General features: G+C 56.0%; 110 protein-coding genes, 1 tRNA gene and 3 pseudogenes (1 of these 114 only partly in view). 51 read left to right on the forward strand and 63 right to left on the reverse strand.

Going from position 1 to position 113721, the window contains the following annotated elements:
* Positions 1-43: 43 nt before the first annotated feature.
* The 6 genes and pseudogenes from HVA01_RS17820 to HVA01_RS04595 all read left to right on the forward strand — a co-directional run bounded on the left by HVA01_RS17820 (position 44) and on the right by HVA01_RS04595 (position 3280).
* A complete protein-coding gene (locus HVA01_RS17820; protein WP_371860135.1) occupies positions 44-646 on the forward strand; it encodes a transposase in 603 nt (200 codons plus the stop codon).
* A 555-nt stretch (positions 647-1201) separates the two neighbouring features.
* A complete protein-coding gene (locus HVA01_RS17485) occupies positions 1202-1402 on the forward strand; it encodes a type II toxin-antitoxin system RelE/ParE family toxin (protein ID WP_218031532.1) in 201 nt (66 codons plus the stop codon).
* Positions 1399-1680, forward strand: coding sequence for a helix-turn-helix domain-containing protein (locus HVA01_RS04580; protein WP_146873377.1), 282 nt, complete (start codon positions 1399-1401; stop codon positions 1678-1680). Before HVA01_RS17485 ends, HVA01_RS04580 begins: the two co-directional genes overlap by 4 nt.
* 191 nt (positions 1681-1871) lie before the next feature.
* Positions 1872-2305: pseudogene (locus HVA01_RS04585) on the forward strand (helix-turn-helix domain-containing protein); the annotation flags it as partial.
* 117 nt (positions 2306-2422) lie between these two features.
* Positions 2423-2848, forward strand: a complete 426-nt coding sequence (locus tag HVA01_RS04590) for a DNA adenine methylase (RefSeq protein WP_218031533.1) — start codon at positions 2423-2425, stop codon at positions 2846-2848.
* 24 nt (positions 2849-2872) lie between these two features.
* The gene (locus tag HVA01_RS04595) at positions 2873-3280 is read left to right on the forward strand and encodes a hypothetical protein (RefSeq protein WP_146873379.1); all 408 of its coding nucleotides are present in this window, start codon (positions 2873-2875) and stop codon (positions 3278-3280) included.
* A 182-nt stretch (positions 3281-3462) separates the two neighbouring features.
* On the opposite strand, the gene HVA01_RS04600 is transcribed toward HVA01_RS04595, so the two are convergent.
* Positions 3463-3539: transfer RNA gene (locus HVA01_RS04600), tRNA-Ile, on the reverse strand.
* 112 nt (positions 3540-3651) lie between these two features.
* On the opposite strand from HVA01_RS04600, the gene HVA01_RS04605 reads away from it, so the two are divergent.
* The gene (locus HVA01_RS04605; protein WP_146873380.1) at positions 3652-4242 is read left to right on the forward strand and encodes a hypothetical protein; all 591 of its coding nucleotides are present in this window, start codon (positions 3652-3654) and stop codon (positions 4240-4242) included.
* On the opposite strand, the gene HVA01_RS04610 is transcribed toward HVA01_RS04605, so the two are convergent.
* The 6 genes from HVA01_RS04610 to HVA01_RS04635 all read right to left on the reverse strand — a co-directional run bounded on the left by HVA01_RS04610 (position 4239) and on the right by HVA01_RS04635 (position 12294).
* Positions 4239-6068 (reverse strand): ABC transporter ATP-binding protein, encoded by a 1830-nt coding sequence (locus HVA01_RS04610; protein ID WP_146873382.1) that lies wholly within the window; start codon positions 6066-6068, stop codon positions 4239-4241. The genes HVA01_RS04605 and HVA01_RS04610 overlap by 4 nt on opposite strands.
* Positions 6069-6156: 88 nt before the next feature.
* On the reverse strand, positions 6157-6972 hold the full coding sequence (locus HVA01_RS04615) for an ABC transporter ATP-binding protein (RefSeq protein ID WP_146873384.1): 816 nt from the start codon (positions 6970-6972) through the stop codon (positions 6157-6159).
* Entirely contained in the window at positions 6969-8075 is a 1107-nt protein-coding gene (locus HVA01_RS04620; RefSeq protein WP_246129466.1) for a FecCD family ABC transporter permease, read from the reverse strand. The genes HVA01_RS04615 and HVA01_RS04620 overlap by 4 nt, the downstream gene beginning before the upstream one ends.
* Positions 8076-8128: 53 nt before the next feature.
* Positions 8129-9148 carry a FecCD family ABC transporter permease gene (locus HVA01_RS04625; protein ID WP_246129482.1) on the reverse strand — a complete coding sequence of 340 codons (1020 nt, stop codon included), beginning with the start codon at positions 9146-9148 and terminating at the stop codon, positions 8129-8131.
* Positions 9148-10104, reverse strand: coding sequence for an ABC transporter substrate-binding protein (locus tag HVA01_RS04630; RefSeq protein ID WP_146873386.1), 957 nt, complete (start codon positions 10102-10104; stop codon positions 9148-9150). The genes HVA01_RS04625 and HVA01_RS04630 overlap by 1 nt, the downstream gene beginning before the upstream one ends.
* A gap of 201 nt (positions 10105-10305) precedes the next feature.
* The gene (locus HVA01_RS04635) at positions 10306-12294 is read right to left on the reverse strand and encodes a ligand-gated channel protein (protein ID WP_146873388.1); all 1989 of its coding nucleotides are present in this window, start codon (positions 12292-12294) and stop codon (positions 10306-10308) included.
* Between the two features lie 193 nt (positions 12295-12487).
* Here HVA01_RS04635 and HVA01_RS04640 point away from each other — a divergent pair, with 193 nt between their 5' ends.
* From HVA01_RS04640 to HVA01_RS04660, 5 genes are all read left to right on the forward strand, one after another.
* Positions 12488-13402 carry a LysR family transcriptional regulator gene (locus HVA01_RS04640; RefSeq protein ID WP_146873390.1) on the forward strand — a complete coding sequence of 305 codons (915 nt, stop codon included), beginning with the start codon at positions 12488-12490 and terminating at the stop codon, positions 13400-13402.
* A 78-nt stretch (positions 13403-13480) separates the two neighbouring features.
* Positions 13481-14356 (forward strand): AEC family transporter, encoded by an 876-nt coding sequence (locus HVA01_RS04645; protein ID WP_146873392.1) that lies wholly within the window; start codon positions 13481-13483, stop codon positions 14354-14356.
* A 129-nt stretch (positions 14357-14485) separates the two neighbouring features.
* Positions 14486-14596 carry a hypothetical protein gene (locus HVA01_RS17790; protein ID WP_307725358.1) on the forward strand — a complete coding sequence of 37 codons (111 nt, stop codon included), beginning with the start codon at positions 14486-14488 and terminating at the stop codon, positions 14594-14596.
* A 133-nt stretch (positions 14597-14729) separates the two neighbouring features.
* Positions 14730-16175: a sensor histidine kinase gene (locus HVA01_RS04655; protein ID WP_146873395.1), complete on the forward strand. Its 1446-nt coding sequence runs from the start codon at positions 14730-14732 to the stop codon at positions 16173-16175.
* Between the two features lie 11 nt (positions 16176-16186).
* Positions 16187-17587 (forward strand): sigma-54-dependent transcriptional regulator, encoded by a 1401-nt coding sequence (locus tag HVA01_RS04660; protein WP_146873396.1) that lies wholly within the window; start codon positions 16187-16189, stop codon positions 17585-17587.
* Positions 17588-17788: 201 nt separating this feature from the next.
* Here HVA01_RS04660 and HVA01_RS04665 read toward each other — a convergent pair whose 3' ends face one another.
* Positions 17789-18298, reverse strand: coding sequence for a hypothetical protein (locus HVA01_RS04665; protein ID WP_146873398.1), 510 nt, complete (start codon positions 18296-18298; stop codon positions 17789-17791).
* A gap of 464 nt (positions 18299-18762) precedes the next feature.
* Here HVA01_RS04665 and HVA01_RS04670 point away from each other — a divergent pair, with 464 nt between their 5' ends.
* From HVA01_RS04670 to HVA01_RS04690, 5 genes are all read left to right on the forward strand, one after another.
* Positions 18763-19965 (forward strand): quaternary amine ABC transporter ATP-binding protein, encoded by a 1203-nt coding sequence (locus HVA01_RS04670; protein WP_146873400.1) that lies wholly within the window; start codon positions 18763-18765, stop codon positions 19963-19965.
* Positions 19965-20795 carry an ABC transporter permease gene (locus tag HVA01_RS04675; RefSeq protein ID WP_146873402.1) on the forward strand — a complete coding sequence of 277 codons (831 nt, stop codon included), beginning with the start codon at positions 19965-19967 and terminating at the stop codon, positions 20793-20795. The genes HVA01_RS04670 and HVA01_RS04675 overlap by 1 nt, the downstream gene beginning before the upstream one ends.
* A gap of 124 nt (positions 20796-20919) precedes the next feature.
* Positions 20920-21795 (forward strand): glycine betaine ABC transporter substrate-binding protein, encoded by an 876-nt coding sequence (locus HVA01_RS04680; protein ID WP_146873404.1) that lies wholly within the window; start codon positions 20920-20922, stop codon positions 21793-21795.
* A 152-nt stretch (positions 21796-21947) separates the two neighbouring features.
* Positions 21948-22370 carry a universal stress protein gene (locus HVA01_RS04685; RefSeq protein WP_146873407.1) on the forward strand — a complete coding sequence of 141 codons (423 nt, stop codon included), beginning with the start codon at positions 21948-21950 and terminating at the stop codon, positions 22368-22370.
* Between the two features lie 52 nt (positions 22371-22422).
* Positions 22423-24066 carry a BCCT family transporter gene (locus HVA01_RS04690; RefSeq protein ID WP_146873409.1) on the forward strand — a complete coding sequence of 548 codons (1644 nt, stop codon included), beginning with the start codon at positions 22423-22425 and terminating at the stop codon, positions 24064-24066.
* A gap of 343 nt (positions 24067-24409) precedes the next feature.
* Here the strand turns inward: HVA01_RS04690 and HVA01_RS04695 are convergent, their stop codons facing one another.
* The 3 genes from HVA01_RS04695 to HVA01_RS04705 form a co-directional block, all read right to left on the reverse strand.
* Entirely contained in the window at positions 24410-25135 is a 726-nt protein-coding gene (locus HVA01_RS04695; protein ID WP_146873411.1) for a 3'-5' exonuclease, read from the reverse strand.
* Between the two features lies 1 nt (position 25136).
* Positions 25137-27047 (reverse strand): DUF294 nucleotidyltransferase-like domain-containing protein, encoded by a 1911-nt coding sequence (locus tag HVA01_RS04700; RefSeq protein ID WP_146873413.1) that lies wholly within the window; start codon positions 27045-27047, stop codon positions 25137-25139.
* A 205-nt stretch (positions 27048-27252) separates the two neighbouring features.
* Positions 27253-27645 carry a DUF4168 domain-containing protein gene (locus HVA01_RS04705; RefSeq protein ID WP_146873415.1) on the reverse strand — a complete coding sequence of 131 codons (393 nt, stop codon included), beginning with the start codon at positions 27643-27645 and terminating at the stop codon, positions 27253-27255.
* Positions 27646-27790: 145 nt separating this feature from the next.
* On the opposite strand from HVA01_RS04705, the gene HVA01_RS04710 reads away from it, so the two are divergent.
* Both HVA01_RS04710 and HVA01_RS04715 read left to right on the forward strand, forming a co-directional pair.
* On the forward strand, positions 27791-28729 hold the full coding sequence (locus HVA01_RS04710) for a DMT family transporter (RefSeq protein ID WP_146873417.1): 939 nt from the start codon (positions 27791-27793) through the stop codon (positions 28727-28729).
* A 43-nt stretch (positions 28730-28772) separates the two neighbouring features.
* Positions 28773-29540, forward strand: coding sequence for an EAL domain-containing protein (locus HVA01_RS04715; protein ID WP_443093365.1), 768 nt, complete (start codon positions 28773-28775; stop codon positions 29538-29540).
* Positions 29541-29604: 64 nt separating this feature from the next.
* Here HVA01_RS04715 and mtgA read toward each other — a convergent pair whose 3' ends face one another.
* The 4 genes from mtgA to HVA01_RS04735 all read right to left on the reverse strand — a co-directional run bounded on the left by mtgA (position 29605) and on the right by HVA01_RS04735 (position 33427).
* Entirely contained in the window at positions 29605-30321 is a 717-nt protein-coding gene (mtgA, locus tag HVA01_RS04720) for a monofunctional biosynthetic peptidoglycan transglycosylase (RefSeq protein WP_146873419.1), read from the reverse strand.
* Between the two features lie 13 nt (positions 30322-30334).
* Positions 30335-31189, reverse strand: coding sequence for an S-formylglutathione hydrolase (gene fghA / locus HVA01_RS04725; protein ID WP_146873421.1), 855 nt, complete (start codon positions 31187-31189; stop codon positions 30335-30337).
* A gap of 102 nt (positions 31190-31291) precedes the next feature.
* The gene (locus tag HVA01_RS04730; protein WP_146873423.1) at positions 31292-32401 is read right to left on the reverse strand and encodes an S-(hydroxymethyl)glutathione dehydrogenase/class III alcohol dehydrogenase; all 1110 of its coding nucleotides are present in this window, start codon (positions 32399-32401) and stop codon (positions 31292-31294) included.
* Positions 32402-32443: 42 nt separating this feature from the next.
* Entirely contained in the window at positions 32444-33427 is a 984-nt protein-coding gene (locus HVA01_RS04735) for an MBL fold metallo-hydrolase (protein WP_146873425.1), read from the reverse strand.
* Positions 33428-33557: 130 nt separating this feature from the next.
* On the opposite strand from HVA01_RS04735, the gene HVA01_RS04740 reads away from it, so the two are divergent.
* The gene (locus tag HVA01_RS04740; RefSeq protein ID WP_146873427.1) at positions 33558-34454 is read left to right on the forward strand and encodes a LysR family transcriptional regulator; all 897 of its coding nucleotides are present in this window, start codon (positions 33558-33560) and stop codon (positions 34452-34454) included.
* A gap of 34 nt (positions 34455-34488) precedes the next feature.
* Here the strand turns inward: HVA01_RS04740 and HVA01_RS04745 are convergent, their stop codons facing one another.
* From HVA01_RS04745 to HVA01_RS04755, 3 genes are all read right to left on the reverse strand, one after another.
* Complete coding sequence (locus tag HVA01_RS04745) at positions 34489-35535, reverse strand: M42 family metallopeptidase (RefSeq protein WP_146873429.1); 1047 nt, start codon at positions 35533-35535, stop codon at positions 34489-34491.
* 71 nt (positions 35536-35606) lie between these two features.
* A complete protein-coding gene (locus tag HVA01_RS04750; protein ID WP_146873431.1) occupies positions 35607-36854 on the reverse strand; it encodes a M20 family metallo-hydrolase in 1248 nt (415 codons plus the stop codon).
* Positions 36851-37543, reverse strand: a complete 693-nt coding sequence (locus tag HVA01_RS04755; RefSeq protein ID WP_146873433.1) for a DUF1028 domain-containing protein — start codon at positions 37541-37543, stop codon at positions 36851-36853. Before HVA01_RS04755 ends, HVA01_RS04750 begins: the two co-directional genes overlap by 4 nt.
* 228 nt (positions 37544-37771) lie before the next feature.
* Between HVA01_RS04755 and HVA01_RS04760 the strand changes: the two genes are divergently transcribed.
* The 5 genes from HVA01_RS04760 to HVA01_RS04780 all read left to right on the forward strand — a co-directional run bounded on the left by HVA01_RS04760 (position 37772) and on the right by HVA01_RS04780 (position 44226).
* On the forward strand, positions 37772-39373 hold the full coding sequence (locus HVA01_RS04760) for an ABC transporter substrate-binding protein (protein ID WP_246129469.1): 1602 nt from the start codon (positions 37772-37774) through the stop codon (positions 39371-39373).
* Positions 39374-39576: 203 nt separating this feature from the next.
* Entirely contained in the window at positions 39577-40536 is a 960-nt protein-coding gene (locus tag HVA01_RS04765) for an ABC transporter permease (protein ID WP_146873435.1), read from the forward strand.
* Complete coding sequence (locus HVA01_RS04770) at positions 40533-42464, forward strand: dipeptide/oligopeptide/nickel ABC transporter permease/ATP-binding protein (RefSeq protein ID WP_146873437.1); 1932 nt, start codon at positions 40533-40535, stop codon at positions 42462-42464. Before HVA01_RS04765 ends, HVA01_RS04770 begins: the two co-directional genes overlap by 4 nt.
* Complete coding sequence (locus tag HVA01_RS04775) at positions 42461-43459, forward strand: ABC transporter ATP-binding protein (protein WP_246129470.1); 999 nt, start codon at positions 42461-42463, stop codon at positions 43457-43459. Before HVA01_RS04770 ends, HVA01_RS04775 begins: the two co-directional genes overlap by 4 nt.
* A 32-nt stretch (positions 43460-43491) precedes the next feature.
* Positions 43492-44226: a FadR/GntR family transcriptional regulator gene (locus tag HVA01_RS04780; RefSeq protein WP_146873439.1), complete on the forward strand. Its 735-nt coding sequence runs from the start codon at positions 43492-43494 to the stop codon at positions 44224-44226.
* A gap of 74 nt (positions 44227-44300) precedes the next feature.
* Here the strand turns inward: HVA01_RS04780 and HVA01_RS17750 are convergent.
* A pseudogene (locus tag HVA01_RS17750) lies at positions 44301-44402 on the reverse strand (serine dehydratase beta chain); the annotation flags it as partial.
* A 198-nt stretch (positions 44403-44600) separates the two neighbouring features.
* Between HVA01_RS17750 and HVA01_RS04790 the strand changes: the two are divergent.
* Complete coding sequence (locus HVA01_RS04790) at positions 44601-45248, forward strand: hypothetical protein (protein WP_146873441.1); 648 nt, start codon at positions 44601-44603, stop codon at positions 45246-45248.
* Between the two features lie 128 nt (positions 45249-45376).
* Here HVA01_RS04790 and rpoD read toward each other — a convergent pair whose 3' ends face one another.
* The 3 genes from rpoD to rpsU form a co-directional block, all read right to left on the reverse strand.
* Entirely contained in the window at positions 45377-47227 is a 1851-nt protein-coding gene (gene rpoD, locus HVA01_RS04795; RefSeq protein WP_146873443.1) for an RNA polymerase sigma factor RpoD, read from the reverse strand.
* 236 nt (positions 47228-47463) lie between these two features.
* Positions 47464-49344, reverse strand: coding sequence for a DNA primase (gene dnaG / locus HVA01_RS04800; RefSeq protein ID WP_146873445.1), 1881 nt, complete (start codon positions 49342-49344; stop codon positions 47464-47466).
* A 206-nt stretch (positions 49345-49550) separates the two neighbouring features.
* Positions 49551-49766, reverse strand: coding sequence for a 30S ribosomal protein S21 (gene rpsU, locus HVA01_RS04805; protein WP_008956349.1), 216 nt, complete (start codon positions 49764-49766; stop codon positions 49551-49553).
* Positions 49767-50002: 236 nt separating this feature from the next.
* Here rpsU and tsaD point away from each other — a divergent pair, with 236 nt between their 5' ends.
* Entirely contained in the window at positions 50003-51070 is a 1068-nt protein-coding gene (tsaD, locus tag HVA01_RS04810) for a tRNA (adenosine(37)-N6)-threonylcarbamoyltransferase complex transferase subunit TsaD (RefSeq protein WP_146873447.1), read from the forward strand.
* A gap of 29 nt (positions 51071-51099) precedes the next feature.
* Here tsaD and plsY read toward each other — a convergent pair whose 3' ends face one another.
* A complete protein-coding gene (gene plsY / locus HVA01_RS04815; RefSeq protein ID WP_146873449.1) occupies positions 51100-51672 on the reverse strand; it encodes a glycerol-3-phosphate 1-O-acyltransferase PlsY in 573 nt (190 codons plus the stop codon).
* A gap of 89 nt (positions 51673-51761) precedes the next feature.
* Here plsY and folB point away from each other — a divergent pair, with 89 nt between their 5' ends.
* Positions 51762-52142 (forward strand): dihydroneopterin aldolase, encoded by a 381-nt coding sequence (gene folB / locus HVA01_RS04820; RefSeq protein WP_146873451.1) that lies wholly within the window; start codon positions 51762-51764, stop codon positions 52140-52142.
* Positions 52139-52687 (forward strand): 2-amino-4-hydroxy-6-hydroxymethyldihydropteridine diphosphokinase, encoded by a 549-nt coding sequence (gene folK, locus HVA01_RS04825; protein ID WP_146873453.1) that lies wholly within the window; start codon positions 52139-52141, stop codon positions 52685-52687. The genes folB and folK overlap by 4 nt, the downstream gene beginning before the upstream one ends.
* Positions 52688-52691: 4 nt before the next feature.
* Here the strand turns inward: folK and HVA01_RS04830 are convergent, their stop codons facing one another.
* The 7 genes from HVA01_RS04830 to HVA01_RS04860 are packed head-to-tail and all read right to left on the reverse strand — an operon-like array spanning position 52692 to position 60521.
* Entirely contained in the window at positions 52692-53816 is a 1125-nt protein-coding gene (locus HVA01_RS04830) for a tRNA nucleotidyltransferase/poly(A) polymerase-related protein (RefSeq protein WP_146873455.1), read from the reverse strand.
* The gene (locus HVA01_RS04835) at positions 53816-54634 is read right to left on the reverse strand and encodes a symmetrical bis(5'-nucleosyl)-tetraphosphatase (protein ID WP_146873457.1); all 819 of its coding nucleotides are present in this window, start codon (positions 54632-54634) and stop codon (positions 53816-53818) included. Before HVA01_RS04835 ends, HVA01_RS04830 begins: the two co-directional genes overlap by 1 nt.
* A gap of 43 nt (positions 54635-54677) precedes the next feature.
* Positions 54678-55055, reverse strand: coding sequence for a Co2+/Mg2+ efflux facilitator ApaG/CorD (gene apaG, locus HVA01_RS04840; RefSeq protein WP_146873459.1), 378 nt, complete (start codon positions 55053-55055; stop codon positions 54678-54680).
* On the reverse strand, positions 55052-55879 hold the full coding sequence (gene rsmA / locus HVA01_RS04845) for a 16S rRNA (adenine(1518)-N(6)/adenine(1519)-N(6))-dimethyltransferase RsmA (protein ID WP_146873461.1): 828 nt from the start codon (positions 55877-55879) through the stop codon (positions 55052-55054). The genes apaG and rsmA overlap by 4 nt, the downstream gene beginning before the upstream one ends.
* A gap of 53 nt (positions 55880-55932) precedes the next feature.
* A complete protein-coding gene (pdxA, locus tag HVA01_RS04850) occupies positions 55933-56979 on the reverse strand; it encodes a 4-hydroxythreonine-4-phosphate dehydrogenase PdxA (RefSeq protein ID WP_246129472.1) in 1047 nt (348 codons plus the stop codon).
* 17 nt (positions 56980-56996) lie between these two features.
* Complete coding sequence (locus tag HVA01_RS04855) at positions 56997-58031, reverse strand: peptidylprolyl isomerase (RefSeq protein ID WP_146873465.1); 1035 nt, start codon at positions 58029-58031, stop codon at positions 56997-56999.
* Positions 58032-58070: 39 nt separating this feature from the next.
* Positions 58071-60521 (reverse strand): LPS-assembly protein LptD, encoded by a 2451-nt coding sequence (locus tag HVA01_RS04860; protein WP_146873467.1) that lies wholly within the window; start codon positions 60519-60521, stop codon positions 58071-58073.
* Between the two features lie 70 nt (positions 60522-60591).
* On the opposite strand from HVA01_RS04860, the gene HVA01_RS04865 reads away from it, so the two are divergent.
* From HVA01_RS04865 to speD, 5 genes are all read left to right on the forward strand, one after another.
* Positions 60592-61602 carry an aminoglycoside phosphotransferase family protein gene (locus tag HVA01_RS04865; RefSeq protein ID WP_146873469.1) on the forward strand — a complete coding sequence of 337 codons (1011 nt, stop codon included), beginning with the start codon at positions 60592-60594 and terminating at the stop codon, positions 61600-61602.
* A complete protein-coding gene (gene murU, locus HVA01_RS04870; RefSeq protein ID WP_146873471.1) occupies positions 61599-62282 on the forward strand; it encodes an N-acetylmuramate alpha-1-phosphate uridylyltransferase MurU in 684 nt (227 codons plus the stop codon). Before HVA01_RS04865 ends, murU begins: the two co-directional genes overlap by 4 nt.
* Before the next feature lie 3 nt (positions 62283-62285).
* Positions 62286-62705, forward strand: a complete 420-nt coding sequence (locus HVA01_RS04875; RefSeq protein ID WP_146873473.1) for a gamma-glutamylcyclotransferase family protein — start codon at positions 62286-62288, stop codon at positions 62703-62705.
* A gap of 71 nt (positions 62706-62776) precedes the next feature.
* Positions 62777-63205, forward strand: coding sequence for an OsmC family protein (locus tag HVA01_RS04880; protein ID WP_146873475.1), 429 nt, complete (start codon positions 62777-62779; stop codon positions 63203-63205).
* Positions 63202-63996, forward strand: coding sequence for an adenosylmethionine decarboxylase (gene speD, locus HVA01_RS04885; protein WP_146873477.1), 795 nt, complete (start codon positions 63202-63204; stop codon positions 63994-63996). Before HVA01_RS04880 ends, speD begins: the two co-directional genes overlap by 4 nt.
* A gap of 64 nt (positions 63997-64060) precedes the next feature.
* Here speD and lpxL read toward each other — a convergent pair whose 3' ends face one another.
* The 12 genes and pseudogenes from lpxL to HVA01_RS04945 form a co-directional block, all read right to left on the reverse strand.
* Positions 64061-64975, reverse strand: coding sequence for an LpxL/LpxP family Kdo(2)-lipid IV(A) lauroyl/palmitoleoyl acyltransferase (lpxL, locus tag HVA01_RS04890; protein WP_146873479.1), 915 nt, complete (start codon positions 64973-64975; stop codon positions 64061-64063).
* Between the two features lie 12 nt (positions 64976-64987).
* Positions 64988-66088, reverse strand: coding sequence for an alanine racemase (gene alr, locus HVA01_RS04895; RefSeq protein ID WP_146873481.1), 1101 nt, complete (start codon positions 66086-66088; stop codon positions 64988-64990).
* 144 nt (positions 66089-66232) lie between these two features.
* Positions 66233-67208: pseudogene (gene rpoS, locus HVA01_RS04900) on the reverse strand (RNA polymerase sigma factor RpoS).
* Between the two features lie 166 nt (positions 67209-67374).
* Entirely contained in the window at positions 67375-68460 is a 1086-nt protein-coding gene (locus HVA01_RS04905; protein WP_146873483.1) for a peptidoglycan DD-metalloendopeptidase family protein, read from the reverse strand.
* A 7-nt stretch (positions 68461-68467) separates the two neighbouring features.
* Positions 68468-69427: a DUF368 domain-containing protein gene (locus HVA01_RS04910; RefSeq protein ID WP_146873485.1), complete on the reverse strand. Its 960-nt coding sequence runs from the start codon at positions 69425-69427 to the stop codon at positions 68468-68470.
* A complete protein-coding gene (locus HVA01_RS04915) occupies positions 69424-70101 on the reverse strand; it encodes a protein-L-isoaspartate(D-aspartate) O-methyltransferase (RefSeq protein WP_146873487.1) in 678 nt (225 codons plus the stop codon). The genes HVA01_RS04910 and HVA01_RS04915 overlap by 4 nt, the downstream gene beginning before the upstream one ends.
* Positions 70088-70834, reverse strand: coding sequence for a 5'/3'-nucleotidase SurE (surE, locus tag HVA01_RS04920; RefSeq protein WP_146873488.1), 747 nt, complete (start codon positions 70832-70834; stop codon positions 70088-70090). The genes HVA01_RS04915 and surE overlap by 14 nt, the downstream gene beginning before the upstream one ends.
* A 158-nt stretch (positions 70835-70992) precedes the next feature.
* Positions 70993-72024: a tRNA pseudouridine(13) synthase TruD gene (gene truD / locus HVA01_RS04925; protein ID WP_146873490.1), complete on the reverse strand. Its 1032-nt coding sequence runs from the start codon at positions 72022-72024 to the stop codon at positions 70993-70995.
* A complete protein-coding gene (gene ispF, locus HVA01_RS04930) occupies positions 72017-72505 on the reverse strand; it encodes a 2-C-methyl-D-erythritol 2,4-cyclodiphosphate synthase (protein ID WP_146873492.1) in 489 nt (162 codons plus the stop codon). Before ispF ends, truD begins: the two co-directional genes overlap by 8 nt.
* Complete coding sequence (gene ispD, locus HVA01_RS04935; protein WP_146873494.1) at positions 72505-73212, reverse strand: 2-C-methyl-D-erythritol 4-phosphate cytidylyltransferase; 708 nt, start codon at positions 73210-73212, stop codon at positions 72505-72507. The genes ispF and ispD overlap by 1 nt, the downstream gene beginning before the upstream one ends.
* Positions 73209-73547 (reverse strand): cell division protein FtsB, encoded by a 339-nt coding sequence (gene ftsB / locus HVA01_RS04940; RefSeq protein WP_146873496.1) that lies wholly within the window; start codon positions 73545-73547, stop codon positions 73209-73211. Before ftsB ends, ispD begins: the two co-directional genes overlap by 4 nt.
* A gap of 151 nt (positions 73548-73698) precedes the next feature.
* Positions 73699-74850: a GNAT family N-acetyltransferase gene (locus HVA01_RS04945; RefSeq protein ID WP_146873498.1), complete on the reverse strand. Its 1152-nt coding sequence runs from the start codon at positions 74848-74850 to the stop codon at positions 73699-73701.
* Positions 74851-74999: 149 nt separating this feature from the next.
* On the opposite strand from HVA01_RS04945, the gene HVA01_RS04950 reads away from it, so the two are divergent.
* The 4 genes from HVA01_RS04950 (at position 75000) to HVA01_RS04965 (ending at position 81317) form a co-directional block, all read left to right on the forward strand.
* On the forward strand, positions 75000-76355 hold the full coding sequence (locus tag HVA01_RS04950) for an aldehyde dehydrogenase family protein (RefSeq protein WP_146873500.1): 1356 nt from the start codon (positions 75000-75002) through the stop codon (positions 76353-76355).
* Between the two features lie 188 nt (positions 76356-76543).
* On the forward strand, positions 76544-78685 hold the full coding sequence (locus HVA01_RS04955) for an ATP-binding protein (RefSeq protein ID WP_371860132.1): 2142 nt from the start codon (positions 76544-76546) through the stop codon (positions 78683-78685).
* Positions 78682-80454, forward strand: coding sequence for a putative bifunctional diguanylate cyclase/phosphodiesterase (locus HVA01_RS04960; RefSeq protein ID WP_146873504.1), 1773 nt, complete (start codon positions 78682-78684; stop codon positions 80452-80454). Before HVA01_RS04955 ends, HVA01_RS04960 begins: the two co-directional genes overlap by 4 nt.
* Complete coding sequence (locus tag HVA01_RS04965) at positions 80454-81317, forward strand: MurR/RpiR family transcriptional regulator (RefSeq protein ID WP_146873506.1); 864 nt, start codon at positions 80454-80456, stop codon at positions 81315-81317. The genes HVA01_RS04960 and HVA01_RS04965 overlap by 1 nt, the downstream gene beginning before the upstream one ends.
* Positions 81318-81340: 23 nt before the next feature.
* Here the strand turns inward: HVA01_RS04965 and HVA01_RS04970 are convergent, their stop codons facing one another.
* The gene (locus tag HVA01_RS04970) at positions 81341-81697 is read right to left on the reverse strand and encodes a RidA family protein (protein ID WP_146873508.1); all 357 of its coding nucleotides are present in this window, start codon (positions 81695-81697) and stop codon (positions 81341-81343) included.
* Positions 81698-81768: 71 nt separating this feature from the next.
* Positions 81769-82254 (reverse strand): Lrp/AsnC family transcriptional regulator, encoded by a 486-nt coding sequence (locus HVA01_RS04975; RefSeq protein WP_146873510.1) that lies wholly within the window; start codon positions 82252-82254, stop codon positions 81769-81771.
* 259 nt (positions 82255-82513) lie between these two features.
* Between HVA01_RS04975 and HVA01_RS04980 the strand changes: the two genes are divergently transcribed.
* Positions 82514-84205, forward strand: a complete 1692-nt coding sequence (locus tag HVA01_RS04980; RefSeq protein ID WP_146873512.1) for a 2-isopropylmalate synthase — start codon at positions 82514-82516, stop codon at positions 84203-84205.
* Positions 84206-84225: 20 nt separating this feature from the next.
* Here HVA01_RS04980 and HVA01_RS04985 read toward each other — a convergent pair whose 3' ends face one another.
* Complete coding sequence (locus tag HVA01_RS04985; RefSeq protein ID WP_146873515.1) at positions 84226-84411, reverse strand: hypothetical protein; 186 nt, start codon at positions 84409-84411, stop codon at positions 84226-84228.
* 135 nt (positions 84412-84546) lie between these two features.
* Here HVA01_RS04985 and HVA01_RS04990 point away from each other — a divergent pair, with 135 nt between their 5' ends.
* Positions 84547-85740, forward strand: coding sequence for an MFS transporter (locus HVA01_RS04990; protein WP_146873517.1), 1194 nt, complete (start codon positions 84547-84549; stop codon positions 85738-85740).
* Positions 85741-85746: 6 nt separating this feature from the next.
* Here the strand turns inward: HVA01_RS04990 and HVA01_RS04995 are convergent, their stop codons facing one another.
* Positions 85747-86601, reverse strand: coding sequence for a universal stress protein (locus HVA01_RS04995; protein WP_146873519.1), 855 nt, complete (start codon positions 86599-86601; stop codon positions 85747-85749).
* Positions 86602-86830: 229 nt separating this feature from the next.
* On the opposite strand from HVA01_RS04995, the gene crcB (HVA01_RS05000) reads away from it, so the two are divergent.
* The gene (gene crcB / locus HVA01_RS05000; protein ID WP_146873521.1) at positions 86831-87220 is read left to right on the forward strand and encodes a fluoride efflux transporter CrcB; all 390 of its coding nucleotides are present in this window, start codon (positions 86831-86833) and stop codon (positions 87218-87220) included.
* Complete coding sequence (gene crcB, locus HVA01_RS05005; RefSeq protein WP_146873523.1) at positions 87217-87612, forward strand: fluoride efflux transporter CrcB; 396 nt, start codon at positions 87217-87219, stop codon at positions 87610-87612. The genes crcB (HVA01_RS05000) and crcB (HVA01_RS05005) overlap by 4 nt, the downstream gene beginning before the upstream one ends.
* On the opposite strand, the gene HVA01_RS05010 is transcribed toward crcB (HVA01_RS05005), so the two are convergent.
* The 5 genes from HVA01_RS05010 to HVA01_RS05030 form a co-directional block, all read right to left on the reverse strand.
* A complete protein-coding gene (locus HVA01_RS05010; RefSeq protein ID WP_146873525.1) occupies positions 87609-88532 on the reverse strand; it encodes a DMT family transporter in 924 nt (307 codons plus the stop codon). The genes crcB (HVA01_RS05005) and HVA01_RS05010 overlap by 4 nt on opposite strands.
* Entirely contained in the window at positions 88529-89119 is a 591-nt protein-coding gene (locus tag HVA01_RS05015) for a TetR/AcrR family transcriptional regulator (protein WP_146873527.1), read from the reverse strand. The genes HVA01_RS05010 and HVA01_RS05015 overlap by 4 nt, the downstream gene beginning before the upstream one ends.
* A gap of 97 nt (positions 89120-89216) precedes the next feature.
* The gene (cfa, locus tag HVA01_RS05020) at positions 89217-90377 is read right to left on the reverse strand and encodes a cyclopropane fatty acyl phospholipid synthase (protein WP_146873529.1); all 1161 of its coding nucleotides are present in this window, start codon (positions 90375-90377) and stop codon (positions 89217-89219) included.
* A gap of 162 nt (positions 90378-90539) precedes the next feature.
* On the reverse strand, positions 90540-91397 hold the full coding sequence (locus HVA01_RS05025) for a universal stress protein (RefSeq protein WP_146873531.1): 858 nt from the start codon (positions 91395-91397) through the stop codon (positions 90540-90542).
* Positions 91398-91415: 18 nt separating this feature from the next.
* Positions 91416-92906, reverse strand: coding sequence for a SulP family inorganic anion transporter (locus tag HVA01_RS05030; RefSeq protein ID WP_146873533.1), 1491 nt, complete (start codon positions 92904-92906; stop codon positions 91416-91418).
* A gap of 563 nt (positions 92907-93469) precedes the next feature.
* On the opposite strand from HVA01_RS05030, the gene HVA01_RS05035 reads away from it, so the two are divergent.
* Complete coding sequence (locus tag HVA01_RS05035) at positions 93470-94483, forward strand: isocitrate dehydrogenase (protein WP_146873535.1); 1014 nt, start codon at positions 93470-93472, stop codon at positions 94481-94483.
* Between the two features lie 14 nt (positions 94484-94497).
* Here HVA01_RS05035 and HVA01_RS05040 read toward each other — a convergent pair whose 3' ends face one another.
* Positions 94498-96645, reverse strand: a complete 2148-nt coding sequence (locus HVA01_RS05040; protein WP_146873537.1) for a heavy metal translocating P-type ATPase — start codon at positions 96643-96645, stop codon at positions 94498-94500.
* Positions 96646-96713: 68 nt separating this feature from the next.
* On the opposite strand from HVA01_RS05040, the gene HVA01_RS05045 reads away from it, so the two are divergent.
* Positions 96714-97181 carry a MerR family transcriptional regulator gene (locus HVA01_RS05045; protein WP_146873539.1) on the forward strand — a complete coding sequence of 156 codons (468 nt, stop codon included), beginning with the start codon at positions 96714-96716 and terminating at the stop codon, positions 97179-97181.
* 21 nt (positions 97182-97202) lie between these two features.
* On the opposite strand, the gene HVA01_RS05050 is transcribed toward HVA01_RS05045, so the two are convergent.
* Positions 97203-97979, reverse strand: a complete 777-nt coding sequence (locus tag HVA01_RS05050) for a ZIP family metal transporter (RefSeq protein ID WP_146873541.1) — start codon at positions 97977-97979, stop codon at positions 97203-97205.
* A 40-nt stretch (positions 97980-98019) separates the two neighbouring features.
* Positions 98020-98607: a TetR/AcrR family transcriptional regulator gene (locus HVA01_RS05055; protein WP_146873543.1), complete on the reverse strand. Its 588-nt coding sequence runs from the start codon at positions 98605-98607 to the stop codon at positions 98020-98022.
* 273 nt (positions 98608-98880) lie between these two features.
* Between HVA01_RS05055 and HVA01_RS05060 the strand changes: the two genes are divergently transcribed.
* The 4 genes from HVA01_RS05060 (at position 98881) to HVA01_RS17755 (ending at position 101817) form a co-directional block, all read left to right on the forward strand.
* Positions 98881-99438: a carboxymuconolactone decarboxylase family protein gene (locus HVA01_RS05060; protein WP_146873545.1), complete on the forward strand. Its 558-nt coding sequence runs from the start codon at positions 98881-98883 to the stop codon at positions 99436-99438.
* A 3-nt stretch (positions 99439-99441) separates the two neighbouring features.
* Positions 99442-99708 carry a sigma factor gene (locus HVA01_RS05065; protein WP_246129474.1) on the forward strand — a complete coding sequence of 89 codons (267 nt, stop codon included), beginning with the start codon at positions 99442-99444 and terminating at the stop codon, positions 99706-99708.
* The gene (locus HVA01_RS05070; protein WP_246129476.1) at positions 99650-100099 is read left to right on the forward strand and encodes a DUF3047 domain-containing protein; all 450 of its coding nucleotides are present in this window, start codon (positions 99650-99652) and stop codon (positions 100097-100099) included. The genes HVA01_RS05065 and HVA01_RS05070 overlap by 59 nt, the downstream gene beginning before the upstream one ends.
* A gap of 449 nt (positions 100100-100548) precedes the next feature.
* Positions 100549-101817 carry a methyl-accepting chemotaxis protein gene (locus tag HVA01_RS17755; RefSeq protein ID WP_146873549.1) on the forward strand — a complete coding sequence of 423 codons (1269 nt, stop codon included), beginning with the start codon at positions 100549-100551 and terminating at the stop codon, positions 101815-101817.
* Positions 101818-101909: 92 nt separating this feature from the next.
* On the opposite strand, the gene HVA01_RS05080 is transcribed toward HVA01_RS17755, so the two are convergent.
* A complete protein-coding gene (locus HVA01_RS05080) occupies positions 101910-102560 on the reverse strand; it encodes a peroxiredoxin (protein WP_146873551.1) in 651 nt (216 codons plus the stop codon).
* A gap of 324 nt (positions 102561-102884) precedes the next feature.
* On the opposite strand from HVA01_RS05080, the gene HVA01_RS05085 reads away from it, so the two are divergent.
* On the forward strand, positions 102885-103865 hold the full coding sequence (locus tag HVA01_RS05085) for an arsenic resistance protein (RefSeq protein ID WP_146873553.1): 981 nt from the start codon (positions 102885-102887) through the stop codon (positions 103863-103865).
* 86 nt (positions 103866-103951) lie between these two features.
* Here HVA01_RS05085 and HVA01_RS05090 read toward each other — a convergent pair whose 3' ends face one another.
* The 8 genes from HVA01_RS05090 to doeA all read right to left on the reverse strand — a co-directional run bounded on the left by HVA01_RS05090 (position 103952) and on the right by doeA (position 111852).
* Positions 103952-104419 carry an S-ribosylhomocysteine lyase gene (locus tag HVA01_RS05090; RefSeq protein ID WP_146873555.1) on the reverse strand — a complete coding sequence of 156 codons (468 nt, stop codon included), beginning with the start codon at positions 104417-104419 and terminating at the stop codon, positions 103952-103954.
* A gap of 70 nt (positions 104420-104489) precedes the next feature.
* On the reverse strand, positions 104490-104837 hold the full coding sequence (locus HVA01_RS05095; protein WP_146873557.1) for a putative quinol monooxygenase: 348 nt from the start codon (positions 104835-104837) through the stop codon (positions 104490-104492).
* A gap of 61 nt (positions 104838-104898) precedes the next feature.
* Positions 104899-105576, reverse strand: coding sequence for a haloacid dehalogenase type II (locus HVA01_RS05100; protein ID WP_146873559.1), 678 nt, complete (start codon positions 105574-105576; stop codon positions 104899-104901).
* Between the two features lie 156 nt (positions 105577-105732).
* Positions 105733-107166, reverse strand: coding sequence for an aminotransferase (locus HVA01_RS05105; protein ID WP_146873561.1), 1434 nt, complete (start codon positions 107164-107166; stop codon positions 105733-105735).
* A 214-nt stretch (positions 107167-107380) separates the two neighbouring features.
* On the reverse strand, positions 107381-108877 hold the full coding sequence (locus HVA01_RS05110; protein ID WP_146873563.1) for an NAD-dependent succinate-semialdehyde dehydrogenase: 1497 nt from the start codon (positions 108875-108877) through the stop codon (positions 107381-107383).
* Between the two features lie 234 nt (positions 108878-109111).
* Entirely contained in the window at positions 109112-109588 is a 477-nt protein-coding gene (locus tag HVA01_RS05115; RefSeq protein WP_146873565.1) for an Lrp/AsnC family transcriptional regulator, read from the reverse strand.
* 8 nt (positions 109589-109596) lie between these two features.
* Positions 109597-110628, reverse strand: coding sequence for a N(2)-acetyl-L-2,4-diaminobutanoate deacetylase DoeB (doeB, locus tag HVA01_RS05120; RefSeq protein WP_146873567.1), 1032 nt, complete (start codon positions 110626-110628; stop codon positions 109597-109599).
* A gap of 24 nt (positions 110629-110652) precedes the next feature.
* Complete coding sequence (gene doeA / locus HVA01_RS05125; RefSeq protein ID WP_146873569.1) at positions 110653-111852, reverse strand: ectoine hydrolase DoeA; 1200 nt, start codon at positions 111850-111852, stop codon at positions 110653-110655.
* A gap of 412 nt (positions 111853-112264) precedes the next feature.
* Here doeA and HVA01_RS05130 point away from each other — a divergent pair, with 412 nt between their 5' ends.
* Positions 112265-113200, forward strand: coding sequence for a 2-hydroxyacid dehydrogenase (locus tag HVA01_RS05130; RefSeq protein WP_146873697.1), 936 nt, complete (start codon positions 112265-112267; stop codon positions 113198-113200).
* A gap of 43 nt (positions 113201-113243) precedes the next feature.
* Positions 113244-113721, forward strand: partial view of an isochorismatase family protein gene (locus tag HVA01_RS05135; protein WP_146873571.1) — the 5' portion only. The gene runs 89 nt beyond the window's last position; only the first 478 of its 567 coding nucleotides appear in the window; it begins with the start codon at positions 113244-113246; its stop codon lies beyond the right edge, outside the window.

Here is a 113721-nt window from a genome sequence, read left to right on the forward strand (position 1 = left end):
GGGGGGGGGGGGGGGGGGGGGGGGGGGGGGGGGCAGTGCCTTCATCAATCGGGAGCTGTACCTGCCCAAGGGCTGGAGACAGGATTGCGAACGCTGCCACCGAGCAGGGATTCCCGATGAGATCGATTTTTCCAGAAAGCCGGAACTGGCTCGGCGAATGCTGGAACGTGCACTCAATAACGACATGCCGGCTGGCTGGGTCACCGGGAACTCCGTCTATGGAGGCAACCGCAGCCTTCGCCTCTGGCTCGAAGAGCGGGAACAGCCCTTTGTTCTCGCCGTGCCACGCAACGAGCCGTTATGGGGGGCAAGGGCCGACCTATACCCGGGCGGACGAGATTGCCGATGCGTTGCCATCCGATGCTGGCATCGCCTCTCCGCTGGCAGCGGCAGCAAGGGCGAACGCTGGTATGACTGGACCATGACGCCCTTATGGCGTCTTCAATTGTCTGAAGAAGAGCGGCGCTGGGGCCAGAAATGGCGTGACTTACCCGATCGATCTGGTCCTTGGTCGACGGTGTATGACCGGTTACGGTCAGGTGTGTCGTGCCAACGGTATTTACCCGTATTGGCTGTTGGGATCATGCGCGACGCAAGTCCGTGGACGCGACGCAGGCGGCCAAGCCCCCTGGTAGTAGCAAACTAAAACAGGGCAAAGCGTCCAAAGCGGATGTTGCGGGCGATTAGCCATCAAGCGCAAACATGCGAGACGTTATACGAGGGGAAGGGAGAAATTGAGCAGCTTAGTACCGCAGAGAACCAAGGGAGTCATTCCCTTGCTTAAAAAGCAAAATTGGTGGGCCCAGTAGCACTTGAACCTACGACCAAGGGATTATGAGTTCGCCTTTAAAACAATAAGCCACTGATACACAAGGAAAACCAACCGTAATCGAGCGAAAGGTACAGTTCTTTTGAATCAGTAGATTAGCGAAAGTTGAGGATAGCACACGAAGCTGGTGTGTGTACCGCTGCTGTACTGATTTGGGATCCTCACCTCTCTCGAACAGCATGCCTATGGGTAACACCTACATTGCGAACTATACAGAACTTTGTATACTTGCATCATGTCAGAATATAAGCCCCTAAATTTCCGAGGCAGTGCCCTCGCCGATCTCCGCGCTTTCCCGGCGACTGTCCGGCAGGAAGCAGGTTACCAGCTCGACAAGGTGCAAAGAGGGCTTGTCCGAACGACTGGAAGCCAATGGCCACCGTTGGTCAGGGCATGCGGGAAATCCGCATCAGAGAAGCTAGTGGTGCATTTCGAGTGATCTACGTAGCCAAGTTCGCCGAAGCTGTCTATGTCTTGCACTGCTTCCAGAAGAAAACCCAGAAGACGAGTAAGGCGGATCTCGACCTGGCCGAAGCCAGATACCGTGCATTGCTAAGCGAGGTGAAACGATGAGTAATGAGACTTTTGAAAGCGTGTGGGACGCCATTGAGGACACTGCCGCCGAAGCGGAAAATATAAAGCTTCGCTCTGGTCTGATGATGGCCCTTGAGCAGCACATTAACCGGCAGGGCTGGACCCAGGGCGAAGCTGCTAAGCGGCTGGGCGTCACTCAACCCAGAGTGTCCGATCTGATGTGTGGTAAAATCCACCTATTTGGTCTCGATACACTGGTGAACATGGTGGTAGCAGCGGGGCTGCATGTCGAAATGCGTGTACTTGAGGTCGCTTAAAAACACTCCTGTTATGTACGTAGAAATATTTACACAATTTCTTGATCTGGCAACAGTTTTCCGGACACCTTTTTAAGCGGCTGCTCGTAGCCTCGATTCATAGTCCGTTGGACTCATATAGCCGTTGCTAAGTTACTTCCCATAAATTTTCATCTATAAAGAACGTACGACTCTCAGCATAGGCATTCCTCATGGCGCGGCTCTTTATCTCACTCACGCTTGATGAACAGCAGGTATTAAATGAGGCCTATCAGCATGGCGAGAAGCGGGCGTTGCGCCGACGGGCTCACGCGATTTTGCTTAGCCACCAGGGTTACACGATCGACCAGATCAGTAGCATCCTTAAGGTACAACGCAATGCCGTGGCGGACTCGTTCAAGCAATGGAAGGCCTCAGGGCTTGAGGGGCTGGCAGATAAACCCCGTGGCGGCCGCCCATCCATTCTGAACGATGCCGACCGTGCCTCTCTACAGCAATTGGTGGAAGAACACCCCCATCAACTACCTGTGCTACAGGCACGCTTACAGGGAAAAACAGGCAAGGTATTCAGTCGCTCCACGCTGCGTCGTGCGTTAAAAAAAACGGTAATAGCTTCAAGCGAGTCCGACACTCCCTGAAAAGCCTCTCAAGTGGGCGCTTTCCAGCCGCCAAGTGTTCGAGTGGCTCAAGATGACACGCCCTGAAACGCTCACCGATATACAACGCGCAGCACGCTTCTACTATCTATAGAGCGACAATTAACTTGTCCGGTCCAGCGACTACCACCCCACCCGGCTTAAACCTGCTGCGCTTGGAGGAGTCGCTATCGGCAGCTCACTTGCGCTTATCAAGCACCTTTATAGAGCACCTAAGCTGGCAGGCGTGTATCGAACGCTATGACCGTCCACACACCCTTTTTTATATGGACCCACCCTACTGGCAGACAGAAGGATATGGGGTACCCTTTGGCATAGAACAGTACGAGGAAATGGCGAAAATGTTGGCCAAGTTCAAAGGCAAGGCCATCATCAGCCTCAACGACCACCCAGACATCCGCCGGATCTTCACAGGCTACCACATCGAAACCACCGACATACGCTACACCGTCGGCGGCGGCAAAGGCTCAGACGCCAAAGAGGTGCTGATCTTCAGCTGGGATGTAGAGGCGGAGCCAGCGGGGCTGTTTTGAATTCACCTTATAAGGGATATCAAAATGATCGATGCAAAAATGGTGAAAGACCTCCTCCAGGCAATTGGTGAAGGTCAATATGTAGGCACACCCAACACCAAGCTTATGGATGCTTTTGTTGGTGACTTTGATGAAGCTGATGAAAATACCAGAGAGAAATTCATCTACCACATGGATGAGCTTTTCTCTGCTGACTTGTACAGGTCTAAGGATCTGACCGATGAATACGGTTGGGGGGCAATATCAGGAATTGATGGTCACATCAGCATTGCTGAAACCAATCTCGTGTTAACCCCAGTAGGGGGAGAAGTATTAGAAGAGCTTATGAAGCCAAAGGGGCTTGACCGCATGAAGTCAGCCATACGCAGCGTAGGTGCTATGGCGGGAAGCGAGGCAGTTAAGTATGCGGTAGGAGAGCTGTTAAAAAGCTGATGCTTAGCCCATGCCAAATCTATTGCAAAAAAACGCAGGGACATTAGCTTTTTCTCTGTGCCAAATGCGGCGCGCGTTTACACACATACGGGCCAAAATTCTAGGGTGTAGACGCTTTGTAGACACTGGCGGAAAAAGGTACAGCGAGGAAGGGTATTATGGCGGGTAAGTCTTTGATTTAATGGTGGGCCCAGTAGGACTTGAACCTACGACCAAGGGATTATGAGTCCCCTGCTCTGACCAACTGAGCTATAGGCCCGAAAAGCGTGCATATCATAGCGAATGTGGCGGGGCGAGGCTAGCCCCCTCGTGCTATCTTGATGTCATTGCGGCACTTTATGTGGATTGGGCAGTCTGGAGAGTAGTTCCTTATGCGGAGACGCGCTGTGAAAGCATTGATTGCTCTATTTCCTTTATTGTTGGTGCTGCCTGTGCACGCTGATTGGCAGCTTGAGCCTGCTCAGTCGCGGGTGCAGGCATCGATTACCCATTTAAATGGCGAGGCACCGCAAACCCACCACCATCAGGTGCGCGATCTGCAGGGGGATATTTCCAGCGATGGCACTCTTCGCCTGCCGTTAAAACTTAGCCAAACCGATGTGCTTGAACGTTTTGGTGAGTTACCGCCGTGGATAGGCTTGCTGGCGAACACCACCTTGGTGACGCTGGTGGCGCAGATGTCGCCGGAGCGGCTGGACGGTTTGGATATGGGTGAATCGCTAGTGGAAACGCTGACGTTTCGCGTTCAGTCAGACATGATTAACCAGCAGGAATCGGTACCGCTGCGCTTTACCCGTGAAGGCTTGAACGAGATACGCGTGACCCACGCCGAACCGATGGCAATCGACGGTAACGTTCTGATGGAAAACAGCACGGTGCGTACCGTGCTGTCGTTGCTGGGCTATCAGGAGATTGACGAGCATGTGCCCGTCACTTTGAATGCGCTGTTGGTTAACCGCTAACCGTTTAGCGCTTCTAAATCCCTCGTTTGGGCCTCACCGGTTTGTACTCGCCACTGGGCGGCGTAGTGGCCGTCAGCTTCCAACAAACTGGGGTGGGTTCCGCGCTCGGCCACTCGGCCCTTCTCAATCACCACGATCTCGTCGGCGTGGACAATGGTTGAAAGTCGGTGGGCGATCATAATCACCGTGCGGCCGTGGGCGATGCACTTAAGCGAGCGCTGAATAGCGGCTTCGGTTTCATTGTCCACCGCGCTGGTGGCTTCATCCAGCACCAGAATTGGCGGGTCTTTAAGTAGCGCCCGCGCCAGGGAGAGCCGCTGGCGTTGGCCGCCGGAAAGGCGCACGCCCCGCTCCCCTACCGGTGTGTCCATCCCTTGAGGCAACGTCTCGATAAAGCTCCACGCCTCGGCGGTTTTGGCGGCATCGATAATCTCAGCGTCGTCGGCATCGGGTTTGCCATAGGCAATATTGTCGCGAATGCTGCCTTCGAACAGGTAAACGTCCTGGCTGACCAGACCAATCGATTGACGAAGTGAGTGCATACTCACCTCCATTACCGGCTGACCGTCGATCAGCACCCTGCCTTTTTCGGGGTCGTAAAAGCGTAGCAGCAGCTTGATGAGGGTTGATTTGCCCGAACCGGTCGCGCCGACCAGCGCCAGGGTTTGTCCGGCAGGCGCGTGTAGATCCACCCCATCAACGCCAACCTCGCTGGCGGCGTAGTGAAAACTCACCGACTCAAAACGCACCTCGCCCTTAACGGGCTGAGCCAGGGGAGTCGTGCTGTCGTCCTTAACGGTAATGGGCTCCTCCAGCAGGTCGAGAATCCGCTTGGTGCTCGCCATGGCACGCTCGAACAGGTCAATCACCTGGGCCAGACCGGTCAGCGGCCAGAGCAGTCGCTGGGTCAGAAATACCAACACGCCGTAGGCGCCCACGTTCAACGAGCCATTGAGCGCCATCATGCCGCCCACGGTAAAGGTGGCTAAAAAGCCGGCCAAAATCGCCATACGGATAATTGGAATAAACGCCGAACTGACCTGAATCGCCCTGCGGTTAGCCTCGACATAGGCTTCGCTGGCAGCGCGCAGGCGCTCGGCTTCACGGTCTTCGCTGGTAAAGCTCTTGATGGTGGCAATACCGCTTAGATTATTGGACAGGCGGCTGGCCAGATCGCCGACCTTTTCGCGCACGTCGCTATACAGCGGCCCCGCTTTGCGCTGGAAGTAGAACGCGCCCCACACAATCAGCGGAATCGGCGTAAACGCCAGCAGCGCAATCAACGGCGAAAGCACAAAGAAAACCGCGCCTACCGCCACGACGGTAACCAGCACCTGAATCAGCGCGTTGGCGCCGCCATCCAGAAAGCGTTCAAGTTGGTTGACGTCATCGTTCATCGTCGCCACAAGCTGGCCGGAGCTTTTCGATTCAAAGAAGGCCATATCCAGCCGTTGCGCGTGCTCGTAGGTGTCTTGACGCATATCTGCCTGTAGCCGCTGGGCTAAGTTGCGCCACAGCACTTGAAACAGGTACTCAAATAGCGACTCTCCCGCCCAAATAACAAACGTCAGCACCGCCAACATGGTGATCTGCTGCTGGGGCGTATCAAAGCCCAAACTGGCCACAAAGCTTTGCTCTTGATTGACCACCACATCAATGGCAACACCAATCAAAATCTCGGGGGCAATATCAAACAGTTTGTTGATGACTGAACAGGTGGAGGCGGCAATAATCCGGCGGCGGTAGCCTTTGGCATAGCGAAATAGCCGCACCAGGGCTTGAAAGCTCTGATTCTGAGGATGGGGCTTAGAGGGAGCCACAAGCATTCCTTACAAAGTAAGTGATGAGCTGAATAGGTTAGAGGGGCTAGCGTAATGAAATCACCACCCAGGCTCAATGCGTGACGGTGAAGTATTAGCCAGCGGCCGCAGAACGCCGCACATTGGCAAGCAACGGACTACCGGTATCAGGGTCAATAATCAGCGTGCAGTCTACCTGATAAAGCTCACGCACAAGGCCTGGGGTGACGACGTCTGCTGGCGTGCCCTGGGCAACGATATGCCCTTCGCGCATGGCGATGAGATGGTCAGCGTAGCGGCAGGCACTGGCAAGATCGTGCAACACCATCACCACGGTGCGGCCGTGACGGGCAAGGTGCCTAACCAGTTCGAACACTTCGATCTGGTGGCCAAGATCCAGCGCAGAGGTGGGCTCATCCAGCAGTAATAACGGCGTTTGCTGGGCGATGGTCATGGCAATCCAAGCGCGCTGACGCTGCCCACCGGAAAGCGCTTCTATCGGCCTATCGGCAAGCTGCTCTAGCCCTGCGGCAGCCAACGCCTGCTGCACCACGCGTTGATCTTCCGCCGACCACTGGCGCAGCCAGCCTTGGTGGGGTTGGCGCCCAAAGCGGATTAGCTCGGTCACGGTTAGCCCTTCGGGAGCAACGGCTTCTTGGGGCAATAGCGCCAACTGGGTGGCTAACTGACGGGCAGGAAGGCGTTGAATATCGTCACCGTCCAGCAACACTGCCCCGCTGTCGGGCTTATGCAAACGCGCAAGACCGGCCAGCAGCGTTGATTTGCCGCAGCCGTTGGGCCCTACAATGGCGGTGACCTGCCCGCTCGGCAGCGTGATATCTAAGCCATCGATCACCTGACGGCTGCCATAGCTCATGCCTAACGATTGAGTCGCCAGTGATGGCATTGACGAAGTCGTGGCTTGGCTCATGTGAAGCTCCGTTGCGGGCGCATTAATATCCAGAGTAACCAGGGTCCACCGACGACGGATGTCACGATACCCACTGGCAGTTCGATGGGGGCGAGCAGCGTGCGCCCGGCCAGGTCCGCGAGCACCATTACCAACGCCCCCGCCAAGGTAGCGGCCATGATCGGTACGCTGCGCGAACTTGATAGCGAGCGGGCAATCTCGGGGCCAATGAGGCCCACCATGCCCACCGGCCCGGCCACTGCGACCGCTAGTCCGGTTAGCGCCACCGATAGCAGCAGCACCTCAAGGCGGCGGCGCCGAACGTTAACGCCCAAGCCTCTCGCGGTGGCATCTTTAAAACGCAGCAGGGTTAATGACCGCGCGAGCGCCAGCGCGGCCGCCAGGCCTAACGCCAACCCAACGCCCAGCAACTGCACCGCGCCCGCGGGGCGAGCATTCAACGAACCCACGGTCCAGGGGTAGGCGGCATTGGCGGTATCAATCGCTACTCGCGCCAGCATCAGTTGAGTCACCGCGCCAAACACCGCGCCGACGCCAATCCCGGCGATAATAAAGCGATAGCCTTGGGTACCGCTGCCAGCAGAAAGCCCAAAGGTCAGGACAGCGGCCGTGGTCGCCCCGGCTAATGCCATCGCCGGCGGTGCGATAGAAACGCCCAACCCCACCACTGACGCCACGGCAAACGCCGTCGCGCCGTTATCGATGCCGATAATACCCGGCGTAGCCAAACGGTTGCGCGCCAAGGTTTGCATCAGTATGCCCGCTAACGCAAAGGCCGCCCCGGTCGCACAGGCAGCAGCCAAACGGGGCAAGCGCAGTTCCTGAACAACAAACGCTGTCATGCTATCTGCGTTACCCAACAAGACCTGGAGCACCGCTAAAGGCGCCACAGGAACACTGCCTAGGCTCAGGTAAATCACACAAACAAGGGATAAACAACATAGCAGCCCAGCGTTAACGGCCACGGCACGCTGATCAAACAACACGCTTTTCTCGCCGCTGGCGCTGCGCCACCCGAACCGCCAAAACCCGATGGGCGGCCGCACGTTGTCGCTATCGCTGTGCTGGGAACCGGTTGCGTAGCGCTCAGATGTGAAAGGCATAGGCTCAGTGCTTAACAGAGGGGTTCTTATCGGAGAGTTTTTCATAGGCCCGCTCATAGCATCGGTAAGCGGCGCGCGCGCACCACGGCCACCAACACCGGCGCGCCACATAGCGCGGTAAGCACTCCCAGCGGCAGTTCCGAGGGCGCGACGACAACGCGTGAAATAATATCCGCCGCCAGCACCATTAAGGGGCCGATAGGCAGGCAAAACCACAGCGTGCGACGAATATCAGGCCCGGCAAACGCCCGCGCCACAAACGGCACCACCAGCCCGACAAAGGCAATCGGCCCGGCGATGGCCGTGGCGGCGCCAACCAATAGCGCCACGCAGGCGACCACTAGCCAGCGAATCAGATTGGGGTGGTGGCCGAGCCCAGAGGCAATACGTTCGCCTAGGGCAAGCGCCGCCAGCGGCCTCGCTATCAGCGCAATGACGAGCGCCGCCAGCAGCATACTCGGCATCACCGCCACAAGGTCATCCAACCGGCGCCCTGACAAGCTGCCAATCACCCAAAACCGAATTTCGTCAGCGGCGCGCTGGTCGTAAAGCAGTATCAACGAGGTTAGCGAGGCAAGCAGCCCTGAAAACGCCGCCCCGGCGAGCACCAGCCTGACAGGGTCGTTACCCACGCCGCGAAACCGTGCCACGCTTAGCACACAGACACAGCCAAACAAGGCACCCAGCTGCGCCACAGAAATACGCAAGGTGGCGGCACTAGCCCCCAGCACCAAGGCGAGGGCTACCGCAAACGCTGCGCCCGCGCTAACGCCTAGCAGACCCGGCTCGGCCAGCGGATTGCGGGCAACCGCCTGCAACAGCGCCCCCGAGACGCCTAATGCCATGCCCACCATAATGCCAATTAAGGTCCGCGGCGCGCGTAGTTCCCAAACGATAAAACTCGCTTCACTGTCCGGCGAGCCGCTAAGCAGCGCTAAAACTCGCCATGGCCCGACGCTACCCGCACCCACCAATAAGCTAACGACACTCACCGCCACAAGGGCGGTGAGTAGTAGCAGTATTGACGTGCGCGAACGTGTACGCCGAACGACGGTTGCAACACCTGGAACCATCACGGCAACAGCGCAGCCTCAATATCATCAAGAATGGCTTGCGCGGCGAGCGGGCCGTTGGCACTGCTCCACAGCTGGCCGTTCACAGGCACCACCTGCTCTTGCTGAACCACATCAAGGCGGTTAAAAGCGGCGCTTTGCTTAGCGGCTTCTAGCGCTTCTTGCCCATCTTCATTGAGGGTTGCCAGGAACAGCCAGTCGCCGTCTACTTGGGAAAGGTTCTCCAGGCTGAGCACATCGCTATGCACCCCGCGCTCGCCAATTAAATCGGCGCCTTGCACCTCAAGCCCAACCCGTTCTAGCAGCCCTGTGGCAATTAGGTTTTCCGACATCACCATCGGGCCACCGGGCATCCAGCGCACTAAAAAGGCGGTACCGCCTACCTCTGCATCCGCTAATGCGTCGGCTAATTCCATGGTGCGCTGATCAACCGCCGCAATGGCTTCTTCGATCGCTTCTTTACGGTTTAACGCTTCACCGTAAAGTCGCGCCTCAGCTTCCCAGTTATCCGCGGCTAATGGCTGGGTGTGTGGCACAACGGTCGGGGCAATAAGTGAAAGCAACTGGTACTGCTCTTCGGAAAGCTGGGCGGGCGCCAAAATCAGCTCCGGCTGCTGTGCCAGCACGGCTTCAATATTGATCTCACGCACCACGCCCATAATGGCGGGTCGGTCATCGCCCAAATGGGCTTCCACGTACTCGGCGACGTTATCGCCACCCCGCGTGGTGACGGCACCTAATGGGGTAATGCCGGCGGCTAAGGCGGCATCCAGCGCACCTTCGTAAAGCGTCACCACGCGTTCAGGGGTTCCCTCCACCTCTACGTCGCCAAACGCGGTATCCAGCGTGCGTGCTTGAGCAGCGCCGACTACCAGTGTGCTGAGTAGCACGGCAGCCACGCCTTGGCGCAGATAGGTGGCTATCACGGCGGAAATCGATTGGGTGGTGACCAGCATATATTTCTCTCAGGCAGTAAATTCAAAAAGATAATAACGATTCTCAAAAACACTTGCACTACCATTTGAGCGAATAATGCGTTCCATTTTCTGCAACCCTGGCACCGCCGCGGTCCCTTCCGGCAGAAGGCGGCACTTATAACCTGAAAAGCGGCTATCCAGTGACAGCCGCTTTTTGCACTTATTGCTCGAAAATAGCGTTTAGAAGGAGACGTTCAACCCCAACCAAACACGACGGCCATCTTCTATATAGCCATACTCATCGTAGTCAATATCTTCATCAAACAGGTTATAGATGCCCGCATTCAGTTGAGTGCTTTCGTTCAATTGGTAGCCAACGCCGGTGTCCACAAAGGTGTAGGAAGGGGCAACAATAGAACGACTTGATGGACCGGTAGTGGGCTGACTTTCTTCACCACGGTAAGTCACTTTGGTCCACTGACTCAGCTTGGCAGAGGCTTGCCAATCTAGCGTGGCCGATACCTGATGGCGAGGCAGCTGGGTTAGCGGATCGCCTTTGTATTCACCGCTTTTTTGCTCAGAGTCGGTAAAGGTGTAGCTGGCCGTGAGCTCCAGGGCATCGCTCAGCGGCGCGGCGAAACTCGCTTCTACGCCCTGGGTGACCGCTTCATCAACATTGACTCGTGTGTTTGTATAAAGGTTTCCATCCTCGTCTGTATCAAACTGAGTCGCTGCTGGGCACTCTGTTGCCGACAAGCCTACGGATGTGCACCGCAACCGTGTAATCTTGTCCTCAAAGTCATTGTGGAAAAGAGTGATGCCCCCGCTCAGGCCGCTTTGTGCACTATATAACAGTGCTATTTCCTTGTTGAGCGAGGTCTCAGGCTCCAGGCTTGGGTTCCCATAGGTAGTACCGCCACGGCTGACAGCACCCCAATCAGAGGTTATCTCACGCAGGCTTGGCGAGCGATAACCCGTTGAGACACCACCCTTCAATGTCCAGTCGGGGGTCACGCTCCACACACTGTAAAGACGTGGGCTAATATGGGTGCCGAAGTTATCGTTGTCATCTAAACGCAAACCGCCGGTCAGCGCCCAAGATTCCGCCAGCATCCACTCATCTTCGACAAACAGCGCCCATTGGCTGTTCTCAATCTCGGTGCGGTCGGATATTTTATTGGTGGTAGTGTCGTTGAGCGACTCTTCCTCGTAGTTCGCTCCTACCGTCAGTATATGCGCCCCAAGCGGAATAACTGCGCTGGTTTTGGCGGTGGTGTTGGTAATTTCAATATCGCGCGAATCGTTTTTACTCTGCTCGCGCTGGATAAAGCTTTCACTGGTCCCCCAATCAAATCGCCCGTTATGGGTCACCGCGACATGCTGGTTGGTAAATTCGTTAAAGCTATCTTCACAGCCACCTCGGCAACCCTCAGCGGCGGCTGACCGACCCACTAGCGACTGCCGTTCTTGCTCGGTAATGCCCGCTTCAAACGTAACGTCGTGATTCTCAGTGGCAGCCAAACTCAGCCGGGCGGTAAGACTCTGTAGATTTTTATCTTCGTAGCCATTAACGATGTTGTCTTCGTCACGCTGGGAGGTACTTCCGTAGAGCTGGAGGCCCAACCGATCACCGACCAAAGGGCCACTCAGATAGAAGTTGGCTTGGCGGCTGTCGCCGGAATCGTTGTCTGCTTGCAAGATGGTGTCGAGCTGAACGTTACCGTGCCACTCCTTGGCGACCTTGCGGGTAATCACGTTGATCACCCCACCAAGGGCGTCGGAGCCGTAGAGGGTTGACATGGGCCCACGCACTACCTCGATACGCTCAATGGCCTGTAGCGGCGGCAGCCAGTCTTGTTCGAACCCCGCACTGCCATTTGGCCGTGACTCGCGGGAGCTCTGCGGGCGCCCGTCGACCAACATCAGCGTGTACTGGGAGGGCATACCGCGAATGGAGATATCATGGCCTCGATCACCGCCTCCGCCGCCGGTCACAATCACACCGGGCACATCACGTAGCGCATCGGTAACGTTTTGATAGTGGCCTTGCTCCAGCTCTTCGCGCGATACCACACTGATAGACGCCGGGGCATTGGCAATTTGCTGTTCAAAGCCAGATGCAGTGACCACCATATCGTCTAAGCGGGGCGCCTCTTGTGCCCAAAGAGAGCCACTAGCAAGCGTTGAGATGGCGCTGGCTAATAACGTACGACGCAAACAGGGAGACATAACAACGTCCTTATAAGGTGAGTGAGCAACCGCTCTATTAAATAGGAATTATTAACATTTATATTCTTACATATTTTTTGCACAGAAGAGTGAGACATCGCGTTCAAAAAAACGGAACACAAATGCCTATTATTTTCATTCGTAAGAATAAATGGCATAATCGCTATTCAACTTCTGCCCTGTGGGCCTGACGATGTATGACTTTGATGAACTTGCTGCTTTTGCCGATGTTATGACCACCGGCAGCTTAACGCGCAGTGCGAAAAAGCTGGGGCTCGCCAAATCGACCCTAAGCCGTCGCATCAGCCAACTTGAAGCTCGCCTGAACCAGCCGCTGTTGCGACGCCAGGCGAACTGCCTGATCCCTACCGAAGCTGGGCTGCTGTTTCATACCTATTGCACTGAATTACTCGCCATGGCGGCCCACAGCGAGGAAGCGCTTTCAGAACTGCGTGAGGAAATCAGCGGAGCAGTTACCCTGGAAGTGCACGGCGCGCTGGCGCGCGGCTGGCTGGCGAGTGCGATTGACGCCTTTTTAAACCGTCATCCCAAAGTGGAATTAACGCTGCATACCCGTGAGACACCGCCAACAAAAATGCACAGCAATAGTGTTCACGTTTGGCTGGGACCAACGCATGAGTGCGGGCTGAATCAAGAGCGTTTGGGGTACTTAAACCGCGGGCTATATGCCAGCCCCCGCTATTTAGCGGCAAGGGGTATGCCCAGCCATCCCGATGAACTTAACCAACACGCCTGGATAGACCTGCTGGGTTCGACGTCTGATGGGCTGCTGCTCTCTCACCCTGAGCATAGCGATTACACCTTCAACCCACCGCGTTCGCGGCTGCGCGTCGACCTTACCGCCCTGCATATTGACGCCATCGCGCGTAGTCAGGGCATAGGCTTGCTGTCTCACTGGCTAACCGCACAGCGCGAACAGCACCATCCGGGCGAGTTAGTTAACTGCCTGCCCGGCTGGGAGCCGGTGCCACTCCCTATCACCTTGCTTTACGCCTACGGCCACCAATCGCGCCGCACTCATGCGCTATTGGAGTTTTTACGCAGCCAGGTGCCCGCCCAGTGGCGCACTTCTACCGCCGCTGTTTAAGTTAATTTGAGTGTTTGCCTTGCCAGTTAGCCCGCTTATTAACGACAATGGGCGGCTAACGAATGCCAAGGACAGCCAATGCTTGCCGAACTTTTTGCCGTTATGGCGCCCGTACTGGCCGGTGCAGGGCTTGGCTACGTGTGGGTACGCTTAGGGCACCCTTACCCGGTCGACTTCATTACCCGGTTAGTGTTTAACATTGGTACCCCGTCTTTGGTGCTCGCCTCGCTTGCCGGCGCCGATATAGACGCGGCCACCTTCGGACAAACCATGCTGGCTGCCGCACTGGTGATTATCACCATGGGAGCAGCGACTTTTTTAGTCGCTAAATTATTGCACCGCCATTGGCGGGTACTGCTTGCCCCCATGATGTATCCCAATACCGGCAATATGGGCTTGCCGGTGGTGCTTTACGCCTTTGGCAGTGCTGGCTTTGCCTACGGCATTACGGTCATGGTCACCGTGTCGCTATTTCAGTTCACCTTAGGCGCGGTGCTTAATAATCAAGGCAATCCCCTTAAAACCTTATTAAAGACGCCCACGGTATACGCCATAATAATCTCCATGGTGCTGCTGCTGACAGACACGTCCCTCCCCGCCTGGCTGGCGAACACGGTTGATTTAATGTCGGGCTTCACGGTACCGCTGATGCTGATTACGCTGGGCGTGGCACTCGCCAATATTCAAGTTAAGAATTTGCGCTCCGGGCTCGGGTTTAGTTTGATCAGGATCCCCCTGGCCGCCGTCGTGGCCTGGTTGATCGCCGGATGGGTCGGCCTACCGCCGTTGGCACAAAGCATTTTAGTCGTGCAGATGTGTATGCCCGTTGCCGTGTTTAACTATTTATTTGCTCAGCGCGCCCAGCGCGAGCCTGTCTATGTCGCCAGTTTGGTGTTTTGTTCAACGTTATTAGCGCTGATTTACCTGCCTGTGCTACTCGCCCTTCTAATGTAACGGGTGGAACCCCATCCGGGGTAACGAGTCACTGTTAGGTACTGAGCAAGCTTAAATAAGCACTGAGCAGCATTAACGCGCAATGACTATGCCACTAACGAGCCGATTGGGGCTGATTCGTTACCCGGCATGACCGACCCGGTCTACGTATTCGAAGGCCGTTTTGCTCCAGCCGGGCTTGCTGAAATCACCGGTGACACCTTGAGCGCCTGGGAGGGCAACCTATTGGTCGGGGGTTAGCCAAGGCCCTAACGGGGCTCTCTACTTGCTCACTGACAACCCGCAAGGGAGCCTTTATCGCTTGCGTCCCCATGCCAATCGGTAACCTTTCAACGGACTGATCAATCAGTATTAACACCACCCTGGATGCCAAATGCGATTACGCAATTTAATGATATTGACGGTGATTGTACCGCTGTTTGTCAGCCTGGTGGTGTTTAGCCTAGTAGCGATTAAATCGCTGGAAGATAACGTCCGCTCGAAACTACAAACCGAAGTTGAAATCATTACCCGCGCGCTGAGCACCTCGCTTAGCTACGCAGTCACACCGGACAGCAGCACCCCGCTTGAAGAGGCGTTGCAGTCAGCGTTTTCCTTCCATCGCATTTACGGGGCCTATGTTTTCGATACCGATGGTCGGAGTATTTATGGCCTGGGCCTGGGCCAGGATATTTTCAGCCGCGAAGAGATCCAGCAGGTCATTGAGCGCGATGATCTGTATAGCAATTATCGTCAACACGACGGCTGGAACTATTATTCTGCGTTGACACCACTGCGCTCGCAAGATGGCACCGTTTATGGCGTCTTGCAGGTAAACCGCCTTAACACCGGCATTGAGAACTACACTGGGTTTATCAGCCTTGTTGCCGTGTTGGTGTTTGTGGTGGGTGCGGCGGGCATTGTGCTGAGCATCTGGTGGGGGTTTCGCAGCTATATTGAACGCCCACTTAATCGCTTGTTGCACGTTATGTCGCTCATTGAAGAAGGCGATCGTAGCCAACGTGCGACTGAAGATGGCCCTGCCGAATATCGCCACCTAGCCTCAGGGTTAAATGGCATGCTGGATGCGATGGCAGAAAAAGATAGCGATATTGAAAGCCGTCAGCGGCGCGAAATAGAGCTTGAAAAGCGCCTACGCAAATCGAAAAAACTGGCAGAGCTGGGCGTACTGGCAGCAGGTGTTGCCCATGAAATAGGTGCACCACTAACGGTCATTAATGGCCAAGCTCAGCGTTTGGCTCGCCGCGATGTCATCGGCGATGACGAACGCGCTCGACTAGGGCGAATTCGCAGCGAAGTGGAACGCGTCGTCGCCATTGTGCGTCAGTTGATGGAATTAGGCCGTCAACATAACGTAGAGAAAGGCGCGGTGGCCCTTGATCAGCTTATTATCAGCGCGAGGGATTTAGTCGAAGACACGCTCGAACCGCGCCATATTCGGTTAGACATTGAATTACCGTCGCCGACACCCAATTTAGTGGCCAACGGCCAACAACTTGTGCAGGTGCTGACCAATTTATTGCGCAATGCGGCGCAGGCACCAGACGTTAACCGCATCCGCGTACGCGCCCGCAAGCACGAGCATGAACTACTCTTGTGGGTAGAGGATGATGGTCCGGGAATTCCCAGCAGCCATCACCATAAAGTGTTCGACCCATTTTTTACCACCAAACCGGTTGGCCAAGGCAGCGGTTTGGGGCTCTCAATGGTGCACCGCATTATTAACGACCACGGCGGTACCATCGGCGTGTTTGACAGCGCCCTTGGCGGCGCTGGATTTGAGATTACGTTACCCATTAGTGAAACTGCATCCGCGTGAGGACAACGTTTGTGACCCATCAGGAACACCTTTTACCTTTGTTGGTGGTGGAAGATGACGCCGCTATACGTGAGTTGTTAGAAGAAGAGCTGCAGGATGCCGGCTACACAACGCTTGGCGTCCCCAGCGCTGAAGAAGCCATCGCCCTACTCAGCCACACCACCGTCGCGCTGGTGATTACCGACGTGCGCCTACCGGGCATGACCGGCATACAGCTACTTCAGCAGCTACGCCAAGCGGGTAGCGAGCTGGGCATTATTGTGATTACCGCGTTTGGCACCATCGACCAGGCCGTTGAAGCACTGAAATTAGGGGCTGACGACTTTTTAACCAAACCACTTGATCTGGATGCTATTCGTGACTCGGTGTTTCGTGTCCTGGAGCGGCAGCGTTTGGCGGTTTTCCACGATTCGGATGTCAGCCATTTCCACGGCATTGTGGGTAAGAGCCAGGTCATGCAGACGCTCTTTCATGACGCCTCGCGCCTTGCCAAAAGCGACGCCCCGATTTTGATCCTGGGCGAAAGCGGCACCGGCAAAGAGCTACTGGCCCGCGCCATTCATCAGGAAAGCCAGCGCGGTGAAGAACCGTTTGTGCCCATAAACTGCGCCAGTATCCCGGCCGACTTGATGGAAAGCGAGTTTTTTGGTCATGTGAAAGGCGCCTTTACCGGGGCTAACGAAGCCCGCAAAGGGCTGTTTCAAAGCGCCCAGGGCGGCAGCCTGTTTTTAGATGAAATTGGTGAGATGCCGATTAATCTGCAGGCAAAATTATTGCGCGCGCTTCAGGAAAAAACCGTACGGCCGGTGGGTAGTGAGCGTGAAGAACCGGTCGATGTGCGCATTATTGCCGCGACTCATCGCAATCTGGAGCAAGAAATAGAGCAGGCCAATTTCCGCAGCGACTTGTTCTATCGTTTAGAAACTTTCTCATTGCGTATTCCACCACTGCGCGATCGCGGCAGCGATATTGAACACCTTGTGTTTGCGCTTATCGACAAACACTCAGAGGCTCAGGGTAAACAAATAGAGCAAATCGAGCCCGACGCCCTGAGTAATTTGCTTAACTATAGCTACCCCGGCAACGTTCGCGAACTGGAAAATGCCGTGATGCGCGCCGTTACGCTAAGCGAGGATGGCTCACTTAACCACAAAGACCTGCCCGAACGGCTGCGCGAGCATTCCAGTCCAGAAGCGGGCATGCCACTGGCAGCGACATTAAGTGGTGAGATAGTCGCAGGGACACCCATACCAACGCCACCACCGATCCGTTGGCCCAGCTTGGAGGAGGTCGAAAAGCGCTATATTAATAAAGTATTGGAAGCCACGGGGGGTAATAAACGACGCACCGCGGAGGTCCTTGGCATAGCGCGTAGGACGCTGTACCGTCGCTTGGAAGATAATGAAGAGTAAGCGCTACGCTGTATCGCCATACTTACATTATGTAGCCGCAAATGTAGTCGCCAAAAAAACCCCCGCAGGCGCGGGGGCAGAAAGGATGATAAACCGTGTGGAGCAGCTGCAGGGAACGAACAGCTGGATCGATTTACCATCGTAGGGATCGTTACTCACCGTTAATGACGGTTTAATTAGTGACTCCTGGTTAACTCCTGGTTAATTACTAGTTGACTCGTTATCACCATCTTCATCTTCGGCATTTTCGCCATTGTTTTCGCCATCGCCGGGCATCGGGTCAGTGCCTTCTCCAAAACCAGGCTCATCCTCGTCTGGGTCCATGGCGTTCATGGCGCCTTCTACTGGCTCGTCCATAGTGTCTTCAGGCATGGTTTCTTGATCAGTTTCTTGATCAGCCATACCGTCTTGTTCAGCCGTGGGCGTTTCAGACTCAGCACCGTTACTCTGATCTGAATTCATTGAACCTGCCGAGACTGAGCCTTCTTCCAGACCTGGATCCTCCTTCAACACGGGCTCTTGTTCCAAGCCAGACGCTTGACCATTGGTCGCATCTTGCTCCATTGGCGCGGCTTCTTCTGCTGGCGGTTCTTCATTCTCGCCACAGCCCGCTAAAACAATGACACTGGCAACGCTTGCTACCATGCACAACGTTACCCAGCGGAAACGCTTATTTCGATTACGCTCAGTGTGGACACGTGGATTATCCATACTTGCGACCTCCCGTCCTGATGGCATCAATCATCCTTTCAATAATCAGTGTTTGCATAAACCAATAATTTTTAAAACTAATTTTTAGAAACTGATTTAAGGAACTGATCTTTAGAAACTGATCTATAAAGTTATTGCGATATTTGTGCCAAAAATTTATTATTTATAAAAAAATATTTAATAATCAAATATTTATATAAATTAATGCTTTTCCTTAGTATGTTGACAACTCACCCTCAGGTGGGTAAAAAATGACACATGTGGCGTTAACGGGCCCGTTGATGGGTCGTTGTGACACACAGGTCCTGCCTATGTATAATAATTTTTAATAAATTATCCGACTCAAGCTCTTATTTATTTATGAATGGCACCGTAGCTGTTCTTATTGGCGTGGCTTGATATATTCCATTAGCAAGTACGCATCAGCGGCACACCCCATTCTGCTCACCAAAAAGGCATTGTCGATGGACGAGACACGTAATGTTAAAATTAAGGTGCGTGGTTTAAGCAAGGTATTTGGTAAACAACCCAAAAAAGCGCTTGAGCTACGTGACCAAGGGCTTAAACGCCCTGAAATTCTTGAAAAAACGGGTCAAACGCTCGGGCTTTCGAATATTTCCTTCGATGTTTATGAAGGCGAATTACTGGTCATCATGGGCCTATCCGGCTCGGGAAAGTCAACGTTAATCCGCTGCCTGAACCGCTTAATCGATACCACAGAAGGCGATATCATCATCGACGATGAGAATATCCCGACGCTGAGTGAAAAGGCGCTGCTCGAATGCCGTCGCCGCCATTTCTCCATGGTGTTTCAGAATTTTGCTCTGTTTCCCCATCGCACCGTGCAGAAAAACGTCGAGTTTGGCCTGGAAATTCGCGGTGTTGACCCAGCTGAGCGGTATAAAATCGCTCATGAGACACTCACCCAGGTAGGTTTGGAAGGCTGGGAAGATGCCTACCCGAACCAGCTTTCCGGCGGCATGCAGCAGCGCGTTGGTTTGGCCCGCGCTTTGGCAAATGACGCTAGCGTACTGTTGTTGGACGAAGCCTTTTCGGCGCTTGACCCACTGATTCGCAAAGATATGCAGCAAGAACTGCTCGAACTGCAGTCGAGAATGCAGAAAACAACCGTCTTTATTACCCACGATCTAGACGAAGCATTGAATATCGGCGACCGCATTGTGCTGTTGAAAGACGGTGAAGTGGTACAAATCGGCACCCCTGAAGACATCTTAACCAACCCTGCCGATGACTACGTACGTCGCTTCATTGAAGGCGTTGACCGCTCGCGCATCCTTACCGCCGAAAGCGCCATGCGCCCAGTACGCACTACCGCACGCGAAAGCGATGGTCCGCGTACCGCGCTTCACCGTATGCGCGAACACAGCATTGATTCAATCTACGTGACCGACCGTGACCGTAACCTGCTTGGGCTGCTCGAAGTAGACAGCGCCAGTCAAGCGATGGAGCAAGGGGCGGATACCATTACCGACTATCTCACCCAGGACTTCCGCAAAGTCCCCCCGGAGGAGCCGTTGCATAACCTATTCGCGATGTTTAGTGAAAAGGGCTTCCCCATCGCCGTCATTGACGAGCAAGAGCGCCTACTGGGCGTGGTGGTCAAAGGCGCCGTTTTGGATCAACTGGCACGGGCAGGAGAAAAATAATGGATATTATACGTATTCCCCTGGGTGATTGGATTGAGAGCGGCCTGACCTGGCTCACCAGCGAATACTCGATCGTCACGCGCGGCATTTCGCGTTTTACCCAAACCGGCATTGATGTTTTAAACAGCGCCCTGTTTTGGCTCCCGGAATGGGCACTGCTAGGCTTGATTGCTCTGCTTTGCTGGCGTTTAGGCGGCGTTCGCCTGGCCATTGGGGCTATCGCGGGCTTGGCATTAATTTGGAACCTGGGCCTGTGGGAGCCCATGATTGAGACGCTCACTCTGGTGGTATTTGCTACGCTGGTGGCCGTGGTTATTGCTATGCCGGTAGGCATAGCGGCGGCCCTATCCGAAAAGCTCTATCGACTCATCATGCCGATACTCGATTTCATGCAGACCATGCCGGCTTTCGTGTATTTGATTCCCGCTATTCCATTTTTTGGCATCGGTTCGGTGTCGGCGATTTTTGCCACGGTGATTTTCTCCATGCCACCGGCTATTCGTTTTACCACCCTGGGCATTCGCCAGGTGCCGGTCGAGCTTATTGAAGCCGCCGACGCTTATGGCGCTAACCGCACTCAAAAACTGTTTAAAGTGCAGCTACCCTTGTCGTTACCGACAGTGATGGCAGGTATCAACCAGACCATCATGCTGGCCCTTTCGATGGTGGTTATTGCCGCCATGATCGGTGCCGATGGGTTAGGCAGCGAAGTCTGGCGCGCTATTCAACGCCTGCGTCCTGGCGATGGTTTTGAAGCGGGTATTGCGGTGGTTATTTTGGCAATGCTGCTGGATCGTCTCACCCAATCGCTGCGTAAAACGCGCCGCTGAAGCAAAGCAGCCTGAGCGACTGCGTTGAGTCAAGCACTTGCCAAGTCGCTTATTGCTATCCATGCTGTATAAGTTAGTAATGCGCCACGGCGTTAAAAAAATTTATACCCAAGGGAGTAAGTGAATGAAACATCGCACATTGAACCTCCGTATTCGTCTCGCCTCACTGGCATTATTAGCCGGTGCTGGTGTAGCCGTTAGCAGTGCGGCGCAAGCCGAAGAAGAGAAGGGAACGATTAACTTGGCCTACGTAGAATGGTCATCAGAAGTTGCCTCTACCAACGTGATTGCCGTGGTACTTGAGCAAGCTGGCTACGAGGTTGACCTAACGTCACTCTCCGCAGCCGCCATGTTCCAAGCACTCTCTACTGGCGATGCTGATGCTATCGTCGCCGCTTGGCTGCCCACCACCCACGCTGAGTACATGGAGCGCGTGGGCGATAACGTTGAAGACCTCGGGCCTAACCTTGACGGCACCAAGCTTGGCTTGGTCGTACCTGAGTACACCGACGTTGATTCCATTGCTAAACTGAACGATAACGCCGATAGCTTTAATGGCGAGATCATCGGTATTGATCCCGGCGCAGGCCTGATGTCGCTGTCCGAAGAGGTTGTCGATACCTATGACCTTGAATTAAATCTGCGTAGTGGCAGTGGGGCTACGATGACGGCAGCGTTAGCCAATGCCATCAACAATGAAGAAGATATTGTAGTGACCGGCTGGACGCCGCACTGGATGTTTGCCCGTTTTGATCTTAAATACCTAGACGATCCTGAAAATGTCTATGGCGGTGCCGAGCAGATCCATACCGTTGTTCGCCAAGGCCTTGAAGGTGACATGCCGGAAGCCTATGCCATTCTCGACGCTTTTGAATGGACCCCTGAGCAAATGGGTGAAGTCATGCTCATGAACCAGGAAGATGACAGCGATCCTCAAGAAACTGCCCAGCAGTGGGTTGAGGATAACCAGGACGTTGTAGAGCAATGGCTAAATAACTAATCAAGCTTTGAAAAAAGTTATTGATGGTGATTGGCTGAGCTGGGGCGCCTCAACGCCTCAGCTCTTTCTTCAGGCCTCATTTAACCCTACGGATATGACCAACGTTATGGTGGTAGCCTATCCATCACGACAAATCATGCTGGGAGTTTGCTATGTTTAATAACATCATGGTGCCGGTCGACCTTGCCCATCTAGACACCATTGAACCTGCGTTGAGCATTGTGGCCGACCTTGCCAAACAATATGACGCGCATATTACCTATGTCAGCGTTACGGCTAGTACGCCTACCAGCGTTGCTCGTACCCCCCAGGAGTACGAGCAAAAGCTCAATGCGTTTGCCCAAGAACGGCATAAGGTTCATGGGCAACCGGTAAGCATCAAGGTCTATAGCTCGACAGATCCTATTGCCAACGTTGATTCAATATTAGTAAAAGCAGTTGACGAGGTAGGGGCCGACTTGGTGATGATGGGAACTCATTTGCCACGCCACCTTGATATTGTCATGCCTTCTCATGGTGGCAAAGTGGCAACCCACACCAACGCGTCTGTTTTTCTGCTTCGTTTAGCCCAATAAAGTGGCATCGCGTTTTAATAACGATTTTTATAATAGCTAAGGGAGCAACTTTGTGGAAAAAAAACCGCAGAATCCTTCATCAGATGATTCAGCCTCTTCAGAGGGTATCCCCGCCCCTGAAGGCGCAGCGAATCTGATTGATACCGATTATGTAATCGGCCAGGACAACATCACCACCAATGCCATGGGTCTCAATCTTGACCTGCACGGCAAGGTGTTTAGCATTTCAGCCATCATCGTGCTGCTGTTTGTGGTGCTAACGCTTGCGCTGCAAGACACCATCGCACCGATCTATGATGCTATTTTTAGCTTTTTGACGGTCAATCTGGGGTGGTTCTTTATCTTATCGGCGAATGTATTCGTCGTTTTGTGTATTGGCCTGATCTTTTCCCCACTCGGTAAAATCCGCATTGGCGGTGCCGATGCCAAGCCCGATTTTACCTATATGGGCTGGTTTTCCATGCTGTTTGCGGCGGGCATGGGCATTGGCCTGATGTTTTTCGGTGTCAATGAGCCACTGACCCACTTTGGCACCTCGTTTGACGGCGGCAGCTGGGCACCGCTGGCAGGCGCGGAAGGTGACGCCACAGGCGCTGCGGCGCTGGCCATGGCGGCAACCATCTTCCACTGGGGCCTACACCCCTGGGCGATTTACGCAGTGGTGGCGCTTTCGTTGGCGTTGTTCTCGTTCAATAAGGGCCTGCCGCTCTCAATGCGCTCAGTGTTCTACCCCATTTTAGGTGAGCGCGTTTGGGGCTGGCCAGGACATATCATTGATATTCTTGCCGTTTTTGCCACTCTATTTGGTTTAGCGACTTCGTTAGGGCTAGGTGCCACCCAGGCTGCAGCGGGTCTAACCTATCTGTTCGATGCGCCGGAAAGTGACGTCACCATGATCCTGCTGATCATTGGTATTACGCTCATTGCAATTTGCTCAATTCTAGCCGGCGTTGATAAGGGCGTTCAGCTGCTGTCAAAAATCAACATCGCCATGGCAGCGTTGCTGCTGTTTTTTGTGATTGCGGTTGGCCCTACCCTGCTAATTGCCACCGGCTTCTTTGAGAACCTGTGGAGCTATGCGGTTCACCTGCCAGCGCTATCCAATCCGTTTGGCCGCGAAGACGCCAACTTCAGCCAAGGCTGGACGGCCTTCTATTGGGCATGGTGGATCTCCTGGTCGCCTTACGTGGGTATGTTTATCGCCCGGGTATCGCGTGGGCGCACGGTGCGCGAGTTCCTGATATCCGTCATGCTGGTGCCCTTTTTCGTGTCGGTTTTGTGGATGACCACTTTCGGTGGTACCGCAATTGATCAATACGTGAGTCAAGGCATTGAAGCCGTACGCGATGCGGGCGTCGATCTGCAGCTATTCGTTATGCTAGAGCAGCTGCCACTGTCACAAATCACCTCTTTCGTGGCGATTGTGTTGGTGATCATCTTCTTTGTGACCTCTTCTGACTCAGGCTCGCTGGTCATCGACTCGATTACCGCAGGCGGTAAGGTCGATGCGCCAAAACCACAGCGCGTGTTCTGGGCGATCATTGAAGGCGCGATTGCCATTGCACTGCTATTAGGTGGTGGTCTAACCGCACTGCAAACCATGGCGGTCTCTACCGGCTTTCCGTTCACGATCATTTTGCTGGTGGCCTGCTACGCCATTATCAAAGGGTTGATGAGCGAGCCAAAAGCAGTCTAGCGCTACGTTACACCGCGCTAGCAAGCAAACGGGCAACCCACTGGGTTGCCCGTTTTTTTGTGCCTGTTTTAATGGGGCTCTTCGTGACTCAGTGTTGAATTAACTCTGCCATCCTGATGGTAGCTCCCGTGGGAGGGAGCTTCAGCTCGCGAATATTTGGGCTCCTAGCATGATGAAACCAAGGGGGTGCCTGCGGCACCCTTCGCCGAAGTGTCGGACCAACGCTGAAGCGCCCTCCCACAAAATATAGATAGCTCAGTAGTTTCATCCTGAAACGTGAGACACAAAATAGCTAATAAACATTAAATCCACGAAGTGACGAAGAACCTTTAATGGATAGCCTTCAACACCAGATATCTTTCAATGGCGTTTCAGGTCGGTAATGATTAGCAATCTGCGCCTGTAATAACTCTGCGGTCGCCAGGGCATCAACCAGGGCATGATGCCCTTGATAGCCAGGCAGGCCATAGCGTTCGCGGCTCGCGTGTAGGCGGATGGAAACCGGTGGGCGACCCAGCCATCGACGAAAGCGCGCCCATAGCGTTTGGCGATGCAGCCTTGCCTCCAGCGACATGGTATCGATCATCGGAAACAGCACACCTTCGCCACGACGTGCCTTAACGGCGGCGTCTAAAAAGGGCCGTTCAATATTGCGAAAATGAACCACCACCAAGCGACCTGCGAGTTGCGCCAAGACATCATCCAATATCTCCTCTAGGTCCGGCGCCTGGGCGATCTCCGAATGGGTAATATGGTGGTAGGCAATTGAGGCTTCGGCTAAGGGCCTGGACGGATTCAGCACCCAGTAGCGCCGTTCGGCAAGCTTAATGCGTTGAAGCGTAAACGGCACCAGGCCAATACTCACAATCGCATGGCGGCGCTCATCGAGCCCCGTGGTTTCCATATCCAGCGCCACCATAGGCACCTCGGCAATGGGGGTATCGGGGTCGGGTAGTGGCGTGTCAAAAAATCGCTGAATGGCCGGATTACGCGCTTTCCGGGCCCGTTGAGCCATATAGCCATTCCAGTCGGCCTGGGTTATTTTCTGGCGTGGACGTATACCGCGCATCTTAACGCCCCTGCCGTTGAGCGGGCATGGGATAGCGGAATTTTAAAAACTTTTGGGCGTTGCTGAGCACCTGGAAAGCATCTTTCAGCGTGTGCCGTTCGCTATCGGCGACGTTTTCAGGCTCGATATTGTTATCCGGCTGGCGGCTCTCCTGCAGGTCGATCATCTGATGGCGCAGCCGTGACATACACATGAACTCAAAGGCGTAGCTGAGCTTGTCGCTCATGCCGTTTGCCAATAGCTGGGTCTTGCTGATGTCATTCAAACGCTGGAAAGAGTTCTGTGCTTTGGAACCGCATGCCATGGCATGAATACGGACTAAATCCACCATCGGCGCCGTGCCCCGACGCTTGAGGTTGATGGTGTTGTTGTGTTCACCGTCTTTCTCCATCACAAAGGTGCGGAAAAACCCTAGCGGTGGCGTTCGGTTTAACGCATTACGCGCCATGGCGGCTAAAAAAAGCGGCGATTTGGGAGCTGTATGGGCAATCAGATCCTGCAGCGATTCCACATAAACGTCTTCCCCATAGCAGCTATCCAGGTCAAAGAAAATCGAGCTGTGCAGCAGCCGTTCTGGCGTGGGGTTGGCCATCCAGTCTTGAAAATACGCCTTCCAAACCCTTAGCGGCTGACGCCACTGGGGGTTAGTTGCCATCACATCGCCTTTACAGTAGGCGTAGCCGCAGGCATCTAAGCCATCGCTGACAATTTTCGCCAGCGCGTAAAAGTAATCATCATGCTGCTTGGGGTCAAAATCATCGGAGAGGATCAGCGCATGATCTTGGTCGGTGACAATGCTCTGTTCATTGCGCGCCATGGAGCCGTTAACCATAAAGCAATAAGGGACCGGTGGCGGACCCAGCTCGACTTCAGCCATTTCCAACAGACGTCGAGTAAAGCTACGCCCGATAGTTGAGAGTGCGCTGCCCACCATCTGCGAGTTAGCGTCTTCTTGCACCATCCGCACAAACGCCGCGCGCACGTCGGGGGCTAAGCGCGCCAGCTCCTGGACGCTGGATTGATTAAAAATATTGCTGACGAGATAAAGGCCACTGTGGGTTTCATAGCGGATAATGTCGGAAAGGTGCACCACGCCAACCGGGCGCTGGCGATACACAACGGGCAAGTGGTGAACATTATTGCGCAGCATGGTCAGCATCGCTTCATACACAGACGCATCCGATTGAACGGTAATTAACCGTGAGGAGATTACCTCGCCTACCGGGGTTTGCGGCGAGCGACCTTCGGCGACGACGCGGTTACGAAAATCACTATCGGTTAAAATACCGCACATTTGCCAGGTTTGGCCTTCGCTGTCTTTAAAGCTAAACCGCGGGTTTTCACTGCCCTCTTTTAACACCAGCAGAGCAGAGGCCTGGGCTTCGCTCATCTGCTGAGCGGCCCGCTGAACGCTGGTGGATGCTTCAACCATCACCGGATAGCGAGTCACCAGCTTACGTATCCGCGTGACCATCATATCGTTGGATTTCTTTTGCTGCTCGGCGATGGTTTCCAGCCGCGGTCGCTCAAGCTCTACAAAATCAGCAAAATGGTCATCCTCTTCACACAGCCGCTGAAAAACCGCATCCGGGATAAAATACAGCAGGGTATCTTCAATCGCCTTTGCGGGTAGGCTCACTTTATGGTTTCGTAGCAGGCTGAAATGCCCGAAAATATCGCCTTCGCCCAGGCGGTTATAAAGTTCTCCGTTTCTACGATAGACTTCCACGGCCCCACTGCGGATATAACACAAATCGTTAACCGTCTCGTTGAACTCCAGGATGTCGCTACCGGTTTTAAAGTAGCTAACTTCCACCTGCTCGGCAATCGCGTCAAGAAGATCGTCCGACAACCCGTCGAAGGGGGGGAACCGCCCCATGTGCTGGCGTATTTCTAACAGTTCGACGTCCATGGCGCCTCCTAGGGCTTGCCGATCAATACATTAAGTGGAGTGTGGCGGGGTGGCTCAGCAACGTAAACCCCGCCAGCATAATTAAATGACCATCCGCAAAAAGCCCGGCGCTCAGGGCACCGGGCTTTAAGTGGCCGAAACCACGCTGATATTAATGTTGGCTACTTAAATAACCAACCGTTTCAGCCTATATCAACAGCATGGTTTAAGACTGGTTGGCCATTTCTTGCACACGCTGCATCATTTCGGGATCTTGCTGAATGGTCTGACCGATGGCGTTGAAGGTATCGACATCCAGACCGCTATCTTCGACAACTTCGATCATGCGTTCGTTAGCTTCGGTGCGCACTTCCTGCTGCGCAGATTCATCTTCCGCTTCCTGCAGACGCTGGGTATATTCTTGAGAAATAACCGCGATTTCTTGAGAAGCATCGGCAAACTGCTGGAGCTGATCGTCAGAAAAATCCTGGGCGGGTGCGGCTTGCTGGGTTGCCATTGGATCTTGGGCGGCGTCTGGCTCTTGCTGGGCGTGGGCAGTTGCCGTCATCAGACCAGTGGCGAGCAGGGCAGCGGAGAACAGAGCAGTCATACGTTGCATAGTAAGAAACCTCAATGATGCGTTGTGAGTGTGCACACTGTGACGCGGCTGTTTCGAACAGGTTCAATTTTTAATGTAACGGTTAGTAACGAAAAGAACTTTATATGTCTAAAAACTCGCAGGATCACGCCATGATGGAAACACTATGACACCGCTCTTCAACCCACTCCGCTCGCCTGACTTATCTTCAGCCGGGCTTAAAGCCATGCCCGTGCTCTTCGTGCTGCTGTGGAGTACCGGCTTTATTGGCGCCAAGTTTGGCCTGCCCTATGCAGAGCCGTTTACGTTTTTGTTTATTCGTTTTGTACTCACACTGCTGCTATTAATTCCACTGGTCATTTTGATGCGTATTCGCTGGCCTTCATCACCTAGGTTATGGACGCATATCGCCATATCGGGTCTGCTAGTCCATGGTGGCTACTTGGGGGGTGTTTTTTATAGCATTGACTTGGGCATGCCAGCAGGCCTAGCGGCGTTGCTTGTCGGGCTTCAGCCGCTGGCAACGGCGGCCTTAGCCGGTCCGTTACTGGGCGAGCAACTGTCAAGACGTCAATGGTTGGGGCTGAGCTTGGGGCTAATCGGAATCAGCTTGGTACTCGGTAGTCAGCTTGAACTGGGTGAGTCGCTGTTTGACGGCTTCGGCATTAGCGCACTGCTGTGTGTGATGGGCGCCTTAGCGGGTATTTCGCTGGGTACGCTGTATCAAAAACGCTTTTGCACCCGTATGCCACTGCTGTCTGGCGCGGTTATTCAATACGTGGCGGCGGCAATGCTCGTCGGAAGTGGCGCACTGCTGTTTGAAACTCGCCAAGTGGAATGGAGCAGCACCTTTGTGCTGACGCTCGGCTGGCTGGTGTTGATTCTTTCAATCGCCGCTATTTTGTTACTAATGGCCTTGATTAAAAAGGGGGAAGCCTCGCGGGTCGCGAGTCTTTTTTATCTTGTGCCGCCGGTCACTGCGCTTCAAGCATGGTGGCTATTTGACGAACGCCTCCCTTTGCTTGGGTTTGTCGGCATGTTGGTCGCTATCACCGGAGTGGTGATGGTGATTAAAAAATCTGCCGACAAGGCGACTAAACGATAACGCTATTTTTATAGCTCATCTTATACCTAAGGCTTGGATAAGCATGTCTGTACAACCACGCTGTGCCAGGGTGAACGACCGCTGTAACCGCTGCGATTTACCGGTGCCTTTTGCTTTTACCATGGCGTTTCAACCCATCGTTGATGTTAGCCAACGAAAAATTATTTACTACGAGGCTTTGGTACGCGGCCTTAATGATGAATCCGCCTATTCTATTCTTGATCAAGTCACCGAGGATTTACGTTACCGCTTTGATCAGGCGTGCCGTATCAAGGCGATTGAGCTTGCCAGCGCGCTGGGTATGCAGGAACGGCTGTCTATCAACTTTCTGCCCAAAGCGGTCTACGAGCCGGAAGCGTGCATCCAAGCTACCCTGGAGGCATCACGCCGAGTAGGCTGGCCCAGCGACCGACTCAATTTCGAAATTACCGAAACCGAGCCGGTCAATGACCGGCAACATATGCGCACTATTATCGAGAGTTATCGCAAAATGGGCTTTACCACCTCGTTGGATGACTTTGGTAACGGCTATGCCAACCTCGACCTATTGACCGACATGCGCCCTGATACGCTTAAAATTGACCGCGATTTAGTCATGGGATGCGGTAGCGATAAGCGCCGCCAAGCCATTCTACGCAGTCTGGTAACGCTGGCCGATACGCTAGGCACGCAGTTGATTGCCGAAGGGATTGAAACCCGCGAGGAATCGCGCTGCCTGCTTGCGCTGGGCATCCCCATGCAGCAGGGATATTACTTTAGCTACCCGAATCTGGAAGCGCTGGCAGAGATTGACGACGCTAAATACGACTAGCCACGCCAGCAAAGCAGGTCTTAAACAGCGACAGGTATTCTAGGCTATCAATGTTCTAGGTAAGCTATAGATGTTGCAGATAACCCGCCCCACCTAAATTACGCATTTGCTGACGTATCCATTGGCTGCGACGCTCCACCTGAGCGTCGGGTCGAGCCGCACTACGCGTGCGCGGGCTAGGCAAAATCGCCGCGAGCAGGCTCGCCTGACGCTCTGTCAGCGCGCTGGAAGACGCCCCAAAGTAGTGCTGGGCCGCCGCCTCTATGCCGAACACCCCACTGTCCCACTCGGCCACGTTGAGGTAGACCTCCAAAATACGCTGCTTGCTCCACAGTATTTCAATCAGCAGCGTAAACCATGCCTCCAAGCCTTTACGCGTCCAGCTACGGCCCGTCCATAAAAAAACGTTCTTGGCGGTTTGTTGGCTTAAGGTGCTGGCACCGCGTAACCGCCCACCGTCTTGGCTTGCCTGCCACGCTCGCCGCAACTCGACAAGGTCAAAGCCACGGTGGTGTGGAAAGCGCTGATCCTCTGCCGCCATCACGGCGAGCTTGGCATTAGCCGAAACAGAATCCCAGCCTCGCCATTCGCGCCGTATATCGATCGGCTCGCTGTGGATCCAACTCTGAACTTTACGCTCGACCATCACCATCGAACCCGGCGGGGGCACGACGCGAAACAGTAGCACTACCGCGACAGAGAAAAGCACAAACGCTAGCACGCCACGCCAAACAATACGCCATAGCAGACGCATAAAACGGCGCAGCGTACGATTGAGCATTTCGTTATCCTTATTAACGCTTCAAGAGATGGTCTGCATGATAACGCAGATGGTCCTCAATGAACGAGGCGATAAAGAAGTAGCTGTGATCGTAGCCCGGTTGACGACGCAGCGTCAGCGGATGATCGTGCTCCTCACATACCGCCTCTAAGCGTTCTGGCTGTAGCTGTTCCTCAAGGAACTGATCGGCTTCGCCCTGATCGATAAACAGACGTTGACGCGAGGCACCGTTGGCCACCAATTCACAGGCATCGTACTGGCGCCAGCGCGACGTGTCCTCGCCCAAGTAAGCGCTGAAGGCTTGCTGGCCCCAGGGACAATTGATCGGATTGACCACCGGCGAAAACGCCGATACCGAACGGAAGCGCCCGGGGTGACGCAGCGCTAAAATCAACGCGCCGTGCCCACCCATGGAGTGGCCGCTGATGGATTCACGCCCATTGACCGGAAAATGCTGGCGCACGACGGAAGGCAGCTCCTCAATCACATAATCGTACATGCGGTAGTGGGCTTTCCAGGGTGACTCGGTCGCATTGACGTAAAACCCAGCGCCCGAGCCCAAATCAAAACGCTCATGCTCGCCGGGCAAATCGGTCCCCCGCGGACTGGTGTCAGGGCAAACAATGGCCACGCCTAGCTCAGCGGCAATACGGTGAGCCCCCGCTTTCTGCATGAAATTTTCGTCATTGCAGGTCAACCCTGAGAGCCACCAAAGCAAGGGTACGCGCTCGTTTTCCGCCTGGGGGGGCAAGTAAACAGCGAATATCATGTCGCAGTCCAACGCACGGGAGTAGTGGCGATAGCGCTTATGCCAGCCACCGAAACTACGGTTGGCGGACACCAGTTCTAGAGTTTCACTCATGCTCATGGGCAGGTTCCTTTAAATGCAGCAAACGCGGCAGGTCTACCCTGCCGCGTTTTAAACGTACTCACTATACTACTGAATAATGCAGCACCTAGTAATGCAAGATTAGTAATGCAAGACGCTACGAATGCTTTTACCCGCATGCAGCAAATCAAACGCCTCGTTGATCTGCTCAAACGGCATATCTTGGGTGATGAAATCGTCGATATTGATTTCGCCTTTCATGTAGCTATCAACGTAGCCCGGCAGTTCGCTGCGCCCTTTTACGCCACCAAAGGCGGAGCCTTTCCAGACGCGCCCGGTCACTAGCTGGAATGGGCGGGTCGAGATCTCTTCACCCGCACCGGCAACCCCGATCACGATCGACTCGCCCCAGCCTTTGTGGCAGCACTCTAGCGCCGAACGCATGACGTTGACGTTGCCGATACACTCGAAGGAGTAGTCAACGCCGCCGTCGGTCAGGTCAACGATGACCTGCTGGATCGGATCTGAATAGTCTTTAGGGTTAACAAAGTCGGTGGCGCCAAACTGCTTGGCTAGCTCGAATTTATCCGGGTTAACATCAATGGCAATAATACGCGACGCTTTCGCCATCACGGAGCCTTGAATAGCGGCTAAACCGATGGCGCCAAGACCAAATATCGCCACCGTTGAACCCGGCTCTACTTTGGCGGTATTGAGTACGGCACCGATACCGGTGGTCACGCCGCAGCCTAGCAGGCAGATTTTATCCATCGGGGCTTCTTTCGACACCACCGCCAGCGATACTTCGGGCAGTACGGTGTACTCGCTAAAGGTGGAGGTGCCCATGTAGTGATGGAGCATTTTGCCGTCTAGCGAGAAGCGCGAAGTGCCATCCGGCATTACGCCTTTGCCCTGGGTAGCGCGCACGCTGCTACATAGGTTAGTTTTGCCTGACAAGCAGAACTTACACTTACCACACTCGGCGGTATAAAGCGGAATCACGTGGTCGCCCGGTTTAAGGCTTGTGACCCCCTCACCGACTTCCTGAACGATGCCTGCCCCTTCGTGGCCTAAGACGGCAGGAAAGTTGCCTTCAGGATCAGCACCGGAGAGCGTATAAGCATCGGTATGGCAAACGCTGGTGGCGACCATTTTAACCAATACTTCACCGGCTTTTGGGCCTTCCACGTCAATCTCAACTAATTCAAGCGGCTTACCCGCCTCTAGGGCAATAGCTGCGCGTGACTTCATGTTAATTCCTTACTGTTGGTGATTTCTAAGGTAATAAATACGTTACTCGTCAGTGGTCACCGGGCCAAATTCAATCGGTAGCCAGCGATAGCCCCCGTCATCTTTGCTGATATGGCCAATCCCAGGGAAGGGCATATGCGCGCCAGCAACCCAGTGCTTGTCTTCAACCGCGCTTTCGAGCACGCTTTCTCGCGTGCGAATAGCCTGTTCGGGGTCAGAATCAAACTCAATGGCGACCGTAGGGTCTGCAAATTGAACACCGTAACTGTGGACCACGTCTCCCCATACCAACATGGCGTCATCATCGCTGTTGAGCATAAAGCTTGAGTGTCCGGCGGTGTGACCATGGGTATCCTGGGCAACGATACCCATTAGCACTTCATCACCAGCCGTGAAGGGGTTGAAACGATCAGCGTCCTGATAAGGCGCTACCGCATCTTGAGCCATGGTGAAGAAGGCTTGAGCAGATTCGGGTGCCGCTGCTGCACGCTCCTCATCCAACCAAAAATCAGCATCCGCCTGACTGGCACGCAGCTCAGCATTGGGATAAACCGCTTCGCCCTCTTCATTGGCCAAACCACACACGTGATCAGGATGCAAGTGGGTCATCAACACCGTATCGACATCGTCCGGCGAGTAACCAGAAGCACGCAGGTTACTCTCTACCTGTCCCAGTGAAGGACCAAAGCAGGCGGCGGAACCGGCATCCACTAATACAAGGTTCTCGCCGGTATGTACAAGGAAGGCGTTTACCGCAGTTTGCATGCCGCTTTCCGCATCAATAAAAAGCGCATCCAGGTGGCGAAGAATTTCTTCTTGCTCCATGCCTTTTAGCAAGGAGGTATCAATAGCCGTATGACCGTCGTATAGCGCGGTTACCTCATACTCCCCGACCATCATGCGAAACCAGCCCGGCGCTTGTTCCTGCTGCTGGTTGGGTAGCTCTGCCTGGGCACTAACAGCCCAACCTGCACTAATAGCGACTGCCAGTGCACTGTGCGACCACTGTGGTAAAGATATAGACATAAGCAAAAGGCTCCATTGATAAGCTAACGATGTTAGCAGTGTAGGCCAGCTAGGCACTCTTGATAAACCGGGATACACTCATAAGATTGTTGCCACACAGCAACAATCGCTATTAACCCAGGAAATTATCATGCAGCACTGGAGCAGTATCGAAGCCTTTGTTGAGGTGGTGCGTTTAGGCACGTTCTCTGCCGCGGCCCGCCACCTCAAGGTGTCGACCTCGCACATCAGCCGCCTGGTCAGCCAACTTGAAAACCAGCTGGGCGTGCAATTACTCTATCGCACCACCCGCCAGATTCGTTTGACCGACGCGGGGGCTATCTACGTGGAGCACTGCCGTCATCTCTTTGATGGGTTACGCGATGCCGAGCAAGCGATTAGCGAACTGCAGTCCACGCCTAACGGGCTGCTTAAACTTACCTCGGCCACTACCTTTGGCGAGCGCTTTATCGCCCCGCTGGTTAATGACTTTCAGTGTTTACACCCTCAGTTGGACGTCCACATGCACTTCACTAACCGCCCGGTCGAGCTGATTGAAGAAGGGTTTGATATTGCGATTCGCATGGGGGTCTTAAAAGATTCCAGCCTGATTGCCCGGCGCCTATGTGATCGCCGGGAGTATATCGTCGGTTCCCAGGCGTACTTCCGCCAAGCGCCGCGACCACACACGCTGGGCGAACTGAGTCAGCACCGCTGCCTGATCGGTTCACGGCCCAACTGGCTATTTGAGATGAACGGCCAGCGCCGCGAGGTGCGCGTAGAAGGCTGCTGGACCAGCAATTCAGGCCCGGCGCTATTAGACGCCGCCCGCAAGGGGCTGGGACTTGCGCAGCTGCCGGACTACTACGTGGCCCCTTACCTGGCCAGTGGCGAGCTGGTCGCCGTGCTCGAGCCCTTCCAGCACCACGATACGGCAGTCTGGGCGGTCTACCCACGCCACCGCCACCTGTCGCCCAAAATCCGCCAGCTGGTGGATTATCTGGTGGCTAATATCGGTAGTGTATTGCCCAGTAACACACTGGTTTAGCACCCGCCGGTCGCGCGCAAGACATTGCTGAGACTTACCGCTGGAGGACCCACGCCAGCATCAGCCGAGTTACCGCCAGCACGGACGTCATATGCGTGCGCTCATAGCCATGCGTGCTGTCAGTACCAAAACCCAGTAACGCCGTCCGCGTATCGTAGCCCGCATTTTTAACGGATGACCCATCACTGTGATAGTGGCGGAATACATCCCGCACATAGGGCAGCTCATGCGTCTGCGCCAGGATTTCCAGTTCGGCCAGCAGGCTCTGACTGTGCGGACCGGCGGCGTCCTTATATCCCAGAGTGGCATGAAACTCGCTTGAATGCTGGTTAGCCGCCACCGGCGCAATATCCACGCTGACCAGGTCATCCACCGACGGCGGCAATGATGTACCTGCTCCGTGACCGACTTCTTCAGCGTTGGTGAAGGCAAAACAGAAGGGAACCGTCGGTGCCAAATCGTTCTCTTTCAACAGGCTCAGACATTCCAGAGCACAGGCGATGGCCACCTTGTTGTCCAGGTAGCGGCTCACCAGAAATCCGGTTTGTGTAAATTCCGGCTCGACATCCAGCGCCACAATCTGGCCTGGCGCAATGCCGGCGGCCCGAGAGTCCTCAGCGGAATGCGTCACAATATCCGGGCGGAACTCGATCTGCGCCCAGTTGACAGGCTGGGTATCCACGACCTCGCTCCAGGCATGGCCGGACGCATGCCTGGGCAAAATGGTGCCGCGGATACGCTCGCCGTTGTTGCACCATATTGTCGCACGAGCACCTTCGGCAAAACGGGCAGACCAGGTGCCCAATGGCGTCAGTTCGAGCCGCCCGGACGGCAGAATGTATTGCACCATGGCACCCAAGGTGTCCATATGCGCGGCAATGGCGCGTTTTGGGTCGCCTTCGCCCAGGGTGACAATCAGATTGCCTCGAGCTGTAACGCTCTGACGTACCGGCCAGGGTGCCAGCTTATCCTGAAGGAGGCGTAGCATGCCATCGGTCGCCCCTACCGGGCTGTCTTCCAGCAACAGTACTCGCAGGGTCGCCTGCAAACGTTCAGGAAGAGGTAACGGTAATTCTTGCATGGTTTGCTCCTGAATCTGGACGACGCTCTATCAACCTAGGTCCTTGGACAGAAGACCGTCTGCGAAGCAGACTACCCCGGCCAGGATTCAATAAAGCGCCGAATGACCTGCCCGCTAGCCTCCAGATCTTCGGTGGTTACCGACTCATCCGGATGGTGGCTCAAGCCGTCTTTGCAGCGCATAAACAGCATGCCAATATTCGTCAGGTGCGCCATAGCCAGGCCGTCGTGGCCGGCGCCACTGAACAGACGACGGACCGGATACCCTGCGTCCTCGACCGCCTGTGCCAGCGCCCACTGAACGGATTCAGCACAGCGCACCTCATTCTGTTCATAGGTCGTCTCGACCTTCCATTGGCAGCCCGAACCATCCAGCGCCCCGGCCAGTCGCTCCATCAAGTCCAGGCGCGCCCGACGCCGAATGGCAGAATCAGGCGATCGCAGCTCAATGCTCATCGTCACCTCCGCCGGAATCACATTGACCGCTCCAGGCGTGACGTCCAGTTGACCGACCACTCCGACCAAGTCATCCGTGCTATGGCACAGCTCATCGACGACCAGGACCGCACGTGCAGCGCGCACCAGTGCATCCTTGCGTAAATGCATGGGCGTCGTGCCGGCATGACCTGCCTTGCCCGTTATCGTCAATCGGTGGCGCTCAATACCCGTAATAGCCGTCACCACCCCCACCGGCAAGTTCTCTGCCTCCAGTATCGGCCCTTGTTCAATGTGCACCTCTACGTAACCGGACACCTGCTCGGGCTGTCGCGCCACTCGGTCGATCTGATCCGGATTCGAACCCAGTGCACGCAGCGCATCGGCCAGGGTCACGCCGTCCGAGTCAGTCACCGCCAGAAGATCGCGATTGAAATTGCCAGCGATGGCCGAACTACCGATCAGAGTCGACGCAAAGCGCGTGCCTTCCTCATCGCAGAAGGCAACAAGTTCGACAGCCGTAGCAGGACGCCGACCTGACCGGTTGATTTCTGACAACACTGCCAACGGCAACAAAACGCCCATGATGCCGTCATACGCACCTCCCTGACGTACGGTATCCTGGTGTGATCCGATCAGCAGGGTACGTGCGTCAAGCAATGAACCTTCCCAGCGCCCTACCAGGTTACCAGCGTCGTCCAGCCACACCGCATCGGCGCCGGCTTCCCGATACCAGTCTGCCAGTACGGGCAGAAGTGCCCTGTGTTCAGCCGAGCCCAGCACCCGGGTCACGCCTGGCCCTGGTTCGGAGTAAGTAGCTGCCGTCTTCAGCCAGGAACGTGATTGTATGCCGATACGGCATTCAGTGAATACAAGCTCTGTCATGGATTCACTCCGTTCTCTTTGACATGGCCGGTCTTGGTCGGATGAGCTCGAGTGGGAACGCCCGCAAGGAAACTGAGAAAGGCTGGATCCTGTGTTTTTTCATACACTTGCCATAGTCGGCCGATGCAGTCTTCGTCCGCCCAGTCGACACGCAGATCCATGGGCGGACGGTCAAAAGCAGAAATAGTCACTGCGGCACTGCGCGTCCCACGGAAGTCACCGCCAGCGTCCTCTCCCGCCACCAATGCCTTTATTAGGCGTTCTGCAAATGGGTACCCGGCGTGCGCCAGATAGGTTTCCATCATAATCTGCGGGATCGACCGATCCGCAAGCATATTCCCAGCTGTTGCCACGCCCTCACCGCAATGGTGCGCCACCTGCGCCAAGTTGGCGCTACCGGTATAGCCAGCCGTATTACCCTCCCGGTCACAGAGAATGAACTGGCGCTGCGACATCCCCGGGTCCTCTTCCAACAATTGTTCCCGCACGCGCGCCGCTGATACGCCGGTTGCCATCAGATCGAGGCCGCGTTCGCCATACAGCCAGTTGGTAAACGCTCCTTGGGTCGCCACGGCACCTGCCCCGGATCTTGCATGAGGAACAAAACCGCCCACGGCCACGCTGCCAGTCGCTGTAGCGGAACCAAAAGCACCGGTATCGGGGTCGCGGGCAATGATCGAATAGGTCATAGAGCGGACTCACTTTTCCTGATGGCCGGAGAATTATTCTGTTGCGGGACAACGTTTCTGACACTAATTTTAATTAAAGTTTATATTTTTACAGCGACAACATCCACCCTGCATGGTCAGGGACACAGTTAATAAATACGGCACATTTATCATTATAAATTAGTTGCGTCTATATTTTTATAGTGATAATTGTAGTTCGACAGCTTCAGGTAGGTTGCGACATCGTCCGTGGTTGAAACGGAAAACCAACAAACCGAGACAAGAGGCATCACCGTGAAAAGAATAGTCAACCCCATCGCAGCGGTGGCGTTTGCCACGACCAGCACTTTTGCCATAGCACAAACGCCGCCCAACGTTCTGGTCGTCGGCCAGATCGCTGAACCCCAGTCTCTGGACCCGCATGCCGTGACCGCGGTGAACGACTTCCGGATACTGGTCAACCTATATGACGGCCTGGTTCGCTATGCCGACGGCACCCTCGAAGTCGAACCGTCCCTTGCCGAAAGCTGGGATATCAGCGACGACGGCACCGTCTATAAATTCCAGTTGCGTGATGATGTGGAATTTCATGACGGCACCCCGTTCGATGCTGAAGCGGTTGTCTTCAACTTCGAGCGCATGCTGGACGAGGACCACCCCTATTATGACACCGGCCCGTTTCCGCTCGCTTTCTACTTCAGCCAGATAGATACCGTGGAAGCCACCGCTGAACACGAGGTCACCTTCACTCTTAACGAACCGTTCGCCCCCTTCCTCTCTAATCTGGCCTACCCCACCGGTCTGCTGATTTCTCCACAGGCCGTGCGTGAGCATGGTGAAAATATCGGCCGTCACCCTGTCGGCACCGGCGCCTACCAGTTCGAAGAGTGGGAAAGCAATTCACGCGTTGTGCTTACTCGCAACAACGACTACTGGGATGGCGCGCCGGATTTGGAAGCGGTTGTCTTCAGACCTATCACTGATGCCAACACTCGGGTTGCCGAAATGCGATCCGGTGGCATTGATATGATGGTCGAAGTCCCGCCCGACAACGTCTCCATGTTCAAAGAAGATCCCATGTTCCAGGTCTACGAGCAGGCAGGACCGCACGTCTGGTTTGTCATTCTCAACATGCGCAATGAACTGCTGCAGGACAAACGCGTGCGCCAAGCGCTGAATTACGCTGTCGATAAAGAGGCACTCGTCAACGACGTGCTGCAGGGAACCGCCACCGTCGCCGACAGCCCGATTGCCCCGGCCTTCAACTGGGCCTATAACGACGAGCTGGATGGTTATCCCTACAACCCGGACCGCGCACGTGAACTGCTGGAAGAAGCCGGCGCCGTGGGAGAGGAACTCACCTTCTATGTCACTGAAGGTGGTTCCGGCATGCTCGACCCCATCAATATGGGAACCGCTATACAGGCGAATCTTGAATCCGTGGGCCTGGACATCAGCATAGAAACCTATGAATGGAATACCTTCCTCGGCCGCGTAAACGCAGGATTGGAAGGCGAAGCGGACATGGCAGAAATGGCTTGGATGACCAACGATCCAGACACTCTGCCCTTCCTGGCTTTGCGGTCTGACGCCATGCCAGACGAGGGTGGTTTCAACTCCGGTTACTACAGCAACGCGGATGTGGACAAACTGCTTGAGCAGGCCCGCACTTCCACCAGTCAGGAGGAACGGGCTCGGCTGTACAAGGAAGCACAGGCCATAATCGTGGAAGATGCTCCCTGGATCTTTGTCGCCAACTGGCAACAAAATGCCGTGGCAACTGACCGGGTTGAAAACTTCCATCTGCAGCCCTCTTTCCTGCTGCAGTTGAGGGACGTGCGCAAACCGTAACGGAGAACAACCAAGCTGTGCATGCTGACAGTAAGCTGCGCCTTTGGCCACGCACTGTGCATTGATCACGGTGCGTGGCCAGGGCCCCACGCCACCGCTGTCAGCAGTGAGCGATCAGCACGGTCATACCGACGGCCTTTCACCTTTGAGGGCGCTTCGCGCCCGGTCTTAGCATCATAAATCCAGAACAAGAGTGTCGAACCATGGCCACACCACTCTGGCGTTACGTAGGCAAGCGACTGCTCCTACTGATCCCCGTGCTGTTCGGGCTCAGTCTTATCGTCTTTTTCATTATGGCCCTGATTCCGGGCGACCCGGCTCAGGCCATACTGGGCTCTTATGCCACTCCGGAAAACGTGGCCCGGTTGAACGCCCAACTGGGATTGGACAAGTCCCTGCCGCAACAATACCTGACTTGGCTCGGCAATATCTTCCAAGGCGATTTCGGGCGCTCCTACAACCAAAACCGGGAAGTCATCAGTATTATCGCTGAACGTTTCGGTGCCACTCTGATTCTCGCGGGCACAGCACTCGTGCTGTGTTCCATTTTTGGTCTGCTAGCCGGCATCATTTCCGCCAGCCGCCAGTATGGCCTGGTCGACAAGGCCATCACGCTGATTGTGCTAATCGGCATCTCGATGCCAGCTTTCTGGCTCGGCCTGCTGATGATCATGCTGTTTGCCGTCGAATGGCGACTGCTGCCAGCCAGTGGCATGTTTTCCATCTATGGAGGCGGGGATCTTCCCGACCTGATACGCCATCTGATTTTGCCGGCCGGCACGCTGGCGTTTATCGCTACCGGTGTAATCGCCCGTCTGACCCGCGCCAGCATGCTGGAGGTTCTGCGGCAGGACTTCATTCGCACAGCGCGTGCCAAAGGTGTGAATGAACGACGGGTTATCTACCGGCATGCCTTCAAAGCGGCGCTGGTGTCCATTGTCCCTGTTATTGGCATTCAGGCAGGTTTTGTACTCGGCGGTGCTGTCTACATAGAAACCGTGTTCCAGTGGCCCGGCATGGGCAGTATGTTGGTCAATGCCATTTCCACTCGAGATCTGCTGCTGGTGCAGGGTGGGGTCCTGGTCATCGCCGCAGCCTATGTGCTGATTAACCTGGCCGCAGACGTGGTGCAATTCATTCTGGACCCAAGGGTGACGGCATGACCACCAATGCTCAGGCTCCTCTGCTTAGCCGCCTCTTCGGACGACGTCACAGCCGAACCTCCCCCCTGGCCCTGCTGGTGCGTAACCGCTTGGCTGCAGCCGGCCTAGTGGTGTTGTGTCTTGTGGTTTTCATCGCTCTCATTACGCCCTGGTTACCGCTGCCTGATCCGAACGCCACCCAACCCAGTGACCGATTGATTCCCCCTTTCACTACTGGCCACTGGCTGGGTACGGACCAGCTTGGCCGTGACATTCTATCACGCCTGCTCTGGGGAACCCGGGTCTCCCTCGTGGTGGGCATTGCCGCCACCCTGGTCGCGGCTCTCATCGGCTCCACCATCGGCATTGTAGCCGGCTATTTCGGCAAGCGTGTGGACAGCACGCTGATGCGCGGCATCGACATGATGATGGCCTTCCCCTACATCCTGCTGGCACTGGCCATTGTTGCCGTGCTCGGGCCGGGCCTGCTGAACGCACTCTATGCCATTGCCATTGTGAACATACCGTTCTTTGCGCGTAATGTACGCGGCGTGACAGTTACCCTGCGTAACCGGGAGTTCGTCGACGCCGCGCTGCTGTCCGGCAAGAATCATTTTCTGATACTGGTTACAGAAATTCTGCCCAACGTCCTGCCCGTCATTGTCATCACCATGTCCACCACCGTGGGTTGGATGATCCTGGAAACAGCCGGTCTCTCCTTTCTGGGACTAGGCGCTCAGCCGCCTCAGGCAGACCTGGGCTCAATGCTGGGTGAAGGCAGACGCCTGATCTCGACGGCGCCCTTTGTTTCGACCGTGCCGGGGGTCATGATCTTCATCCTGGTCATGAGCATCAACCTTCTAGGTGACGGGATACGCGATGCGCTGGACCCGCGTCTCAAGGCCGGTGCCCTGCGCCGCCCGGCCGCGAGAACCAGAACCTCGGTCGAAGCGCGCCAAGCTTCGCAGTACGAGCAGAGGGGGGTCTTGGACGTGCGCGCACTGCGCACCGAGTTTCACCTGGACAACCAGGTCCACCGGGCGGTTAACGGTCCGACTTTCTCAATAGAAGCTGGTGAATGCTTGGGCATCATAGGCGAATCAGGCTCAGGCAAGTCGGTCACCGCCATGTCCCTGCTCGGTCTGGTGGCCTCCCCCCCAGGCATGATCATGGGTGGCCAAGTCAATTACCGTGACACTAACCTGCTGGGCATTTCAGACAATGATCTGCGCCGTTACCGCGGCGGTGAACTCGCCTACATTTTTCAGGACCCGCTGTCCACACTGCACCCTCTCTTTACTGTGGGCGACCAACTGGTCGAAGCCATGCGATCACACTATGCAATTTCCTATACCGACGCTTGGAAGAAAGCGGTGACCCTACTGGAAGAAGTACGCATACCAAATGCCGCTAACCGAGCGCATTCCTATCCGCACCAGTTGTCAGGTGGCATGCGTCAACGTGTGAGTATCGCCATGGCGCTGGCCAATGAACCGAAACTGATCATTGCCGATGAACCGACTACAGCACTGGATGTTACCGTGCAGGCACAGATACTGGCGCTTTTGAACCGCCTGCGTGACGACAAGGGGGCCAGCCTGATGTTCATCACGCATGATTTCGGCGTGGTGCGCCAGGTGTGCCATCGGGTTGCGGTCATGTACGCCGGCGAAATTGTCGAGATCGGCCCGGTGGAAGAGATTCTGGCGCAACCAGCTCATCCCTATACCAGACGCCTGATCAGCTGTGTGCCCGACGTCGAAAGAAAGACCGGTAAGCTGGAAGAGATCCCGGGGCTGCCCCCCCAAGTCAACAATCTGCCCGAGGGCTGCAAGTTTGCCGACCGCTGTGACATGGTCGCAGACCAGTGCCGCCAGGCGCCCATTGAACTGAAAACCATGAACGAACGGCACCAAGCACGCTGCATTTTCGCCAAGGAGGTAGTATGACCGCACTACCGACAGGCTCAACGATGCAGGCCAGCAACCATCTGGCCGTCTCAGACCTGGTCAAACAGTTTGGCGGCGGCCGTTCGCTGATCGGCCGTGAACTGCCCGCCGTGCATGCCGTGCGCAAACTGGCTTTCCATGTAGAAGCCGGAGAAATCCTTGGCATCGTGGGTGAATCCGGCTGTGGCAAGTCCACGGTGGCCCGCATGCTGGTTGGGCTGGACGCACCGACATCAGGCCGCATTGAGCTGGGCGGCAGCCCACTGGCTGAGCCCGGCAAACCCATCCATCGGCGGGCGCTCGCCAACCGGATCCAATATGTGTTTCAGGACCCGCTGAGTTCCCTCAACCCACGCAAGACCATACGGCAAATCCTCACCGCCCCCTTGGTCTATCTGAAGCACATGGACAAGGAACAGATCGAAACCCGCCTGAAGGAACTCATGGAACAGGTCAACCTACGAGCGGAGTTTCTCAGTCGTTACCCGCACGAGTTTTCGGGTGGCCAGGCACAACGTATCGGTGTGGCGCGGGCGCTGGCCGCCGAACCCGAAGTTCTGGTGCTTGACGAACCGGTCTCGGCGTTGGATGTCTCGGTACAGGCCCAGGTGCTGAACCTACTACAAGACCTGCGTAAGCGCTTCAATCTGACTTATGTGTTCATCAGTCACGACTTGGGTGTAGTGCGTAATCTGTGTGACCGCGTCGCCGTCATGTACTTCGGGCGCATTGTCGAGACAGCTGACACCGATACCCTGTTCAGCAACCCACAACACCATTACACCCGCCTGCTACTGGACTCAGTGCCGGGTACAGGTAAGCAGCTCAGTGTAGGTGACCAGGCCAACGCCGAACTGCCCGACCCGTTGAAGCCGCCGCCGGGCTGTGCTTTTGCCGCACGCTGCCCGGCAGCAACTGACCAGTGCCGACAGACAGATCCCGAACTGAAGGGAACCGACGCGCATGCCGTGGCGTGTTATCATCCGGAAAAATGATAAGGTATCTGCCTCTTTCCAAAGGAGTTTTCATGCCCGGCAAAACCACCAAACGATCGGATGAAGTCATCGGCCATCTGAAAGACTGGATTGTCGAGCAAGGTCTGCGCCCAGGCGACCGCCTGCCTCAGGAGAAAGCTCTGTTGGACCAGTTTCATGCCAGCAAAGGTACGATCCGGGAAGCCCTGAAGGGGCTGGAGGCGCAGGGACTGATTGTCACCCGAACTGGGCCCGGCGGCGGCGCCTTTGTCTCGGATATGCCGCCGGACCACATGACGTCCCTGCTGACGAACTATTTCTACTTCAAGGATATTTCAATCCACGACATCTACCAGATGCGCATCCAGCTGGAGCCCGAGCTGGCCGCCAGTGTCGTGGGGCTCCTTACCGACGACGACTTTCGGCGCCTGCAGACGACCATGACCATCTATCATCAGCCGCCGGAAACCCAGGACGAAGAACACCGCATGCGCTTAGCTGAGCTAAGTTTCCACGAAGTCTTGGTGACGCTCTGCCCGAACCCGCTTTTGGCCTTTACCTGTCACTTCCTGCTCGGGTTGCTGAAAAATCTGCGGCTCTGCCATGACATTTACGACTTGCCCAACCCGGCCCTCTGGGAAACCGGCAAGCGTTACCAGATGGAGTTGCTGGAAGCCTTCAAGCGGGAAGACAAGACCGAAGTCCGCACCATTATGCGGGAACATATGCGCCGTGCTGAATCTCTGATGGAAGCACAAGAGACCATCATCCTCGATCGGGTTCTTTAGACTCCGTTCTCGAACGCCCATGCCGGGAAATCTGACCCGCACCGCTGCCTGATTGGCTATTTGAAATGAACAGCCAGCGCCAGGGCAAAGTAAGCCGCCGCGCGCATTGGGCCTACCGTGTGCGAGCTGTAGGACCCGATACCAATGCGGAAAAGATCCCACACACTAATTGCCATGCCTACCAACCTTCACAACGTTTTATTCCCGCCTTTTAGTCCTTCGCAGCTCCGACGGCCAAACGTCGAGTGAATAACCGCAATATCGACGTGCCAACACAGAAGTGTGACGATATAATGAACATTCACCCATGCATGTTTTCTCATGTGCATTTCATTGCTCAATAGCAACGCTGCGAACCTACAAAGGATGTTGGTATGTCTGCTCCCCCTCCCTGGCCAATAGGATTTAAAACCATCTTAGTGCGTGCGGTACTGTACGTATTATTTATCGGTGCGATTGTCCAAGGTGCTTATTTAGAAGCCCTTTATCTCCCTTCAGTACGTTTTACTGAGCTGGGCTTTACCGAGCTTACCCAAACGCTAGTACTGTTCACCTGCTGCGCCATGCTGATTTATATTCGCCAAGTGCTTAAAGTCTGGCCTACCGTCACGCTGCTACTGCTGGCGTTTGTGGCTTCCTCGCTGGTACGCGAACAGGATTATTTTTTAGATACCTATGTGGCTGAAAACACCTGGAAGGTGCTTGTCGCGCTGATAATTCTTCCATCGCTATTTTGGGTGGTTAAGCAGCGCCAACGCTTTCTTGAGGAGTTCGCCCATTACAGCAACACCTTTGCCTTTGGTCTGTTTACAGCAGGCGTGCTGACCACCTATATTTTCTCACGCCTATATGGACGAACAATCATGTGGCAAGCCGTGCTAGACGATCAATACGTGCGTATCTTCAAGGACGTGGCCGAAGAAGTGGTTGAACTACTCGGTTACAGCTTGATTTTGATCGCCACCTTAGAGCTACTGCTGCTGGCTAGGCGTATTTATCGGGCTCGGAAGATATCCGCTTAAACGCCGCAACAATCGCCTAATTGTCTTCAACAAAAAGCCCGCCGTTCATAGAACGGCGGGCTTTTTGATCTTAGGCGGCTACTGTCTATTCACCGTCCTCTATTTACCTCTTACCACTCTCAAAGCAATCACTCGTCGAGGAACGAACGCAGCGGCTCAGAGCGGCTGGGGTGACGCAGCTTGCGCAGCGCTTTGGCTTCAATCTGACGAATTCGCTCGCGAGTTACGTCAAACTGCTTGCCCACTTCTTCAAGCGTATGGTCGGTGTTCATATCAATACCGAAACGCATGCGCAGGACTTTCGCTTCCCGCGCGGTCAAGCCGCCTAACACGTTGCGCGTGGCTTCGATAAGGCCTTCACCGGTAGCCATATCAATGGGCAGCAGCATGGTGCCGTCTTCGATAAAGTCGCCCAGGTGGGAGTCATCGTCGTCACCAATCGGCGTCTCCATGGAGATCGGCTCTTTGGCAATTTTGAGCACCTTACGCACTTTGTCTTCCGGCATTTCCAAACGCTCGCCCAGCTCTTCAGGCGTCGGCTCACGGCCCATTTCCTGGAGCATCTGCCGCGATACGCGATTGAGCTTATTGATCGTCTCAATCATATGCACCGGAATACGGATGGTGCGTGCCTGATCGGCAATCGAACGGGTGATCGCCTGACGAATCCACCAGGTCGCATAGGTCGAGAACTTATAGCCACGGCGGTATTCGAATTTATCGACCGCTTTCATCAAACCGATGTTGCCTTCCTGGATAAGATCCAAGAATTGCAGACCACGGTTGGTGTACTTCTTGGCGATCGAGATCACCAAGCGCAGGTTAGCTTCCACCATCTCTTTCTTAGCACGGCGCGCTTTCGCCTCACCGATGGAGAGCTTGCGGTTCACCTCTTTAAGGTCGGAAACCGAAAGCTGCACCATGTCCTCTTCAAAGGCGATCTTACGCTGCGCACGGGCAATATCAGCACGCAGTGGCTCAAGACGGTCGGCGTATTTACTCTGCGCCGCCTGGAAATCATCCAGCCACGTTTTGCGCGACTCGTTGCCAGGAAACGACTTGATAAACGTCTTACGCGGCACCTTGGCTTTTTTGACACATAGCTGCATCACCGCTTTTTCTTGAGCACGTACTTGCTCAACGCTGATACGCACTTGGCCGACTAGACGTTCAAAGTGCTTAGGCACCAGCTTGATCGGCGAGAAAAGTACCGCGAGGCGGGCTTGCTCGGCCTTAAGCTCGGCACTGCCGCGGCCATGCTTAGCATAGGCGGCTTCCACTAGGGCGTTTTGCTCGCGAATCTGTTCAAAACGCGCACGCGCTTCTTCGGGATCCGGACCACCTTCGCTGGCAGTGGAATCTTCGTCCTCCTCGTCGCCGTCGCCTTCAACGTCATCTTTAACCTCGGGCTCTGGCTCCGGTTCGGGCACCTCTGCTTCGGCCACGCCGGGAATGCCTTCATCGGGATCGATAAAGCCAGAAAACAGATCTGAAAGACGTCCCGGCGCTTCTTCATCCTGGGTAGCGTCGTAGGCGTTTAGAATAGACGCAACGGCTCCCGGCAAATAGGCCAGCGACGACATCACCTCACGGGTGCCCTCCTCAATCCGCTTGGCGATTTCAATTTCGCCTTCGCGGGTCAGAAGCTCAACCGTACCCATTTCACGCATGTACATGCGCACTGGGTCAGTGGTGCGGCCCACATCACTTTCCACGGCGGCAAGGGCCGCGACAGCCTCTTCCGCAGCGGACTCGTCCGTGGATTGATCCGACATCATCAACGTGTCTTCATCAGGGGCCTCTTCAGCGACACTTATACCCATGTCGTTGATCATGCCAATGATGTCTTCCACTTGATCCGGGTCGGCGATATCCTCAGGTAGATGGTCGTTGACCTCGGCATAGGTCAGGTAGCCCTGTTCCTTGCCTCGAGCGATCAACTCCTTCAGACGCGACTGCTGCTGCGCATTTCCAGCCATAGAAACCCTATCTCGACGAAGAAGAATGAAACACCTAGAGCGCTGAATCGATTAAACTCAACAAGCCGAACAGTATAGCGTAATCTGCCGGAAATTTTCCAGCTTGACGTATTTGCGCGGTCATTCAGGTGTGTTAGGTTATTTGGTTCGGTCAACACTTGATGTCTCGGTGTATGACCGTTTATCTGGTGTCGACGCCGTGGGAATTCAACCCCCAGCGCCTCAACACTGACCTACTAGCGCTTGCTTGCAGCCAACAGATGCATAAAGTTTAGCCGCTCCTCAGCAGTTAGCTTCTCACCAGACTCCTGCTTTTTTACTAATGCAGAGAACTGCTGCATCATTACATCGACCTCTTTCTTAGGATCGTTTTTCTCTTTCATAGCTTTAAGATAATTCACATTATCTATAAGCTCTGTTTCTCGATATTCCTTACTAAGCAATAATTCTTTTTGGGCTATTTCGTTTAATCGCCGCCCCTGATCAGTGCCTTGAAAATGCGCCAATACCACCTGAGGGCTTCGGTAACGCCCCGCTTTAAGGAGAGCAATCAGCTCTTGGCAGAGCAGCGCATCGTCGTCGGCTGGCAGCCACGCCAACGACTCGGGCAGTGCGGCCACCAAACTAGGCTCATGCAACAACAGCTGCACGATACGCCCGACCGGAGAAAGCGCCTGGGATATTGGCCGAGATGACGGAGCAGACGCTGCTTGCTTCGTGGCAGACTGGGAAGGTGGCGCTGAATCGGCTCCCAACGGCTCAGCCTGCCCTTGTACAAGGCCCTTAAGGGCACGCTGCTCAGCTGCTTGTGTACGCTTTTCAAGCAGCCCTTTCAACTGCTCCTGCGCCAGCCCGCTACGCTGTGCCAACGACTCCAGCAGTAGCGATTTGAGCATTCCTTCCGGCACTTTGTTCAATGCCTCAAGCACCTGACTGGCAAATCGCTCACGCCCTTCCACAGTGTTTACGTCGCGCCCCCGGGCCGCCTGCTCAAACAGAAACTCCGACAGCGGCATGGCACAGGTCACACGATCCTGAAACGCCTCGGCACCTTCACGACGCACCAATGTGTCCGGGTCATCACCTTCGGGCAGAAACAGAAAGCGCGCTTCGCGGCCATCGATCATTTGTGGCAGCGCGGTTTCCAGTGCGCGACTGGCCGCCTGCCTGCCCGCACGGTCGCCATCGAAGCAGAACACCACGCGACTCACCAGCCGAAACAGGCGGGTCAAATGGTCTTCCGTGGTGGCGGTACCCAGCGTTGCCACGGCGTTATGAATACCGTATTGGGCCAGCGCTACTACATCCATGTAGCCTTCGACCATGACGAGCTGCTCAAGCTTGTTTGACGCTTGGCGCGCCTCATACAAGCCGTAAAGCTCGCGGCCTTTATGGAACACCGGCGTTTCCGGCGAGTTGAGGTATTTGGGCTGATCGTCACCCATCACTCGACCGCCGAAAGCAATCGTTCGTCCGCGCAGGTCGCGAATGGGGAACATGACCCGATCACGAAAGCGGTCGTAGGTACGCCCGGTGTCTTCACGGTGAATCAGCAGACCGTACTCCACCTGCACCGACTCCCCAATACCGCGCTCGCTGAGGTGCTGTTTTAGCGCCTCCCAGCCAGCCGGGGCATAGCCAATACCATACGTCTTGATCACGTCGTCCGAGAGCCCGCGACCCAACAAATAGCGCTGGGCGGCCTGGCCCTCTTGCATCTTTAACCGCTCGCGATAAAAACTGGCGGCAAGCTCAAGCAGGTTAACGCCCTCTTTGCGCTTTTGCTCGCGCTGCTGAGCACGCGGGTCATCGGCACCTTCGCGAGGCACTTCAATCCCCAGGCGCCCAGCCAACTGCTCAACCGCTTCGGGAAACGGCAGCTTGTCGTACTCCATCAAAAAGCGCAGCGCATTGCCATTGGCACCACAGCCAAAGCAGTGGTAAAACTGCTTATCCGCACTGACGGTAAACGATGGGGTTTTTTCTTGATGGAAGGGACACAGCCCTGAGTAGTTACGACCGGCCTTTTTAAGCTGCACACGCTCACCGACCACCTCGACCACATCGACGCGGCCTAACAGGTCATCAATAAAACGCTGTGGAATTTGGCCTGCCATGAACGTCGGGCATCCTCGCGCATAGCGCTTACTCGCTAACGTTTAAGTCCCTGCTTAGGGTCATCAGACCCAATGCCAGATCACCTTAAACAGCGATGGATAACAACAATAATGCAAAAGCGAAAAACAAACGGCCACCTAGTGGCGGCCGCTTGGCATCCCTCTTGAGACGGCCAGCTAACTGCTCTGACCCCCTCGGGTACGGATCAATAGAGCCGTTCGAAACGCTTTTGCTCACGCTGCACTTTCTTAGCGTGGCGTTTTACGGCAGCTGCCGCTTTGCGTTTACGCTCAGCAGTCGGCTTCTCATAGTGCTCGCGGCGGCGTACTTCGGAAAGAACACCGGCTTTTTCGCAAGAACGCTTGAAGCGACGCAAGGCGACGTCAAACGGCTCGTTATCACGTACTTTTACAGAAGGCATTAAGCACTCACCTACCTTAAGGAGTCTTGAGTTCAGATAGTACGTGCACTGCGATATCGCGGTTCATATTGCGACTAACAACGCGGTGCACGACCCAGTTTTACAGCGCACAATAGTGTAGTCGCCGTCGGCCATCTTTGCAAATGCTTACGCTGACCTGCAGCGACAATGCTAGACTAGGGCGCTTGTGTTTTTCACCTTTATATCTTTTGAATAGCCTTTGAGAGTCCCTCTTTATGCGTGTTCTGGGCATTGAAACATCCTGCGATGAAACGGGTGTCGCGCTTTACGACACCGCGTTAAGCGGCGGCGAAGGACTGCTTGCCGATGCGCTGTATAGCCAAATCGACATGCACGCAGCGTTTGGCGGTGTGGTGCCCGAACTCGCCTCTCGCGACCACACCCGCAAACTGCTACCGCTGATTGAACAGGTACTCAGCGACGCCAAGCTGACGCGCCACGACCTGGACGGCATCACTTATACCGCGGGGCCGGGCTTGGTGGGCGCATTAATGGTCGGCGCTAGCACCGCCCACGGCATGGCCCGCGCGCTAAACATCCCAGTACTCGGCGTGCACCATATGGAAGGCCATCTGCTGGCACCCATGCTGGAAGACGAGCCCCCCGCCTTCCCCTTCGTGGCACTACTGGTCTCTGGCGGCCATACCCAGCTTGTCGAAGTCCAAGGGCTAGGCCACTATCAACTGCTCGGCGAGTCGGTGGACGACGCGGCAGGCGAAGCCTTTGATAAGGCCGCCAAGATGTTGGGACTGACCTACCCAGGTGGACCACAGGTCGCCAGGCTAGCGGAACAGGGTGATCCCAAGCGCCTGCGTTTCCCGCGCCCAATGACCGACCGGCCGGGACTCGACTTCAGCTTTTCAGGCTTAAAAACCCACACCATGACGGCCATTCGCCAGCTTGACGCGGCCGGTGAACTCGACGATCAAGCCCGCGCGGACGTTGCTCGCGCCTTTGAGGAAGCAGTGGTCGATACGCTGGTGATCAAGTGTCGCCGAGCGCTGGATCAAACCGGTTTGAAGCGCTTAGTGGTGGCCGGCGGGGTGAGCGCCAACCATCGCCTGCGCGAACGACTGCAAACTGAGTGTGAAAAACGCCAGGCCCGCGCCTACTATCCCCGCGGGCGCTTCTGCACCGACAATGGCGCCATGATTGCCTATGTAGGCGCTCAACGTTTGGCTGCGGGTGAATGCGACACCCCCGGCATGATGCAGGCGACGCCCCGCTGGCCATTGGATCAACTGGCGCCACCAGCAGCCTCTGACACCCAGCAGCACTCTTAACCTAGCGGCGCTCTTAACCTAGCGGCGCCTTACGAGCCGCGAAACGGCGGCTCATCACCACGCCGCAGTCGGCGAATATTGAGGCCATGGCGGGCCAGCACCAGCAGGCTGAACCCGCCTACCACCATGACGTACTCCGGCGCTAACCAGCCACAGGCAAGCGGTGCTACCAGAGCACTCACCAGCGAGGCCAACGCCGCCGTTCTAAGCCACCAAGCCAGTAGCGCCCACACCGCTGCACTCAGTAGCGCCACCTGGGGCACCAACACCAGCAGCACGCCAAACGCACTGGAGACGGCTTTCCCCCCGCGAAAGCCATGCCACAGCGGAAAGCTGTGACCTAGCAGTACGGCCAACCCCACCAAACCCTGCAGCCAGACCGGATAGCCTATTAGCTTTGCGCCCAGCACGGCGGGCATGGCTTTTAAGGCGTCTAGCAGGAGCGTTGCTGCTGCTAAGCGCGGGCCATACAGGCGCAGCACGTTGGAAAAGCCGGGGTTCAGCGAACCGTGTTGACGGGGGTCGCCCAGGCCAGCCAGGCGGCATACACTCAGCGCTGCCAGCCAACTGCCGCTTAAATACCCCATCACTATCCAACCCATGGCTGTGTGCTCGCTTTATGGCCCGGCTTACTGTCGTTTAGCCCCATCCTAACGTACAATCGCCGGCTGTTGCCGCAGGGGGAAGCTAGATGGATCGCATTTTGATTGAAGCGTTAAGCGTCGACACCGTGATTGGTGTTTACGACTGGGAGCGCTCGATTCAACAGTCGCTCAGCTTAGACTTGGCGTTGGCAACCGATATCCGTTCGGCGGCAGCCACCGACGATTTACGCCTCACCCTGGATTACGCCGCTATTTGCCAGCGTATCCAGCAGTTTGCCGACGATCATCAGTTCGCGCTGGTAGAAACCTTCGCCGAACGCCTCTCGGCCTGCCTGCGCAACGAATTCCCGATCGCCTGGCTGCGGCTAACGGTGCGTAAACCGGGGGCGATTCCCAACGCGGCCAGCGTCGGCCTGGAAATTACTCGCGGCGATCTGCCGGAGGCGACCCAGGATTCCAGCCCATGAACTTGGTGACAGTCAGTCTCGGCAGCAATATCGATCCAATCCGGCATATTCATTACTGCTTGGATGCCCTGGCGAATACCTTTGGCCCGCTGCAAATATCTCGCGTGTTTGAGAGCGAACCCGTTGGCTTTACCGATAGTCGTAATTTTTACAATCTGGTCGTCGCCTTTTATAGCGACTGGTCGCCCGGTGCACTGCAGGCCTGGGGCAAGCGGCTGGAAATACAGCACGGCCGCCACCCTGGCCTTACCAAGTTTAGCCCCCGCGCCTTGGACATTGATTTGCTGACCGTAGGCGACGCCTGCGGCGTTATCGACAACATTACCTTGCCGCGCAGCGAGATTACCCATAACGCGTTTGTTTTACAGCCACTTGCCGAGCTGCTTCCTACCGAGCGCCACCCCCGGTGCGGCACGCCTTATGCAACCTTGTGGGCAGGCTTCGCGTTAGCGGATCAGCGCCTTTGGCCGGTGGCTTTTAGTTGGCGTGACCGCCAAATATCTCACCCTGATGCGCCGCCACGATTCGCCGCGGCACGCCGGTAAGCGGCTATTTCAGCGCTGCTACCACGGCCTGCCCGCGGCGCTCACGCAAGGCTTCCCCTAACGCTGCCCCTTTATACCCTTCGGCTATCAGTACCTGAGGGCTAACCTCTTGGGCAGCTTGCCAGGCGCTTTTGAGCCGACCAACCTGCTCAGGCGCTAGCACCTTGACTAGCGCTAGCTGCGCCTCAACCTGTTCGGGCTTACGCCAACCATCCAAGCGCTCCAGCCAGCGCAGCACCTGCGGGCCATCAAACTCAGCGGTTAACAGCGCATGGGTGAGCGCTGCTTGGCGGGCTAGCTGGGCGACGGCGTTAGGCAGTTTGAGTCGTTCTGCCAAGGCATCACGCTGCTCAGTGGTTAGTGGTGATACCAGCTGCGCATAGCGCCAATGGGCCACCGGCATTGAGCCGCTTTCGGGCACCTGAGCCAGCGCCGCCAAGCCCTTCTCTAGCCCCTCGCCGACCAACTCTGGCCACCATACGTTGAGCGCATCGCAGCGCTCAAGGGTGGTGAAGTAGACCTCTGGGCTAGGCTCACCCAGGGCTTTTTCGGTTTCGACCCACACCCGCTCAGCGGCCAGATGCTCAAGTTCGCCGCTGTGGCTCACCTGAAGCATCAGCGCCAGGGTTTCAGGCGCAATAGTGAAGCCCAGGGACGCATAGCGAGCCAGAAAGCGCGCGGTTCGCAGCACCCGCAGCGGGTCTTCGCTAAACGCTGAAGAGATATGCCGCAGCACGCGCTGCTCGATATCGCCCTGACCATTAAACGGATCGGTTAATTCGCCATCGGTACGCTGGGCAATCGCGTTAATGGTTAAATCACGCCGCAGCAGATCCTCCTCCAGCGTGACATCAGGGCTGGCGTGAACGTCAAACCCGGCATAGCCGTGGCCGGATTTGCGCTCGGTACGGGCCAGGGCGTACTCCTCGGCGGTTTCTGGATGCAGGAAAACCGGAAAGTCACGTCCCACAGGCTTAAAGCCGCGCTTGCGCATGGCCTCTGGTGTCGCGCCCACCACTACCCAGTCATTGTCATAGACCGGCCAGCCCAGTAGCGCATCGCGCACGGCGCCGCCCACCCGATACACGTTTAAGCCCGCGAGATGTGGATCGCTATTGGTCTCTTTCACTACGGTCTGCTCCGTTGATGACTCGCCACGCTGGTTCGCTCACCGCTATCCAAATTGAGCGCGGTTAGCCGCTTCCCCCAAACGCAACCCGTGTCCAGCGCTTCAACGGGTACCCGCGCCAGCGGGGTATTCCCCTCCAGAGCAGCCCAGTGCCCGAAGAGCAGCCGGGCATCATCACCACGTGGGTATTGAAACCAGGGCAGAAAGCCCGCTGGGGCGCTATCCAGCCCCTCTTTGGCGGCAAAGTCCAAACGCCCCTGAGCATCAATAAAGCGCATCCGGGTCAGTACATTAACAATCAGGCGCAGGCGATCCATGCCGTCTAGATCGTCATGCCAGCTATCTGGCTGGTTGCCAAATAGCTGGGCTAAAAACTCCCCGGCTTTTTCACCCGCCAATGCCGCCTGCACTTCACGCCCCAGCGCTTCAGTTTGCGCCACGCTCCATTGAGGCAACAGCCCGGCGTGGGTCATTAGGGTCGTGTTTTCAAACACGCTAAGCGGTTGGCTCTGTAGCCAATCCAGTAACGCTTCGCGATCAGGGGCGTCAAGAATATCGCTCAGCGTGTCGTTTTTTTTAAGCTTACCGCCGCCGCGGGCCACCACCAGCAAATGAAACTCGTGGTTGCCCAGTACGCTGCGTGCGGCGCTACCCAGCGCGCGGACTTCTCGCAGGCACGCCAAAGACCCTGGTCCACGATTGATTAAATCGCCCACTAGCCATAGCGTATCCCTGGCGGGGTTGAAGCTCAGCTTTTCAAGAAGGGCTACAAATTCGGCGTGACAGCCGTGCAGATCGCCGATCGCATAGGTACTCATAAAGGGCCTCTTAACAAACGTTCGAACGTCGCTAACATCCGATTTAATGCAATTGGAGCGGTACCGCTAGCCTGAACGGGGTAATGACCACTTCAAAAACCCGCTGGGTGGAGGTATCTAACAATGTATAGGCACCCTCCATCACTCCCACCGGGGTTTGGAGAACGGCGCGACTGGTGTAGCGAAAGCTCTGACCGGGACCAATCAGCGGCTGCTGGCCGACAACGCCCTTACCGCGTACTTCTTGGCATTCGCCGCCGCCTTGGGTAATTTTCCAGTAGCGCGCCATTAACTGAACGCTGTGAGGGCTTTTATTGTGGACGCTAACGGTATAGCTAAATACGTAGCGTGACTCACCATCACTGGACTCGTCATCGCGGTAGACGGGCGCAACACTCACCTCAATCGCTAAACCACTCACGCTTGGCCACCCCGCTCGTCGCCTGCCTGCTCATCGGCGGCGACACGGTTGGCAATCGTCACGTACTCTGCCACGGTCAAGGTTTGCGGGCGGCGGATGGGATCAATACCCAGGTCTTCCAAGGTCTCGGGGCTCACCCGCCCTTTGAAGTTGTTGCGCAGCGTTTTGCGTCGCTGGCCAAAGGCAAGTTTCACCAACTCAAACAGCAGCACTGGATCATCGGCCGTATGGGGCAGCGCCTCATGGGGGGTTAAGCGCACGATTGCCGAATCGACCTTGGGGCGTGGTACAAACGCTTCCGGCGGCACAATAAACAGCTGCTCGACCTGACAGTAATACTGCGCCATCACCGAGAGGCGCCCCCAATCGGCGCCGCCGGGTTCGGCGGCTAAGCGTTCAACCACCTCTTTTTGCAACATAAAGTGCATATCGGCGATCGCATCGCCAGCGGCCAGCAGATGTATTATCAGCGGTGTGGAGATGTTGTAGGGCAGGTTGCCTACTACGCGCAGCGCTGGCCCATCGCCTTTGAGCACGGCAAAATCAAACGTCAGCGCGTCGCCTTCGTGGATCACGAAATCGGGGTAGTTGAAAAACTGTACGCGCAAACCAGGAATCAGGTCACGGTCGAGTTCAATGACTTCTAAATGTCCGGTGGCGTCCAGCAGCGGCTCGGTCAGCGCCCCCTGGCCTGGGCCGATTTCGACGAGGCGATCCGTCGAGCGTGGGCCAACGGCGCGAACGATCCGCGAGATAATGCCGAGGTCACGTAAAAAGTTTTGACCAAAGCGTTTACGAGCGCGGTGTTGGGGCACGGTAGACATCAAACGGTGTTCCTTGGAAGGCGGATTCAATCGGGCGTATTTAGTAGAGAAAGCTAAGCAGTCGCAGACAATCGCTGCGCGGCTAAGCGGCGGGCAAGGGCGATAGCGACGTTTAGGCTACCGGGGTCTGCAACGCCTTTGCCAGCCAGATCCAGCGCAGTGCCATGATCGACTGAAGTACGCACCAGCGGCAGTCCCAACGTAATATTAGCGGCCTGACCAAAGCCTGCGTATTTTAACACTGCTAAGCCTTGGTCATGGTACATCGCCAGTACCGCATCGACACCTGCCAAGTGCCTGGGGGTAAACAGAGTATCAGCCGGCAGCGGGCCAAGGATATCCACACCTTCAGCGCGCAGGGCATCCAGTGCAGGAATCATAATATCCAGCTCTTCGCGCCCGAGGTGGCCATCCTCACCGGCGTGAGGGTTTAAGCCACACACCGCAATACGCGGTTTGGCTATCCCAAACTGGCGCTGCAAATCGGCGACCAGTAAGCGGCTGATTCGGGTGACCCGCTCAAAGGTGATAGCGTCGGCGACCTTGCGCAGCGGTAAATGGGTGGTTACGAGTGCAACGCGAAGATCGCCACTGCCCAGCCAGCCTGGGGCGCTGGCATGCAGCGCCGCGTCGGTGGCCAGCATCATCACCACCTCATCAACGCCGCAGGCATCGCGCAGCCATTCGGTGTGGCCGGTAAAACCTGGGTGGCCGCCTTCGATAATCACGCCTTTGTGCAGCGGCGCGGTGACCATGGCAGCAGCCAGGCCTTTTTGGCAGGCATCGACCGCTAACGCCAAGGTGGCCAGCACGTAATCGGCGTTAGCCGGGTTAAGCACACCCGGCGTCGCCGGCTCATTCAGTGCAACCGGCCACACCGGCAACACCTTGTCGCCACCTGGACACTCGCCGGGCGAACACTCGACCAGCGTCACATTGAGCCCCAGCGCTGCGGCACGCTTTCGTAGCATAGCGGGATCGCCAACTGCCACCGTATTAGCGGGCAATCCCCCTTGTGCCGCCAGCATCAGCGTTAGCTCGGGGCCAATGCCCGCCGGTTCGCCAGTGGTGACCACCACTGGCGGGGCGTTATCTGGCATTAAAGTGCCCGCTTCCATTAGAGACGAATATCAACAAAGGCCTGCGAGCGGATCTCTTGCTGCCAGGCTTCTAATTCCTCGTTGGCGCGGCGCTGGAAGATCGCTTGGCGAACCTGTTCGCGCTGACTCTCTTGAGTGACGTCCTGGCGACGACGCTCTTCCACTTCAATGATGTGGTAGCCGAACTGGGAGCGCACCGGCTGCGATACTTGGTTAACGCTTAACTCGCGCATCGCTTCTTCAAAAGCAGGAACGGTTTGACCGGGGCGCACCCAGCCCAGCTCGCCACCGTTGAGCGCGCTGCCGGTGTCGTCACTATATTCCCGCGCCACCGAGGCAAAATCCTCACCTTGCGCCAGGCGTTCGCGAACTTCTTCTGCGCGCGCGCGCGCCTGACTTTCATCGCGATTAGGGGTCAGCTCAATCAACACATGGCGAGCACGGATCTCTTCGATAAAGCTCTGACCACTGGATTGACCCGGCTGCTGATTAATAAAGCGTTCTACATCGCGGTCGCTGACCGATACCCGATTGCGGATTTGGCGCTGCTGCACCTGACGCATCAACATTTCACGGCGAACATCTTCGCGTACGCTGGCCAGCGTCATGCCATCGGCTTCTACGGCATCGGCAAACTCATCCAGCGTCATGCCGTTGGATTCGGCAATTGAGCGCACCTGGCGGTTCAACTCGGTGTCATCAATAGTGAGGTTGGCCTCTTCCGCCATCTGCAGCTGAATCTCTTCCATCACCATGCGCTCAAGCACTTGGCGCTCTAGCTGCGTGCGCGGCGGAAGGTTGCCACCCTGCGACTGGTTTTGCTGCTCGATTTGCGCCACGCGATCGTCTAACTCACTGCGCATAATCACATCGTTATTCACCACGGCCACCACGCTGTCTAACGCTTGGCGCTGGGTGGATTGGAAATCCTGCGTTTGCTGTGCTTGTACTGCAAACGGGGCAAGCGCAAGGCCTGCGCCTACACACATCGCCAGCAGGCTACCCGCAGAGAGCTGTTTCATGTGGCCTAGCAGGGGCATACTCATTTTCATAACAAACGTCTCTTTCATTAGCCATTCGATGGAGGTCGTTTACAGGGCCGTTGGACGATAGCCAGGAATGGTCTGTTCAAAATAGCTATCCGCATCCTGGCCAACGCCGCCTAAGCCACGGAATACGAAGCGCAAAAATAACCCGCGATCGTTAAAGTCATCGTCGATGCGGGCGGTGTCGTCGTCATCTACCCATTCGCGCCAGACTACCTGCAGGCCGTAACAGCAATTGTTCCACTGCACGCCCGCCAGCTGCTCAAGCGGCCGGTCGTTAGTTTGATCGTGCAGGTAACGACCAATCAAATCAATGCTGGGACTGGCTTTCCAGGCCAACGACAAATCCCATTCTTCTCGACTGTAGTCGCGAAAGCCATCATCGCCGGGCAATACGCCGGGGTCGAACCCTTCAATCTCCCAACGGTAGCCAAGGTTCACGACGTGCCCTTCGGGATGGCGATAGCGTACATCAACGCTTGAACGCTCAGTGCGGTCACGGTGGTCATCGTAAAGCCATTCAGCCCCACTGCTCCAGCGATCGTTGATCTGCCAGTCAAGGCGACTCACCAGTGGCGAACGGTCTCGGGTGGCTTGGTAGCGGCTTTCGGGATTGACGTTGGGGTTATCTTCGGGCCGGTCGGGTAGGGTATCTGCATTGCCTTCGCTATCGATGCGGCGGTCATCAAAGTAAACGCTTTGGCCTACCCCTAACGAGAGCCGATCGCGACCCGATGCGTCTTCCAGTAGCCGCGACTGCATACCGTAAGAGAGTCGATTAATATCCCCCACGCGGTCAGCCCCCGAAAAACGCCGTGCCGACCAGAGCTGATCCCAGGAAAAGGGCCGTTCACTGCTGTCAAAATCGGGGAGCTCGCTTTGGTCGGTGCGCGGCACGTAGGCATAGTTAAGTCGCGGCTCAAAGGTTTGGCGATAGTCGCGCCCGCCCAAGGCGAGTTCACGTTCAAATACCAGCCCGCTATCGATGGAGGTAACGACGACACTGCGACTAGGTGTGTCACTACGTTGGGTAGCGCGCTCGCCGTAATCTAACGCATAAGCGGTATTCCAAAGCTCGGTACGCGGCTCCAAATAGCCCCACGGCCGCTCGAAGCGGCCACCCACAGCGGGGGTCAGATGCAAGCGGGTACCCGTGGCTGCCTCACGCTCGGGCACCCGGCGCTCATCCACATCGCGCCAGAAATAGGTCGCGTTAGAGCGCCACTGGGTATATAGCCCATTGTCAAACTGCCAGTTGGCGCTAGCACTCACGCTCGGCAACCGATAAAAGGGTTTGTCGCTATCGCTTAGCGGGTCTTCCAGGCGCTGAAAACCCTGAGCGCGGGCGTCTAACTGCCAGCGCTGGCCGCGGTAATCGACCTGGGCTAAACGCTCCATACTGGTGCGATCATTGCTGCCGAACTCACCGCCAAAGTCGTCAAAGTAGCGCCCGTCACTGGCCGCCCCGTAGCGCAGGCGGTAATTGCTACGCTCGTTAACCCGCCCCGCATGGCGGGCGTCCACGTACCAGCGATCATCGCCTGCAAAGCGATTTTCAACGCCCCCGGAACCGCCGTTATCGCTATTTAAATAGCCGCCTTCGAAGATACCTGAACTTTCATCGAGCAAATAACGATATTCACCATTCAGCAGCAACCCGTGGTCGGTCATCCAGCGCGGCGTGATGGTCGCGTCTTGATTAGGCGCGATATTCCAATAAAATGGCTGGGCGTAATCTACCCGGTCGCTGGAAAAGCCAATTGAAGGCGATAGCAGTCCAGTATGCCGGCGGTCATCAATGGGAAAACGTAACCAGGGCCAGTAAAACACCGGCACATCTTTGACGTGCAAACGGGCATGGCGGGCAGTGCCAAAGCCTTCAGCCTGGTTCAGGCGAATATCGCTGCTTACCAGTTGCCAGCTGTTCTCACCGGGGTCACAGGTAGTAAAGCTTGCATCCTGCAGGCGGTACTCACTTTCGCCGGTCTGCTCCAACTGCCGCGCCTGTCCACGCAAATGCTGCTCGTAGAGCACGTAGTGACTGTTGCCCAGCGTGGCGCGATCTTCGTTTAGTCTGAGCATGGCTTGCTCGCCGCGCACCAGAGCGAGTCCATCGCGTATGGCGACATTCCCTTCTGCATCGACCTGCTGGCGGTCGGCAGGTAAAAACACGCGTTCGGCTTCCACTTCTTCATTGCCGCGGCGTAACACAACATTACCGCGCAGCAACGCTTCGCCATCGGCGGCGTAATCGACAGCGCTGGCCTCTAACGTGAGGGCTTCGGGATTAGCGTCCGCTGGCAGGCGGTAGCCGGGCATCACATAGCGCCCACGACAGAGTTGGCTCGCCGCCTCTTGCTCCCCCCAGGGTTGCCAATCCAGCGCTTCTGCAGGCATGGTTTGGTCTTGAGCCAACGCCGTCAACGAGGCGCCTGCCAGTAAACTGCCCGCCAGCGTATGCGCAACCGGCGAGGTGCGCGAAAATCGCTTGCCCATGTTCGTTATCCTTGGCATCCAGAATCGGTATTATACAGCCCGCATGATGCCCGACCAGCAAGGAGCTTGCATGTCCTCATATCGGATTAACGCCCTCACCACGTGGGCTGCCCAACAAAACGGCCTGTCCAAGGCCGATATTTCGCTTTCATCCGCCGTGGGCGATGCGAGTTTTCGGCGCTATTTTCGCCTTACGCTACCCAATGGCACCACCCAGGTGGTCATGGATGCCCCGCCAGAGCAGGAGGACTCACAGCCGTTTGTGACCATCGCCAAGCGCTGGCACAGTGCCGGGCTGCCGGTGCCCAGGGTGCACGCCGCCAACCTAACGGACGGTTTTCTGCTGCTTGACGACTTGGGCAATACGCCGCTGCAGCACTTGTTTAGCGACAACGCTACCACACGGGCTTACCACACGCAGGCACTTACCCTGATCGCCGAGCTGCAAAACCGTGCCAATCCTGACTTTCTGCCGACTTATGATGCAGCGCTGCTCGGCCGAGAGCTCGATCTGTTTCCCGAGTGGTGCCTCAACGCCTGGCTAACACTGCCACCGCCGGAAAGCTGGCACGCCGTTCGCGAGCAGCTGATCCAGCATGCCTTAGCGCAACCAGTGGTCACTGTGCACCGGGATTTTGACGCCATGAACCTGATGATGCACGATCAGCGATTGTTTATGATTGACTTTCAGGACGCGGTGGCTGGTCCGCTCAGCTACGATTTAATTTCGCTGCTGCGAGGGCGCTATTGCCGTTTTAGTCACGCGCAGTTCAGCGACTTTGTCGACGTCTTTTATCAACGAGCCCGCAGCGACGGCCGCCTGCCCAGCAGCGTAGATGTTGCCACTTTTCTGGCGCAATGCCACGCCATGGCCGCTCAGCGTTCGCTAAAAGTGTTGGGGATTTTCTGCCGCTTAACGCTGCGCGATCAAAAAAGCGGCTATCTTGAACGCTTACCGCACTTTCTCGATCATCTAGAGGATAGTCTTGCGTTCCTGACCGAGCAGGCTGATTTTGCTGAGTGGGTTAACCGCACCTTGCGGCCTGCCCTTATAAAACGACTAGCGGAAATAGCAGCATGAAAGCGATGATTTTGGCCGCCGGGCTTGGCAACCGGATGCGCCCGCTCACCGACCACTGCCCCAAGCCGCTGCTGCCCGTCGCGGGCAAGCCGCTGATCGTGCACCACCTGGAGCGTCTTCGTGAAGCGGGTATTCATGAGGTGGTCATCAACGTCAGCTACCGTGCAGAGCAGATTATTGAGGCGCTCGGCAACGGTGACGCCTATGGGCTGCGTATTCACTGGAGCCGGGAAGCTCAGCCGCTGGAAACCGGCGGCGGCATTCAGCAGGCGCTGCCGCTGCTTGGCGAGGCGCCATTTCTGCTGGTCAACGGCGATATTTGGTGTGAAGCGCTCCTCGACCCGCACGCGCTACAAGGTGACGACCTGGCCCACTTGATGCTGGTGGACAATCCTTCCCAGCACCCTTATGGCGATTTTGGGCTAGCCGCAGGGCGCGTTAATCCAACCAGCACTCAGCGCTTAACCTACGCGGGCATCAGCGTAATTCACCCCGCGCTACTGGCCGCTCAGCCATCCGGCGCCTTTGCCTTGGCGCCCTTGCTCCGGAATGCCATTGATAACCACCGGGTCAGCGGTGAATATTACCCAGGGCACTGGGTCGACGTGGGAACACCCGAACGATTGGCCGCCCTAGAAAACCAGCTAAAGCAAAGCCAGCGACAGCAAGCGAAGGGCTAACCTATGCAGCCGCGTTATTTACGCAAGGCGATCGCTGACACGCCGCGGGTAGCCGTCTATGGCACACTCAAGCAAGGCTTGAATAATGCCCATTGGTTGAAGGGCGCCACGCTGCTGGGGAACGACCGCACGACCGCCCTGACGCTCTACGACATCGGCCCCTACCCCGGCGCCAAATGGCGGCCATCCAAGGGCGTCACCATTGAGGTTTACCGGGTCAATGCTGACCACTTAGCCGCGCTCGACCGCCTGGAGGACTACCGCATTGATGCGCCCACCCAGGGTGAATATGACCGCCAGCGGCTCATCACCTGTTTTGGCCTCGCCTGGGTGTATCTTTACAATCCCAGCGTGCTGGGCAAGCCAGCCATTCGCGAAGGCGGTTGGCCAATACCTTCCACCGATCATCAACATCAACGTTGAGGAGAGGCGCGCAGGCCAAGAAATGTTATGCTGCGTTATTTATTGATCGTCGCCTAGATTAGGAGAACAGCGTGAAAGCACGGGTGAAATGGACGGAAGGGCGTCAATTTGTGGCGGAATCGGGGAGTGGACACAGCGTGGTGATCGACGGCCCACCCGACCACGGCGGCCGCAACACAGGGCCTCGCCCAATGGAAATGCTGCTGATGGGCATGGGCAGCTGCACTGCTTTTGATATCTTGAACATACTTGATAAAGCGCGGGCCGATGTGACCGACTGCGTTGCTGAGCTAGACGCCGAACGCGCCGATGAAGTGCCCGCCGTATTTACCAAGATCCACGTGCATTTTGTGGTGTCTGGGCACGCGCTGAAAGAGAAGCAGGTTGCCCGCGCGGTTGAACTCTCCGCTGAAAAGTACTGCAGCGCATCGATCATGCTCGTTAACGGCGGCGTTAAGATCACCCATTCCTTTGAGATTATTGAGGAGGCTCGGACGTGACAGACAATCTCCGGCTCCACGGGTTTAACAACCTGACCAGCTCGCTGAGCTTCAACATTTACGATATCTGTTATGCCAAGACCGAAGAGCAGACGGCGGCTTACATCGATTATATTGATGAGCTCTATAACGCCGAGCGTTTGACGCAGATTCTCAAAGACGTCACCAATATTATCGGCGCCCACGTGCTCAACATCGCCCGCCAGGATTACGAGCCTCACGGCGCCAGCGTGACGATCTTGATTGCCGAACATGAGCTTGATGAAACCGCGCCCGAGCAAATTGAGCCGGGTCCAGGACCGCTGCCCGAGACGGTGGTTGGGCACCTGGATAAAAGCCACGTGACCGTGCACAGCTACCCTGAGTCGCACCCCGACAACGGCATCAGCACCTTCCGCCTGGATATTGACGTCTCCACCTGTGGACATATCAGTCCGCTAAAAGCGCTGAACTACCTGATCCACAGCTTCGATTCAGACATAGTCACCATGGATTACCGGGTGCGCGGCTTTACCCGCGATGTAGACGGTAAAAAACTGTTTATCGATCACGGTATTACCTCCATCCAAGACTACCTTGCTGAAGATACGAAGCATGCGTATCAGATGATGGATGTCAACGTGTATCAGGAAAACATGTTCCACACCAAAATGCTGCTCAAAGACTTCGAACTGGATAACTACCTATTCGGCACGTCGCGTCGCGATATTACCTTTGAAGAAGCCCGGGACATTGAGGGACGCCTGCGTAAAGAGATGCTGGAAATCTTCTACTCCCGCAACCTGGACTAAGCGCGGCTCTTGGAGCGCCCAAAAGCCAGCTAACGCTGGCTTTTTTTATCGCTCAAATGCCTCATTAATAGACGCTTGGCTCGCCTTCAGGCCGGGTCTTAAACCGCCGGTGCAGCCACAGGTATTGCTCCGGGTGCTTGCGAATCGCCTGCTCAATAAACTGATTGACCTGCGTTGCATCGGCCACCTCATCGCCGCTCGGAAATCCCTCCAAGGCGGGCAGGCTTTCGATGGTATAAGTGGCATTGTCGGGGTTGCGATGAAACATCATCGGCACCACCGGCGCACCGGTCATCCGTGCCAGCTTAGCGGTTAGCCGGATAGTCGCGGCCTGCTGACCAAACAGTGGCGCAAACACGCTCACATCGCGGCCAAAATCCTGGTCCGGCGAGTACCACACCATGCGGCCTTGTTTGAGCTGGCGCACCGCACCGCGCAGATCAAAACGGTCGATCGCAACACCAAAATTACGCTTTCGGGCACGGGTCATAAAGCGCTCAAACAAAGGGTTATTATGCGGGCGGTACACCGCGTCAGCAGAGAAAAACAGCGCGTGCAAGGCGCCCCCCATATCGAGCGACGAGAAGTGAACGCCGACAATAATCACCCCTTTGCCGCGCGCCTCGGCGCGGGCCATATTTTCTTCGCCGAGATAAGCGACGCGGTGACGCAGGCTTTCGCCATCGCGACACCAGGCCGTGGCGGTTTCAATTAAACCAATGCCATTGGCAATAAACGTGTCTTTGACCAGTCGCTGCTGCTGCTCGGCCGTTTTTTCGGGAAAACACAGCGCCAGATTGGTTTGGGTAATCCGCCGTCGCCGCTTGGCAAAGCGCCAGGCGAGTAACCCAAGCCCCTTACCAATGGCCATTTTCAACCGCCAGGGCAGCCAGGCAGCAGCATACATAGCGCCAATCCCCAGCCAAGTGGGCCAGTAACGCGGGTGTGCGAAAGAGCGTGGGTAAGATGATTTTGACATGTAAACAACCGTTTATGCAGAACGCCCATGATAACGCCGCGGCGCCCTTGGCAGTACCCCGGTCAGCAGCGTATAGCTAATCGTATCGCAGTAGCGCGCCACTTCATCAATCGGCAGCACTTCGCCGTTGCGGGCGGTGCCCCAGAGCACAACGTCACTGCCAATCGCGGCATCGGAGACGTCCGTTACATCAACGGTGAGCATGTCCATCGAGACTTTACCGGCAATGGCGCAGCGCTGGCCATTGACCAGTACCGGCGTGCCATCGACGGCATGGCGGTCGTAGCCATCGCCATAGCCGCAGGCGACCACGGCAATGCGCGAACGCTTGGGCGCACGCCAGCGTCCGCTATAGCCAACGGGTTCGCCTGCCGCTAAATCACGCAGGGCAATGATTTCCGAGCGTAGGGTCATTACAGGGCGCAGCTGCTGAGTAATGGCATTGGGCACTTCCAAGGGATCGCTGCCATAGAGCATCACGCCGGGCCGGTTCCAGTCACCGTGGGCGATCGGCCATGCCAGAGTGGCCGGCGAGTTGGCTAAACATAGCGGCGCCTTGAGTTCACTGGCGAGTGCTTGGAGCGTTGCCATTTGCTGGTGGAAATAGTCACTGTCGCGGGCATCAGCGGTCGCGAAGTGGCTCATTAAGTGGAGCCGGGCCACACTCGGCGCGGCGCTAAGCTGACGCCAGATAGCGGCGGTTTCATTTGGCGCAAAGCCCAAGCGATGCATGCCCGAATCGACCTTTAGCCACACCGGGATAGGCTTCAGTGGGGTAGCTGCTAACAGAACATCGACTTGCCACTGGCTATGGACCGCAATCCAAAAGCCATGGCGCTCGACCAGCGGCAGCTCATCGGCGCTGAAAATGCCCTCGAGCAGTACGATAGGCTGAGTAATGCCACCCTGACGCAGCGTGAGGGCCTCTTCGATGCTGGCAACGGCAAAGGCGGGCGCTTGATTTTGCAGCGCCTGGGCACAGGCTAGCGCGCCGTGACCATAGGCGTCAGCTTTAATCACCGCCACTGAATGGCTTTGCGGCGCGCAGCGGCACGCCAATTGATAATTATGACGTAGCGCGTCCAAATCAATATCGGCCACAAGGGGGCGCATGGGCTGTCTCACTTACCTAATCGACGCAAAAGTGTTCAGTCATAAAAAACCGGGAAAGCACCTAGTGGTCCTCGCCCGGCTTAGAGGGGGTACATAATTGACGCTTCGCTTATGTCGCGCCTCTATGTCTCACTTATGTCTCGCTTATGTTTCAAACAGGGCTTCCAAGGAGAGCCCCTGCTTTTCCAGCGAGCGGCGCAGCTTCTTAAGCGCTTCTACCTGGATCTGGCGTACCCGCTCGCGGGTTAAGCCAATTTCAGCGCCCACTTCTTCAAGCGTCGCCGACTCATGGCCACGCAGACCAAACCGGCGCACCACCACTTCGCGCTGCTTTTCGCTCAGTGCATCCAGCCACAGGTCAACGTGCTCTTTAACATCGCCATCCACAAGACAGGCTTCGGGGCCTTGTACTTCGTCGTCAGCTAACGTATCGATCAACGGCTTATCGCTCTCGCCCCCCCATCGGGTAATCAACCGACGAGACCCGCTCGTTAAGGCCGAGCATTTTCTTTACCACCCCCACCGGTTTATCCAGGTGTTCGGCGATCTCTTCGGCGGTGGCCTCGTGGTCAAACTTTTGGGTTAATTCACGCGCCGCGCGTAGGTAAATATTAAGCTCTTTGACGACATGAATAGGCAAACGGATCGTGCGCGTTTGGTTCATAAGCGCCCGCTCGATAGTCTGACGAATCCACCACGTCGCATAGGTCGAAAACCGGAACCCACGCTCGGGGTCAAACTTTTCCACCGCGCGGATCAAGCCTAAGTTGCCCTCTTCGATCAGGTCCAGCAGCGTCAAGCCCCGATTTAGATAGCGACGGGCGATTTTGACGACCAGCCGCAAGTTAGACTCAATCATCCTTGAGCGACCCATCGGGTCGCCTTTACGTGCTAAGCGACCGTAGAAGACCTCCTCTTCTGGTGTTAATAGTGGCGAAAAACCGATTTCGTTGAGGTAGATTTGCGTTGCATCCAAGCTTTGGGTCGATTGACGATCCTCACGCCCTAGCGCTTTTTCAAAAGCGTCTGCTTCCACCGTAACGTCATCATCGGTATCTTCAAGCGCCGCCTCCACAGCGTCCAGGTTAACTTCCTGTAGATCTTTCTCCAACATACTCATGGCTTTTACCCCTCGTTTGTCACCTACCCGCCATCGAGAAAATCAAAGCTGGGCGCCAGAGCGCGCAGCGTTATTGTTATATGACTGTTTTTATATGACGTTCGAATATATCGATTCGGGCAACCTCTACGTCAAACGCTGATTCCCCACGTTACTAATATGAGCGTTAGCGGGAAGGCAGAAAGTCCAAGGGATCTTGAGGTTGCCCATCGCGGCGTACCTCAAAGTGCAGTCTGACGTTTTCCGCATCGCTATCGCCCATCGTGGCAATGACTTCACCGGCCTCTACCACATCATTTTCACTGACCCGTAAACTGTCGTTATGCGCATACGCACTCAGGAATTGGTCGTTATGTTTGAGAAGGATTAGATTGCCATAGCCCCTTACACCGCTGCCTGCATAAACCACAATGCCGGGGCCGGCTGCCTTTATAGGTTGCCCCTTTTCACCGGTGATATCAATCCCGGCGGTGATGCTATCGCCCTGTCCAAACTCACCCACCACATTGCCAGTCGTCGGCCATTGCCAGTCGATGGTATCAGCTGGGGTATAGGTTCTTGACGAACGATCTTCACTGGCCGCCTGAGAGGCAGACGCTTCTTCAGGCTGGGGTTGTGGCGCTGGTTCGGGCTGAGGCGCAGGCTGTTGAGCAGGCTCAGCGTCGGGTTCTTGCCGCTCAGACGTCGCGGCTACCACTTCAGCCTCAGGTGCTGACTCTGATCCTGACGCTGACGCCGCGTTGCTAGCGGAGGCGTCAGCCACCTGCCCTGACGCGTCGAGCGCTTCTCGTTCTGCCGTCAGGCGTTTATTGCGCTGAATGGCAGACTCGTCGGGCATCAACCAGTCCAGCTCCTGTTCATCACTGGCCACAGAGGCCGTCTGCGTGCTCAAACCAGTGGCGACGGCACCACCACCACCGCCCCCTGAGGTATTACTCACCGCAGGCGGCTGATTGCTTCCCGTGGCAGAGGCGCCTTCGCGCAGGGCAATCGTTTGCCCAGGGCGAATTTGGTAAGGCGCCTCAATGTTATTAATGGCGGCAAGTTCGCGATAATCCAAATTGTGTTGCCAGGCAATGCCATACAGGGTATCGCCAGCTTTGACCGTGTATTGGGGCGTGTTTTCCACCGCCTGGCTCGCGTCGCTTAAATCGCGCACCTGAGGGCCCCCACTCTGCTGATTGGCACAGCCGATCAGCGCCGATGCCAGCGCCGACATCATCAGTACCTTGTAGATATAACCTTTACACATATAACCCTTACTCCTTTTCAGCGCCCAGCTGGGTATCGATTGGCTTGCGGTCTGCACGTCGATTGAGTAACACAACGATCAGTGCACCGACGGCCATTAACGCGACCACGCCTGCCACTTGTGCCGAGGCACCGGTCAATACGGCATAGTCAGCGGGCAGTAAATAACGGTGTTCTAACGGGATCATTTGTCCCGCGGGACCCATCTGGTAGCGTAACAATTCGCGCCATGGCCAGAGAACCGGCAGCGAACCGACGATAAAGCCTAGCAACAGCTGCATGGTTGACGTGCGGTGACGCCGTAAAAGCCATGACAGAAGCCGCGAAAACAGCGCTAAACCAACCATACAGCCGATTCCAAACAGCACCATAATGCCAAGGTCGAGACTGCGTATGGCGCCCATGATGGTGCCGTAGAGGCCCATGGTCAGCAACAAAAAGCTGCCTGATACCCCCGGCAACAGCATGGCGCTAATGGCGATACAGCCTGCCACCATAACGATGACCGCTTCATTACCCATTAATAACACCAGCGGCATCATGCCTGGCAACGCGTGGGCCAACCATAGACCCGCCAATAGCGGCACCAGGTACCACAGTTTCCAGCCGTTACTCGCCTGCCCCACGACTAACGCCGACGCCGCCACTAAACCAAAAAAGAAGCCGTCGAGCAGCAGCGGGTGCGCCTCCATCAACCAAAGTGCCAAATGCGCAACGCTGAACAGGCTAACCGCCACCCCGGCCAGTAACGGCACCAGAAAAGCAAGATTCAGATGCCTGCTTAGCGCTCGCCAACCGCCTTGGCGCCATGCGCCAAAAGCACCGGGACCAAATTGCCTGATGGTGTGAATCAGCTCTTCGTAGATGCCGCTAATAAAGGCAATGGTGCCCCCCGACACGCCGGGCACTGCGTCGGCGGCGCCCATCCCTGCGCCACGTAAAAATATCCCCAAGGGTTGCCGCTTCAATCCACTACTCCTTGTAGCAAAGGTACGAAACGCACCGGCTCAAGCCGACGTTTCTCAAAAGCACTGCCAATGCGTTTTACTTGAGTAAGCCACTGACTGCCATCGGGTTCTTCCAGCGGGGCAATTAACACCCCGTCGCGGCTCAATTGCTCTAATAGCGCAGTCGGCAAGGTATGGGCGCAGGCGGTTAACAAAATGACGTCAAACGGCGCGACTTCGGGCCAGCCATAGCCACCGTCCGCCACCGCCAGGGTGGCCGGGGCGTCTAGCCGACGCAAACGTTCCACAGCACGCTCGTGCAGCGCGCTTATCCGCTCAATCGAATAAAGCTGCTCCACCAAACGCGACAGCAACAAGGTCTGATAGCCGGACCCGGTACCCAGTTCCAATACCCGGCGCGGTCCAGCGCGCACCACTAGCTCTGTCATGCGCGCCACGATCAACGGTTGCGATAAGGTTTGGCCAAAACCAATCGGCAAGGCGGTATCTTCGTAGGCGCGGTGGGCCAGCGCTTCGTCAACAAACAGGTGCCGCGGCTCGCTAGCCATCACCTCCAGCACGCGGGCATCGTTGATGCCTTGCTGCATTAGGCGCTCGACCATACGATCGCGGGTACGCTGGGAGGTCATGCCGCGACCGCGCAGCTCACCGGGTGAAATATCAGGCAAAAACATCCAACCAGTCCTGGACATCGTTAAGCGCGGGGTGACGCGTCAGATCCGTTTGTAAGGGCGTAATCGAGATATATCCCGCCTCAACGGCGGCAAAGTCGGTATCTTCACCGTCATCGGCATTCGCCGCTACCGGGGCGATCCAGTAGCGCGTGCGCCCACGCGGGTCCTGTACTTCCAGCGGCTTTTCTGCCGGGCCGCGATAGCCCAGGCGAGTCACCTTAACGCCTTTAATGTCTTCCCAGGGCACGTCGGGCACATTGACATTCAACAACGTGCGCGGCGGTAGTGACAGCTGATCCGCGGCGCCAATCAAGGTGGCGGCCACCCTGCCGGCCGTCGCAAAATGACGTTCGCCACACAGCGACATGGCGATCGCGGTCATGCCTAAATTGCGCCCTTCCATGGCCGCCGCCACCGTGCCTGAGTAGAGCACGTCATCGCCTAGATTGCTGCCGTGATTAATCCCGGAGATAACTAAATCAGGCTTTTCGTCCCACACCCCATTAACGCCTAAATAAACACAGTCGGCGGGGGTGCCGTCGACGCTGTAAAAGCCGTTATCCAACGGCATCAACGACAGCGGACGGGTCAAGGTCAGCGAGTTACTAGCGCCGCTACGGTCACGGTCAGGGGCAACCACACGGATGTTCGCGTGGGCCAACAACGCATCGTGCAGCGCACGCAAACCAGGGGCGTGCACACCATCATCATTGGAAAGCAGCAATCGCCGCATAGTGGTCTCCCCGTTTTTAAAGACAAAAGTTCTTGAAGAAAAACGTCATAGGCACAAGCGTCGTAAGCAAAAAATCATAAGCGCGAAACGCAACGACTTATATCCGTCGCTTTTACCAACTCTCAACGACCTTACCTGTAGGAACGCTGGCGGCTGAATCAGCTCACCGCCATTAGTTCACTTAGCACAGCCGTCGCAAAACTGCCGCGTGGCAGCGCAAACGAGAGCTGTACGCTGCCCGCCTGCCGCGTTAGCTCAGGGTCAAGCAGTCGCATGCGCAGCGCGCGGCGTGCCTGCTTGACCCCACTGCGCACTAAGCCACCGCATAGCCCGGGGTAGTCCTGCAAGAGCTGCGCTTCATAGCGGGCAGCGTCTCCCTGACCCGGTTCGCCAACGCCCCAAAGCACCCCGGTGGGGTGCACATCCAACTCGTCGGCGCGCGTGCCCAAGGTTGCATCAACGGCCTCAATACTAAATACGCTTTGTGTACCGTCCAGCATTAAGGTATCGCCTGCAAGGGGCTGGCACCAAGTACCATCCGCTAAACGCGCGCTCAGTAACTCGTTAAACAAAAAACTGCGCGCCGTGGAGAGCATCATACCTTGCCGATCGTCCCGTTTACGCCAACCTCGGTTAAGTAACGCCTCGGCGCGCTGGAGATTCCGCCCCTCATGGCCAAAACGCTGGGGGCCAAAATAGTTGGGCACGCCCTGCTGGCAGAGCGCCTCCCAGCGGCGCGTCAACGCATCGCCTTCAATCGCCTCACCGCTAACCCGTAGGACAAACCGGTTGGTGCGGTGAACGCCACGCTTGAGTTTGCGCGGGTGGCGTGCCTGTTCGACGACCGTGATGCCCAGGGCATTAAGCGACTGCTCAAGCTCCGCAGGCGCATCACGGCCGGGCAAATGCACACTCAGCCACTGACGCGTAACGGCAATGCGGTCTTTCATGCCGGAATAGCCAATATCGCGGGGCGTTACGCCACACAGCCGGCTTAATAGCTTGACCACCTCTAACGTGGTTTGGTTGCGCTTTTCAATGCGCAGCCAGAGATGTTCTCCGTGAGCCTCAGGGGTAAAATCAAGCTGCTCGTCGACCCAGAAATCTTCCGGCTGAACCCGGTACTGACCTGGCTTAGGCGGACCGAACTGAGCATCCAGGCAGCGCTGCCAAACGGGCATATTAATCATTAAGCGCCTCTAAGCGGTTGACCAGCACCACCGCTTCAGCGGCGATGCCCTCACCACGCCCGGTGAAACCTAAACGTTCAGTGGTCGTGGCTTTGACATTGACGTGACCTAGCGTGACCGCTAGGTCAGCGGCAATGATGGCTCGCATCGCCTCGATATGCGGCGCCATCTTAGGCGCTTGCGCCATCAGCGTGGCGTCGATATTCACCACGCCATAGCCTTGCTGTTGCACCAGGTTCACCACGTGGCGCAGCAGCTCGCGGCTATCCGCGCCCGCCCAGGCAGGCTCGGTATCGGGGAAATGGCGGCCAATATCGCCTAGCGCACAGGCGCCTAACAGCGCATCGCTGATGGCGTGCAGCAGCACATCGCCATCGGAATGGGCGACAAAGCCCTGCTCAAACGGCAACTTAACACCACCGATCATTAAATGATCGCCAGGGCCAAAGCGGTGTACATCGAATCCATGGCCAATACGCATCATCGGCTCCTTGCTGGCGTGTGATCAATTTGGGCAGTCATTATGGCGGCAGCCAGGGCTAAGTCGTCCGGATGAGTCACTTTTAAATTATCGCGCCGGCCGCTAACCAATTGAGGGCGCTCACCCAGGGCTTCAACCGCCGAGGCTTCATCGGTCACCAAGGTGTTCTGATGGCGGGCGGTTTCCAGCGCACGGCGCAGCAGCGCATAGCGAAACCCCTGGGGGGTTAGCGCGTGCCATAGCCCGTCACGCGGTTCGGTGCGGGCGCTCAATCCCTGCGCATCAGCGCGCTTCATGGTGTCTGCCACCGGCATTGCCAGCAGGGCGCCGCCGGGGTGGGTGGCGACGGCTTGATAGAGCGCGTGAAGATCACACGCGGTAATACAGGGGCGGGCCACGTCGTGCACCAAGACAATATCGTCGTCCTGGGCCTCGATGGCGTGCAGGGCATTCAAGACGCTGTCCATGCGCTCACAGCCACCGGGCACCCGCTGCCAGTCGTTAAACGGCACCCATTGTGGCGCAAACCAGTGATCATCATCGTCTAAACACAGCACCAGGCGAGCGTCTGGAAAAGCGTCATGCAGTCGCGCCAGCGTATGCAGCAGTATCGGCTGGTCCGCCAGGCGTAAATACTGCTTGGGCTTATCGGCGCCCATACGGCGCCCTTGCCCAGCGGCGGGTACCACTAGCCACGTTTGGCTCACTGCGGCGGCTCCTGGGGTGCGACTAGCCCGGCATTAATACCGATCAGCTCATTTTCAATCGCCACGCCCGGCACCCAAAAGAACTGTTCATCGGTGCGCACCATCCCCATATCACTCCGTGCGCGCTCTTCAATCGCATCTAAACCGGTTTTTAAATCCGTCACCTCGGCGGCCAGCCGCGCATTGCGCTCGCGCATGGGCACGTTCGCGGCTTCCTGTACCGCGACGCGTTGCTCCACATGCTGTAAATCCCGCCAGCCGCCGTTGCCCAGCCATAATGCGTACTGGAGCAGCGCTAAGACGGCGAGCAATGTTATCACTAGCCCTTTGCGCATCGCTGCTCTCCTGCGGTAGGTCTGCGGTGTTGAAACTGCATGGCGTTACGCTTCAATAAGGTGGCGTTTAAACAAACAAGGCTAAACTAGGCTTTATCGGCGCGCATTATGCCATTAAGGGCCAATACCAGCGAGTAGCGCCGCATTTAAATCACAGCTTAAAAGGCAGTGCCTGATGGGCAGCTTCACGGTAGGCGCTGACCTGCTCGCCCTCTTGGCGACAAAACTGGGCAACGCCTGCAGCAAGCCCAGGGTGGCTAATATAGTGCAACGAGCGCACCCGCTGGGGGGCAAAACCGCGCACCAATTTATGTTCACCTTGGGTGCCGGGGTCAAACAGCGTTAAACCGCTCTGCAGACAGTGCTCAAGGCCTTGGTAATAGCAGACCTCGAAATGCAGACAGTCCGCGACGATTTCACTCCCCCAATAGCGTCCATACAGACTATTAGCACCACGAAAATACAGCGCTGCCGCCACCGGGCGTTCATCAATATAAGCCTGTACCAGCACCAGTGCCTCGGGCATGGTTTGGCGCAAACGTTCAAAAAAGTCATGGTTAAGATAAGGTGGGCGACCACGCTCGTGGTAGGTGATCGTATAACAACCAAAGAAGTGCGCCATTGCGGCTGGCGTAATGGCATCCCCCTCTAACCGCCTCACCGTCAAACCTTGCTCGGCGACCAGACGCCGCTCGCGCTTGATCATTTTACGCCGTTTTGAGGTCAGGCTAGCCAGAAAGCCATCAAAATCACCAAAGCCGCGATCACGCCACTGAAACTGCACGCCTTCACGAGTGATCAGCTCCGGGCACTGCGCCTGCCAGGCGCTGACGTCTGCCTCGTCGGCAAATAGCAAGTGCCAGCTGGAAAGCTCAAGGCGTTGACACTGCTCACGCCACGCCTCGGCCAGCATTGCGCGTACCGCCCCCGCATCGGCGTGCTTGGCGATGAGCGTGCGTGCCCCCGGCACCGGGGTGAAGGGCACGGCACTGAGGGCTTTCGGGTAGTAGCTGCCCCCGGCGCGCTCCAGTGCGTCCGCCCAGCCCCAATCAAACACATACTCACCATAAGAGTGATGTTTACGATACATTGGCATTGCCGCGACCAATTGCTCACCTTGCCATACACTCAGATGGCACGGTTCCCAGCCAGTTGCCTCACTGACGGAACCACTGGCTTCAAGCGCGTGCAAAAAAGCGTGGCGCAGAAAGGGGTGATCATGATCGACCAGCGAATCCCATTGGCTTGCCGTGACGGCCCCAATGGCGGGTAATATAGTTAACGACAGTGGGCGTGACGGCATAGCACCTTCCAGGCAGTGTGGGGCTAAAAATGTGGGGCTAAAAGTGCGGCGCTAGGGGCTTAAAGAGAGTGCGAGGCTAACACAGCATAAAATGGCCTACGTCACTTTACACTATCTGACGAGACGAACCGTTTATACCAGGAGAGGTCATGACGCGCGATCTAACGGGGGACTTCAAAACGCAGCGCCAAGCTGCCGAGCAAATGCCCTACCCGACACTCAAGGTTCGACGCGACCGCTTGGCCCGCCTAGCGCGCATGACCCAACGCCACCGGATTGAAATTATAGCCGCCATTCAAACCGATTTCGGCCGCCGCAGCGATGTCGAAATACGCATCGCCGAAATCAGCGCCGTGCTCCACGCTATTCGCCACACCAGGCTTCGCCTGTGGCACTGGATGCGCCCCCGGGCGGTCGGCATGCCGTGGCGGCTAATGCCCGCCCGCGCCCGCATTGCGCCCCAGCCGCTGGGCGTTGTGGGCGTGATGTCGCCCTGGAACTACCCCTGGAGTTTGGCATTAATGCCGGTGATCGATGCGTTTGCGGCGGGCAACGTAGTGATGCTTAAGCCTAGCGAACACACGCCAGCTACCAGCGAGCTGCTGCACCGGCTAGTGGGGCAATATTTCACCCCTGAAGAGCTATGCGTAGTGGAGGGCGATGCGGAGGTTGCCCGTCGCTTTAGCGAATTGCCCTTTGATCATTTGCTGTTCACTGGCTCTGCCGCGGTGGGACGCCAAGTCGCCCAGGCTGCAGCGGCAAATTTAACCCCCACGACGCTAGAGCTAGGTGGCAAATCACCGGCCATCGTGGCCGGCGATGCGGATCTGGATAAAGCAGCAGCGGCGATCATTTTTGGCAAAGGCATGAACGGCGGCCAAACCTGTATCGCCCCCGACTATGTCCTGGTGGAAAGCCGCCATATTAGCGCCTTAACTCAGGCACTCAGCCAGGCTATTCAGCAACAGCGCCCCGATGACCAGGCAGCCACTGACGCCATCAACACGGCCCACCAGCAGCGAATCGAAGCCATGCTGGAAGAAGCTGGCAACCACGGCTGTCGAATCATTGACCACGGCGACCATGCCCCGGCACTGATTATCGACCCCCACCAGGGCCTGCAAATAATGCGCGAGGAAATTTTTGGCCGCTGCCTACCGGTGATTGGGGTGAGTGATATGCAGGCCGCCATCAGCTATGTCAATGCCCGCCCGCATCCTTTGGCGCTGTATGCGTTTACCCGCGATAACGCTTTGCAGCATCAACTGCTACACACAACTCGCTCGGGTGCACTGGTCTTTAACGCCACCCTGCTTCACCACGCGGTTCACTCACTGCCCTTCGGTGGCGTAGGCGAGAGTGGCATGGGTGCCTATCATGGCCGCCATGGCTTTACCCGGTTCAGCCATTTACGCGGGGTGTTTTATCAATCTAAACAAGCCACTAGTCACATCCTTTACCCGCCCTACCGGCGCTGGCTGATAAAACTGTTAGGGCTTGGCTAAAGATTGTTAGTTGATGTCCGATATGTAGTTACCCATCGGTATAACATCCGAAGAGGTATGCTTGACACATTCACTGCGTCGGAATAACCATGCAAGCCCCAGACACTCCCCCTAATGAAACACAGCGCCTGGCGGCTTTGCATGCTCTAAAGGTACTCAATACGCCTATTGACAAGGCTTTTGAGCGCATGACACAACTCGCTCGCGACCTGTTCGATATGCCCGTCGCCTTAGTGTCGTTAATAGACCAAGAGCGGCAATGGTTTAAATCGCACCAAGGGCTTGAAGTGCGTGAAACCGACCGGGCCTTCTCTTTCTGCGCCCATGCCATCGCCCACGATGGGCCGCTGGTCATTGAAGACACCCAAAAGGACGAACGCTTTGCAGACAACCCACTGACCATAGGCACGCCGCATATTCGTTTTTATGCCGGCTACCCGGTACGGCCACTAGATGGCATGGCGGTGGGCACGCTGTGCTTAATTGACCACCGACCACGCACTTTTAGCGAGCGTGATTTAAAGCTGCTGGGCAGTTTAGCGGGTCAGGTAGAAGAGCTATTTCGCCAACACAAGCTACAGGTTGAGCTCACCCGCACCACTGGCAAGATGCATAAAGAGCAGAAGCTGCTTAAAGTCCTCCATCAAGGCATTACCGACTATCAGGCGCTGATGTCCGGCAAGCGGCTGTGGGTGTTTTTAATGGAGGCGTTGCGCGAGCTTACCGATAGCGATTACGCGCTGATTGGCGAAGTCATGCCCACCGATACCACTAATGCGCTTAAAATTCATGCCATTACCGATTTATCATGGAATGAAGAATCGCGTAATCTGATAGACCAGCTGGGTAGTGGCAATTTGCAACTCACCGACCCAGACTCAATGTTAGGTCGTGTTTTTGCCTATGGTGAAGTGATCATTGCCGACGACATTCCGCCCCCTATTAAGCGCAGCGGTTTTCTCATCAAGGACACGCCGTTTTATAACTACCTGGGCGTCCCTATTTTCAGCGGCAAAGAACTTATCGGCATGTACGCCCTTGCCAACAGCAAGCAGCCATTGAACCAAGCCATGCTAGATTGGCTTCAGCCGTTTACCGACACCTGCTCACTACTCATCAACTTGTATAGCCAAATGGCTGAGCGCGAGCAGGTAACCCAAGACCTGGCAAAGGCCAGAGACCAAGCTGAAAAAGCCAATCAAGCCAAAAGCGAGTTTCTTTCCTCAATGAGCCATGAGCTGCGTACACCGCTCAACGCCATCATTGGCTTTTCGCAGTTGCTGGTTAAAGGGCGACGCGACCCACTGAACCAAAAGCAACGGCGTCAGATCGGCCAAATTGAGAACAGTGGCCAACACTTACTGAGCTTAATCAATGAGGTGCTGGACCTCGCTAAAATAGAAGCGGGCCATCTGATGTTATCGATTGAGCCTATTGCGATGGCCAATGTCATTGACGACGCCTGCAGCACCCTTGAGGCCAACATCGAAGCCGCGGGGATTACATTAACGTGCTCGCCAACGCCACCAAACCGCTTGGTAACCGCCGATTACACCCGCACCAAGCAAATACTGCTTAACTTGCTTTCCAATGCGATTAAATATAATTGTCCGCAGGGCACTATCGACATTGCAGCCACGCAACTAAGCGATGAAATGCGCATTAGCGTTACTGATTCGGGAAAAGGCATTGCGGCTGAGCGCCAGCATGAACTGTTTGAACCGTTTAACCGCTTGGGGTCCGAGCATGACGCCATCGAAGGAACAGGGATTGGCTTGGCGATTACCCGCCAATTAGTCGAGAAAATGCAAGGTCGCATCGGGGTTGAAAGCACGCCGGGGGTAGGCGCAACGTTTTGGTTTACGCTACCTCTGGCTGAACGTTCCGCCCCAAGTAACACAACTTCTGATGCACACGTGGAGGCAAACACCGATAGCCAACGCAGCTTTGCGCTGCTTTATATCGAAGATAACCCCACCAACCAGCGGCTGATGGAAGATGTTGTAGGCGCTTTCCCTTCGATACAGTTTCAGACCGTGCTCAACGCTGAACGAGGGCTTGAAATCATGCGTCAATCACCGCCTGATGTGGTGCTGATGGATATTCACTTACCCGGCATGAACGGTTATCAAGCCCTGGCAGTGATGCAGCAAGACCCTCTACTTCAGCATATCAAGGTGATTGCCTTGTCTGCTAACGCCATGGAGCGCGATCTACGCTATGGCTTAGCCGCCGGATTTTACGATTACCTGACCAAACCCATCGATATCGAACAGCTAAGCCAACAGCTAAACCAGCTCTTAAACGCTGCGCCAAGGAAGGGGCCATGAGTCTTACTCAAAAACACCTGCTTGTTGTCGACGACAACATGGTTAATATCGATTTAATGCTCGATCTACTCGAGGAGTATGGTTTCGCGAATGTGCATGGCATCAATGATCCACGCCAAGTGCTTGCCCACTGCCAACAGCAGCTACCGGACTTGTTGCTGCTCGATATCCGCATGCCTTATTTAGACGGCTACGCGGTGATTGAAGAGCTGCAACATCACTTAGCCGAGAAGATGCCGCCGATTATTGTACTGACGGCCCAAATTGATGACGCCACCCGGCAACGGGCACTCGCCATGGGCGTACGCGATTTTATTGCCAAGCCGTTCAAGCAAGATGAAATCCTGCAACGCATCCGTATCACCCTGGACGTTGAGCACCGCTACCAAATACGCGATAAGCAGGCCGATACGCTAGAACTCATGGTCGCTAAGCGTACCCAAGAACTGGACCGCCAATCACGCACCGACCCGATCACGCAACTACCTAACCGGCGGGCGTTAAACCAGGCGCTTCAAGCGGCCGCCTTGCAAGCTTCCGGGGCCGGGCTGCTGTTTATTGCCCTTGACGGCTTGGATGACGTGGTCCGTTTACACGGCTACCCCATCGCCGACCAGCTGCTCTACTTTATCGGTCAACAGCTTCGCCAACGGCTCGACGCCGACTGCCTGCTGGGCTTATGGGGCGGTAGCGAACTGCTAGTCATTGCGCCGACGGGCGACGCAGCCAAACTGCTGCCATTGGCCGATCGCTTATTCACCTGTTTTGAGCAAGATCAGACGCTCGGTGAACTACTGCTTCCCATCAGCGCACGCATTGGCATTAGCGGAGAAACGCGCCACTTTGACACTGAAAGGCTCGTGCATATGGCCGCCCTGGCGCTGCCGCTGCATGGCTCACTGACGGTTCAATGCTATACCCCAGCGCTCGAAGCCAAACAGCGCCATCGGCTACAACTGCAGCAGGCGATTCGCGGCGCCACCGAGCGCGGCGAGATGTCGCTTGCCTTTCAACCCAAACTCTCGCTGGCAACCCATAAGATTCTCGGCGCGGAAGCGCTGCTACGCTGGCAGCATCCCGAGCTAGGGCTTATCTCGCCGGGCGAGTTTATACCGCTTGCTGAGGCCAGCGGTGATATTCTCTCAATAGGCGATTGGGTAATCGGCGAGGCCATGCGCCATATCAATGAATGGCGGGCGCTGGGGCTACTCAATGACGATTTCCATATCGCGGTGAATGTCGCCACGCGCCAGCTAATGCGCAAAGATTTCGCTCCGCAGCTGCTAGCCCGCCTAGCGCAGCAACAAATTCCCGAACGCTTTCTCGCTCTGGAAGTGACCGAGTCGGGGCTGATGAGCGATATGAATCACGCCCAGCAGCAACTTGCTAAGCTGGCCGAAATGAATATCGCGGTCGCCATTGACGATTTTGGCACCGGCCAATCGTCGCTGGCGTACATTAAAACGCTGCCCTTCTCGACGCTTAAAATCGACCGCGCGTTTGTCATGGATTTGGAAACCAGCGCGATTGACCGCGAACTGGCCCGCACGATTACTCAGCTTGCCCACAGCGTGGGCTGCGATGTAGTGGCGGAAGGCATCGAAAACTCGGCGCAAGCGGCGTATTTAAGCTCGATTGGTTGCGAAGCCGCGCAAGGTTACTTTTATGCCCGTCCACTGGCTGCCGAGGCGTTTGTGGCCTGGTGCGGCGCATGGGAACCACTTTATTCCACACCTCCACTTTCCCTATCCTCACACGGAGACCGTTAATGGCGCATGACTTACTTGACCGTTTACGCGAACGTTTAGAAGAACTCAATCGCTCAGAGCGTAAAGTCGCTAATGTCATTCTTGAAGACCCGACGGTCGCGACCAGCCTGAGCATTGCCAGCCTCGCCCAGGCGGCCAGCGTCAGCGAGCCGACGGTTAACCGTTTTTGCCGCAACTTTGGCGCCAAAGGCTACCCCGATTTTAAAATCAAGCTAGCCCAGAGCCTAGCCGGGGGCACGCCCTATGTAACGCGTGCAGTGGAGCCCGGCGACTCCGCCACCCAGTACACCCATAAGATTTTTGGCGCCACGATCGCCGCACTCGATGAAGCCCAGCGGGAAATCGATATAGCCGCCGTCGAGCGCATGGTCGACTACTTAACCCAGGCCAAGCAGATCCATATTTTTGGCTTGGGTGCCTCCGGCGCAGTGGCCCAGGACGCCCAGCATAAGTTTTTCCGCTTTAACCTACCGGTGATGGCCTACGTTGATGTCCTCATGCAGCGTATGGTCGCAGCGGCCTGCCATACCGGCGATGTGGTGGTGATTATTTCCTACACCGGGCGCACCCGGGAGCTTGTGGATATTGCCCGCCTGGCCCGCGAAGCGGGGGCAGTGGTACTCGGCATTACTGCCCCCAATTCGCCGGTGGCCAACGAGTGCACCGCCACACTGGATGTCGCCACGCCCGAAGACACCGACCACTACATGCCAATGACCTCGCGGGTGATTCAATTAACGCTGATTGATGCGCTGGCTACGGGGGTTACCTTGAGGCGCGGTGAAGACTTCCTCCCTCACCTCAAAAAAATCAAAGACAGCCTGCGCGACACGCGCTTTCCGATCGAAAAACCCAATAAGTGAGGAGCAAGGTGAGGTGTAAACTATTAGCTCACCGCGGCAGTGACGGTAATTTCCACTTTTAGCTCATCGGCGGGCATGGCTGCGCAGATACAGGTGCGCGCCGGTGCATAGCCTGCCGGCATCCAGGCATCCCACACCTCGTTCATGGCGGCAACGTCGCTGCCCTCTTTGAGATAAATCGTCGCGCTAAGCAGCTGCTCACGGCTTGAACCAATCTCTTTTAGTAGCTCGTCAACCCGCGCCAGCATGCTTTCCGTTTGCGCCGTGATATCACCCTCCCGCGCTTCTGGGCCCGCCACTTGACCACATAGATAAGCCACCCCTTGGTGGATAACCGCACGGCTCATGCGAGCTTTCGTATCGTGGCGCTGAATCAGCATGGTGGCAACTCCTCATTAGATTGAAAAAACAGTCTAAACCGCCGAGCTTGTGACTGACTATGTCGGGTTAATCAAACGCGGTCAGTAGGCACCGGTCGATTCTCAAACACCCGCCGCAGCACAAAGCTGGTATGCGCCCCCGTGACGCCTTCAATACGGTTAATCACGTGCAGTAACAGATGTTGGTAGTCGTCCATATCGCGCACCAGAATTTTAAGCTGAAAATCGGCCGCCTGGCCGGTAATGATCAAGCATTCGATAACATTGGGGATGTCACGAATGTGACGCTCAAAATTGTCGAAGCGCTCAGGGGTATGCTGATCCATGGAAATATGCAGCAGCGCCATGAGCTGATAGCCCAACTGGCGGGCGTCCACCTCGGCGCGGTAGCGCAGAATTAACCCATGCTCCTCCAAGGAACGCACGCGCCGTAAACAGGGCGAAGGTGAAAGCCCAATCCGATCGGCCAATTCCTGATTACTGATGCGACCCTCCTGCTGCACAATGTCGAGTATGTGACGGTCAAAACGATCCAGAACAAGCGGCGTTACCGGCATAGTAGGCAGCTCCTGCCAATTAAAATAATTTTAAAGAAATAATATGCTGATTATCGTCTCATTTTACACATCTTCGCAACAACCTAGCGTGGCAAACCCATTACACTGTGTGGACTGCCACAAGCAGACAACGCCTCGGCTCGGCGATCTCAGCACCCTTGAGGTTCGCCGTACCGATGAGCAACGGCTTAAGCCATAAGCAGCCGCATTAAACAAAACCGTTACTTTCAGGCAGACCGCCACTTTTAGGACGTTCATCATGCCCGCTTTCGATCATCGCAAATACCGCCCGGCACCCCGTGTTCCCGCCTTCAATCGCCAATGGCCGGATCGTGATCTGGATCACGCCCCGATCTGGGTAAGCGAAGACCTGCGCGATGGCAACCAGGCGCTACTTGAACCGATGACCGTTGAGCAAAAAAAGCGCTTCTGGCATCAGATCGTGAAAGTGGGCATTAAAGAAGTCATGGTCGGCTTTCCTTCGGCCAGCCAACCCGACTACGACTTCGTGCGCTGGCTGATTGAGGCGGATCAAATTCCCGACGATGTCACCATTGCGGTACTGGTGCAGTGCCGTGAGCACCTGATCGAGAAGACGTTTGCCTCGCTGGTCGGCGCCAAACGCGCCATTGTTCACCTCTATAATTCCACCTCAACCGTTCAGCGCGAGCGGGTATTTGCGATGGATCGCGGTGGTATTGTCGATATCGCCGTGCAAGGCGCGACCTGGGTCAAAACCCACGCCGACCGCTACCCGGATATTGATTGGTGCTTTGAATATACCCCGGAAAGCTTTTCCAGCACCGAGATCGATTTTTCGCTGGAGATCTGCGAGGCGGTCTTGGATGTGTGGCAACCAACCTCGGATAACAAGTGCATTCTCAACCTGCCCACCACGGTGGAAGTGGCCGGCCCGCACCATCATGCCGACCAGATTGAGTACTTCTGCCAGCACATCAGCCGCCGCGACAGCGTGATTATCTCGGTGCATACCCACAATGATCGCGGCGGCGCCGTGGCCTCTGCCGAACTTGCCCTGTTGGCCGGTGCCGAGCGGGTGGAAGGCACCCTACTGGGCAACGGCGAGCGCACCGGCAATATGGATATTGTCACCCTGGCAATGAACCTTTACAGCCAGGGGATTGATCCTCAACTGGATCTCTCCAACCCCGATGAAATTATTCAGGTGGTCAACGAGTGCACCGGGATCGCCATGCACCCGCGCCACCCCTGGGTAGGCGAAATGGTCTACACCGCCTTTTCAGGCAGCCATCAGGATGCCATTCGCAAATCGCTTAAACACCAACAGCCCGACGAGCCCTGGCAAGTGGCGTATCTGCCTATCGACCCCCACGATATTGGCCGCGACTATCAGGCAGTGATCCGCGTCAATAGCCAGTCCGGTAAGGGCGGCATGGCCTTTCTGCTCGAACGCGATTACGGCATTAACCTGCCGCGCTGGATGATGCTGGCCTTGGCGCCTTACGTACAGCAAGAGAGCGAACAGCGTGCCAGTGAGCTTTCCAGCGCGATGATTCGCCAGGTGATGTTTGATAACTTCACCCTGGAAATTCCGCTATCGTTAGTGGAATACCGGCTCTCCAAAGGTCGGCAGGAAGGCATTGAAGTCACCCTGCAACAGGGCGATGAAATGCTACAGCTTTCTGGCAAGGGCAACGGCGCCATGTCCGCGTTTACCGATGCGTGGCAGCGTCATTCTGGCAGCAACGTTGGCATTATCGATTACAGCGAGCACTCGCTGGGGGCCAGCAGCGAGGCCAATGCGATTGCCTTTGTGCAGTTGAATATTGATGGCCAGCGGCTTTGCGCGGTGGCCGAGGATAGCGATACGGTAAGCGCATCGCTCAAGGCGTTGCTGTCGGGGATCAATCTTGCCGCTAAAACCACCGCCGCGACGTCGCTTCAACAGCAGGCACACGCGCTGAGCTAATCATTCCCACGGTGAGTGGATTACGCCGCGCACTCAATACACTTGAGCACGACGGGGTCCCACTCAAGGCGCTTGGCCCCAATCCACTCACCGTATTCGATACATTCGCGGGAGTCCTCACTGCTCGCGCTCTCCTCGCGTAATTCCGCTTGCAGCGCCAGCAACCGCTGACGAATCGCTGCTATATCTACCTCAGGATGATTCATACGTCCCTCCCATTAGCCTACAATTATTGATCCACTAAGGATTTGTTGAGCCGCTGGCATTGCGTAACCCAATGGGCACTGCATGCCGTTATGCTTTGCGAATATTCCGCCTTATTTAAAAGGGAATTTTATACGATGGGCTATCGCACTTTGCTACGCGACCACCGCAGCGTACTTGGCATCGCCTTTTTAGCCATGTTTAGCTCAAGCTTAGGACAGAGCTTCTTTATTGGTTTATTCCAAGCGCCGATTTCACAACACCTGGGGCTAAGCGTCGGCCAGTTTGGTACCGCCTATGCGGTGGTGACACTGGTAGCCGGCTTCTGCATGCTTCGCTTTGGGCCGTCGATTGATTGGATTAGCCCACGCCGCTTTGCCATCACCATACTGTTGTGTCTGGTGGCTGGCGTTGCCCTGCTCACCTTAACGCCCTGGTGGTTATTCGGGGTAATAGGATTAGGCATTGTGCGCTTATGCGGCCAGGGAATGCTTACCCATTTGGGGAATACATTAGCCGCCCGGGAATTCACTACCCTGCGCGGACGCGCCATGGGACTGGCGAGCTTGGGCATGCCGTTAGGCGAAGCCCTGTTGCCGCCCCTCGTCGCTATCGCATTAGTCTGGATGTCCTGGCAATCGTTCTGGTGGTTATTCTGCGTTGCTATCGCCCTGCCCTGGCTTGGCTTCATTGCCTTCGCACCCTGGGCAAAAGCCCCTGGGGTAAAGCCCACTCAACGCTCAACCAGCGGTCCTCGCCCGTTTCGCGACAAGTATTTCTGGCAGCTGCTGCCGTTGCTAATGTCGCTGCCGATCACCATGACGGGCCTGTTCATTTATCAGGCTCAGTTGACCCAGGCACTGGATAGCTCGCTGGGGGTTTACGCGTTTGCGCTTACCGGCATGGGGATCGCAAAGCTGCCCGGTGCGCTGTTGGGCGGGCGCTGGATCGATAAAATCGGCCCCGTTCGGCTGGCCCGCTATTACCTGCTGCCCTACGCTGGCGCGATGCTGTTTGCACTGCTTATCGGCGGCAACATCAGCGTATGGGCAGTTATGGTCGGTGGCGGCCTTGCCATGGGCGCCCAAGAGTTAATTGCCTCAGGGCTATTGATTAGACTATGGGGGGTCGAGCATTTGGGGCGTGTGCGCTCGGCACTGAGCGCCTCAATGGTATTTTCCACCGGCATTGCCCCGGCGGTACTCGGGATTGCGCTTGATGCAGGGGTTACTTTCCATGCGATTTTAATCGGCATGCTGGGCTTTATCATCGCTGCGTGGGCGTTAGCGCAGGGTGTGCTGCGTATTGCCAAAACACACAGCATACCCTAGGTTTAATTAGCGAAGGATAAGCACCGGTAACTGCGCGTTGCGCAGCATAGCCGTGGTGGTGCTGCCGACCAATAAATGGCGGATTCGCGAATGGCCATAGGCGCCCATAATCAGCATGTCAATGGCATTTTCTTGCTTATAGGCACGCAGCGTCGCCTCGACCTCACCCGCGCGAATAGCACCTTGCGCGTTATGCCCGGCTTCACGCAGTGTGGAGAGCGCCCACTCTAATTGGGAGCGGTTTTCAGCGGTTTCCGCGCCAACGATCACCACATGACAGGTGGCGCCATCGAACAGTGGACTTTTTGCCAGCATTTCCACGCCTTTACGCGCCGTGTTACTGCCATCGAAGGCCATCATGACATTGTGTGGTTGGATAAACTGTTTGGGTACCATCAAAATCGGTCGATGCATTTCCCGCACTACCCGCTCCAGGTTAGAGCCTAGATGCCCGCTGGCTTGATGCGCCGTTTCACCGCGTTTACCCACCACTAACAAGCGAACGTTACGCTCTTTCTCAACCAACGTTTCAACCAGGGTACCGTTGCGCTGTAAGCATTCCGGTGAGGCGATTCCAGCAGCCTGAGCGCGTTCCTTTGCCGCCTCCAGCATTAAGCGCCCCTGCTCGCGAGACACCTTGGCGTGCCGCTCTTCAATATTCGATAGCTTTTCGAGTAAATGCTCACGGGTACCGAGCCCTAGGTTGCCAGAGAGGTCTGGTTCCGAGGTTTGTGGATGGTTATCCACCACATGCATAAAAGAAAGTGGCGCTTCCAGCGCTTTAGCAGCCCAGGCGGCGTAGTCGCAAACGCCTTCTGAAAACTGGGAACTATCAATCGCCGCCAATACGTGATCGGACATTGCGTTTTTCTCCTTGAGCGGGTGCATCAAAACCGTTGTTGTTATTCTTCTCCTCTTCTACACGAACTTATTGATCAGGAACAGACTGCATAAGTTCTATTCAGGCTTCTATTCACCCGGGTCGACAAAGCTCATTAGACAGATAAGCATGCTATTATTTGCCATTTCGTGAGCGGTATAACGGCTGAATCGAGTCGGATTAGGAACACACGCATAGGAGTAGCGCGTTATGGGAAGCGGTGTGGCGAGCGTTTTGTTAGTGGCGCTGGGCGGCGCTATCGGCGGCATGGGGCGGTTCGCTGTGTCTAACCTCTTGGCGAGGCAGTTTGGCACTCATTTCCCCTGGGGCACTTTCGCGGTCAATATCAGCGGGGCATTCGCAGCGGGATGTCTGCTGGGCATCTTGGGCCTGCCCAGCGGCCAGGCCCCTACCTCCTTCTGGCTACTCGCGGTAGTGGGCGCCCTCGGCGGTTACACCACCGTCTCCTCGTTCAGCTTACAAACCCTGGCGCTTTGGCAAAGCGGCTATCCGCAGCGCGCGATTGCTAATGTACTCGGCACCTGCCTACTTGGGTTCGCCATGGTGAGCCTGGGCTGGTGGTTAGGAGAGCGCTTGTGAGTACTTGGTTACCCTACCTGGCCGTGGGCCTGGGCAGCGGCTTGGGCAGCGCGTTACGCTATTGGGTGTCGCTGGGTATGCTGGCGGCGCTGGGCAGCTATTTTCCCTGGGGCACGCTGCTGGTTAATCTGCTGGGTTCTTGGCTGATTGGCTGGCTAGCGACCCTGGGCGGCCACTACGCCCAGGGGCATTTAGCGCGCCTGCAGCCGTTGCTGGTAGCCGGCTTTTGCGGCGGTTTCACCACCTTCTCCCTGTTTAGCCTGGAAACTCTGCATCTCGTCGAAGAAGACCAATGGGCGCTGGCACTCGTTTACGTAGTAACCAGCGTGCCGCTTTGGCTGGCCGCGGCGCTTTGGGGTCAGCGGATCGCCAAGAAACAAATACACGCCTAAGCCTCGGCTTTTGACATCTTCGCTTTAACCGGGGCACTGATACAGACTAGGCAAGCCAGTATCAGCACGATGCCAGCCCAGCCTATCGCGGGCAGGCGTTCGCCGACGATAACCACGGCCAAGCCGGCCGCCACGACCGGCTCGAAAAGCGTGATGGTGGTGGCCGTGCTGGCAGCAATCCGGGCCAGGCCGTAGCCAAAGCAGAGATACCCCAGCAGCATCGGCACCACCGCCATATAAATACCCACCGATGCATTGCTCCAGGAGGCCAACAACGGCGCTCCTGTCATCATCAACACCGGCAGCAACATCAGTCCGCCAATGCCAAAGGTCGCGCCCATAGCGGCCCGCGGAGCGATGCCCTGCTGCATCAGGCGACGCGCTGTCCATGAATAGAGCGCATAGCTGACCCCGGCCAGTAAACCCAGCAGAACGCCGGGGATGACGCCTGAGGCAGTCTCCGCCGACGCATGCCCATTGCCTTCGGCTAAACACAGCAGCAGCATGCCCGCAAGCCCCAGCACTGCCCCGCTCATCCAGCGCGCGGTGAGACGCAGCCCATCCAAGCGATTCTCGATCAGCGCGGCGAGAAGCGGTGCTGAACCGATAGACACCACCGTGCCAATGGTCACGCCGGCCAGTCGCATGGAGGCATAAAAAGCCAGCGGATAGATGGCCACGGCGACAGCGCCCAGCGCTAGCCATCGCCACTGTGCGCGCAGCAATTGAGCGTGGCGCTGAATGCGCCGAGCAGCCAGCAGCGCCTGCATCAAGCCACCCCCGCCCATTGCCACCGCACCGATGGCTACCGCGCTGACCTCCGGTGCAAAGGTGGCCGCCGTCCCCGTAGTGCCCCAAAGAATGGCCGCCATGAGAACGGTCATAATGCCCAATAAACGTTCGTTAGCGGCTTGATTCATAACGCCGCCAATAAAGAAGCGGCTATGCCGCGTGCTTGGCGAAGGCAATCGCTGCGCCCTTCCAAACCTGCACGCGCCATGGCACCTTCAAGCAAGAACGCGAGATGCTGTGCAATGTGACCCGCCCGCTTGGGGTCATCGCCAAGCATGGAACTGACATGCTCGGCCAGCAGTGCCTCCACTTGCTCTTTGTGCCTTCTGACCACCGTTCTTCCAGCGTCACCCGCCGGCAACTCGGCAGCCGCATTGAGCAGCCCGCAGCCGCGAAAGCCGCCCTCATAAGCATATTCAGCATGATCCTCATAGGCCAGGAACACGGCCATGACCTTGTCTTGGGGCGTTTTAGCCTGGCGAAGACGCTCCTCATAAAGCGCCAGCCATTGGGCATGACGGACCACCAGATAGGACGCGACGAGTTCGCCCTTCGAAACGAAGTTGTTATACAGGCTTTTCTTGGCAACGCCCGCCCGCTTGACGATGGCATCAATGCCCGTCGCGGTAATCCCGTCGTCATAGAACAGCGCAGACGCCGCATCAAGCAGGCGGTCATGCGCGTTTTGAGGCTTTGGATGATGTGATATAGACATAGAATCGCACTATAGAGACGAAGGTAGGTAGACCAGTCTACCTACCTTCGTAACAAAATCAATCAATGCCTTATCGTTAATACAACGACGTGGTTAATCAACTCACTCGCGTATACCCGCCGACAATACCTGGCTTACTCAGCACGAATTGCCATAGCTGTATTTCCCTGGCGCGAAAAGCACCCGCGCAGCTGAGCAGATAATAGCGCCACATGCGGTAAAACTGCTCGCCGAACTGCTCTTTAAACACCGGCCAGCTAGCCTCGAAATTGTCACACCACGCCATTAACGTACGGTCGTAATCAGCGCCAAAATTATGCACATCTTCGACCACGAACAGCGCTTCTGCGGCATCGGCGACTTGCCCTAAGGTAGGCAATTCGCCATTGGGGAAAATATACTTGTCGATCCAGGGATCGGTGGCCGTATTCGCTATATTTTTGCCAATGGTATGCAGTAAAAACAGGCCATCGTCTTTCAAACAGCGGTGGGCGACATTCATGTACTCGCGGTAGTTTTTATGCCCCACGTGTTCAAACATGCCAATGCTGACAATACGATCAAACTGTTCCGTTTCTTCGCGATAGTCTTGTAAGCGAAACTCAATCGGCAAGCCGTGTTTAAGCAACCGTTGACCAAACTCAGCCTGCTCTTTAGAAATCGTCAGACCCACGCACTCGACACCGTAATGCTCGGCGGCATAGGCCATAAAACTGCCCCAGCCACAGCCGATATCCAGCACGCGCATACCAGGTTTTAGCTCAAGCTTGCGGCAGATGAGATCAAGCTTGGCCTCCTGGGCCTCATCCAGCGTTTGGGCATCTTTCCAGTAGCCGCAGGTATACGTCATCCGCTGATCGAGCATGGCAGCATAGAACTCATTGCCAAGGTCGTAGTGCTTTTCGCCTACCTCCCAGGCTCGCTTCGCCGTTTGACGGTTCAGCAGGCGCGCGCGTAGGGAGTGATAAACCAACTGGGTTGGTTTAATACGCCGCCCTAGCTGGGCACGCATTAAATTATAAAACAGCTCGTCTAGCCGCTCAGCGTCCCAGTCGCCGTTCATATAGCACTCACCCAGGCCTAAATTTCCACGCGACAGGGCGTTATCGATCACGCCAGGGACTTTCAACTGCATATCCCATGGGCGATCACCGTTAAGTTGGATATCGGCTTCGGCTAACAAGTCGGCGGCAAAACGGTGGGAGGGCGAGGCTTCATCGAAACCAATAGAGGTTCTCTCAACGGCAGGCATATTCATGACAGTCTCCTCTGGCTGTTCCCGTAAATGAATAGTTAGCAACCTGCCTATCAGCGTAGAACCGCATTACCACATTAGCATCATTTGATAGGGACTTTTTATAGGCGTAAGACACAAAAAAGCCGACCCCCTGGCTTCAGAGGGCCGGCTTTAAAGCGCTTGCTAACGCAATATTAAAACGGGAATTTTGCTATTACGCAGCATGGCGGTTGTAGTGCTACCGACTAGCAAGTGGCGAATACGCGAGTGCCCATAAGCGCCCATCACCATCAAATCAATGGCCTTTTCCTGCTGATACTCGCCCAGCGTCGTTTCTACCTCACCTGCGCGAATAGCACCTTCCGCCGCATGGTCTGCTTCGCGTAGGGTCGTCAACGCCCACTCTAGCTGAGAACGATTTTCTGCTGTTTCTGCCCCCACAATCACGATGTGGCAAGCAACGCCGTTAAACAACGGGCTTTTCGCCAGCATCTCGACGCCTTTACGCGCCGTTTTACTGCCGTCAAACGCCATCATAACGTTTTCAGGTCGCTTAAAGGTCTGCGGCACCATCAAAATCGGGCGGTGCATTTCGCGCACCACCCGTTCTAGGTTAGAACCCAGATGCCCACTGGCTTGATGGGCCGTCTCACCGCGTTTGCCCACCACCAGCAAACGCATCTCTTTTTCAAGTTCAACCAGCGTTTCCACCAGCGTGCCATTCAACTGACGAGTGACAGGTGCTGTCACGCCGTCTTCAATGGCCCGCGCCTTGGCAGCATCCAGCATTAACCGCCCCTGCTCACGGTTTACCTTTGCGCGCTGCTCATCAAGTTCAGAAAGCTCTTTCATCAAGCGTTCGCGGGCGCCAAAGCGCAGATTACCCGACAAATTGGTGTCAGCGGGGGGCTGTGAGTGGTTATCCACCACGTGGACAAAGGTAAGCGGCGCCGCTAATGCAAGGCTTGCCCAGGCGGCGTAATCACAAACGCCTTCTGAAAACTGCGAACCGTCAATGGCGGCCATTACTTGATCAGTCATTGTGCTCTCCTTGCGGGCTTAGTGGCCGCCCATCAGTTTTTCAACGGCTTCTGGGTCATTGTGTACGGCGTAACGGTCAACAACGGTTGCGCTCGCTTCATTCAAACCGATCATTTCGACCTCAGTACCTTCGCGGCGGAACTTAATCACGACCCGGTCAAGCGCCTGCACCGCCGTAATATCCCAGAAATGCGCGCGGGAAAGGTTAATAGTGACCTTATCAATGCTCTCTTTGAAATCGAATGCCGCTATAAAGGTTTCTGAAGAAGCAAAGAATACCTGGCCCACCACCTGATATTCGCGCTCTTTACCCGCCTCTATTTCAGTTGAGCCAATGTAGAGAATGTTGCCGACTTTATTGGCAAAGAACAGCGCCGCCAGAAGCACCCCAACAAAGACGCCAATCGCCAGGTTATGGGTACCTACCGTCACGACAACGGTGGCCACCATGACGATATTGGTACTCATAGGGTGCTTTTTCAGGTCGCGAATTGATTCCCAGCTGAAGGTGCCGATCGACACCATAATCATGACCGCCACCAGTGCCGCCATGGGGATTTGCGAGACCCAGTCGGCCAGGAAGACCACCATCAGCAGCAGTGCGATACCGGCAATTAACGTTGAGGTACGACGACGACCACCGGATTTAATGTTGATGACCGACTGCCCGATCATGGCGCAACCCGCCATACCACCGATTAAACCCGCACCAATATTGGCAATGCCCTGACCTTTACACTCGCGGTTTTTATCGCTTTTGGTGTCGGTTAAGTCATCAATAATGGTCGCTGTCATCATTGACTCAAGCAGGCCAACAACCGTCAACATTAGCGAATAGGGCAGGATAATCATCAACGTCTCTAAATTCAGCGGCACGTCGGGCCACAAAAATATCGGCAGGCTATCGGGCAGCTCGCCCATATCGCCAACGCTGCGAATTTCCATGCCGGTGAGCATATACACGGCGGTGAGCACGACAATACAGACCAGCGGCGAAGGGATCATCCGGCCGACAACGGGTACATAAGGAAAGCCGTAGATAATTGCCAGACCCGCTGCCGTCATGGCATAAACGTGCCAAGTAACGCCGGTTAATTCAGGCAGCTGTGCCATGAAGATGAGAATTGCCAGTGCGTTAACGAAGCCCGTGACCACAGAGCGCGAGACAAACCGCATCAGATCGGCAAGCTTCAGGTAACCCGCGATAATCTGCAGCACACCGGTCAACAGCGTGGCGGCCAGCAGGTATTCCAAACCATGCTCTTTTACCAGGGTAATCATCAGCAGCGCCATGGCGCCGGTCGCCGCTGAAATCATGCCGGAACGACCACCGGCAAAGGCCATAATCACACAGATAGCGAACGAGGCGTAAAGGCCGACCTTGGGGTCAACGCCCGCAATGATCGAGAACGCAATGGCCTCGGGGATCAGCGCTAGCGCCACGACAATCCCTGCAAGGGTGTCGCCCTTGAGGTTAGAGAGCCAAGATTGTTTAAACTTTTCGTACATGCGAGGGGTCCACGGTTTTAGGTTAACGACAGGCAAAAGCGGTCATACAGCGCAGCTAGTAACGAGCAGCGCCGCCAACATTGAGTACACTGAAATGATCAGCTTTTATTATATAAAATAGTGAGCAAGCGTTTAGGTACTGCTAAATTTAAGTGTTGCTAAATTTAAGTACCACAAGGTAATGACAGCGCGATGAATGCACTATCAGCACCTAAAAAAGGCAGGAGGGCTAGGGCGGAGTCATCAGCCCTGAAAAGCGATGTAGTAATGCGATCATTGGCAAAGATTCTTTGACGGTTGCAAAAACTGTTACGAAAAGAGTATTGCGTAAAGCAAGGTGCGACAAAGTGTCGTATATTACCAGCAAAACTGCTGCATTGCACCTAACGGCTAACCTCCCCGACTAGCCCCACCGCTGAGTGGTCAATCGCTACGTAAGTCAGAGTGACCTTGTACCCGGTTCTGACGTACCATTGCGCCACTAAAACACCATCAATTACCCACTATCCACGTTGAAGCGGCACGGTTTTTCCGCCGATAAGCAGATTAAAGAGGAGTAGTACATGAGCCAATCTATTGCTGTCATCAAGGGCGACGGTATCGGACCCGAAATCATGGATGCTACGCTGCGTGTACTCGACGCGCTAGATTGCGGCTTAGCCTACCAACATATCGATGCAGGCTTAGGCGCGCTGGAAAAGCACGGCACGCTGATTCCACAGGCGTCACTCGACACCATCGAACAGCTAGGCATTGCGCTCAAAGGCCCGTTGACAACGCCGATTGGCAAAGGCTTCTCCTCGATTAACGTACAGCTACGGCGCCATTTTGACCTTTACGCCAATGTGCGCCCGGCGATTAGCTTCCCTGGCACTCGCTCGCGCTATGACGATATCGACATGATCACCGTGCGCGAAAACACCGAAGGTGCGTACCTCGCCGATGGCCAGGAATATACCGACGACGGCAATACCGGCATTTCGGTCATCAAAGTGACCCGCAAAGGCTCTGAACGCATCGTGCGCTATGCCTTTGAGCTGGCCAAAAACAACGGCCGTAAAAAAGTGACTGCGGTACATAAAGCCAACATCATCAAAACCAGCTCGGGGCTGTTTTTGGATGTCGCGCGTGAGATTGCCAAAGAGTACCCCGAGATCGAATTCCAGGAAATGATCGTCGATAACGCCTGCATGCAGCTGGTGATGAATCCGCATCAGTTTGATGTAGTGGTCACCACTAACCTGTTTGGCGATATCCTTTCTGACCTATGTGCCGGTTTGGTCGGCGGTTTGGGTCTGGCCCCTGGCGCCAACATTGGTGAAAAGGCCGCGATCTTCGAGGCCGTGCACGGCTCAGCGCCGGATATCGAAGGCAAGAACATTGCCAACCCTTGCGCGCTACTGCTGGCCGCCGCCCAGATGTTGGATCACCTGGGCATGGCGGAGAAAGGCACCGCCATCCGCCAGGGTATTCGTACCGTGCTGGAAACCCGCCAAGACATGGTCACCCCCGATATGGGCGGCACCGGCACCACCGACTCCTTCGCCCAAGCCCTGGTTGAGTACGTGCAGGGTTAAAATCGCTTACGCGGTTAAAAACGGTAGCGCAATAAACGCATGGCATTGAGGGTGACCAATACGGTTGCCCCAGTGTCGGCCATGACGGCCACCCACATGCCCGTAATGCCCAGCACCGTAGAGATTAAAAACAGCGCTTTAAAGCCCAGCGCTAACGCCACGTTGGTTTTGACGTTACGCATGGTAACCCGTGAGAGCGTGATCATTTCGGCGATCCCACCTACGCGGTTTTTAAGCAGCGCGGCGTCGGCGGTTTCCAATGCCACGTCCGTGCCGCTGCCCATCGCAATGCCAACTTCTGCCGCCGCAAGCGCTGGGGCATCGTTGATACCATCGCCTACTTTACCTACCGGCCCCAGCCCTTGCGCCTGCCAATCGCGCACGCGCTGAGCTTTATCTTCGGGCATTAGCTGGCCTTCTGATTGAATGCCCAGCCGCTCACCGATAGCGGCCACCGTACGGGCATTGTCACCGCTGAGCATCACGGCCTGCACGCCTAGGCGCTCTAGCGCTTGCAGACCCTGACGCGCATCTTCGCGGGGCTCATCACGAACGGCAATAAGCCCCAAGGGGCGCTGATTTTCGACCAGCACGGCGAGGCTTTTACCCTGATTTTCCAGCGCAGCGATGCGTTCATCCCAGCCGCTGGGGCGGTGAGCAAAACGTTGCAAATAGCGCGGGCTCACCAGCATTAAATCGCGCCCTGCCACCTGCCCGGCAACGCCCTGCCCTGCCAAGGCATACGCGGCTTGCACGGTCGGTATCGCCGCCCCCTGCTGCTGGGCATGCTCGCTAATCGCCACGGCCAGGGGATGACTCGACCCTTGTTCTAAGGCGGCGGCTAAACGCAAGATATCGCTCGCATCATCACTGTCCTGGAGGCTTTCCACGTCAGTGACGATGGGCGTTCCCGCCGTGAGCGTGCCGGTTTTATCCAGCGCGACCCGCTTAAGCTTGCCTAGCTGCTCTAATACCGCGCCGCCTTTTATTAGCAAACCATGCCGGGCGCCCACGGATAAACCGGCGGCAATGGCCGCTGGCGTTGAAATCACCAGGGCACAGGGGCAGGCAATGAGCAACAGCGCTAGCGCACGGTAAATAGACTCTGACCACAACATCGACGAGACCAGCGGCGGCGCAATAGCGACCAACAGCGCCACCCCAACCACGGCGGGCATATAGTAAAACGCAAAGCGGTCGATAAAGCGCGCCACTGGGGCTTTCGCCGCCTGAGCCTCCTCCACCAACTGGATCACTCTAGCAATCGTGTTGTTTTCAGCGCTACGCGTTACCTCGACCTCTAACACCCCGTCCAAATTCACGGTACCGGCAAACACCGGGTCCTTGACTTCCCGCGCCCGTGGCACCGATTCGCCGTTCACCGGGGATTCATCAACAGAGGATTGCCCCGCCATAATGTGCCCATCGCAAGGCAGTCGATCACCCGGGCGCACCTGCACCCGTTGACCCGGGATCAGGGAGGCGGCAGCGACTTCGCGCACTTCGCCCTGCTCGAGCAACCGTGCAGTGGAGGGCGTCAGTTTGGCGAGCGATGCAATACTGCGGCGCGCCTGGGTAGAGGCCACACCTTCGAGCAATTCACCCACCGCGAAGAGAAACACAACCACCGCGGCTTCAGCGGCGGCATTGATCGCCAGCGCCCCTAACGCGGCGATACTCATCAGCATTTCAATGGTGAAGGGGTTGCCCAGTTTAAGCGCCTGCCAGGCCGCACGCACAATGGGGACCAGCCCCACCAGTGTGGCGGCTATAAAGGGGCCGCTACCCAGCGTCGGCCAAGCGACATGAAGTACCCATGCCAAGCATAGCAAAGCCCCACTGACGATCACCAAACGCCCTTTTGCCGATTGCCACCACCTGGATGACGACGCTGTTGAAGCACTGTCGTCGGCCTCATCGATCACCGTATAGCCCAACGCCTGTATGGTTTTAGCGATCGCATTGCGCGACAGGGTTCCCCCCTCATCGGCGGACACCCGCACCCGGCCGTTCAGGGCGCTTGCAGAAACGTGTCCCACTGGTTCTAAACGCTGCAATGCGGATTCAACTTTACGTTCGCAGCCACCGCAATCCATGCCCTCTACGCGCAGCGTCAACGTGCTGGGGTCGTGGGGTACTGCTTGCTGCGCTGGTGGTGTCATCGCTTTGCTCTCCAATATCGCCTATCTTGGTAGTAGGGTAATACCTATAGCGACTAGAGGTTCAAGCAATGAGTGAGCAAAGCGCCAAAAACGACGTAATGGGCATTGGCGAGTTGGCAAGCCGCACTGGCTGCAAGCCGGAGACGGTGCGCTATTATGAGCAGATTGGCTTACTGCCCGCCACCCAACGCAGCGAAGGCAATCAGCGTCGCTATGACGAAGCGAGCGTTAAGCGCTTGCTGTTTATTCGTCACGGGCGGGATTTTGGGTTTTCAGTTGAGGCGGTAAGAGAACTGCTGGAAATGGCCGACCATCCGGCCATGCCCTGCCATCAGGCTGACAAGTTGGCAAAACGGCATCTCGCTGAAGTGGAATCACGGTTACAACGGCTAGCGGCGCTGCGCGATGAGCTGCAGCGTATGATTAACCAGTGTGCCGGTGACAATATCGGCCATTGCCATGTCATCGACGTGCTTAGCGACCACCGCCTATGTGAGCATTCTGGGCCCCACGGCGGCGCCGATGTGCTGCGTTAATGCTAGCCATTCAAGCTGTTTTTAGCCCAGCCATACGTCTAGGAACAACATAATCACTAGGCCCATCGCCAAACCGAAGGTGGCTTTTTTCTGGTGCCCGCAGCGGTGGGTTTCGGGGATAATTTCGTGGCTGATCACATACAGCATGGCGCCGGCGGCAAACGCTAACCCCCAGGGCAGTAATATCTGCGAAACGCTGACGATGCTCGCGCCAAACAGCCCGCCAATGGGCTCAATCAGCCCCGTTAGCGCGGCAATCGACCACGAGCGCCATTTTGAATAACCCTCGCCCATCAAGGCGACCGCCACGGCGAGCCCTTCTGGCATATTCTGCAGGCCAATGCCGATAGCCAGCGGCATGCCGCCTTCTAAACCATTGGCGCCAAACCCCACGCCCACTGCCATGCCTTCCGGCAGGTTGTGGATAGTAATCGCAAACACAAACAGCCATACACGGCGCAGCGAAGCGGCTTCCGGCCCCTCGCGCCCCTGGGCAAAGTGTTCGTGGGGAAGGTATTCGTTGAGCAGCGCAATCGCGCCCATCCCAAGCAAAATAGCGGTACAAACAATCGCGGCGGGAATGGGACCACCGGCGTAATAAATTTCCGCCGCCTCCAGCGCTGGAATAATCAGCGAAAAGAACGATGCGGCCAGCATAACGCCCGCGGCAAAGCCGAGCGCTAGATCACGAAAACCCCGGCTAGGTGTTTTGCCTAGCAGCGCCGGTAGCGCGCCAACGGCGGTCAATAGGCCAGCGACTAAGCTACCTAGAAAACCTAATAACAACGTATTTTCCATTATTGGGCCTAAAAAACACCCTGCTGAATGCGCCCTGGGCTCAGCGCAATCCACGCAAAATATTGTTATTCAATTGTTCGGTTTGGCGTTGGCTAGCGCCGCTTTTGAGCAGCATTCGTAACCCCGACACCGAAAGCGTTAAGAAATAAGCTGAACTTTGTACATCACGCTCCGGGGAAATACTACCCTCGCGCTGCGCCTGCTCAATGACCTTGACAAAAAATTGGGTAATTGCCTGAACGCTCTGAACCGCAGCATCCGACACTGTCGAGCCGCTATTTCCCAGCTCGGTGGCCGAATTAAAAATCAGGCAACCCAAAGCCGCCTGTTCGCTCTCGGCCTGCTGAGCCATGTGTTGAAGTAAGCGTTCAATAAACTGCCAAGCACTGGCCTCCTGGGCAAGTGTCGCATTCAGAGACACCAGCAACTCTTCGCGATAACGCGCCAGCGCTCGAAGGAAAAGGGCTTCTTTGTTGCCATACGCCTGGTACAAGCTGCTGCGCGACAGCTGCATCGCCTCCAACAAATCACGCATCGATGTATGGTGGTAACCAGAGCGCCAAAAAGCGTTAACGGCGGCTTCCAGCGCCGTCTCTGGGTGATGCTGTAAGGGTCTGCCGAGACGCATTACACAATCCCAATAAAAGCCGTCATATTACGAGATAGATTAAGCCTAAGCAAAAGCATCCACTGAGTGGATGCTTCAGATTGGCGCCGTCGCTTCGCGACATTAATTAAGCAGCTCTAGGTTATGCTGAAGCCGTTTAACCCCGGCTTTGCCCGCTAAGGTAACTGATCAGTTGCCGTGACTGTAAATTATGGACTGAATGTTCCATAATCAATCGACAACAATGCAGCTACCCTGCGTTAGCTAATTTGTAATCGATCCAAGGAGAGTGAAATGGCCGATTTTCCGTTACACACAATAGACAGCGCACCCGAAGCCGCTAAGGCGAACCTGCAAGCCGCAGAAAAGAAGATGGGCTTCCTGCCCAATCTCTTTGCCAAAATGGCGGAAGCACCCACGCTACTCGAAGCCTATCTAGCGCTTGACGGCATCTATGCCAACACCAGCTTGAGCCCTGTGGAACAACAGGCGGCCCTGCTTGCCATCAGCGCCGATAACCACTGTGCTTTTTGCGTGGCGGCGCATACCGGCAGTATTAAACAGGTTGGCGCCGACGACGAGCTCGTCAAAGATCTCCGCGAACGCACAACACCCAACGATGCCAAGCTGGCCGCCGTGACGCGCTTTGCACGCCACTTGAATGCTCAGCGTGGCTGGGCCGAGCAGGCCGAGCTGGATGCCTTTTTTGAGGCAGGTTTCACCCAGCAGCAGGTCCTGGAACTGGTCATTGCCTGCGCGCTGAAAACGCTCTCGAACTACACCAACCACGTTGCCGCTACGCCGCTTAACGAAGAGCTCAAACCGCTTGCCTGGGAAGCGCCGGCGTCCTAACGCATGTTTATCTGTGGCCGCCTGCAGCTGCGGGACAGTGGTGCCGCTGAAGATACCGTGCAGGACACACTGGTCACCGCGCTGGAAAAACATGATGCCTTTGCCAGACGCTCGGCGTTTGAAACCTGGGTATTTGGCATATTGAAAAATAAACTTTTGGAACGACTTCGTCAGCAGCGTCGCTATGTCGCTGATATTCAGCAGCGCGGCAATGGCGGATATATTATTGACGCCCAACCAGATCATGACATGGCCAACCCGCCGTTTTGACGGTGAAACCCACTACGAAATTGTCACCAAAGCGGGCGACGACTACCCTGCTCGCGTCTATGTGGTACGCAAAACGGGGTTGCTGCCCTGGCAAGTACAATCCGTCAACTATGTATGGTCATCCACGCAAGATGCTGGCAGCACCTGGACCAATGCGTTTACTGACCGCGCCGAATTAATGGCTCTGCAAGGGGGCACGTTCAAGGTGGGCGAGTGGGTCTCTGAGGTACGCGATGTGCGTGCCGACTTCGCAACACTTTTTGGCAGCGCCCCCAGCCATGTTGATGGCGTTGCTTTAATGAGTGATGGCGATAATTCGGGAAGCAATGCAACCGCGTGGTTTACGCAGTTAGCTTTTAGCAGCGAGCCAACCGCTAACGCTTGCCCTTAACGAACAGCGATTTGCTTAACCGTCGGTACCTTTTAAGTTTAAAAAAGCGTTACACCCATGGTCCGACCATCACACCCTTCCCTTTCGATAACATGCCCTCCTGTGAAAATTATACTAAAGATGTACAAAAAAGTGACATCAGATCCATTTTCAATTAAGATTTAAATTATACACAAACTGTACAAAAGAAACCGTATCGGCCACTCTTCGACGACGCCTAGACTGCCTTAATAATGTTGTGGCCTACAGTCTATCGTGCAACATTACTTATTGGAACAATGAAATTTGGAAAAATTACGATTAAAACACTATAAATCAATAATTTAAAATATCACCAGGACTCATAAATGCAAAATTTTGTGTCATACCGCTAGAAACTAATGCTTAGAAAACGCCACTGTTCTAACCTTATACACATAATTTAAACAGACTCGTTGACAGGAATAGCAATGCTCTCACTTCTCGCTCCAAATGGTTTACACAGCGCCCTGTACCAACACACCGCTTGTATCACTTTTTCACCTGATGGGATTATTCAGAAGGCAAGTGAGCAGTTCCTGACCACCATGGGTTACACCCTTGAACAGATAAAAGGCCAACACCATCGGATTTTCTGCTTTCCTGAAGAAAGCAGCCGCCGCGAGTACCTGACATTTTGGGAAACGCTAGCCGACGGCCATAGCCAGCAGGGGCGCTTTAGGCGTACCAATGCTCAAGGCGAGGAAGTCTGGCTAGAGGCCACTTACTTACCCATTAGCAATCGCCGCGGCAAAGTCGTGTCTATTATGAAAATAGCCAATGACGTTACCACCGACCACCAAGAAGCCGAACGTAAAAATGCCGTATTGGCAGCATTGGATAGTTCCATGGCAGTGATTGAGTTCACGCCCAGTGGTGAAATTCTAAATGCCAACGCCAATTTTGAGCGTGCCATGGGCTATCGCAATGAGCAGTTAGTCGGTGTACACCACCAGATATTTTGCCCGCCTGATTTTTATCATGCGAATCCGCATTTTTGGGAGAACTTGGCAAAAGGTGAGTTCATTCAGGGTAAGTTTGAGCGTTTGGATTCGCGTGGCACCAGTGTCTGGCTAGAAGCGACTTACAATCCCATCCAGGATAGCCATGGCAAGGTGGTGAAAGTGGTCAAGTTTGCCACCGATATCACGCGCTCCGTAGCCGCCGCTGAATCAGCGACGAGGGCCGTCACCGCGGCTCAAAGCACCTCATCTCAGACGGAGCAGATTGCACAAAACGGACTTAATCATTTACAGCGCGTTGTCAGTGATTCTGAACAGGCGGCCCAAACCCTGGCAGAGGCGCAGCAGTTGATTGCCGCGCTGAACCAACAGGCGCAAAGTATTAATAGTATTACCGAGTCAATTGCCCGTATCGCCAATCAAACCAACCTGCTGTCGCTAAACGCTGCGGTAGAAGCCGCTCGTGCAGGCGAACAAGGTCGGGGGTTTGCGGTGGTTGCCAATGAAGTACGCCGTTTAGCCAAAGGCTCCAGCGAAGCGGTGGAGGATATTACCCGCGTGCTCAAAGAAAATAGCGCCTTGGTAGAACGCACGACTCACGCCATGCAGCAGGTCGTCGAGCAGGGAAAATCAAGCCAAGTGAGCGTGGGCGAAATTGAAACCATTGTTAACGAGATCCTCACCGGGGCGCGTAGTGTTTCAAGCTCCATTGAACAGTTAGCGCTTGAATCTGCTTGATCAGCAGCATAAAAGCCAGCACCGAGGCGCTGGCTTTGTTGATCAAACGACGTATCTTATGGGAACCGTGGCTTGCCTACACTAAAGCTCCCTTAACGCAGCGGCGTTTTGCGCAGATACGGTAAGACCGTTTCGTATTCACCGTACTTCAGTTTGGCATCTTCATCAGACACGCTGGGCGGAATGATCACATCCTGACCAATCGCCCAGTCGGCCGGCGTGGCTACGCCGTGCGTCGTGGTGGTTTGTAACGCATCCAGGGCGCGTAGGATTTCGGCAAAATTACGCCCGACGGTCATCGGGTAAGTCATCGAAAGCTTCAACCGCTTATCCGGCCCGATAATAAATACCGAGCGCACCGTCGCGCTGTCTGCGGGGGTGCGGCCATCGGGCAGGTAGGCATCTTCCGGCAACATGTCGTAAAGCTTGGAGACCGTCAGCCCTTCATCGGCGATAATCGGAAAATCAACATCGCTGCCGCCAACGGATTGAATATCATCGCACCAGCGCTTGTGATCCGCTACGCCATCGACGGAAACACCGATCACTTTGGTATCACGCTTTTTCCACTCGGCGCTAAGCTTCGCGACGGCACCAAACTCGGTCGTGCATACCGGGGTGAAATCCTTGGGGTGCGAAAACAGGATTGCCCAGCTGTCGCCAATCCACTCGTGAAAGTTGATCGATCCGTGGCTGGTGTCCGCTTCGAAATCAGGGACGACTGCATTAATGCGTAGTGACATAGTTCCTCCTTCTTGGGCGTTAAACGCCTTAATAGCTTATTCGACTTTCAACACCTTCACTATAGAACATTTTGCGCTAAGACAGCGAATCATAAGACAATGTTCACTCTCCTAGCCCCTCTTTTTAAATACGTCATAGCCTACTATTTAAGCCCAGCGACTGGAGCGCCCCAGCACACCGCCTTTGACACCAAAATCCGTGGGTTGCCGCGCATTTTGAAGACTATATCAACATCATAGTGCGTCTCCATCCGCCAAAAGCAGACACTTCGCAGCAGGTGCGGTAGCCTTTTCGTTATTATTGAAAACACAGGCTATCCCGTTATGCGCGATCTGTTGGAACGCCAACAATCTTGGCTGTATTTGCTGTTTATTGTGGCGGGGCTGGGGGCAGGTTTTTGGTATCCCGTCATAATGGCACGCCTTGATGTGGTGCTATGGCCGCTATTGGGCGCGTTGCTGTATGCCACCTTCACTCAGATTCCGTTAACGCACGTTACCCAGGGCGCGCGCGACAGCCGCTTTATGGTGGCGTTGATGCTAGGTAACTTTGTAGTGATTCCGCTGGCCCTTTGGGCACTCATCGCGGTTTTCCCCTTTGCGCCAGCCGTTCAAGCGGGCGTCTTGTTGGTGTTGCTGGTGCCTTGCACCGACTGGTTTATCAGTTTCACACACCTGGGCAAAGGCGATACAGGCCGCGCGATTGCCGCCACTCCCCTGCTGCTATTGGTCCAGCTAATCGCCTTACCCGCGTATCTATGGCTGTTTCTGGGCGGTGATTGGTGGGAGTTTGCCCTTAGCACGCATTTATTGAGCGCTTTTGGCGGGCTGATTCTTACCCCGCTATTATTAGCCTGGCTTACCGAACGCCTGGCGCTAAAGCGCTCTGGGGTAAAACGCTTAGTAGCTGGCTTGGGCTACTTGCCGGTGCCATTGTTAGCACTGGTGGTCTTTGTGATTGCCGCGTCACAGGTCAATACCGTTATGGGGCTGAGCAGCGTATTAGGCCAAGTGTTATTGGTTTTTGTGGCGTTTCTGCTCTTCGCCGCACTGTTGGGCCGGATACTGGGTCGTTTGTTTGGCTTAAACGCCGCCAGTGCCCGCACCTTAACGTTTAGCCTGGGAACGCGTAACTCTTTCGTTATGCTGCCCATCGCTCTAACCCTGCCGGAGGTGTGGCAGGCTGCGGTGGTGGTGATTGTATTTCAATCGCTGGTTGAGCTGTTTGGCATGGTGGCCTACCTGCACTGGGTGCCTAAGCATCTGATACCCGATACGTTTGGTCAGCCTAATCCCAGTCACTAAAACGCCTCCACGTGGGAGGCGTCTCGATTTAGCGCATGCTGCTTTTCCAGTAACGCTTACGCGAACTTACGCGAACTTACGCGAACTTACGCGAACACCTCGGTCCATTCGCTGCGTTTCGCTAGCAGCCCTTTAGCGAGCTCTTGGGCACCCTCCAGGCTGTGGCTTGCCGCCCAGCCGCACTGCATTTCGTTACAGGCGGGCACTTCGGTGGCTTCCATCACATCATTGAGTGTTTTCTCAACGATCGCCACCACATCGTCGTAGTCGTCGTGGTTAATCATCGCGATGTAGAAGCCGGTCTGGCAGCCCATGGGGCTGATATCGACCACTTTATCGGTATGGTTGCGCGACATCTCCGCCATTAAGTGCTCAAGAGAGTGCAGCGCTGGCATGTCCATATGGCCTTTATTGGGCTGGCAAATGCGCAAATCGTATTTATGGATACGGTCGCCGTTCTGGCCTTCTTTGATATCGGCTAAACGGATGTAGGGCGCTTTTACCTTGGTGTGATCCAGGTTAAAGCTCTCAACGTTCATTTTCTTATCGGTCATATCACGCTCCTTTCTTTATCTATCAAGTTCTATCAAGCTATTTTGAACCAAGCCGCTGATGGCACTGGGCTCACACCTTGGGAGCATCAAAGTTCCATGGCTCATCGGTGTAAACGCAGACATTGGCGTCTTCAATATCGCCATCGGGCGCTTCGACGTGCTGAGCAAAGAAGTCTTGGATCTCTTTGCGCTGACAGTGCGCCTCAAACTCTTCGCGGCTTGCCCAAATTTCGTGAAACACAATTGGGTAACCGGTGCCTTGGGCGAAGGGGTTGTCGATCTGACGCGTCACCGTGTAATGAATACACGCGTCCTCGCGATGGGCATTTGGCTCGAGTGACTGAAGCGCTTTGAACACCGCTTCTTCTTTGCCAGGCTTGGGCTTAAAACCGGCAACACAGTAAATCTTTTCTGACATGAAATTATCCCTAAACGTTATGCGTACGCCATTATGCGGCTTGGCTAGACCAGTTGAAAGCTTAACGAATAATGCGTTCCGCCAGTGTTTCTAAATCTGTCACCGTCATATCAGGCTCAATACCCCAAGGGTCGAAAGGCGCGTCAGAGCTGCGCCGTACCCAAGCGCTTCGCAACCCGGCATGTGTGGCACCAATCACATCAAAGGGGTTACTGGACACCAGCCAAGTGTGTTCGGGCCGGGTCTCTAAACGGCTACGCAGATGCGAGTAAACAGCCGGGTCGGGCTTAAAGCGTTTTACCTCATCCGCGCTGATTACATCGTCCATATGGCTCTCGACGCCGGCTCTTTTCAAAAGCTTAGACACGGCATCTGCCGTACCGTTCGAGAACGCCACGCAGCGTATGCCCGCATCACGGAGCTGGTCCAGCGCCGGCACCACATCATCGAATGCCGGCAATTCGCCGTATATCGCCATGAGGTGATCATGGTCGTTATCCACAAGGCCGGTTTGTAGTGCCCGGTCGACGAACACCAGCGCTTCGCGGGTGCATTCGGAAAAGGGCACGTAAGCGCCCATTAAACCGTGGCGAAAGCTGTACTCAAGCTGTTTGTCCCGCCAACGGCGAGCAAACTCGGCCGCCTTAGCCGGCTCGGCAAGGCGGCGCTCCAGTTCAATCGTCACGCCTTGGGTGTCTATCAGCGTACCGTATACATCGAAAGCTAATACCGCTTGCATCGTTGGCTACTCCTTAACTTTCAACTCATGGTGACCTGCGTTCAGTCTATCGACTTATACCCAGCACTTAGACCCAACGTTTAGCATAGACGACACCTTCAGTAACAAAAACGCCGCTATGCAAAGACAGCGGCGTTCAGCAATCCGATTCAATGCTTAAACCGTAAAAGCCGCCTCTTGCTGGCCCGACTTCAAGTCGCCCGAGCGCACCAATTCATCGGTCACCCTGTCGATGGCGCGCTTCGCGCGGCCAATCATGTCATCCACCTCATGACGATTAATGGTCAGCGGCGGTGCAAAGCCAAGAATATCGCCCTGGGGCATGGCGCGGGCAATCAGGTTCTCTTCCATGGCGGCCGCCGCGACGCGGGGACCAACTTTCAACGCCGGGTCGAAATGCAGGCGCTGTTTGGCCTCCGGCGAGAACTCTAGCGCCGCCATTAAGCCAACACCGCGTATGTCGCCCAGCAGTGGATGACCTTCGAAGTTAGCCTTGAGCTGCTGCTGGAAGTAGGCGCCGGTTTCGGCGGCGTTGCCCACCAGGTTTTCCCGTTCAATGATCGCCAGGTTGGCAAGCCCTGCTGCACAGCCTAGCGCATGGCCAGAGTAAGTCCAGCCGTGGCCGATAGGGCCGTATTCACCGGTGCCTTGCTCCAGCACTTGCCAGACTTTTTCACCGACAATTACCCCGGAGAGCGGCTGGTAGGCGCTGGTGAGACCTTTGGCAATGGTGATCAGGTCCGGCTTCATGTTGTAGTGGTGGCTGCCAAAATCGGAGCCGGTGCGGCCAAAGCCACACACCACTTCATCGGCAATCAGCAGCACGTCGTACTTGGCGAGCACGCTTTGAATGGCGTCCCAGTAGCCTTCCGGCGGCGGCACGATACCGCCAGTGCCTAGCACGGGCTCGCCGATAAAAGCGGCCACCGTATCCGGGCCTTCTTCCAGAATCATCGCTTCCAGCTTGTCGGCACAAAACGCCGAGAATTCAAGCTCGGTCATACCGTGCTGTTCGGCGGCACGCAGGTAGTAGTGCGGCGCTTCGGTATGGCGGATGGTGTCGATGGGCAGATCAAAATGGTCGTGGAACGCTTTCAGGCCGGTCAGCGAGCCCGAAGCGATCCCCGAACCATGGTAGCCGCGCATGCGCGAGATGACCTTTTTCTTCTGCGGGCGACCCAGCACATTATTGTAGTAGCGCACTATTTTCAGCTGGGTTTCATTGGCATCCGAGCCAGACATACCGTAGTACACCTTGGACATATTCATGCCAGCGATTTTCAGAATCTTCTCGGAAAGCTCGATCTGCGGCTCGTTGGAGTGGCCCACATAGGTATGGTAATAAGAGAGCTCTAGTGCTTGCTTGTAGATCGCTTCGGCGACTTCGGTACGACCGTAGCCGATATTGACGCAGTAAAGCCCGGCGAAGCCGTCGATAAATTCACGGCCATCTTTATCCACGATATTGATGCCTTGGCCACCGGTAATCACCCGCCCCGGCGAATCGCCGTGGGCGAAATCGCGCAGGTGGGTAGAGGCGTGGAAAGTGACTTTACGGTCGCGTTCGATCAAATCCTGATGCAGGCTCATGGCGTTCTCTCTTGTCTATAAAGGACGTATCGCCCGACAAGTCGGGCTCCTACAAAACCGGCTCTGGATGACCGCTGCAGGCGCCTGATTGATTGGGCGATTAACGTTTTGATATTCTTATCGCTCGGCGGAGCCGGCCTCCCACAGGGCTAACTCAAGTTGCTGAGCCAATGTTGTGGGAGGGCGCTTTAGCGCGATGCTGTTCTTCCCAAACTTAGCTACCAGAGACAGACCCCAGAGCCCCCAGGCAGTAATACTTCGTTTCCAGGTATTCATCGATACCCGTGGCGCCGCCTTCACGGCCAAGGCCGGACTGCTTCACACCGCCGAAGGGCACCGGCGGACCGGTCATTTTCACCGAATTAACGCTGACCATGCCGTACTCCAGCGCACGCAATAGTTTCCAGATGCGGCGAATATCGTGGGTGTAGATATACGCGGCCAGACCGTATTCGGTGTCGTTGGCCATTTCAATCACTTCGTCGTCGGTGCTGTAAGCCGTGATGCCTGCCACCGGGGCAAAGTTCTCTTCCCGCCACACTTTCATCTGCGGCGTGACGCCCGTCAGCATGACGGGCATAAAGAAGTTATCGCCAGGCGCCTGGCTTTGCTCGCCGCCCAGCACCGTCGCCCCGCGTGAGATGGCGTCATTGACTATTTCAGTCGCTTTTTCTACCGCTTGGCGGTGAATCAACGGGCCTAGGTCAATTTCACCCTGTAAACCATTACCCACGGTCAGCGCGGCCATGCGCTCGGCAAACTGCGCAACGAATTCGTCGTGAATGGATTCGTGCACCAGAATGCGGTTGGCGGCCAGGCAATCTTGGCCTGCGGTCTGGAACTTCGCCGCTACCGCCGCGTAGGCGGCTTCTTTGGGGTCCATATCCGGCCCCACGATAAACGGCGCGTTGCCGCCTAGCTCCAAGGAGAGCCGCTTAACGGTGCTGGCGCTCTGCTCGATCAGTAGGCGGCCTACGCGGGTAGAGCCGGTGAACGACAACGCCCGAATACGCGGCTCGGCGCAGAGAATTTTTGAGACTTGCGCCGGATCGCCGAGCACCACGTTAAAAATACCGGCCGGAATACCGGCCCGTTCTGCCAGCTCGGCCAGCGCCAGCGCCGAAAACGGCGTTTCGTTAGCGGGTTTAACAATCACCGGGCAACCCGCGGCCAATGCCGCCGCCGCCTTACGGGTGATCATCGCCAGCGGGAAGTTCCACGGCGTAATCATCGCCGCAATGCCCACCGGCTCTTTAAGGGTGCCCAGCGACGCGTTGGGAATCGGGCTGGGAATGGTTTCACCGTAGGTACGTTTACCTTCTTCGGCGAACCAGCGCACAAAGCTTGCGCCATACTGCACTTCACCGCGGGAGTCAGGCAGCGGCTTGCCTTGCTCCAGCGTCATGATGGTGGCCAGGTCTTCGCGATTCGCCTGAATCAGGTCGTACCAGACCAGCAAGCGCTCGCAGCGCTCATCGGCGCGCAGTGCCCGCCAGTGAACAAAAGCTTCTTCCGCCGCATCCACCGCGGCAGTAATTTGTTCGGCTTCCAGCAGCGGAATATGCCCAATCGCTTCATTGGTAGCGGGGTCATAAACGGCTTCTTCGCGACCGCCTTCGCCATGGGTCCATTTACCGTTCACGTAGGCGTACTGCCGAAACAGGCGCGGATCTTCCAGGCGCTTGGCAAGCGTGGTCGATAGTGTGGTCATGGAATTCTCCCCTTGGATGCAGCCGGGCTAACCGAGTACTGCAATAACTGTGTGACATTGCCCGCAACAGCGCGCAGGCCATTGCGTTTGGATGCCCCCAGGTTAACGGAGAGAAGCCACGAAGTGTTTTTGAAAACCGAAGCTTATCGCGCGACTTTTTTTGTCAGCGCGCGGTTGGCAGTGGTTTTTTTTGGCGGGTGTCGTGCGTGTTGAGCGGCGGCGGCCCTCTAGGGCCTAGGGTGCATCGTCAAGATCAATGCCGATGGGCACGTGTTTGACGGTTTTGGTCACAATATAGGTGCAGTAGCGCTCGATACCCACCTCTGAGACCAGCCATTTGTCCATCAGGCGCTGGTAGCTATCGATGCTGCGGGCTTCAAACTTGACCAGATAATCCACCCCACCGCCCACCGCCACGCACTCGGTGACTTCCGGCGTTTGCATGACCAGTGCTTCAAAGCGGGTGAAGCTTTCGGCGTTGTGCTGCTTAAGCTCGATTTGCACCCAAACGGGGTTGCGCGGCGTCAGTACGTCGCTATTGATACGCGCGCTGTAGCCCTCGATCACCCCGGCTTGTTCCAGCCGTTTCACCCGTTCCCAGCAGGGGCTGACCGAAAGGTTGATCGCCTCGGCCAGCTTCGACTTGGTGATCCGCCCATCGCGGGAGAGGATGTCGAGTATTTTTAGATCGTAGCGGTCAAGTTTCATCACGGCGAGGGCTAGGCCTCCAGGCGTTCAACAACATCGGCGATCACCGCTAGGGTATCGCCCATATTGATCAGCGAGGGCGCGCGCCGGGCCATCAGAATGCCGTCGCGCTCCGCTTGGTAGGCGACCGGCTCGGTGCCGCTGCGGGTCATGTCGTACACGTAGGCAATGGTTTGGCCTTTTTTTACCGCGTCACCCAGCGCCACCAACAGCTCTAAAACGCCAGCGTGCTGGCTCTGCACGTAGCAACTGGCGTCGGGCATATCCAGGTACATCTGCCCCCCGGCGGGCATCTCCACTTCGCCAGCTACTAAGCCGTAATGAATCAGGAAGTTACGCACGCCGCGCTCGGCGATGGCAATGCTCTGGGGCGTCGAGGTGCCGCCGCCGCCCAGCTCAGTGGCCACAAATACTTTGCCCTGGCGTTCGCAGGCGGTGTCGAAGAGTTTTTCCGCATCCAGTTCAAACATCACCATGGCGTAGGGGGCGCCAAAGGCTTTGGCACCGTCCAGGGCAGACTGTTGCTGCGCCTTGTTGTCCAGCACGTGGGAGGCGCCAAAGGGCAGAATATCCAGCGTGCGGCCGCCGGAGTGCAGGTCGAGCACCACATCGCTCATGGGCACCAGCACACGGGTGAAGTAGTCGGCAATTTGCGGCGTGACGCTGCCGTTGGGGTCGCCGGGAAAGCTGCGGTTAAGATTGCCTTGATCCAGCGGCGAGGTGCGTTTGCCCGCCATCACCGCTGGCGTGTTCATGCACGGGACGATGATCACCCGGCCCGTGACGTCTTCTGCCTTCAGCGTTGAAGAGAGCTTCAGCAGCGAGGTAATGCCTTCGTACTCATCGCCGTGGTTGCCGCCGGTTAGCAGCGCCGTGGGGCCTTCGCCGTTTTTAACCACGGTCACGGGGATCATCACCGCGCCCCAGGCGGACTCATCGGTGGAGATCGGCAGTTTTAAAAAGCCGTGTTGTACGCCATCGGCATTAAAATCAACGGTGGCGGCAATGGGGCTGGGGCGCAGTTGGTTCGGCTGATCGGTCATTGCGTCTTCCTTCTGTACAGGCGGCTATTTTACAAACAGCTGGCGCGGAAAATTGGCCAGCGTTTCGCAGCCATCGTCGGTAATTAAGATACTTTCGGTAATTTCCAGGCCCCATTCTTCGACCCACAGCCCCGGCATAAAGTGAAATGTCATGCCGGGCTTCAAGATAGTGTCGTCTGAGGGGCGCAGGCTCATGGTGCGTTCGCCCCAGTCGGGCGGATAGGAAAGCCCGATTGAATAGCCACAGCGAGCCCCGCCGCGGTCAAAGCCATACTTATCCATCGCCGCCCCCAGCGCCATGGCGATATCTGCCGTCCGGTTACCGGGTTTGGCCACTGCTAATCCGTTCTCAATGCCTTCCAATAGCGCGGATTCGGCGCGAATAAAGTCAACCGGCGGTGTCCCCAGAAATACAGTGCGCGACATCGGCGCGTGGTAGCGCTTAAACACCCCGGCAATCTCAAAAAAGGTCCCTTCCCCTTTGCGAAACGGCGTGTCGTCCCAGGTCAGGTGCGGCGCGGCGGCGTCTTTACCAGTGGGCAGCATGGGTACAATCGCGGGATAATCACCGCCAAACACCTTGCCGTTCTCATCCACAAAGCCTTCGATACCAACGCGGTAAATTTCTGATACCAGTTTGCTCTTGGGCAGGCCCGGCTCGACCACTTCCAAAATACGCGTGTGCATGCCCTCTACGATTTTAGCGGCAATGCGCATATAGGCGACTTCTTGGGGCGATTTAATGGCCCGACACCAGTTTACCAGCCCGTTGGCATCCATGAAGCGCGCGTGGGGCAGCTCGCTTAACAGGCTTAAATACGCCTTAGCGGAGAAGTAGTAATTATCCATCTCCATGCCTACCACGCCCAAGTGCCAGCCGCGATCAGGCATAATCGACTGAGCCAGGTACTCCATGGGGTGCATATCCGGATTCTGTACATAGTAATCCGGGTAATAAGTAATGTTGTCGGGATTGATCCAGCAGGTGAGCAACGCGCCGTTGGCATCCATGCGCCGCCCGAACCATACCGGTTCGCCTTCAAGGCCCACCAGCACACACTGATGCACATAAAACGACCAGCCATCGTAACCGGTCAGCCAAGCCATGTTGGAAGGGTCACTGACGATCAGTACGTCAATGCCACGACTGGCCATTTCAGCACGCACTTTCCACACGCGGTCAGCGTACTCTTCGCGCGTGAAAGGTAGGGAAACCTGAGTCATCGGCAACTCGCCATTAAAGATCACCAAGAACCAGCGCACGGCCTACGATAGGCAGATAGCGCTGGGCCACAGGATCGACCTGGCCACCACCGATCAGGCGTCGGGGTTGCATCTGCTGCCCTAGCAGCAGGCTTGCCAATGTCGTCTTAACCCGATACTAGCACCGACCCTTGGTTGGCGGTCAAAGGCTTTGTGACAAAAGCTGCACAATAGGGACCAGACGGCGTCATTCTGGTTACTTTCCTTCACATTTCAGACGACTATATAAACATTTGATCGCTTAGTGCGCTTATTTGCCTATGATTTGCGTCACCGCATTTTTCCCAGCACGCAATACCGCGTCTCTTGCAGCACTAAGCCCTCCTCGCCCATGATAGCAGCTAATATGACAAGCGATGGAACCGGAGGCGAAATGAAGATTGTCGTGCATATTGATGAGGCTGAACAGTGGCAGCAAGCGCTTTCTGAAGCGCTGCCCCAGGCCAAAGTGGTTACCAGCGAGGCGCCCGCCGATGAGCGACAAGGTGCTGACTACCTGGCTATCTGGAAAGCCCCTGCGCATCTACTGCAAGAACAGACCCAGCTTAAAGGCATCATCAATTTAGGCGCCGGGGTAGATTATCTGCTGAAAACCCCTGGCCTGCCTAGCAATGTGCCGATTGTAAAATTGCGCGATGCGGGCATGGGCGAGCTGATGGCCGATTATGCTCTCTACGGCGTATTGCACTTCTACCGCAGCATGGATCGCTACTTAGCACAGCAACCAAGCGCCACCTGGCAGCCGCAAGAGGTGGTGGAAAAATCCCAGTGGCCGGTAGGCGTATTAGGCCTGGGCGCGATTGGCAGCTTTGTGGCCAGCACCTTGCAGCAGGCGGGTTTTCCAGTGCTGGGTTGGAGCCGCTCGCCTAAACAGATCAGCGGCGTGCACTGCCTTCATGGCGATGACGGGCTGCCCGAACTGCTTGGCCAGGTGCAATGCCTTATCACTCTTCTACCTGATACGGCCGCCACTCAGCACATTCTTAACGCCGAGCGGCTGGCCCAACTGCCCCAGGGCGCCAGCGTCATTAACCCCGGCCGGGGCAGTTTGGTTGATGAACAGGCACTGCTGGACGCGCTGGGCAGCACTGAGCAGCCGGGGCACTTACGTGGCGCGCTACTGGATGTCTTCCATGAAGAGCCGCTGCCTGCTGATAACCCGCTATGGCAACACCCCAAGGTGATTGTCACGCCGCACATGGCGGCGCCCACCCCGCTAAACGATGCTATCGATCAAGTGATCGCCTATTTGCATGCTTTTGAAGCGGGCGAAAAACTTTCCACCGTCAACCCGGACGCGGGCTACTAAATAACGCCCACCGCCGTAGACGCCAAACAAGAGGCTATGCATCATGACCGATACCCTTACCTATAACGCCACGGATGCTCTGCTCGTTGTCGATATGCAAAACGATTTCTGCGAGGGCGGTGCCCTTGCCGTCGCGGGCGGCAGCGCCCTGGTCGGCGGGATTAACGCCCACATTGCCGCTGCCAACGACGCTGGGGCGGTAGTGGTTGCCTCGCGGGACTGGCATCCGATTGACCACGCCAGTTTTAATCACCGCGGCGGGCCCTGGCCGGTGCATTGCGTACAAGATACCGCTGGCGCGGCCTATCACCCCGACCTACTCCTGCCGGAAGGGGTTATTCGCCTTAGCAAAGCGACCGCCATGGATCGCGATGCCTACTCAGCGTTTGACGGCACCGGGCTTGCCGGTTACTTAACCGAAAAGGGCATTACCCGTTTGGTGGTGATGGGGCTTGCCTTGGACGTGTGCGTACATGCCACCGTGCTCGAAGCCTGCCAAGAAGGCTTTACGACGCTGCTGC

The sequence above is a fragment of the Halovibrio variabilis genome, from assembly GCF_007991175.1.
Classification (GTDB): Bacteria; Pseudomonadota; Gammaproteobacteria; order Pseudomonadales; family Halomonadaceae; genus Vreelandella; species Vreelandella variabilis.

Excerpts from the sequence above, each read along its gene's own strand:
- HVA01_RS17485 (WP_218031532.1), top strand. The coding sequence starts at position 1,202 with ATGGCCACCGTTGGTCAGGGCATGCGGGAAATCCGCATCAGAGAAGCT.
- HVA01_RS04580 (WP_146873377.1), top strand. The coding sequence starts at position 1,399 with ATGAGTAATGAGACTTTTGAAAGCGTGTGGGACGCCATTGAGGACACT.
- HVA01_RS04595 (WP_146873379.1), top strand. The coding sequence starts at position 2,873 with ATGATCGATGCAAAAATGGTGAAAGACCTCCTCCAGGCAATTGGTGAA.
- HVA01_RS04605 (WP_146873380.1), top strand. The coding sequence starts at position 3,652 with ATGCGGAGACGCGCTGTGAAAGCATTGATTGCTCTATTTCCTTTATTG.
- HVA01_RS04610 (WP_146873382.1), bottom strand. The coding sequence starts at position 6,068 with ATGCTTGTGGCTCCCTCTAAGCCCCATCCTCAGAATCAGAGCTTTCAA.
- HVA01_RS04615 (WP_146873384.1), bottom strand. The coding sequence starts at position 6,972 with ATGAGCCAAGCCACGACTTCGTCAATGCCATCACTGGCGACTCAATCG.
- HVA01_RS04620 (WP_246129466.1), bottom strand. The coding sequence starts at position 8,075 with ATGCCTTTCACATCTGAGCGCTACGCAACCGGTTCCCAGCACAGCGAT.
- HVA01_RS04625 (WP_246129482.1), bottom strand. The coding sequence starts at position 9,148 with ATGGTTCCAGGTGTTGCAACCGTCGTTCGGCGTACACGTTCGCGCACG.
- HVA01_RS04630 (WP_146873386.1), bottom strand. The coding sequence starts at position 10,104 with ATGCTGGTCACCACCCAATCGATTTCCGCCGTGATAGCCACCTATCTG.
- HVA01_RS04635 (WP_146873388.1), bottom strand. The coding sequence starts at position 12,294 with ATGTCTCCCTGTTTGCGTCGTACGTTATTAGCCAGCGCCATCTCAACG.
- HVA01_RS04640 (WP_146873390.1), top strand. The coding sequence starts at position 12,488 with ATGTATGACTTTGATGAACTTGCTGCTTTTGCCGATGTTATGACCACC.
- HVA01_RS04645 (WP_146873392.1), top strand. The coding sequence starts at position 13,481 with ATGCTTGCCGAACTTTTTGCCGTTATGGCGCCCGTACTGGCCGGTGCA.
- HVA01_RS17790 (WP_307725358.1), top strand. The coding sequence starts at position 14,486 with ATGACCGACCCGGTCTACGTATTCGAAGGCCGTTTTGCTCCAGCCGGG.
- HVA01_RS04655 (WP_146873395.1), top strand. The coding sequence starts at position 14,730 with ATGCGATTACGCAATTTAATGATATTGACGGTGATTGTACCGCTGTTT.
- HVA01_RS04665 (WP_146873398.1), bottom strand. The coding sequence starts at position 18,298 with ATGGATAATCCACGTGTCCACACTGAGCGTAATCGAAATAAGCGTTTC.
- HVA01_RS04670 (WP_146873400.1), top strand. The coding sequence starts at position 18,763 with ATGGACGAGACACGTAATGTTAAAATTAAGGTGCGTGGTTTAAGCAAG.
- HVA01_RS04675 (WP_146873402.1), top strand. The coding sequence starts at position 19,965 with ATGGATATTATACGTATTCCCCTGGGTGATTGGATTGAGAGCGGCCTG.
- HVA01_RS04680 (WP_146873404.1), top strand. The coding sequence starts at position 20,920 with ATGAAACATCGCACATTGAACCTCCGTATTCGTCTCGCCTCACTGGCA.
- HVA01_RS04685 (WP_146873407.1), top strand. The coding sequence starts at position 21,948 with ATGTTTAATAACATCATGGTGCCGGTCGACCTTGCCCATCTAGACACC.
- HVA01_RS04695 (WP_146873411.1), bottom strand. The coding sequence starts at position 25,135 with ATGCGCGGTATACGTCCACGCCAGAAAATAACCCAGGCCGACTGGAAT.
- HVA01_RS04700 (WP_146873413.1), bottom strand. The coding sequence starts at position 27,047 with ATGGACGTCGAACTGTTAGAAATACGCCAGCACATGGGGCGGTTCCCC.
- HVA01_RS04705 (WP_146873415.1), bottom strand. The coding sequence starts at position 27,645 with ATGCAACGTATGACTGCTCTGTTCTCCGCTGCCCTGCTCGCCACTGGT.
- HVA01_RS04710 (WP_146873417.1), top strand. The coding sequence starts at position 27,791 with ATGACACCGCTCTTCAACCCACTCCGCTCGCCTGACTTATCTTCAGCC.
- HVA01_RS04715 (WP_443093365.1), top strand. The coding sequence starts at position 28,773 with ATGTCTGTACAACCACGCTGTGCCAGGGTGAACGACCGCTGTAACCGC.
- mtgA (WP_146873419.1), bottom strand. The coding sequence starts at position 30,321 with ATGCTCAATCGTACGCTGCGCCGTTTTATGCGTCTGCTATGGCGTATT.
- fghA (WP_146873421.1), bottom strand. The coding sequence starts at position 31,189 with ATGAGCATGAGTGAAACTCTAGAACTGGTGTCCGCCAACCGTAGTTTC.
- HVA01_RS04730 (WP_146873423.1), bottom strand. The coding sequence starts at position 32,401 with ATGAAGTCACGCGCAGCTATTGCCCTAGAGGCGGGTAAGCCGCTTGAA.
- HVA01_RS04735 (WP_146873425.1), bottom strand. The coding sequence starts at position 33,427 with ATGTCTATATCTTTACCACAGTGGTCGCACAGTGCACTGGCAGTCGCT.
- HVA01_RS04740 (WP_146873427.1), top strand. The coding sequence starts at position 33,558 with ATGCAGCACTGGAGCAGTATCGAAGCCTTTGTTGAGGTGGTGCGTTTA.
- HVA01_RS04745 (WP_146873429.1), bottom strand. The coding sequence starts at position 35,535 with ATGCAAGAATTACCGTTACCTCTTCCTGAACGTTTGCAGGCGACCCTG.
- HVA01_RS04750 (WP_146873431.1), bottom strand. The coding sequence starts at position 36,854 with ATGACAGAGCTTGTATTCACTGAATGCCGTATCGGCATACAATCACGT.
- HVA01_RS04755 (WP_146873433.1), bottom strand. The coding sequence starts at position 37,543 with ATGACCTATTCGATCATTGCCCGCGACCCCGATACCGGTGCTTTTGGT.
- HVA01_RS04765 (WP_146873435.1), top strand. The coding sequence starts at position 39,577 with ATGGCCACACCACTCTGGCGTTACGTAGGCAAGCGACTGCTCCTACTG.
- HVA01_RS04770 (WP_146873437.1), top strand. The coding sequence starts at position 40,533 with ATGACCACCAATGCTCAGGCTCCTCTGCTTAGCCGCCTCTTCGGACGA.
- HVA01_RS04775 (WP_246129470.1), top strand. The coding sequence starts at position 42,461 with ATGACCGCACTACCGACAGGCTCAACGATGCAGGCCAGCAACCATCTG.
- HVA01_RS04780 (WP_146873439.1), top strand. The coding sequence starts at position 43,492 with ATGCCCGGCAAAACCACCAAACGATCGGATGAAGTCATCGGCCATCTG.
- HVA01_RS04790 (WP_146873441.1), top strand. The coding sequence starts at position 44,601 with ATGTCTGCTCCCCCTCCCTGGCCAATAGGATTTAAAACCATCTTAGTG.
- rpoD (WP_146873443.1), bottom strand. The coding sequence starts at position 47,227 with ATGGCTGGAAATGCGCAGCAGCAGTCGCGTCTGAAGGAGTTGATCGCT.
- dnaG (WP_146873445.1), bottom strand. The coding sequence starts at position 49,344 with ATGGCAGGCCAAATTCCACAGCGTTTTATTGATGACCTGTTAGGCCGC.
- rpsU (WP_008956349.1), bottom strand. The coding sequence starts at position 49,766 with ATGCCTTCTGTAAAAGTACGTGATAACGAGCCGTTTGACGTCGCCTTG.
- tsaD (WP_146873447.1), top strand. The coding sequence starts at position 50,003 with ATGCGTGTTCTGGGCATTGAAACATCCTGCGATGAAACGGGTGTCGCG.
- plsY (WP_146873449.1), bottom strand. The coding sequence starts at position 51,672 with ATGGGTTGGATAGTGATGGGGTATTTAAGCGGCAGTTGGCTGGCAGCG.
- folB (WP_146873451.1), top strand. The coding sequence starts at position 51,762 with ATGGATCGCATTTTGATTGAAGCGTTAAGCGTCGACACCGTGATTGGT.
- folK (WP_146873453.1), top strand. The coding sequence starts at position 52,139 with ATGAACTTGGTGACAGTCAGTCTCGGCAGCAATATCGATCCAATCCGG.
- HVA01_RS04835 (WP_146873457.1), bottom strand. The coding sequence starts at position 54,634 with ATGAGTACCTATGCGATCGGCGATCTGCACGGCTGTCACGCCGAATTT.
- rsmA (WP_146873461.1), bottom strand. The coding sequence starts at position 55,879 with ATGTCTACCGTGCCCCAACACCGCGCTCGTAAACGCTTTGGTCAAAAC.
- pdxA (WP_246129472.1), bottom strand. The coding sequence starts at position 56,979 with ATGCCAGATAACGCCCCGCCAGTGGTGGTCACCACTGGCGAACCGGCG.
- HVA01_RS04855 (WP_146873465.1), bottom strand. The coding sequence starts at position 58,031 with ATGAAAATGAGTATGCCCCTGCTAGGCCACATGAAACAGCTCTCTGCG.
- HVA01_RS04860 (WP_146873467.1), bottom strand. The coding sequence starts at position 60,521 with ATGGGCAAGCGATTTTCGCGCACCTCGCCGGTTGCGCATACGCTGGCG.
- HVA01_RS04865 (WP_146873469.1), top strand. The coding sequence starts at position 60,592 with ATGTCCTCATATCGGATTAACGCCCTCACCACGTGGGCTGCCCAACAA.
- murU (WP_146873471.1), top strand. The coding sequence starts at position 61,599 with ATGAAAGCGATGATTTTGGCCGCCGGGCTTGGCAACCGGATGCGCCCG.
- HVA01_RS04875 (WP_146873473.1), top strand. The coding sequence starts at position 62,286 with ATGCAGCCGCGTTATTTACGCAAGGCGATCGCTGACACGCCGCGGGTA.
- lpxL (WP_146873479.1), bottom strand. The coding sequence starts at position 64,975 with ATGTCAAAATCATCTTACCCACGCTCTTTCGCACACCCGCGTTACTGG.
- alr (WP_146873481.1), bottom strand. The coding sequence starts at position 66,088 with ATGCGCCCCCTTGTGGCCGATATTGATTTGGACGCGCTACGTCATAAT.
- HVA01_RS04905 (WP_146873483.1), bottom strand. The coding sequence starts at position 68,460 with ATGTGTAAAGGTTATATCTACAAGGTACTGATGATGTCGGCGCTGGCA.
- HVA01_RS04915 (WP_146873487.1), bottom strand. The coding sequence starts at position 70,101 with ATGTTTTTGCCTGATATTTCACCCGGTGAGCTGCGCGGTCGCGGCATG.
- surE (WP_146873488.1), bottom strand. The coding sequence starts at position 70,834 with ATGCGGCGATTGCTGCTTTCCAATGATGATGGTGTGCACGCCCCTGGT.
- truD (WP_146873490.1), bottom strand. The coding sequence starts at position 72,024 with ATGATTAATATGCCCGTTTGGCAGCGCTGCCTGGATGCTCAGTTCGGT.
- ispF (WP_146873492.1), bottom strand. The coding sequence starts at position 72,505 with ATGCGTATTGGCCATGGATTCGATGTACACCGCTTTGGCCCTGGCGAT.
- ftsB (WP_146873496.1), bottom strand. The coding sequence starts at position 73,547 with ATGCGCAAAGGGCTAGTGATAACATTGCTCGCCGTCTTAGCGCTGCTC.
- HVA01_RS04945 (WP_146873498.1), bottom strand. The coding sequence starts at position 74,850 with ATGCCGTCACGCCCACTGTCGTTAACTATATTACCCGCCATTGGGGCC.
- HVA01_RS04950 (WP_146873500.1), top strand. The coding sequence starts at position 75,000 with ATGACGCGCGATCTAACGGGGGACTTCAAAACGCAGCGCCAAGCTGCC.
- HVA01_RS04955 (WP_371860132.1), top strand. The coding sequence starts at position 76,544 with ATGACACAACTCGCTCGCGACCTGTTCGATATGCCCGTCGCCTTAGTG.
- HVA01_RS04960 (WP_146873504.1), top strand. The coding sequence starts at position 78,682 with ATGAGTCTTACTCAAAAACACCTGCTTGTTGTCGACGACAACATGGTT.
- HVA01_RS04965 (WP_146873506.1), top strand. The coding sequence starts at position 80,454 with ATGGCGCATGACTTACTTGACCGTTTACGCGAACGTTTAGAAGAACTC.
- HVA01_RS04970 (WP_146873508.1), bottom strand. The coding sequence starts at position 81,697 with ATGCTGATTCAGCGCCACGATACGAAAGCTCGCATGAGCCGTGCGGTT.
- HVA01_RS04975 (WP_146873510.1), bottom strand. The coding sequence starts at position 82,254 with ATGCCGGTAACGCCGCTTGTTCTGGATCGTTTTGACCGTCACATACTC.
- HVA01_RS04980 (WP_146873512.1), top strand. The coding sequence starts at position 82,514 with ATGCCCGCTTTCGATCATCGCAAATACCGCCCGGCACCCCGTGTTCCC.
- HVA01_RS04985 (WP_146873515.1), bottom strand. The coding sequence starts at position 84,411 with ATGAATCATCCTGAGGTAGATATAGCAGCGATTCGTCAGCGGTTGCTG.
- HVA01_RS04990 (WP_146873517.1), top strand. The coding sequence starts at position 84,547 with ATGGGCTATCGCACTTTGCTACGCGACCACCGCAGCGTACTTGGCATC.
- HVA01_RS04995 (WP_146873519.1), bottom strand. The coding sequence starts at position 86,601 with ATGTCCGATCACGTATTGGCGGCGATTGATAGTTCCCAGTTTTCAGAA.
- crcB (WP_146873521.1), top strand. The coding sequence starts at position 86,831 with ATGGGAAGCGGTGTGGCGAGCGTTTTGTTAGTGGCGCTGGGCGGCGCT.
- HVA01_RS05010 (WP_146873525.1), bottom strand. The coding sequence starts at position 88,532 with ATGAATCAAGCCGCTAACGAACGTTTATTGGGCATTATGACCGTTCTC.
- HVA01_RS05015 (WP_146873527.1), bottom strand. The coding sequence starts at position 89,119 with ATGTCTATATCACATCATCCAAAGCCTCAAAACGCGCATGACCGCCTG.
- cfa (WP_146873529.1), bottom strand. The coding sequence starts at position 90,377 with ATGAATATGCCTGCCGTTGAGAGAACCTCTATTGGTTTCGATGAAGCC.
- HVA01_RS05025 (WP_146873531.1), bottom strand. The coding sequence starts at position 91,397 with ATGACTGATCAAGTAATGGCCGCCATTGACGGTTCGCAGTTTTCAGAA.
- HVA01_RS05030 (WP_146873533.1), bottom strand. The coding sequence starts at position 92,906 with ATGTACGAAAAGTTTAAACAATCTTGGCTCTCTAACCTCAAGGGCGAC.
- HVA01_RS05035 (WP_146873535.1), top strand. The coding sequence starts at position 93,470 with ATGAGCCAATCTATTGCTGTCATCAAGGGCGACGGTATCGGACCCGAA.
- HVA01_RS05040 (WP_146873537.1), bottom strand. The coding sequence starts at position 96,645 with ATGACACCACCAGCGCAGCAAGCAGTACCCCACGACCCCAGCACGTTG.
- HVA01_RS05045 (WP_146873539.1), top strand. The coding sequence starts at position 96,714 with ATGAGTGAGCAAAGCGCCAAAAACGACGTAATGGGCATTGGCGAGTTG.
- HVA01_RS05050 (WP_146873541.1), bottom strand. The coding sequence starts at position 97,979 with ATGGAAAATACGTTGTTATTAGGTTTTCTAGGTAGCTTAGTCGCTGGC.
- HVA01_RS05055 (WP_146873543.1), bottom strand. The coding sequence starts at position 98,607 with ATGCGTCTCGGCAGACCCTTACAGCATCACCCAGAGACGGCGCTGGAA.
- HVA01_RS05060 (WP_146873545.1), top strand. The coding sequence starts at position 98,881 with ATGGCCGATTTTCCGTTACACACAATAGACAGCGCACCCGAAGCCGCT.
- HVA01_RS05065 (WP_246129474.1), top strand. The coding sequence starts at position 99,442 with ATGTTTATCTGTGGCCGCCTGCAGCTGCGGGACAGTGGTGCCGCTGAA.
- HVA01_RS05070 (WP_246129476.1), top strand. The coding sequence starts at position 99,650 with ATGGCGGATATATTATTGACGCCCAACCAGATCATGACATGGCCAACC.
- HVA01_RS17755 (WP_146873549.1), top strand. The coding sequence starts at position 100,549 with ATGCTCTCACTTCTCGCTCCAAATGGTTTACACAGCGCCCTGTACCAA.
- HVA01_RS05080 (WP_146873551.1), bottom strand. The coding sequence starts at position 102,560 with ATGTCACTACGCATTAATGCAGTCGTCCCTGATTTCGAAGCGGACACC.
- HVA01_RS05085 (WP_146873553.1), top strand. The coding sequence starts at position 102,885 with ATGCGCGATCTGTTGGAACGCCAACAATCTTGGCTGTATTTGCTGTTT.
- HVA01_RS05090 (WP_146873555.1), bottom strand. The coding sequence starts at position 104,419 with ATGACCGATAAGAAAATGAACGTTGAGAGCTTTAACCTGGATCACACC.
- HVA01_RS05095 (WP_146873557.1), bottom strand. The coding sequence starts at position 104,837 with ATGTCAGAAAAGATTTACTGTGTTGCCGGTTTTAAGCCCAAGCCTGGC.
- HVA01_RS05100 (WP_146873559.1), bottom strand. The coding sequence starts at position 105,576 with ATGCAAGCGGTATTAGCTTTCGATGTATACGGTACGCTGATAGACACC.
- HVA01_RS05105 (WP_146873561.1), bottom strand. The coding sequence starts at position 107,166 with ATGAGCCTGCATCAGGATTTGATCGAACGCGACCGTAAAGTCACTTTC.
- HVA01_RS05110 (WP_146873563.1), bottom strand. The coding sequence starts at position 108,877 with ATGACCACACTATCGACCACGCTTGCCAAGCGCCTGGAAGATCCGCGC.
- doeB (WP_146873567.1), bottom strand. The coding sequence starts at position 110,628 with ATGACCGATCAGCCGAACCAACTGCGCCCCAGCCCCATTGCCGCCACC.
- doeA (WP_146873569.1), bottom strand. The coding sequence starts at position 111,852 with ATGACTCAGGTTTCCCTACCTTTCACGCGCGAAGAGTACGCTGACCGC.
- HVA01_RS05130 (WP_146873697.1), top strand. The coding sequence starts at position 112,265 with ATGAAGATTGTCGTGCATATTGATGAGGCTGAACAGTGGCAGCAAGCG.